The organism is Tomitella fengzijianii (assembly GCF_007559025.1).
Taxonomy (GTDB): domain Bacteria; phylum Actinomycetota; class Actinomycetes; order Mycobacteriales; family Mycobacteriaceae; genus Tomitella; species Tomitella fengzijianii.
In genome coordinates, this window is record NZ_CP041765.1 from 2,637,377 (window position 1) to 2,750,264 (window position 112,888).

At 70.4% G+C, this 112,888-nt stretch carries 119 protein-coding genes, 2 tRNA genes, 1 other RNA gene, 2 pseudogenes and 1 riboswitch (2 of these 125 cut by a window edge); of the genes and pseudogenes, 87 read left to right on the plus strand and 37 right to left on the minus strand.

Annotation, left to right across the window (positions count from 1 at the left end; genetic code table 11):
• From FO059_RS11930 to FO059_RS11945, 4 genes are all read right to left on the minus strand, one after another.
• On the minus strand, positions 1 to 1,101 hold the 5' portion of the coding sequence (locus FO059_RS11930) for a glycosyltransferase family 4 protein (protein WP_143909029.1). Its footprint begins 24 nt before the window's first position; only the first 1,101 of its 1,125 coding nucleotides appear in the window; it begins with the start codon at positions 1,099 to 1,101; its stop codon lies off the left edge, out of view.
• A gap of 61 nt (positions 1,102 to 1,162) precedes the next feature.
• Entirely contained in the window at positions 1,163 to 2,500 is a 1,338-nt protein-coding gene (locus FO059_RS11935) for a hypothetical protein (RefSeq protein WP_143909031.1), read from the minus strand.
• 6 nt (positions 2,501 to 2,506) lie between these two features.
• Positions 2,507 to 3,667 carry a C40 family peptidase gene (locus FO059_RS11940; RefSeq protein WP_158726376.1) on the minus strand — a complete coding sequence of 387 codons (1,161 nt, stop codon included), beginning with the start codon at positions 3,665 to 3,667 and terminating at the stop codon, positions 2,507 to 2,509.
• A 236-nt stretch (positions 3,668 to 3,903) separates the two neighbouring features.
• Positions 3,904 to 4,575: a C40 family peptidase gene (locus FO059_RS11945; protein ID WP_143909035.1), complete on the minus strand. Its 672-nt coding sequence runs from the start codon at positions 4,573 to 4,575 to the stop codon at positions 3,904 to 3,906.
• Between the two features lie 15 nt (positions 4,576 to 4,590).
• Positions 4,591 to 4,743: riboswitch (cyclic di-AMP (ydaO/yuaA leader) on the minus strand.
• Positions 4,744 to 5,162: 419 nt separating this feature from the next.
• Here FO059_RS11945 and FO059_RS11950 point away from each other — a divergent pair.
• Together FO059_RS11950 and FO059_RS11955 are read left to right on the plus strand one after the other, a co-directional pair.
• A complete protein-coding gene (locus tag FO059_RS11950; protein WP_233266743.1) occupies positions 5,163 to 6,875 on the plus strand; it encodes a DEDD exonuclease domain-containing protein in 1,713 nt (570 codons plus the stop codon).
• 70 nt (positions 6,876 to 6,945) lie between these two features.
• Positions 6,946 to 7,221 (plus strand): Lrp/AsnC family transcriptional regulator, encoded by a 276-nt coding sequence (locus tag FO059_RS11955; protein ID WP_143909039.1) that lies wholly within the window; start codon positions 6,946 to 6,948, stop codon positions 7,219 to 7,221.
• Between the two features lie 82 nt (positions 7,222 to 7,303).
• On the opposite strand, the gene trpD is transcribed toward FO059_RS11955, so the two are convergent.
• A complete protein-coding gene (trpD, locus tag FO059_RS11960) occupies positions 7,304 to 8,392 on the minus strand; it encodes an anthranilate phosphoribosyltransferase (protein ID WP_143909041.1) in 1,089 nt (362 codons plus the stop codon).
• 117 nt (positions 8,393 to 8,509) lie between these two features.
• Positions 8,510 to 8,971 (minus strand): hypothetical protein, encoded by a 462-nt coding sequence (locus tag FO059_RS11965; RefSeq protein ID WP_143909043.1) that lies wholly within the window; start codon positions 8,969 to 8,971, stop codon positions 8,510 to 8,512.
• Positions 8,972 to 9,187: 216 nt separating this feature from the next.
• Between FO059_RS11965 and ctaE the strand changes: the two genes are divergently transcribed.
• From ctaE to FO059_RS11990, 5 genes are all read left to right on the plus strand, one after another.
• Complete coding sequence (ctaE, locus tag FO059_RS11970; RefSeq protein WP_143909045.1) at positions 9,188 to 9,799, plus strand: aa3-type cytochrome oxidase subunit III; 612 nt, start codon at positions 9,188 to 9,190, stop codon at positions 9,797 to 9,799.
• Positions 9,800 to 9,878: 79 nt separating this feature from the next.
• Positions 9,879 to 10,784: a cytochrome bc1 complex diheme cytochrome c subunit gene (gene qcrC, locus FO059_RS11975; protein WP_143909047.1), complete on the plus strand. Its 906-nt coding sequence runs from the start codon at positions 9,879 to 9,881 to the stop codon at positions 10,782 to 10,784.
• A complete protein-coding gene (gene qcrA / locus FO059_RS11980) occupies positions 10,781 to 11,941 on the plus strand; it encodes a cytochrome bc1 complex Rieske iron-sulfur subunit (RefSeq protein ID WP_143909049.1) in 1,161 nt (386 codons plus the stop codon). Before qcrC ends, qcrA begins: the two co-directional genes overlap by 4 nt.
• Positions 11,938 to 13,557, plus strand: a complete 1,620-nt coding sequence (qcrB, locus tag FO059_RS11985) for a cytochrome bc1 complex cytochrome b subunit (RefSeq protein ID WP_143909051.1) — start codon at positions 11,938 to 11,940, stop codon at positions 13,555 to 13,557. The genes qcrA and qcrB overlap by 4 nt, the downstream gene beginning before the upstream one ends.
• 277 nt (positions 13,558 to 13,834) lie before the next feature.
• Positions 13,835 to 15,391 (plus strand): 3-hydroxyacyl-CoA dehydrogenase NAD-binding domain-containing protein, encoded by a 1,557-nt coding sequence (locus tag FO059_RS11990; protein WP_199256991.1) that lies wholly within the window; start codon positions 13,835 to 13,837, stop codon positions 15,389 to 15,391.
• Positions 15,392 to 15,527: 136 nt separating this feature from the next.
• Here FO059_RS11990 and FO059_RS11995 read toward each other — a convergent pair whose 3' ends face one another.
• Positions 15,528 to 15,941: a cytochrome c oxidase subunit 4 gene (locus FO059_RS11995; protein ID WP_143909055.1), complete on the minus strand. Its 414-nt coding sequence runs from the start codon at positions 15,939 to 15,941 to the stop codon at positions 15,528 to 15,530.
• Between the two features lie 33 nt (positions 15,942 to 15,974).
• Positions 15,975 to 17,120: an aa3-type cytochrome oxidase subunit II gene (ctaC, locus tag FO059_RS12000; RefSeq protein WP_143909057.1), complete on the minus strand. Its 1,146-nt coding sequence runs from the start codon at positions 17,118 to 17,120 to the stop codon at positions 15,975 to 15,977.
• Between the two features lie 418 nt (positions 17,121 to 17,538).
• On the opposite strand from ctaC, the gene asnB reads away from it, so the two are divergent.
• Complete coding sequence (gene asnB / locus FO059_RS12005) at positions 17,539 to 19,515, plus strand: asparagine synthase (glutamine-hydrolyzing) (RefSeq protein ID WP_143909058.1); 1,977 nt, start codon at positions 17,539 to 17,541, stop codon at positions 19,513 to 19,515.
• 113 nt (positions 19,516 to 19,628) lie between these two features.
• Here the strand turns inward: asnB and FO059_RS12010 are convergent, their stop codons facing one another.
• The 3 genes from FO059_RS12010 to FO059_RS12020 form a co-directional block, all read right to left on the minus strand.
• Positions 19,629 to 20,606 (minus strand): carbohydrate kinase family protein, encoded by a 978-nt coding sequence (locus FO059_RS12010; protein WP_143909060.1) that lies wholly within the window; start codon positions 20,604 to 20,606, stop codon positions 19,629 to 19,631.
• Between the two features lie 208 nt (positions 20,607 to 20,814).
• On the minus strand, positions 20,815 to 21,165 hold the full coding sequence (locus FO059_RS12015; RefSeq protein WP_143909062.1) for a HesB/IscA family protein: 351 nt from the start codon (positions 21,163 to 21,165) through the stop codon (positions 20,815 to 20,817).
• A gap of 253 nt (positions 21,166 to 21,418) precedes the next feature.
• On the minus strand, positions 21,419 to 22,516 hold the full coding sequence (locus tag FO059_RS12020; RefSeq protein ID WP_143910710.1) for a glycerate kinase: 1,098 nt from the start codon (positions 22,514 to 22,516) through the stop codon (positions 21,419 to 21,421).
• Positions 22,517 to 22,601: 85 nt separating this feature from the next.
• On the opposite strand from FO059_RS12020, the gene FO059_RS12025 reads away from it, so the two are divergent.
• Genes FO059_RS12025 through FO059_RS12035 form a run of 3 tightly spaced genes read left to right on the plus strand, consistent with a single transcriptional unit; the run spans position 22,602 to position 25,231 of the window.
• On the plus strand, positions 22,602 to 23,333 hold the full coding sequence (locus tag FO059_RS12025) for a DUF3043 domain-containing protein (RefSeq protein WP_233266707.1): 732 nt from the start codon (positions 22,602 to 22,604) through the stop codon (positions 23,331 to 23,333).
• Positions 23,323 to 24,447, plus strand: a complete 1,125-nt coding sequence (gene cobT / locus FO059_RS12030; protein WP_143909064.1) for a nicotinate-nucleotide--dimethylbenzimidazole phosphoribosyltransferase — start codon at positions 23,323 to 23,325, stop codon at positions 24,445 to 24,447. The genes FO059_RS12025 and cobT overlap by 11 nt, the downstream gene beginning before the upstream one ends.
• Positions 24,448 to 24,481: 34 nt before the next feature.
• Positions 24,482 to 25,231 (plus strand): adenosylcobinamide-GDP ribazoletransferase, encoded by a 750-nt coding sequence (locus FO059_RS12035; protein ID WP_233266708.1) that lies wholly within the window; start codon positions 24,482 to 24,484, stop codon positions 25,229 to 25,231.
• 51 nt (positions 25,232 to 25,282) lie between these two features.
• Here the strand turns inward: FO059_RS12035 and FO059_RS12040 are convergent, their stop codons facing one another.
• Positions 25,283 to 26,386 carry a branched-chain amino acid aminotransferase gene (locus FO059_RS12040; RefSeq protein ID WP_143909068.1) on the minus strand — a complete coding sequence of 368 codons (1,104 nt, stop codon included), beginning with the start codon at positions 26,384 to 26,386 and terminating at the stop codon, positions 25,283 to 25,285.
• Between the two features lie 23 nt (positions 26,387 to 26,409).
• Positions 26,410 to 27,546, minus strand: coding sequence for a glycine cleavage system aminomethyltransferase GcvT (gene gcvT / locus FO059_RS12045; protein ID WP_143910712.1), 1,137 nt, complete (start codon positions 27,544 to 27,546; stop codon positions 26,410 to 26,412).
• Between the two features lie 275 nt (positions 27,547 to 27,821).
• Between gcvT and FO059_RS12050 the strand changes: the two genes are divergently transcribed.
• Complete coding sequence (locus tag FO059_RS12050) at positions 27,822 to 29,390, plus strand: leucyl aminopeptidase (RefSeq protein WP_372497882.1); 1,569 nt, start codon at positions 27,822 to 27,824, stop codon at positions 29,388 to 29,390.
• A 51-nt stretch (positions 29,391 to 29,441) separates the two neighbouring features.
• On the opposite strand, the gene FO059_RS12055 is transcribed toward FO059_RS12050, so the two are convergent.
• A complete protein-coding gene (locus FO059_RS12055; RefSeq protein ID WP_143909070.1) occupies positions 29,442 to 29,822 on the minus strand; it encodes an oxidoreductase in 381 nt (126 codons plus the stop codon).
• Between the two features lie 517 nt (positions 29,823 to 30,339).
• On the opposite strand from FO059_RS12055, the gene sucB reads away from it, so the two are divergent.
• The 5 genes from sucB to FO059_RS12080 all read left to right on the plus strand — a co-directional run bounded on the left by sucB (position 30,340) and on the right by FO059_RS12080 (position 35,903).
• The gene (gene sucB / locus FO059_RS12060; protein ID WP_143909072.1) at positions 30,340 to 32,142 is read left to right on the plus strand and encodes a 2-oxoglutarate dehydrogenase, E2 component, dihydrolipoamide succinyltransferase; all 1,803 of its coding nucleotides are present in this window, start codon (positions 30,340 to 30,342) and stop codon (positions 32,140 to 32,142) included.
• 92 nt (positions 32,143 to 32,234) lie between these two features.
• Positions 32,235 to 33,119, plus strand: a complete 885-nt coding sequence (locus FO059_RS12065) for a TIGR01777 family oxidoreductase (protein ID WP_143909074.1) — start codon at positions 32,235 to 32,237, stop codon at positions 33,117 to 33,119.
• A gap of 95 nt (positions 33,120 to 33,214) precedes the next feature.
• Positions 33,215 to 34,012: a lipoyl(octanoyl) transferase LipB gene (gene lipB / locus FO059_RS12070; protein ID WP_143909076.1), complete on the plus strand. Its 798-nt coding sequence runs from the start codon at positions 33,215 to 33,217 to the stop codon at positions 34,010 to 34,012.
• 30 nt (positions 34,013 to 34,042) lie between these two features.
• Positions 34,043 to 35,056, plus strand: coding sequence for a lipoyl synthase (lipA, locus tag FO059_RS12075; RefSeq protein WP_143909079.1), 1,014 nt, complete (start codon positions 34,043 to 34,045; stop codon positions 35,054 to 35,056).
• A gap of 103 nt (positions 35,057 to 35,159) precedes the next feature.
• Positions 35,160 to 35,903: a DUF4191 domain-containing protein gene (locus FO059_RS12080; protein WP_143909081.1), complete on the plus strand. Its 744-nt coding sequence runs from the start codon at positions 35,160 to 35,162 to the stop codon at positions 35,901 to 35,903.
• A gap of 91 nt (positions 35,904 to 35,994) precedes the next feature.
• On the opposite strand, the gene FO059_RS12085 is transcribed toward FO059_RS12080, so the two are convergent.
• Positions 35,995 to 36,471: an RDD family protein gene (locus FO059_RS12085; RefSeq protein WP_233266709.1), complete on the minus strand. Its 477-nt coding sequence runs from the start codon at positions 36,469 to 36,471 to the stop codon at positions 35,995 to 35,997.
• 239 nt (positions 36,472 to 36,710) lie between these two features.
• Between FO059_RS12085 and glnA (FO059_RS12090) the strand changes: the two genes are divergently transcribed.
• The 7 genes from glnA (FO059_RS12090) (at position 36,711) to FO059_RS12120 (ending at position 47,011) form a co-directional block, all read left to right on the plus strand.
• Positions 36,711 to 38,144: a type I glutamate--ammonia ligase gene (gene glnA, locus FO059_RS12090; RefSeq protein ID WP_143909083.1), complete on the plus strand. Its 1,434-nt coding sequence runs from the start codon at positions 36,711 to 36,713 to the stop codon at positions 38,142 to 38,144.
• 211 nt (positions 38,145 to 38,355) lie between these two features.
• Positions 38,356 to 40,857 (plus strand): M28 family peptidase, encoded by a 2,502-nt coding sequence (locus FO059_RS12095; RefSeq protein ID WP_199256992.1) that lies wholly within the window; start codon positions 38,356 to 38,358, stop codon positions 40,855 to 40,857.
• Positions 40,858 to 41,066: 209 nt separating this feature from the next.
• On the plus strand, positions 41,067 to 41,720 hold the full coding sequence (locus FO059_RS12100; RefSeq protein WP_143909085.1) for an ABC transporter permease: 654 nt from the start codon (positions 41,067 to 41,069) through the stop codon (positions 41,718 to 41,720).
• Positions 41,713 to 43,038, plus strand: a complete 1,326-nt coding sequence (locus tag FO059_RS12105) for an ABC transporter ATP-binding protein (RefSeq protein WP_143909087.1) — start codon at positions 41,713 to 41,715, stop codon at positions 43,036 to 43,038. Before FO059_RS12100 ends, FO059_RS12105 begins: the two co-directional genes overlap by 8 nt.
• Complete coding sequence (locus FO059_RS12110) at positions 43,035 to 43,841, plus strand: ABC transporter permease (RefSeq protein ID WP_143909089.1); 807 nt, start codon at positions 43,035 to 43,037, stop codon at positions 43,839 to 43,841. Before FO059_RS12105 ends, FO059_RS12110 begins: the two co-directional genes overlap by 4 nt.
• Positions 43,842 to 43,951: 110 nt before the next feature.
• On the plus strand, positions 43,952 to 44,917 hold the full coding sequence (locus tag FO059_RS12115) for a glycine betaine ABC transporter substrate-binding protein (RefSeq protein WP_233266711.1): 966 nt from the start codon (positions 43,952 to 43,954) through the stop codon (positions 44,915 to 44,917).
• Between the two features lie 135 nt (positions 44,918 to 45,052).
• Positions 45,053 to 47,011, plus strand: coding sequence for a cation:proton antiporter (locus FO059_RS12120; RefSeq protein WP_143909093.1), 1,959 nt, complete (start codon positions 45,053 to 45,055; stop codon positions 47,009 to 47,011).
• 180 nt (positions 47,012 to 47,191) lie between these two features.
• Here the strand turns inward: FO059_RS12120 and FO059_RS12125 are convergent, their stop codons facing one another.
• Positions 47,192 to 50,260, minus strand: coding sequence for a bifunctional [glutamine synthetase] adenylyltransferase/[glutamine synthetase]-adenylyl-L-tyrosine phosphorylase (locus FO059_RS12125; protein ID WP_143909095.1), 3,069 nt, complete (start codon positions 50,258 to 50,260; stop codon positions 47,192 to 47,194).
• A 2-nt stretch (positions 50,261 to 50,262) separates the two neighbouring features.
• Positions 50,263 to 51,603, minus strand: a complete 1,341-nt coding sequence (gene glnA / locus FO059_RS12130; RefSeq protein WP_143909097.1) for a type I glutamate--ammonia ligase — start codon at positions 51,601 to 51,603, stop codon at positions 50,263 to 50,265.
• Between the two features lie 190 nt (positions 51,604 to 51,793).
• Between glnA (FO059_RS12130) and panB the strand changes: the two genes are divergently transcribed.
• The gene (panB, locus tag FO059_RS12135; protein WP_143909099.1) at positions 51,794 to 52,642 is read left to right on the plus strand and encodes a 3-methyl-2-oxobutanoate hydroxymethyltransferase; all 849 of its coding nucleotides are present in this window, start codon (positions 51,794 to 51,796) and stop codon (positions 52,640 to 52,642) included.
• 143 nt (positions 52,643 to 52,785) lie between these two features.
• On the plus strand, positions 52,786 to 53,307 hold the full coding sequence (locus FO059_RS12140) for a hypothetical protein (protein WP_233266712.1): 522 nt from the start codon (positions 52,786 to 52,788) through the stop codon (positions 53,305 to 53,307).
• A 31-nt stretch (positions 53,308 to 53,338) separates the two neighbouring features.
• On the opposite strand, the gene FO059_RS12145 is transcribed toward FO059_RS12140, so the two are convergent.
• Entirely contained in the window at positions 53,339 to 53,518 is a 180-nt protein-coding gene (locus tag FO059_RS12145) for a hypothetical protein (RefSeq protein ID WP_143909101.1), read from the minus strand.
• A 71-nt stretch (positions 53,519 to 53,589) separates the two neighbouring features.
• Here FO059_RS12145 and FO059_RS12150 point away from each other — a divergent pair.
• Positions 53,590 to 53,871: pseudogene (locus tag FO059_RS12150) on the plus strand (type II toxin-antitoxin system PemK/MazF family toxin); the annotation flags it as partial.
• A 48-nt stretch (positions 53,872 to 53,919) separates the two neighbouring features.
• Here the strand turns inward: FO059_RS12150 and rnpB are convergent.
• From rnpB to FO059_RS12170, 4 genes are all read right to left on the minus strand, one after another.
• Positions 53,920 to 54,367: RNase P RNA component class A (gene rnpB / locus FO059_RS12155), an RNA gene on the minus strand.
• Between the two features lie 51 nt (positions 54,368 to 54,418).
• Positions 54,419 to 55,570, minus strand: coding sequence for a bifunctional RNase H/acid phosphatase (locus FO059_RS12160; protein WP_143909105.1), 1,152 nt, complete (start codon positions 55,568 to 55,570; stop codon positions 54,419 to 54,421).
• Positions 55,571 to 55,597: 27 nt separating this feature from the next.
• Positions 55,598 to 56,356 (minus strand): zinc ribbon domain-containing protein, encoded by a 759-nt coding sequence (locus FO059_RS12165; RefSeq protein WP_199256993.1) that lies wholly within the window; start codon positions 56,354 to 56,356, stop codon positions 55,598 to 55,600.
• Positions 56,357 to 56,492: 136 nt separating this feature from the next.
• A complete protein-coding gene (locus FO059_RS12170; protein WP_372497884.1) occupies positions 56,493 to 57,677 on the minus strand; it encodes a Nif3-like dinuclear metal center hexameric protein in 1,185 nt (394 codons plus the stop codon).
• A 182-nt stretch (positions 57,678 to 57,859) separates the two neighbouring features.
• Between FO059_RS12170 and FO059_RS18970 the strand changes: the two genes are divergently transcribed.
• From FO059_RS18970 to FO059_RS12190, 3 genes and pseudogenes are all read left to right on the plus strand, one after another.
• Complete coding sequence (locus FO059_RS18970) at positions 57,860 to 59,119, plus strand: arsenate reductase/protein-tyrosine-phosphatase family protein (RefSeq protein ID WP_308339559.1); 1,260 nt, start codon at positions 57,860 to 57,862, stop codon at positions 59,117 to 59,119.
• Positions 59,120 to 59,155: 36 nt separating this feature from the next.
• Positions 59,156 to 59,983 (plus strand): annotated as a pseudogene (locus tag FO059_RS12185) (SURF1 family cytochrome oxidase biogenesis protein); the annotation flags it as partial.
• Between the two features lie 329 nt (positions 59,984 to 60,312).
• Positions 60,313 to 60,564 carry a hypothetical protein gene (locus FO059_RS12190; protein ID WP_143909112.1) on the plus strand — a complete coding sequence of 84 codons (252 nt, stop codon included), beginning with the start codon at positions 60,313 to 60,315 and terminating at the stop codon, positions 60,562 to 60,564.
• A gap of 79 nt (positions 60,565 to 60,643) precedes the next feature.
• On the opposite strand, the gene FO059_RS12195 is transcribed toward FO059_RS12190, so the two are convergent.
• The 3 genes from FO059_RS12195 to FO059_RS12205 all read right to left on the minus strand — a co-directional run bounded on the left by FO059_RS12195 (position 60,644) and on the right by FO059_RS12205 (position 61,743).
• A tRNA-Val gene (locus FO059_RS12195) sits at positions 60,644 to 60,715 on the minus strand.
• Between the two features lie 61 nt (positions 60,716 to 60,776).
• Entirely contained in the window at positions 60,777 to 61,274 is a 498-nt protein-coding gene (locus tag FO059_RS12200) for a peroxiredoxin (protein ID WP_143909114.1), read from the minus strand.
• Positions 61,275 to 61,314: 40 nt separating this feature from the next.
• On the minus strand, positions 61,315 to 61,743 hold the full coding sequence (locus FO059_RS12205; RefSeq protein ID WP_199257003.1) for a DUF3052 domain-containing protein: 429 nt from the start codon (positions 61,741 to 61,743) through the stop codon (positions 61,315 to 61,317).
• Between the two features lie 616 nt (positions 61,744 to 62,359).
• Here FO059_RS12205 and aceE point away from each other — a divergent pair.
• The 6 genes from aceE (at position 62,360) to FO059_RS12235 (ending at position 70,097) form a co-directional block, all read left to right on the plus strand.
• Positions 62,360 to 65,161, plus strand: a complete 2,802-nt coding sequence (aceE, locus tag FO059_RS12210) for a pyruvate dehydrogenase (acetyl-transferring), homodimeric type (RefSeq protein ID WP_143910719.1) — start codon at positions 62,360 to 62,362, stop codon at positions 65,159 to 65,161.
• Between the two features lie 79 nt (positions 65,162 to 65,240).
• Entirely contained in the window at positions 65,241 to 66,461 is a 1,221-nt protein-coding gene (locus tag FO059_RS12215; protein ID WP_143909117.1) for a PucR family transcriptional regulator, read from the plus strand.
• 133 nt (positions 66,462 to 66,594) lie between these two features.
• Positions 66,595 to 67,503: an ACP S-malonyltransferase gene (locus FO059_RS12220; protein WP_143909119.1), complete on the plus strand. Its 909-nt coding sequence runs from the start codon at positions 66,595 to 66,597 to the stop codon at positions 67,501 to 67,503.
• Between the two features lie 97 nt (positions 67,504 to 67,600).
• Complete coding sequence (acpM, locus tag FO059_RS12225; RefSeq protein WP_143909121.1) at positions 67,601 to 67,876, plus strand: meromycolate extension acyl carrier protein AcpM; 276 nt, start codon at positions 67,601 to 67,603, stop codon at positions 67,874 to 67,876.
• The gene (locus tag FO059_RS12230) at positions 67,873 to 69,126 is read left to right on the plus strand and encodes a KasA/KasB family beta-ketoacyl-ACP synthase (RefSeq protein WP_143909122.1); all 1,254 of its coding nucleotides are present in this window, start codon (positions 67,873 to 67,875) and stop codon (positions 69,124 to 69,126) included. Before acpM ends, FO059_RS12230 begins: the two co-directional genes overlap by 4 nt.
• A gap of 239 nt (positions 69,127 to 69,365) precedes the next feature.
• Entirely contained in the window at positions 69,366 to 70,097 is a 732-nt protein-coding gene (locus tag FO059_RS12235; protein WP_233266714.1) for a polyprenol monophosphomannose synthase, read from the plus strand.
• A 63-nt stretch (positions 70,098 to 70,160) separates the two neighbouring features.
• Here FO059_RS12235 and FO059_RS12240 read toward each other — a convergent pair whose 3' ends face one another.
• The 5 genes from FO059_RS12240 to FO059_RS12260 form a co-directional block, all read right to left on the minus strand.
• Entirely contained in the window at positions 70,161 to 70,673 is a 513-nt protein-coding gene (locus tag FO059_RS12240) for a DUF3145 domain-containing protein (protein WP_143909126.1), read from the minus strand.
• 146 nt (positions 70,674 to 70,819) lie between these two features.
• Positions 70,820 to 71,155: a DUF202 domain-containing protein gene (locus tag FO059_RS12245; protein WP_143909128.1), complete on the minus strand. Its 336-nt coding sequence runs from the start codon at positions 71,153 to 71,155 to the stop codon at positions 70,820 to 70,822.
• A gap of 69 nt (positions 71,156 to 71,224) precedes the next feature.
• Positions 71,225 to 71,596: a YidH family protein gene (locus FO059_RS12250; RefSeq protein WP_143909130.1), complete on the minus strand. Its 372-nt coding sequence runs from the start codon at positions 71,594 to 71,596 to the stop codon at positions 71,225 to 71,227.
• Positions 71,589 to 72,428 (minus strand): serine hydrolase domain-containing protein, encoded by an 840-nt coding sequence (locus FO059_RS12255; RefSeq protein WP_199257004.1) that lies wholly within the window; start codon positions 72,426 to 72,428, stop codon positions 71,589 to 71,591. The genes FO059_RS12250 and FO059_RS12255 overlap by 8 nt, the downstream gene beginning before the upstream one ends.
• A gap of 89 nt (positions 72,429 to 72,517) precedes the next feature.
• Entirely contained in the window at positions 72,518 to 74,416 is a 1,899-nt protein-coding gene (locus tag FO059_RS12260) for an MFS transporter (RefSeq protein WP_143909134.1), read from the minus strand.
• Between the two features lie 189 nt (positions 74,417 to 74,605).
• Between FO059_RS12260 and FO059_RS12265 the strand changes: the two genes are divergently transcribed.
• Positions 74,606 to 74,683: transfer RNA gene (locus FO059_RS12265), tRNA-Ile, on the plus strand.
• A 40-nt stretch (positions 74,684 to 74,723) separates the two neighbouring features.
• Here FO059_RS12265 and FO059_RS12270 read toward each other — a convergent pair.
• The 5 genes from FO059_RS12270 to FO059_RS12290 form a co-directional block, all read right to left on the minus strand.
• The gene (locus tag FO059_RS12270) at positions 74,724 to 75,410 is read right to left on the minus strand and encodes a DNA alkylation repair protein (RefSeq protein WP_143909136.1); all 687 of its coding nucleotides are present in this window, start codon (positions 75,408 to 75,410) and stop codon (positions 74,724 to 74,726) included.
• 176 nt (positions 75,411 to 75,586) lie between these two features.
• Positions 75,587 to 76,774, minus strand: a complete 1,188-nt coding sequence (locus FO059_RS12275; RefSeq protein ID WP_143909138.1) for a tyrosine-type recombinase/integrase — start codon at positions 76,772 to 76,774, stop codon at positions 75,587 to 75,589.
• 66 nt (positions 76,775 to 76,840) lie between these two features.
• Positions 76,841 to 77,266 carry a hypothetical protein gene (locus tag FO059_RS12280; RefSeq protein WP_143909140.1) on the minus strand — a complete coding sequence of 142 codons (426 nt, stop codon included), beginning with the start codon at positions 77,264 to 77,266 and terminating at the stop codon, positions 76,841 to 76,843.
• Positions 77,257 to 77,652: an ImmA/IrrE family metallo-endopeptidase gene (locus tag FO059_RS12285; RefSeq protein ID WP_210416598.1), complete on the minus strand. Its 396-nt coding sequence runs from the start codon at positions 77,650 to 77,652 to the stop codon at positions 77,257 to 77,259. Before FO059_RS12285 ends, FO059_RS12280 begins: the two co-directional genes overlap by 10 nt.
• 5 nt (positions 77,653 to 77,657) lie before the next feature.
• Positions 77,658 to 78,095 carry a hypothetical protein gene (locus tag FO059_RS12290; RefSeq protein WP_143909142.1) on the minus strand — a complete coding sequence of 146 codons (438 nt, stop codon included), beginning with the start codon at positions 78,093 to 78,095 and terminating at the stop codon, positions 77,658 to 77,660.
• A gap of 152 nt (positions 78,096 to 78,247) precedes the next feature.
• On the opposite strand from FO059_RS12290, the gene FO059_RS12295 reads away from it, so the two are divergent.
• The 17 genes from FO059_RS12295 to FO059_RS12365 all read left to right on the plus strand — a co-directional run bounded on the left by FO059_RS12295 (position 78,248) and on the right by FO059_RS12365 (position 86,117).
• Positions 78,248 to 78,481 (plus strand): helix-turn-helix domain-containing protein, encoded by a 234-nt coding sequence (locus tag FO059_RS12295; protein WP_143909144.1) that lies wholly within the window; start codon positions 78,248 to 78,250, stop codon positions 78,479 to 78,481.
• Positions 78,482 to 78,595: 114 nt separating this feature from the next.
• On the plus strand, positions 78,596 to 78,772 hold the full coding sequence (locus FO059_RS12300; RefSeq protein WP_143909146.1) for a helix-turn-helix transcriptional regulator: 177 nt from the start codon (positions 78,596 to 78,598) through the stop codon (positions 78,770 to 78,772).
• Positions 78,769 to 79,044: a hypothetical protein gene (locus FO059_RS12305; protein ID WP_143909147.1), complete on the plus strand. Its 276-nt coding sequence runs from the start codon at positions 78,769 to 78,771 to the stop codon at positions 79,042 to 79,044. The genes FO059_RS12300 and FO059_RS12305 overlap by 4 nt, the downstream gene beginning before the upstream one ends.
• Positions 79,026 to 79,220 (plus strand): hypothetical protein, encoded by a 195-nt coding sequence (locus tag FO059_RS18395; protein ID WP_168226618.1) that lies wholly within the window; start codon positions 79,026 to 79,028, stop codon positions 79,218 to 79,220. The genes FO059_RS12305 and FO059_RS18395 overlap by 19 nt, the downstream gene beginning before the upstream one ends.
• A gap of 142 nt (positions 79,221 to 79,362) precedes the next feature.
• Positions 79,363 to 79,611 carry a hypothetical protein gene (locus FO059_RS12310; protein WP_143909149.1) on the plus strand — a complete coding sequence of 83 codons (249 nt, stop codon included), beginning with the start codon at positions 79,363 to 79,365 and terminating at the stop codon, positions 79,609 to 79,611.
• Positions 79,608 to 79,847, plus strand: a complete 240-nt coding sequence (locus FO059_RS12315) for a hypothetical protein (protein WP_143909151.1) — start codon at positions 79,608 to 79,610, stop codon at positions 79,845 to 79,847. Before FO059_RS12310 ends, FO059_RS12315 begins: the two co-directional genes overlap by 4 nt.
• Entirely contained in the window at positions 79,844 to 80,146 is a 303-nt protein-coding gene (locus tag FO059_RS12320) for a hypothetical protein (protein ID WP_143909153.1), read from the plus strand. Before FO059_RS12315 ends, FO059_RS12320 begins: the two co-directional genes overlap by 4 nt.
• Complete coding sequence (locus FO059_RS12325) at positions 80,143 to 80,346, plus strand: hypothetical protein (RefSeq protein ID WP_143909155.1); 204 nt, start codon at positions 80,143 to 80,145, stop codon at positions 80,344 to 80,346. The genes FO059_RS12320 and FO059_RS12325 overlap by 4 nt, the downstream gene beginning before the upstream one ends.
• Positions 80,343 to 81,230 (plus strand): YqaJ viral recombinase family protein, encoded by an 888-nt coding sequence (locus FO059_RS12330; protein ID WP_143909157.1) that lies wholly within the window; start codon positions 80,343 to 80,345, stop codon positions 81,228 to 81,230. Before FO059_RS12325 ends, FO059_RS12330 begins: the two co-directional genes overlap by 4 nt.
• The gene (locus FO059_RS12335) at positions 81,227 to 82,270 is read left to right on the plus strand and encodes a recombinase RecT (RefSeq protein WP_143909159.1); all 1,044 of its coding nucleotides are present in this window, start codon (positions 81,227 to 81,229) and stop codon (positions 82,268 to 82,270) included. The genes FO059_RS12330 and FO059_RS12335 overlap by 4 nt, the downstream gene beginning before the upstream one ends.
• A gap of 91 nt (positions 82,271 to 82,361) precedes the next feature.
• Positions 82,362 to 82,703 (plus strand): hypothetical protein, encoded by a 342-nt coding sequence (locus tag FO059_RS12340; RefSeq protein ID WP_143909161.1) that lies wholly within the window; start codon positions 82,362 to 82,364, stop codon positions 82,701 to 82,703.
• Positions 82,700 to 83,464 (plus strand): DNA-methyltransferase, encoded by a 765-nt coding sequence (locus FO059_RS12345; protein WP_210416599.1) that lies wholly within the window; start codon positions 82,700 to 82,702, stop codon positions 83,462 to 83,464. Before FO059_RS12340 ends, FO059_RS12345 begins: the two co-directional genes overlap by 4 nt.
• Positions 83,461 to 83,583 (plus strand): hypothetical protein, encoded by a 123-nt coding sequence (locus tag FO059_RS18895; RefSeq protein WP_268968807.1) that lies wholly within the window; start codon positions 83,461 to 83,463, stop codon positions 83,581 to 83,583. Before FO059_RS12345 ends, FO059_RS18895 begins: the two co-directional genes overlap by 4 nt.
• Positions 83,580 to 84,326 carry an alpha/beta hydrolase family protein gene (locus FO059_RS12350; RefSeq protein WP_143909163.1) on the plus strand — a complete coding sequence of 249 codons (747 nt, stop codon included), beginning with the start codon at positions 83,580 to 83,582 and terminating at the stop codon, positions 84,324 to 84,326. Before FO059_RS18895 ends, FO059_RS12350 begins: the two co-directional genes overlap by 4 nt.
• 56 nt (positions 84,327 to 84,382) lie before the next feature.
• Positions 84,383 to 85,183: a hypothetical protein gene (locus FO059_RS12355; RefSeq protein ID WP_143909165.1), complete on the plus strand. Its 801-nt coding sequence runs from the start codon at positions 84,383 to 84,385 to the stop codon at positions 85,181 to 85,183.
• Complete coding sequence (locus tag FO059_RS12360; protein WP_143909167.1) at positions 85,180 to 85,557, plus strand: hypothetical protein; 378 nt, start codon at positions 85,180 to 85,182, stop codon at positions 85,555 to 85,557. Before FO059_RS12355 ends, FO059_RS12360 begins: the two co-directional genes overlap by 4 nt.
• An 11-nt stretch (positions 85,558 to 85,568) precedes the next feature.
• Positions 85,569 to 86,117 (plus strand): crossover junction endodeoxyribonuclease RuvC, encoded by a 549-nt coding sequence (locus FO059_RS12365; RefSeq protein ID WP_235671152.1) that lies wholly within the window; start codon positions 85,569 to 85,571, stop codon positions 86,115 to 86,117.
• 35 nt (positions 86,118 to 86,152) lie between these two features.
• Here the strand turns inward: FO059_RS12365 and FO059_RS12370 are convergent, their stop codons facing one another.
• Complete coding sequence (locus tag FO059_RS12370; protein WP_143909171.1) at positions 86,153 to 86,800, minus strand: hypothetical protein; 648 nt, start codon at positions 86,798 to 86,800, stop codon at positions 86,153 to 86,155.
• Positions 86,801 to 86,875: 75 nt separating this feature from the next.
• Here FO059_RS12370 and FO059_RS12375 point away from each other — a divergent pair, with 75 nt between their 5' ends.
• The 7 genes from FO059_RS12375 (at position 86,876) to FO059_RS12410 (ending at position 90,787) form a co-directional block, all read left to right on the plus strand.
• Positions 86,876 to 87,310, plus strand: a complete 435-nt coding sequence (locus FO059_RS12375; protein WP_143909173.1) for a hypothetical protein — start codon at positions 86,876 to 86,878, stop codon at positions 87,308 to 87,310.
• The gene (locus tag FO059_RS12380) at positions 87,307 to 88,227 is read left to right on the plus strand and encodes a hypothetical protein (protein ID WP_143909175.1); all 921 of its coding nucleotides are present in this window, start codon (positions 87,307 to 87,309) and stop codon (positions 88,225 to 88,227) included. Before FO059_RS12375 ends, FO059_RS12380 begins: the two co-directional genes overlap by 4 nt.
• 134 nt (positions 88,228 to 88,361) lie before the next feature.
• Entirely contained in the window at positions 88,362 to 88,562 is a 201-nt protein-coding gene (locus tag FO059_RS12385) for a hypothetical protein (protein WP_143909177.1), read from the plus strand.
• A gap of 55 nt (positions 88,563 to 88,617) precedes the next feature.
• Positions 88,618 to 88,845, plus strand: coding sequence for a hypothetical protein (locus FO059_RS12390; protein ID WP_143909179.1), 228 nt, complete (start codon positions 88,618 to 88,620; stop codon positions 88,843 to 88,845).
• An 11-nt stretch (positions 88,846 to 88,856) separates the two neighbouring features.
• Positions 88,857 to 89,288, plus strand: coding sequence for a hypothetical protein (locus tag FO059_RS12395; protein ID WP_143909181.1), 432 nt, complete (start codon positions 88,857 to 88,859; stop codon positions 89,286 to 89,288).
• Between the two features lie 513 nt (positions 89,289 to 89,801).
• A complete protein-coding gene (locus tag FO059_RS12405) occupies positions 89,802 to 90,479 on the plus strand; it encodes a hypothetical protein (protein ID WP_143909184.1) in 678 nt (225 codons plus the stop codon).
• Positions 90,476 to 90,787: a P27 family phage terminase small subunit gene (locus FO059_RS12410; RefSeq protein ID WP_143909186.1), complete on the plus strand. Its 312-nt coding sequence runs from the start codon at positions 90,476 to 90,478 to the stop codon at positions 90,785 to 90,787. The genes FO059_RS12405 and FO059_RS12410 overlap by 4 nt, the downstream gene beginning before the upstream one ends.
• Positions 90,788 to 90,996: 209 nt before the next feature.
• Here FO059_RS12410 and FO059_RS12415 read toward each other — a convergent pair whose 3' ends face one another.
• Positions 90,997 to 91,260, minus strand: a complete 264-nt coding sequence (locus tag FO059_RS12415; protein ID WP_143909188.1) for a hypothetical protein — start codon at positions 91,258 to 91,260, stop codon at positions 90,997 to 90,999.
• 43 nt (positions 91,261 to 91,303) lie between these two features.
• Here FO059_RS12415 and FO059_RS12420 point away from each other — a divergent pair, with 43 nt between their 5' ends.
• The 26 genes from FO059_RS12420 to FO059_RS12540 form a co-directional block, all read left to right on the plus strand.
• Positions 91,304 to 91,732 (plus strand): hypothetical protein, encoded by a 429-nt coding sequence (locus FO059_RS12420; RefSeq protein ID WP_143909190.1) that lies wholly within the window; start codon positions 91,304 to 91,306, stop codon positions 91,730 to 91,732.
• Positions 91,729 to 92,037 carry a terminase small subunit gene (locus FO059_RS12425; protein ID WP_143909192.1) on the plus strand — a complete coding sequence of 103 codons (309 nt, stop codon included), beginning with the start codon at positions 91,729 to 91,731 and terminating at the stop codon, positions 92,035 to 92,037. The genes FO059_RS12420 and FO059_RS12425 overlap by 4 nt, the downstream gene beginning before the upstream one ends.
• A complete protein-coding gene (locus tag FO059_RS12430; RefSeq protein WP_143909194.1) occupies positions 92,027 to 93,553 on the plus strand; it encodes a terminase in 1,527 nt (508 codons plus the stop codon). The genes FO059_RS12425 and FO059_RS12430 overlap by 11 nt, the downstream gene beginning before the upstream one ends.
• 19 nt (positions 93,554 to 93,572) lie before the next feature.
• Positions 93,573 to 94,820: a phage portal protein gene (locus FO059_RS12435; protein ID WP_235671089.1), complete on the plus strand. Its 1,248-nt coding sequence runs from the start codon at positions 93,573 to 93,575 to the stop codon at positions 94,818 to 94,820.
• Positions 94,821 to 94,893: 73 nt separating this feature from the next.
• Positions 94,894 to 96,093, plus strand: a complete 1,200-nt coding sequence (locus tag FO059_RS18900; protein WP_268968808.1) for an HK97 family phage prohead protease — start codon at positions 94,894 to 94,896, stop codon at positions 96,091 to 96,093.
• Positions 96,090 to 97,349, plus strand: coding sequence for a phage major capsid protein (locus tag FO059_RS12445; protein WP_143909196.1), 1,260 nt, complete (start codon positions 96,090 to 96,092; stop codon positions 97,347 to 97,349). The genes FO059_RS18900 and FO059_RS12445 overlap by 4 nt, the downstream gene beginning before the upstream one ends.
• 120 nt (positions 97,350 to 97,469) lie before the next feature.
• Positions 97,470 to 97,646, plus strand: a complete 177-nt coding sequence (locus tag FO059_RS18400; RefSeq protein WP_168226619.1) for a hypothetical protein — start codon at positions 97,470 to 97,472, stop codon at positions 97,644 to 97,646.
• Positions 97,643 to 98,224, plus strand: coding sequence for a hypothetical protein (locus tag FO059_RS12450; RefSeq protein ID WP_143909198.1), 582 nt, complete (start codon positions 97,643 to 97,645; stop codon positions 98,222 to 98,224). The genes FO059_RS18400 and FO059_RS12450 overlap by 4 nt, the downstream gene beginning before the upstream one ends.
• Positions 98,224 to 98,541 (plus strand): hypothetical protein, encoded by a 318-nt coding sequence (locus FO059_RS12455; RefSeq protein WP_143909200.1) that lies wholly within the window; start codon positions 98,224 to 98,226, stop codon positions 98,539 to 98,541. The genes FO059_RS12450 and FO059_RS12455 overlap by 1 nt, the downstream gene beginning before the upstream one ends.
• Positions 98,541 to 98,825: a hypothetical protein gene (locus FO059_RS12460; RefSeq protein WP_143909202.1), complete on the plus strand. Its 285-nt coding sequence runs from the start codon at positions 98,541 to 98,543 to the stop codon at positions 98,823 to 98,825. Before FO059_RS12455 ends, FO059_RS12460 begins: the two co-directional genes overlap by 1 nt.
• Positions 98,822 to 99,208 carry a hypothetical protein gene (locus tag FO059_RS12465; protein ID WP_143909204.1) on the plus strand — a complete coding sequence of 129 codons (387 nt, stop codon included), beginning with the start codon at positions 98,822 to 98,824 and terminating at the stop codon, positions 99,206 to 99,208. The genes FO059_RS12460 and FO059_RS12465 overlap by 4 nt, the downstream gene beginning before the upstream one ends.
• Before the next feature lie 78 nt (positions 99,209 to 99,286).
• Complete coding sequence (locus FO059_RS12470) at positions 99,287 to 99,889, plus strand: phage tail tube protein (RefSeq protein ID WP_143909206.1); 603 nt, start codon at positions 99,287 to 99,289, stop codon at positions 99,887 to 99,889.
• Between the two features lie 65 nt (positions 99,890 to 99,954).
• The gene (locus tag FO059_RS12475) at positions 99,955 to 100,224 is read left to right on the plus strand and encodes a collagen-like protein (RefSeq protein ID WP_168226620.1); all 270 of its coding nucleotides are present in this window, start codon (positions 99,955 to 99,957) and stop codon (positions 100,222 to 100,224) included.
• A gap of 89 nt (positions 100,225 to 100,313) precedes the next feature.
• Positions 100,314 to 100,643, plus strand: coding sequence for a hypothetical protein (locus FO059_RS12480; protein ID WP_143909208.1), 330 nt, complete (start codon positions 100,314 to 100,316; stop codon positions 100,641 to 100,643).
• On the plus strand, positions 100,640 to 101,110 hold the full coding sequence (locus tag FO059_RS12485) for a hypothetical protein (protein ID WP_143909210.1): 471 nt from the start codon (positions 100,640 to 100,642) through the stop codon (positions 101,108 to 101,110). Before FO059_RS12480 ends, FO059_RS12485 begins: the two co-directional genes overlap by 4 nt.
• Positions 101,111 to 101,148: 38 nt before the next feature.
• Positions 101,149 to 101,487 carry a hypothetical protein gene (locus FO059_RS12490; protein ID WP_143909212.1) on the plus strand — a complete coding sequence of 113 codons (339 nt, stop codon included), beginning with the start codon at positions 101,149 to 101,151 and terminating at the stop codon, positions 101,485 to 101,487.
• An 11-nt stretch (positions 101,488 to 101,498) separates the two neighbouring features.
• Complete coding sequence (locus tag FO059_RS12495; RefSeq protein ID WP_143909214.1) at positions 101,499 to 104,891, plus strand: phage tail tape measure protein; 3,393 nt, start codon at positions 101,499 to 101,501, stop codon at positions 104,889 to 104,891.
• Complete coding sequence (locus tag FO059_RS12500; RefSeq protein ID WP_143909216.1) at positions 104,888 to 105,787, plus strand: hypothetical protein; 900 nt, start codon at positions 104,888 to 104,890, stop codon at positions 105,785 to 105,787. Before FO059_RS12495 ends, FO059_RS12500 begins: the two co-directional genes overlap by 4 nt.
• Positions 105,777 to 107,336 carry a Gp37-like protein gene (locus FO059_RS12505; protein ID WP_143909218.1) on the plus strand — a complete coding sequence of 520 codons (1,560 nt, stop codon included), beginning with the start codon at positions 105,777 to 105,779 and terminating at the stop codon, positions 107,334 to 107,336. Before FO059_RS12500 ends, FO059_RS12505 begins: the two co-directional genes overlap by 11 nt.
• A 10-nt stretch (positions 107,337 to 107,346) precedes the next feature.
• Entirely contained in the window at positions 107,347 to 108,399 is a 1,053-nt protein-coding gene (locus tag FO059_RS12510) for an N-acetylmuramoyl-L-alanine amidase (protein ID WP_143909220.1), read from the plus strand.
• A 27-nt stretch (positions 108,400 to 108,426) separates the two neighbouring features.
• Positions 108,427 to 108,642 (plus strand): hypothetical protein, encoded by a 216-nt coding sequence (locus FO059_RS12515; RefSeq protein WP_143909222.1) that lies wholly within the window; start codon positions 108,427 to 108,429, stop codon positions 108,640 to 108,642.
• Between the two features lie 3 nt (positions 108,643 to 108,645).
• A complete protein-coding gene (locus tag FO059_RS12520) occupies positions 108,646 to 109,119 on the plus strand; it encodes a hypothetical protein (protein WP_143909224.1) in 474 nt (157 codons plus the stop codon).
• A gap of 11 nt (positions 109,120 to 109,130) precedes the next feature.
• Entirely contained in the window at positions 109,131 to 110,264 is a 1,134-nt protein-coding gene (locus FO059_RS12525; protein WP_143909226.1) for a hypothetical protein, read from the plus strand.
• Complete coding sequence (locus tag FO059_RS12530) at positions 110,261 to 111,940, plus strand: hypothetical protein (protein WP_143909228.1); 1,680 nt, start codon at positions 110,261 to 110,263, stop codon at positions 111,938 to 111,940. Before FO059_RS12525 ends, FO059_RS12530 begins: the two co-directional genes overlap by 4 nt.
• 2 nt (positions 111,941 to 111,942) lie before the next feature.
• Positions 111,943 to 112,416 carry a hypothetical protein gene (locus FO059_RS12535; RefSeq protein ID WP_143909230.1) on the plus strand — a complete coding sequence of 158 codons (474 nt, stop codon included), beginning with the start codon at positions 111,943 to 111,945 and terminating at the stop codon, positions 112,414 to 112,416.
• A gap of 3 nt (positions 112,417 to 112,419) precedes the next feature.
• Positions 112,420 to 112,888: the 5' portion of a glycine-rich domain-containing protein gene (locus FO059_RS12540; RefSeq protein ID WP_143909232.1), read on the plus strand. It continues 251 nt past the right edge of the window; 469 of the gene's 720 nt are visible here — the first part of the coding sequence; its start codon is at positions 112,420 to 112,422; the stop codon falls past the right edge of the window.

Sequence of the window (112,888 nt, forward strand, 5' to 3'; positions counted from 1 at the left end):
TGCGAGCACGTCCCAGCGCCAGTGGCCCCGTACCCATTCGCGCCCCGCGGCCCCCATGCGGCCGGCACGGTCGGGATCCTCGAGCACCCACGCGACGGCGTCGACGATCTCCCCCACGTCGCGGCCGTCGACCACCCGCCCGGTTTCGCCGTCGAGCACGGTCTCCGGGGCTCCCCCCGAATCGCCTGCCACCACCGGCACACCGCACGCGGACGCCTCCAGGAACACGATGCCCAGGCCCTCCACGTCGAGCCCGGCTCCGCGCGTACGGCACGGCATCGCGAAGACGTCGCCCACGTTGTGGTGCGCCACCAGTTCGTCGCCCGGCACCGAACCCGTGAACACGACGTGGTCCGCCACGTCCATCCGGCGGGCGAGTGCGTGCAGCGTGTCCGAGTAGGGCCCGCCGCCGACGATCAGTAGCGTCGCCCCGCTGATGCGCGCCCGGATCCTGGGCAGCGCGCGGATGAGCATGTCCTGGCCCTTACGTGGCACCAGCCTGGACAGGCACACGATCACGGGCCGCTCGCCCAGCCGGTACCGGCGGCGCAGTTCCACGCGCGCGGCCGGATCGGGGCGGAACTCGTCGCTGTCCACGCCGGGCGGCAGGTGCTCGAGCGCCGCCCGCGGTCCGAAGGCCGCGGCGAACCGGCCCCGCGTGTAACGGCTCACATAGGTGATGACGTCGGCGTCGTCGCCTATCCGGCGCAGTGATCGCCGTGCGCCGGGCAGCATCGACCAACCCACCTCGTGCCCGTGGGTGCTGGCGACGATGCGGTCGGCGCCGGCCTTCCGCATCGTCGGGCCGAGCAGGGCCAATGGGGCGGCCGCCCCGAACCACACCGTCGAGCATCCGTGCGACCGCACCAATTGCCGGGCGCGCTTCGCCACCGACGGCGTGGGCAGCATCAGCGTCGTCGGATGCCGCACCACCTCGAACGGCTGGGCGGCATCGAAACGCACGTGCGAGTCCCTCCGCCAGCGCGGCGCATACACGACGAGGGATTCCGGTGGAAGCTGCGCAGCGAACGTGTGCAGGTATGACTGGATGCCACCCGCGCGCGGCGGAAAATCGTTGGTCACCAGCAACGTCCTGTGCATGCTCACACCGTATGCGGTTCCGGCCGACCGGGCGGATCCGACCCGCGACGTCCGCCGCCGGTCAACCGAACCTCGAGGCCAGCCACTGCGACCAACCGCTCGCGAAGTCGTTCATCTTGACGCCGATCGCCTTGTCCAGCGCCTGGTCTTGCGCGGCGGCGTCGAGCCCGCCCACGCCGAGTGCTTCGTGCACCGAGCGCAGCCCGTCCTCGCCGTACGTGGCGACGATGTAATCCGCCGCCGAGCGTGCGAGCCGGTACGCGAGCGCGGCATTGGCCCCCGTGAAGTCCTTGTTCTGCGGCAATTCGTCGGGCGCGCCGTGCGCGGAGACCATCGCGGCGACGAGCGGCACCGGAGCCGGGGCGGACACGACGCCGACTTGCCGCTCTGCGACGTAGTCCGCGGTGCCCTCGAGCAGCCAGGTCGGTGCGCCGCGCCCCACGTCCGCGCGGACCGCCGCATGGGCGAGCTCATGCTGCAGGACCATATGCGCGTCCGCGGACGGCATCCTGGTGAGGGCGCCGGGCGCGAATACGATGCGCTGTCCGTTCGCGGGGGTGTCGGAGTCGAGCGAGATGGTCGCCGCGGCGACGTCCGTGCGGTCGGCCGGGTTGCCGGTCAGACCCGAGAACTCGTCGGCACTGTCGGAGATCTCCACGACGACGGTGCGGTCCCATCCCTCACCCCAGAAGTCGGTGACTGCGGCGACCGCGCCCGGCAGAATGCCGCGCACACGGTCCGCCTCGGCCGCATCCTCGGGGTGGCTGAGTACGAGGGACCCGCCCGCGCCGTCGATCGGGACCGGCGTCTGTTCAACCGGGCCGTAGGCCCACGACCCCGCGGGCAGGGTCGCATGGGTACCGTCCTGGAGCTCCTGAGTGCTCACCAGAGTCCAATGATCGCCGCGCCGCGCGGCGATCAGGCCGACGGGGGTGTGAATCATCGCGTCGTCGACCCCGTCGAGCCGGAAATCCAGGTAAACGGGCGGCCCCCAGGCGTCGATCGCGCCGAGCCGCTCCGCTATCGACGCGGGGACGAACACCTCGGGATCGTCCCCGATGTGGAATCCGAAGTCCGCGAAGTCGACCGACGCCAGGTTGCGCGCCAGCGCCAATTGCGATTCCAGGAAACCCGGCGCGGCCTGCGGGTCCACCAACCGCCGGAGTGCGTCCTCGTCGTCGTTCTGCAGCGCGGTCGCCCATGACGCCAGCAACGCATTCACGCCGTCGTGCCGCGCCTGCTGGAACGGCGAGAGCGGCTCCGAGTCGGCGGTCGCGCTCGGGGTGGACCCGGTGCCGGCGTCGGACGCACAGCCCCCGAGGAACAGGAACGCCGCCGCGAGAACGGCTGCCGCGGCTCTCGCGGGCCGGAAGTGAGCGGCCTTGGTGGTGCCGGGCATGGCGTCCTAGTAGCGCCGGACGTTGTGAATCGGGAAGGAGTCGACGGCCTGCACCTTGACCGGCACCCCGAATGTGGAGGCGTGCACCATCATCCCGTTCCCCGCGTAGATCCCCACGTGTGAGACGTCGTCGTAGAAGGTGACCACGTCCCCCGGCCGCATGTCGGCCGGGTCGACGGGGGTGCCGCCCTGCGCCTGCTGCTGACTTGTGCGTGGGACGTCGATGCCGACCTGGGCGTAGGCCCACTGGACGAGACCGGAGCAATCGAACTGGTGCGAGCCCGTCGCGCCCCAGACGTACGGGTCGCCGATCCGGGTCAGTGCCACCTGGAGTGCCGCGAACTCCGGCCCGGAGCCGACGATTCCGGCGATGTCGAATCCGGCCGGAACCAACGCCCCGGCGAGCTGCGCACGCGCGGCGCCCGTCATCTGCCCGTACAGCCCGCGCACCTCGTTGATGCGGCCTTGGAAGGCTTCCTGCTTGTCGCGCAGCCGGTCCTGGGCGTCCTGCGCGGCCGCCGTGGCCTGCGCGGCCGCGTCCGCCGCCCGCGCCGACTCCGCGCGCGCCGCACGCGCATCGGACTCGGCCGACTTGTACTCGGCCAACTGACGCTCGGTCTCGAAGGTGACCTGGTCCAGCACCGACATCTGATCGAGGAGTTGCTGAGGCGACTTGCTCAGCATCAACGCGTACAGCTTGTTCACCTGCACGCCTTGATAATTGGCGGCAGCGACACGGTCCGCCGTGCCGCGGTACCGGTCCACCGCGGCTTGCGCCGCATCGACAGCGGCCTGCGCCGCATCCCGGCGGGCCTCGGCCGCATGCTGATCGGTCACCGCGGCATCGACCTGCTGCTGCTGCGCCAGCACCGCCTGGTTGGCACGCTCGGCCTCGTGGGACAGCGTGATGATCTGGTCGACAGCAGCCCCGGGATCCGTGGGCGCGGGTGGCACGGTGAACGCCGCGGCCGGGTCGGGTGCTTCCCGGTGCGCCCGGTCCGCCGCGGGGGCGGGGGGCTGTGTCGCGGGCTGCGCGTCGACGATCGGCACGGCAGGGCCAGGCTGCGGATCCGCGCCTGCCTGCCCCACCACCGAACCGCAGACCAGCGCCACGGCGAGCGCCGTGACCGATCCGCGCAGCGTAGGCAGGCTGTGTCTGGAGACCACCGCGCGCATTCCCCCCGTCCTGTTCACACGACCGCGGTAGGCGGCCGGTCATTCGGTGTGACCCTCGCCCGCCCGGTGCGGACGCACGAGCGCATCGCGCGCCTCCACGCCGGGCGGCGGAGCCGCACGGGTCGGACGTATCGGACGGAAGTCGCGATCGGGACGCCGAGCGGCAAGGTCGCGAACAGGTTACGAAATCCGCCGACGACTGTCCAACTTCCGAGGTGAAGCCCGCATCAGAGGCGGCGGGCCCCTTCGGCGTTCATGACATTGAGGTCCGCGTACTTCACGGGCACGCCCGAGGTGGTGGCGTGCACGATCTGCCCGTCGCCCACGTACAGCGCCGCGTGGCTACCGCCGTTGTAGATCACGATATCGCCGGGCTGAAGGTCGTTGAGCGACACCGCATGCCCTGCGGCCGCCTGGTCGTAACTGGTGCGCGGCAGCTGCACGCCGGCCTGCGCGTAGGACCACTGGATCAGACCGGAGCAGTCGAACGCGTTGGGCCCGTTGGCACCCCAGACGTACGGCGAGCCGACCTTGCTCTCCGCGGCGGCGAGCGCGCGCGCACCGGTGCTGTCCTGCGTCGAGCCCAGAGAATCGCCCGTCGACGAGGCGCCGAGCGAGTCCGAGACTCCGCGATCGATGGAGATGTCCGGCAGATCGATGCCCGCCGGAATCGCGAATCCGGCCGGAGCCTGCGAGAGCATCGCGTCCGTCGTCGGGATCTCGGGCAGGGTCACGCCCTCCGGGACATCGAAGGTCCCGACGCCCTGCACGGTGACCGTGTCCGCGGCGGCGGGCGCGGCTGCGAGCCCGATCGTGCCGGCCGAGACGGCCCCGATGGCGAGTGCGCTGCGCGCGGTGGTGCCCAGCGCGCTCTGCTTCTTCAACCTGTGTTTGGCCACAGCCCAGGTGTCTCCGTTTCTTCCTCTTACCGCCGACCGGGTTAGCTGACGGGTTCGGGCTAGGAAGACTGCCCTACCGCGAACGTGCTGGTGCACGCAGCGGATTCACCCCAGAACTCAAGTGGGTCCCCGATTCGATGCGCCGCATCGATTAGGCGGTGACCTGCGCCCCGCGCCGGGTGGCGCGGCGTTGCATCGCAAGGTCTCGGAAAGATTACGAAACGGACACCATTCGTGTCCAGCCGCCACGGCGGCGAACCCCCCATCCGGACGCGCGCCTCCGCACCGACGGCGGCCCCGACGACCCGCCGTCCGGCCGGCCCCGCTCCCGTCGACATCCGCGAACCCACCGCGATTCGGCGCTGACGCGCAGTTCAGCGCCGATTCCACGCCGTCCCCGGCGGCACGGCCGGTCGCGGCGGCCGCGTCGGCGCGGTCGCCGGGTCGCACCAGTGTGACGCTCATCGCTTCCCGTCCCACGCATCGGGACCGGCGCCCTGTCGGAGGCGCGGCCTACTCTGGTCGCCGTGACGGACCACGCGACGGCCACCCGGGACCCCGGAGGTGAGCAACTTCGGCTCGACCGCATGGACGCCGCACTCAGCACCACCACCTTCGTCGTCGTCGACATGGAGACGACGGGGGGTCGAGCGGGCACGGACGCGGTCACGGAGATCGGCGCGGTCAAAGTCCGCGGCGGCGAGCGCCTGGGCGAGTTCGCGACGCTCATCGACCCCGGTCGCCCCATCCCGCCGTTCATCACCCGGCTCACCGGGATCTCCGACGCGATGGTGGCGGGGGCGCCGCCGATGTCCGCCGTGCTGCCGCCGTTCCTGGAGTTCGCGCGCGGCGCGGTCCTGGTGGCGCACAACGCCCGGTTCGACATCGGATTCCTCAAGGCGGCCGCGGCGGCAGCCGACACCGCGTGGCCGCAATTCCCGGTGCTGTGCACGGTGCGCCTGGCCCGACGTGTGCTGGGCCGCGACGAGGCGCCGTCCGCCAAGCTTTCGGCGCTGGCACGGTTCTTCGACGTCAGCACCCCGCCCACGCACCGCGCCTTGGACGACGCCCGCGCCACGGTGGACGTCCTGCACGGACTACTCGGGCGTGCCGGCAGCGAGGGCGTGCACACCTTCCCGGATCTGCTCGCACACATGTCGCCGGTAAGCAAAGCTCAGAAGACCAAACGCCACCTGGCCGATCCTCTCCCCCACGAGCCCGGCGTCTACCTGTTCCGCGGCCCCTCCGACGAGGTGCTGTACGTCGGCACCGCGGTGGATCTGCACCGCCGCGTGCGCACCTACTTCACCGGCTCGGAGAAGCGCGCACGCATGAAGGAGATGGTGGCGCTGGCCGACAGGATCGACCACGTGACGTGTGCGCACGAGCTCGAGGCGGAGGTGCGCGAGCTACGCATGATCGCCGCGCATGCTCCGCCGTACAACCGCGCGTCCAAGCAGCCCTCCCGCAGCTGGTGGGTGGACCTGTCCGACGAACCGTTCCCCCGCGTCGTCGTGCGCCGGCGCTGCGGGCCTGACTCGCTCGGACCGTTCCGGAGCCGCAACACCGCAGCCGAGTCCGCGGCGGCGCTCGCGGAGGCATGCGGAATCCGCACCTGCAACCACCGCATCCCCGCCGCCGGCGTGCACGGCGCGGACTGCAGCACGCTCGGCGCGATAGGCGGATGCCCCGCGGCCTCCCGCAGCGGCGACGACCGGGACCGCGCCTCGGCCGATCGCCCCGGGGAGACGCGCGACGAGTATGCGGAGCGCCTCGCACCCGTGCGCGCGCTGATCCACGGCCTCGACGATGCTCCGCTGGAGACTCTGCGGCAGCGCATCGACGAGTTGTCCGGGGCCTGCCTGTTCGAGACCGCCGCCCGTAAACGTGACGGGCTCGGTTCCCTGGTGTCCGCGTTGGACCGCTGCCAACGTCTCCGGGCCCTCGCCACTCTCGACGAGCTGGTCGTCGCCCGGCCGGACGGGTCCGGAGGGTGGCAATTCGCCGTCGTCCGGTCGGGACGGCTGGCCGCCGCCGGATGCGCGCCCCGGGGAGCTTCACCCATGCCGGTGGTCGACGCGCTGACCGTTGCCGCCGAGACGGTCATCCCCGGGCCGGGACCGCTGCGCGGCGCCACGGGCGGCGAGGTGTCGCTGGTGGCACGCTGGATCGGCCGCCCCGGCTCCCGCATAGTCCGCTCCACCGGCGGCTTCGTCACCCCGATCCGCGGCGCGGGCCGGTGGGCCGGCTGGGTGCAGCGGGCGCGCGACGGCCGCGCCGCGGCCGACTACGCGGGGTGATCCTCGCCGCCCGGGCCGGACAGGGGACAATGGCGCCGAGCCGTACTGACTACGAGGAGTCGAGCAACCGATGATCACCGCCATCGTCCTGGCCGCCGTGGAACCCGCCACGATCCCCGAGGCCGCGCAGGCCATTGCGGACATCCCCGGCGTCGAGTCCGTCTATTCCTGCGCAGGCGACGTCGACATCGTCGCCGTCGTCAAGGTGCGCGATCACGAGGCCGTCGCCGACGTGGTCACCGGCGGGATCAACAAGATCGCCGGCATCGTCCGCACCACCACCCACATCGCGTTCCGCTCGTACTCCAGCGTCGACGTCGAAGAGGCGTTCTCGATCGGCGAGTGACGCCGCGCCGGCCGCCTCCCGCACGGGGGCACCACCGAGGCTCACAAGCCGCACCGCGTTCCGGGCCCGGACTCTCCGCGCGCTACGAAGCGGCTTCGTCCGCCGCCGCCCGAGCGCTGACGTCCGCCCATCGCTCCAGCAGCGCAGCCGCGGCACCGGAATCGACGGCCTGCGCGGCCGCGGAGTACTGCGCCGCGACCCGCTCGACGACGGTTCCCGTGCCGCCGTTGTACGCGGCAAGGGCGGCGGCCGAGTTGAGCAGCACCGCGTCGCGCACCGGCCCGGGCTCGCCGGCGAGCACCGCGCGGGCCACGGTCGCGTTCTCCTCGGCGTCCCCGCCGCGCAGCCGATCAAGGGGCACGGTGTCCACGCCGAGATCCCGCGGGTCCAGCGACTGCTTGGACACCGCTCCTTCCTCCACCAGGTACACGGTCGACGTGGTGGAGGTCGTCAGCTCGTCGAGCCCGTCGTCGCCGCGCACCACCAATGCGGACTGGCCGCGTTCCGCGAACACGCCCGCCACCGTCTCGATGAGGTCCGGGAATGCACAGCCGATGAGCCCCGACCGCGGACGGCCCGGGTTCGTGAGAGGACCGAGGACATTGAAGACCGTGGGAATCCCGATCTGGCGGCGCGGAAGACCCGCGAATCGCAGAGCAGGGTGATACAGGGGCGCAAAACAGAAACCGATTCCCACCTCCCGGATGCACCGCCCGACGCCCTGCGGCCCCAGCGCGATCGTCACGCCCAGCGCCTCGAGCACGTCGGCGCCTCCCGACTTGGACGACGCCGCGCGGTTGCCGTGTTTGACCACCGGCGCGCCGGCCGCCGCCACGACGATCGACGCCATCGTGGAGATGTTCACGGTGTTGGCGCGGTCACCGCCCGTCCCGACGATGTCTATACCGTCACGCGCACCGTCGACCAGCCGCGCGTGGGAAAGCATCCCGTCCGCCAGCCCCCGAAGCTCCCCCGGCGTGGGCCCCTTCATCTTCAGTGCCACCCCGAACGCGGCGATCTGCGCCGCCGTGGCGTTGTCCCCGAAGATCTCGTCGATCGCCCACCTCGTGTCACCGGCGTCCAGCTCCGCGCCGTCCACCACGCGGCCGAGGACGCCGGGCCACGAACGCTGCTCCGGAACCGTTGCGGCCGCCTGTGCGTCCCGATCCATCTCCACCCGCCTCGTGTGCGATCCAGTTCCCGCGCACCCCCGCCGCTGCCGGCCGGGCACACCTGCTGAGCAAGCTTATCGGGCGGCGGACCGCGCGGGTTCCGGCGGTGGGTGCCGCTACTGCAATGCGTCCCATCCGAGGACGGTGCCCCCGAACCTTTGCGCGAGTCCCGCCATCCGCGCACGTTCCTGCGCCAAGTGCAGCGCGTCGAGCCGCTCGACGCGCGCCAGAGTCACTCGAACCCGGTTGCCGCCGCCCACGTGTGCCTCGCCCGCGCCCGCGACGGCAGTGACGCCGCCCGGATACCTGGTGTACCCGGTCTGCGCCCCGATGGCGACCACCTGGTCAGCCGCGTCCTCCGTCACCGACAGATGGTGGCGGGACACCGCCGGTGCGCCCCCGTCCCACGCCGGAGTCGCGGCCGCGGCCCGCTCCAGGACAGAGCCGCACGATTCCACCTCGTCCACCGACGACGCGACCACCTGGAGCCCCGGATCCGCGAGGTCGAGCGACGGCTCCCCGCGCCCGCCGCCGGTCAGCCTGGCCCACCAGCCACGAAATCCGATCCCACCGGCCACCGCCGCCTCCTTCGTCGTCGCTACTGCCCGTCCGCCCCGTCCGTCCCGTCCGCCCCGTCCGTCCCGAACCACTTGCCAGGCTTGACACGCCGAGACACACCGTCATGCTCCCGCAACGGACCGAACTCCCAGGTCAGCATGCCCGGGAATAATCCACTACGAGCAATTTCGGACCCGATTGGGCAGAAGTTACTACGAGGGGTCATACTTCCATCTGTGACGAGCGCAGTAGGGACATCAGGATCCGCCATCAGCCAACGGGTGCACTCGCTGAACCGGCCGAACATGGTCAGCGTGGGGACAGTCGTCTGGCTCTCGAGCGAGCTCATGTTCTTCGCCGGCCTGTTCGCGATGTACTTTGTCGCGCGCGCCCAGGCGACGGGCGGATGGCCGCCGGAGCCCACTGAGCTGAATCTGCCGTACGCCCTGGTCTTCACCATCATCCTCGTGGCATCTTCGTTCACGTGTCAGATGGGCGTCTTCGCCGCGGAGCGGGGCGACGTGTTCGGGCTGCGACGCTGGTACTTCATCTCGTTCCTCATGGGGCTGGTCTTCGTCCTGGGCCAGGCGAACGAGTTCCGCGAGATGGTCGCGCACGGCACCACGCTGGCCAGCAGCGCCTACGGCTCGGTCTTCTACATCACCACCGGCTTCCACGGCCTGCACGTCATCGGCGGTCTGATCGCGTTCCTGTTCCTGATCGCCCGCACCAAGATGAGCAAGTTCACGCCCGCCCAGGCCACCGCCTCGATCGTCGTCTCGTACTACTGGCACTTCGTCGACATCGTCTGGATCGGGCTGTTCCTCACGATTTACATCATCCGATAGCGCTTGACCCGCAACCGGTCGGGAACGAACACCGCATGAGGCTGTTCAGTCCGTCCCGCGATACACAAAAGGGATACCGATGAAATCATCTCCCCCACCTGTCGCCGGTGAGCCCGGTGATGACACACAGGCCACGACACCGGACCCGGCCCGCGCCAAGCGCCGCCGCAAGATCCGCCGCCGCGCTGCCGGCGGCGCCCTGCTGCTGGGCGCACTGTCCGGCGCCGGTGTGCTCGCCGCGGCACTGACCCCCACCCCGCAGGTGGCAACCGCGGACGAGGATCAGACGGCACTTGTTCGTGAAGGCGAACAGCTCTACGACCAGTCGTGCATCACCTGCCACGGCGCCAACCTGCAGGGTGTCGACGGACGCGGCCCCAGCCTGGTCGGCGTGGGCGAGGCCTCCGTGTACTTCCAGGTGGCCAGCGGCCGCATGCCCGCCTCCGCGCAGGGCGCACAGATGCCGCGCAAGAAGGTCGAGTACTCCGAGCAGCAGATCGACGCCCTCGGAGCGTTCGTCCAAGCGCACGGCGGCGGCCCCACCGTGCCCCGCAATGCCGACGGAGCGGTCGCGAGCGATTCGCTCCGCGGCTCCGGTCGCGGCGAGGACGCGCTGCGCGCGTCGGACGCCGCGGTCGGCGGCGACCTGTTCCGCCAGAACTGCGCCTCGTGCCACAACTTCACCGGCCAGGGCGGCACACTGTCCTCCGGCAAGCATGCCCCCAACCTCAACGGGGTGCCCGAAGCCCAGATCTACACGGCCATGCTCACCGGCCCGGAGAACATGCCCAAGTTCTCCGACCGGCAGCTGACGCCGGACGAGAAGAAGGACGTCATCGCCTACGTCAAGGGCGCCACCGAGGCGAATGAGCCCGGCGGGCTCGGCCTCGGCGGTTTCGGCCCCGCGGCCGAGGCGGGCGTGATCTGGGCGGTCGGCATCGTCGCCGCCGTCGGCGCCGCGCTGTGGATCGGAGCCCGTTCATGAGCAACGACGACAGCAACCGCGAGTACACCGACGAGGAACTGGCTCAGATGAGCCAGGACGAGCTGGTCAAGCTCGGCACCAACCTTGACGGCGTCGACGTCGCCTACCACCGCAAGCGCTTCGAGGTCCCCGGCACCAAGGCGGAGAAGCGCGCAGAGCGCACCGTCGCCATGTGGTTCGTCATCGCCGGCCTCGCCGCCGCGGCCTTCTTCGGCATCTACATCTGGTGGCCGTGGAAGTACAAGGGCGTCGGCGACGACGGCGAGTTCATGTACAGCCTGTACACGCCGCTCATCGGCGCCACCATGGGCATCGCGATCCTCGCCGTCGGCATCGGCGCGGTCCACTTCACGAAGAAGCTGATCCCCGAAGAGGTCTCGATCCAGCAACGCCACGACGGCCCCTCCCCCGAGGTGGACCGCCGGACGATGGCCGCGCAGCTGCAGGATTCCTACGATGCCACCGGCCTCGGCCGGCGCAAGATGCTCAAGGGCACGCTCGGGTTCGGCGCCGTCGCCGTGGGCATCATGGCCATCCTCCCGCTCGGCGGCCTCATCAAGAACCCGTGGCAGAAGCACCCGATGACCAACACGGGCGACGGGACGCTGCACACCAGCGGCTGGACCCCGCACTTCCCGGGCGAGAAGATCTTCCTGCGCCGCGACGTCGGCGACCCGCACGTGGTCGAGAAGATCCGCCTCGCCGACCTCGAGTCCGGCAGCATGGAGTCGGTCTTCCCGTTCCGCGAGTCCGACCTCGTCGACTCACCCGGGCACTCGTCCGAGGAGAAGCTGATCCACGCGATGCGCGGCGGCCGCAACCCCGTGATGCTCATCCGCCTGCGCACCGAGGACACCGCGAAGGTGGTCAAGCGCAAGGGCCAGGTGAACTTCAACTACGGCGACTACTTCGCATACTCGAAGATCTGCACCCACCTGGGCTGCCCCACCTCCCTCTACGAGCAGCAGACGAACCGGATCCTCTGCCCCTGCCACCAGTCGCAGTTCGACGCGTTGCACTGGGCGAAGCCGATCTTCGGTCCGGCGGCGCGTGCGCTGCCGCAGCTGCCCATCACCGTCGACGAGGACGGTTTCCTCGTCGCGAACGGTGACTTCATCGAGCCCCTGGGCCCTGCATTCTGGGAGCGTAGGTCATGAGCAACGCACACCTCGCCAAGGCGGCGAACAACATGGACGAGCGGTACCGGCTGTCGGCCGGCATGCGCCGTCAGATCAACAAGGTCTTCCCCACCCACTGGTCGTTCCTCCTCGGCGAGATCGCCCTCTACAGCTTCATCGTGCTGCTCATCTCGGGCATCTACCTGTCGCTGTTCTTCGACCCGTCGATGGCCGAGACCACCTACAACGGCGTCTACCAGCCGCTACGCGGCATCGAGATGTCCAAGGCGTACGAGTCGGCCCTCAACATCTCGTTCGAGGTGCGCGGCGGCCTGTTCGCCCGCCAGATCCACCACTGGGCCGCGCTGATGTTCGTCGCCTCGATCATCGTGCACCTGTGCCGCATCTTCTTCACCGGCGCGTTCCGCAAACCCCGCGAGGCCAACTGGGTCATCGGCTGCGTGATGCTGCTGCTCTCGATCGCGGAGGGCTTCTTCGGCTACGGCCTGCCCGACGACCTGCTCTCGGGCACCGGCCTGCGCATCACCTCGGGCATCATCCTGGGCCTGCCGGTGATCGGCACCTGGCTGCACTGGGCGGTCTTCGGCGGCGACTGGCCCGGCACCATCATCGTGCCCCGCATGTACGTGCTGCACATCCTGCTGATCCCGGGCATCCTGCTCGCCCTGATCGGCGCCCACTTGGCGCTGGTGTGGTATCAGAAGCACACCCAGTGGCCCGGCGCCGGCCGCACCGAGAACAACGTCGTCGGCGTGCGCATCCTGCCCGTGTTCGCCCTCAAGTCCGGCGGCTTCTTCGCCGTCACCTTCGGCATCCTGGCCATCATGGGCGGCATCTTCCAGATCAACGCCATCTGGAACCTGGGCCCCTACAACTCCTCGCACATCTCGGCCGGATCCCAACCGGACATGTACATGCTGTTCACCGAGGGGCTGGCCCGCATCTTCCCGGACTGGGAGCTCTACCTCGGCCCGTACACGGTGCCCGCGGTGGTGTGGATCGCGGTGGTCCTGGGCGTGGTCTTCGCGCTGCTGTTCACCTACCCGTGGATCGAAGCGAAGCTCACCAAGGACACCCGCCACCACAACCTGCTCCAGCGCCCGCGCGACGCCCCGGTCCGCACCTCGCTGGGCGCCATGTCGCTCGCGTTCTACCTGGTTCTGATGTTCTCGGGCATGAACGACGTAATCGCGCTGAACTTCGACATCTCACTCAACGCGACCACGTGGATCGGCCGCATCGGCGCGGTGGCATTGCCGCCGATCGTGTACTTCGTGACCTACCGGTTCTGCCTGGCACTGCAGCGCAGCGACCGTGAGGTGCTCGAGCACGGCATCGAGACCGGCCACCTCAAGCGGCTCCCGCACGGCGAGTACATCGAGGTGCACCAGCCGCTCGGACCGGTCGACGAGCACGGCCACCCGATCCCCCTGGAATACCAGGGCGCGCAACTGCCGAAGAAGCTCAACAAGCTCGGCGCCGCCGGACGCCCGGCACGCGGCGGCTGGCTCACCGCCGACCCGGAAGACGAGGCACGCGCCCTCGACGACGCCGAACACGACGGCGAAGAGCGTCAGCTCGACATGCTCCGCGAACGCCAGGAGCAGGACAAGGGAGTCGGCCACCCCGGCTGATTCCGGCGGCCACGGCCGACGGGGCAGGCCCCGGATCGCACCGCGATCCGGGGCCTGCCCCGTTTCCGCGCTCCGGGGGCGATCAGCGTCGCGCGGGAGCGCCCGAAAGACGTATGCCCCTCCCCTCCCCCGCCGGCCCGCGCGCGTGATGCAGACTCGCATGGGCCGCGACCCTGCGGACGGCCCGCACACTCGTGACGCCCTACGTCCGAGGGCCGATAGTCTGTTCACAGCGACCACGACCGTCGCCACGAACGCGATGAGAGGAAGCGTGCGGATGCCCCCGTTCCCCCGTATCCGTGTGATCGGCGCCGGCACGATGGGCCGCGGCATCACGCAGCTTGCCGCCGGCGCCGGCTGCACCGTGGAGCTCACCGACCAGTCCGCGTCGGCGGTCGACGACGGCATGGCCTTCGTCGCCCGCATGCTGCAGCGGTCCGCCGCGAAGGGGCTGTCCACCCCGGACGAGGCCGAGGCGGCCATCGGCCGCATCAGGACCGGAGTGGACCCCACCGCCCCCTCCGACGAGATCGATCTGGTCATCGAGGCCGTGGCCGAGCGGATCGACGTCAAGCAGCGGCTCTTCGCCACCCTGTCCGGGGCCCTGCCGGGCGCGGTCCTGGCCTCCAACACGTCATCGTTGTCGATCACCGCCATCGCGTCCGTCGTGGCGGATCCGTCGCGCGTGATCGGACTGCACTTCTTCAACCCGGTGCCTCTGATGAAGATCGTCGAGGTGGTTCCGGGCACCCGTACCTCACCCGACGTGCTGACTGCCGCCCGCGCATTCGTCGAACACACCGGCCACACACCCGTACAGGCCAAGGACAGTCCCGGCTTCCTGGTCAACCTGCTCGGCAGGGGCCTCCCGACGGAAGCGCTCGCGGTCCTCGACGAGGACGTCGCCGACGTGGCGGACATCGACCGCATCGTGCGTGACATGTTGCATCTGAAGATGGGCCCGTTCGAGCTCATGGATCTCTCAGGACTCGACGTGTCCCACCCCGTGCTGGAAAGCATCTGGAAGGGCTTCTACGGCGACGAGCGGCTCCGCCCCGCGGGAAGCACCCAGGTACGCGTCTCCGCCGGCCTGCTCGGCCGTAAGAGCGGTGAGGGCTTCTACCGCTATGCCGACGGGTTTCCGCAGGTGCCGTCAGAACACGCCACCCCGGCCGACCCGTCCGCCACCGCGCTGCACATCGTCGGCGGTGGGCCGCTGGCCGACCTTCTGCGCGGCCGTGGAGTCCGGGTCACCGATGGCCCCTCCCCCTCTGCGGTATCCGTCGTGCAACCGCTGGGCCGTCCCGCGTATCTGGCCGCGATCGAGCACGACCTCGATCCACGGCGCACCATCGGCGTCGACCCGCTGGGCATCCCGCTGCTCACGACGCAGGGGGACGACGACAGCAGTGAGGGCCGCCGGGCGCGGCTCGCCGTCGTCGCCCCGTTCACCGTCGACAAAGAGGCCGGGCGCCGCGCCGTGCGGGCGCTGGCTTCGATCGGCAGCGCGATCACCGTGACCGCCGACGGCCCCGCCCCCGTGGCGCAGCGCATCGCGGCCTCCATGGTCAACGTCGCCTCGATGGCGGCGGAGAAGGGGCTCGCGAATCCGGGCGACATCGACCGGGGCGCACGATTGGGCCTGGGCTATCCGATGGGGCCGCTGGCGATGGGGGACAGCATCGGGCCGCAACGCATCCTTGCCATCCTGGACGGACTTCTCGATTACACCGGAGACCCCCGGTACCGCGCTTCAGGATGGCTGCGTGCCCGGGCAGACCTCGGACTTTCCTTGCTGGACCCCGCGGCGCGCCCGCACGACCTGCTCAGCTGACGCCACTGCCGGCCTCAGTGTCCCGGACCCGGGGTTCACATCACCGCTGCGGGAAGCGAGCAGCATGCACGACGCGTCGATGCCGCGCCCCGACTCGGGGCGCGGCATCGACGCGATGGTCAGCGCAGTGCGCTTCTCAGTGGCGCTCGGGGCCCACGTGGTACTCGAAGACCAGTCCGGCCGCCGCCATGAGGATGAGCACGATGGCGAAGATGAACAGCCACGGCAGCCACAGTGCGAACCCGATCGCGAAGATGCCGGCGGAGAAGGCCACCAGGATCGGCCACCAGCTGTGCGGGCTGAAGAAGCCCAGGTCGCCGGAGCCGTCGCTGATCTCGGCGTCCTCGTAGTCCTCGGGGCGGGTGTCCAGGCGTCGGGCGACGAACCGGAAGTAGGTGCCGACGATCATCGCCAGACCCGCCGCCAGCACCATCGCCGTCAGGCCGGCCCATTCGAGCTCGCCCTCGATGGCGGTGAAAACGCCGTACACGATCGCGATGATGATGAAGAACACCGTCACCAGTTCGAAGATTCTTGCTTCGACCTTCATGTCAGTCCTCGTCCTAAATCCGCAGGTGGGCTGCTACTTGCCTTCGGTCGCAGCCGCTGCTGCCTGATTGAACCGCTGCTCGAACGGATGTGTGGTGATCGCCGTCGGCGTGCACACGTCCGTGCCGTTGTAGTCACACGCGTTGTCCACGGCGCCCGGGTTGGCGGCCTTGGAGTGCTGCTGCTGCAACGCGGCGAGCGCGTCGGCGTTGGACACTTCCTTGCCGCCGTTGCGCTGCGGGTCGCGGATCTCCATGTACTCGCTGAACAGCTGCTCGGGGACGGCGCGGATCTCGAAGTTCATCATCGAATGGTAGGTGCCGCACATCTCCGCGCAGCGGCCCACGAAGGCGCCGGGGCTGTCGATCTTGTCGATCGTGAATTCGTTGCGGGACTGGTTGGCCTCCGGGAACGGCATCACGTCGCGCTTGAACAGGAACTCCGGCACCCAGAACGAGTGGATGACGTCCCTCGACCCGAGGGTGAAGCGCACCGACTGGTCGACGGGCAGGACCAGCACCGGGATCTCGGTGGTGGAGCCGACGGTGGTGATCTGGTCGTTGTAGAGGTAGGACCAGTCTTCACGCATGCCGGTCTGGCCGCGATCCTTGGCCTCCTGGACCTCGGGGCTGACGTCGAAGTGACGGTTCAGCTTGCGGTCCGGATCTTCCGCGCTCGGGTCCGGCGGGTTGTCGTAGCCGGCCGTGCTCGCCTGCCGGTAGCCGAACTGCCAATTCCACTGCAACGCGGTGACGTCGACGGTGACGTCCGGGTCGGACGGGTTCTCGTTGACGTAGTTCTGCGTCTGGACGGTGAAGAAGAACAGCACGGCGATCGCAACGAACGGCGCGGCCGTGTAGGCAAGCTCCAGCGGCACGTTGTACTGCGTCTGACGCGGAAATTCCGGGGAGTTCTTCTTCTTGCGGTGGAACATCAGCGTCCAGAACACCAGACCCCAGACGAGCATGCCCATGGCCATCGCCGCGACGATTGACCACGTCCAGAGCTCGCGCATGCGCTGGGCCTCCGGGGTGACGCCCTCCGGCCAACCCGCGCGCAGAATCGGGTTCTTGATATCCGTCAGGGAACACCCCGCGAGCACCATCCCTGCAAGGCCCAAAGATGCCGCAAGTCCTATGCGCCGGACGAGCCGACGCCGACCACCGTGTGCCACGTTCACGCCTTCCTGCCTTGCTACTGCCGAGTGTTGCTGCCCATCGGAATACTACGCAGCGTAGACCACGGGACCCCGAGAACCCGAACTCGGCCCTTCGACCGCCGGAACGCGCACCGCGGCACGCCCCGCCGGAGCCGCAAGCGCAGGTGATGCGCGCGCACTGCCCGCCGCGGCCGCCGGAGTGATCGTCACCGTCACCGTCATCGTCAATCGTCACCGCCGACGTCGTCGCCGGCCGCACCGTCACTCTCACAGCCCGCTCCGGCCAACACCACCAGAGGGGGTCGCACCCGACGCCTCCGCTCATTGTGCGGCATACTCTGCTTGCGAAAACGCCGAATCGGCTTCTCCGCACAGTCCGCCGCCGCGAAAGCGCCGGTGCCGGGGATCCCGTCAACGATCTGCGAGGTGTGCAGCCCCTGTGTGTGGCCTTCTCGGACTCGTCAGCGCCGACGTGGCAGTGCCGCCGGCTTCCATCGACAGGGTGCACGCGGCCCTGACCTGTCAGCGGCACCGCGGCCCCGACGAGTCGGGAGTGTGGACCGAGCCCGGCGCTCCCGGCGGCGAGCCGCCGCACGGTCGCGTCGTCTTCGGGTTCAACAGGTTGTCGATCATCGACATCGGCCATTCGCATCAGCCGCTCACCTGGGGCCCCGAGGACGACCCGGAGCGCTACACCCTGACCTTCAACGGCGAGATCTACAACTACCTCGAGCTCCGCGCGGAGCTCGAGCGCGAGCACGGCGCGGTCTTCCGCACCGAGGGCGACACCGAGTCCATCGTCGCCGCATACCACTACTGGGGTCCTGCCGCGGTGGAGAGACTGCGCGGCATGTTCGCGTTCGCGATCTGGGACAGCCGGGAGCAGACGATGTTCCTCGCCCGCGACCCCTTCGGCATCAAACCGCTCTTCTACGCCACCGGGCCGCACGGCACCGCGTTCTCCAGCGAGAAGAAGAGCCTCATCGAGCTCTCCGACGTCCTGGGCATCGACCTCGGCCTGGACCCCCGCGCCACCGAGCACTACATGGTCCTGCAGTACGTCCCGGAGCCCGAGACGCTGCACGCGCAGATCCGCCGACTGGAATCCGGCACGTACGCGACGGTCCGACCGGGCGGCGAAGTGCAGCCGCACCGGTATTTCGCGCCCCGGTTCCCCGTGCGACCGGTCACCCCGGGCGCCGGGACGGGCCCGGGAAGCGCCGCGGCCCGGCACCGCGAGATCGCCGAAGCACTCGAGGACTCGGTGGCCAAGCACATGCGGGCCGACGTGACCGTGGGCTCGTTCCTGTCCGGCGGCATCGACTCGACGGCGATCGCCGCGCTGGCGATGCGCCACAATCCGGACCTGATCACCTTCACGACCGGATTCGAGCGCGAGGGGTATTCGGAGGTGGACGTCGCCGCCGAGTCGGCCGCCGCCATCGGCGCCCGCCACGTCGTCAAGGTGGTGAGCCCGGCCGAGTTCGCCGCCGCGATCCCGGAGATCATCTGGTACCTCGACGACCCGGTCGCCGACCCGGCCCTGGTCCCGCTGTACTTCGTTGCGCGCGAGGCCCGCAAGCACGTGAAGGTGGTGCTCTCCGGGGAGGGCGCGGACGAGCTCTTCGGGGGCTACACGATCTATCGCGAGCCGCTGTCGCTCAAACCCTTCGAGCGGCTGCCACGGCCCCTGCGCCGCGGCGCGGGCCGGCTCTCCGAGCGCATCCCGGACGGAGTCCGCGGCAAAAGCCTGCTGCACCGTGGATCGATGACGCTGGAGGACCGCTACTACGGCAATGCGCGCAGCTTCAGCGATGCCCAGCTCCGGTCGGTGCTGCGCGGCTTCCGGCAGGAGTGGACGCACCAGGACGTCACCGCGCCCATCTACGACGTCTCCCGCGGGTGGGATCCGGTGGCCCGCATGCAGCACCTGGACCTGTTCACGTGGCTGCGCGGCGACATCCTCGTCAAAGCCGACAAGATCACCATGGCCAACTCGCTGGAGCTGCGCGTGCCGTTCCTCGACCGCGCGGTCTTCGAGGTGGCGCAGACCCTGCCGCTGGACCAGAAGATCACGAGGCAGACCACCAAGTTCGCCCTTCGCCGCGCCCTCGAAGGCATCGTCCCGCCGCACGTGCTGCACCGCGCCAAGCTCGGGTTCCCCGTCCCGCTGCGGCACTGGCTCGCGGGCACGGAGCTCTACGACTGGGCGCACGCGGTGATCGCCGAGTCCGGCACCGACCACATCTTCGACAAGGCCGTCGCCGCGCAGATGCTGGTGGACCACCGCGCGGGCGTCGCTGACAACAGCAGGCGGCTGTGGACGATCCTGGCCTTCATGATCTGGCACGGGATCTTCGTCGAAGAGCGCATCCGCCCCCGGATCGACGAGCCGGCCTACCCCGTGGAGGTCTGACGCCCCTCCCCCGGCCGTCAGGCCGGGGGACCCGGCCCCTCGACGGCGAACGCCGGTGCCGGCACGACACACCCGTGCCGGCACCGGCGTTCGCCGTCAGTACGCCTCCGGGGTCAGCCCGGCAGCAGCGCCGCCAGGTCCGCGGCGGCCTCAGGACCGTACGCCGCGCTCAGACGTGCGGCGGCCGCGCTCTTGTCGAGCGACCACTCCTGCGTGCCCGTCGTCTCCAGCACGTGCACGGCGACCAGCGACCCCAGCTGGCCGGCACGCTCGAGCCCCAGCCCTGCGGTGCGCGCCGCCAGGAAGCCTGCGCGGAACGCGTCGCCCACCCCGGTCGGATCCACCGGATTCTCCGAGGGGACCACGTCCACCTGCACGGTGGTGCCGTCGGCGTCCACCATCACCGCCCCCTTGGCGCCCAGCGTGGTCACCCGAAGGCCGATCATCGCGGACACCTGCTGCTCTGTAAGCCCGGTCTTCTGCAGCAGAAGGCTCCACTCGTACTCGTTGCCGAACAGGATCGCCGCACCGTCGATCAGTTCGCGGGCCTGCTCGCCGGTGAGCCGCGCCAACTGCTGGGAGGGGTCGGCTGCGAACGGGATGCCGAGTTCCCGGCATTCACGGGTGTGCCGGATCATCGCGTCCGGGTCGTTGGCGCCGATGAGCACCATCTCCAGGGGCCCGTGCTGCTGCGCGAGAGCATCCATCCCGATCTCCCGCGCGCGCGACATCGCCCCGGGGTAGAACGAGGCGATCTGCGCCATCTCGGTGTCGGTGGTGCACACGAAGCGCGCGGTGTGCGCCTCCTGGGACACCAGGACGCCGCTGCAATCGACGCCGTGCTCCTCCAGCCACGCCCGGTACTCGGCGAAGTCGACGCCCGCGGCCGCCGCGAGCAGGGGCCGTCCGCCGAGCGCGCCCATGGCGAACGCGATGTTGCCGCCGACGCCGCCCTTGCGGACGACCAGGTCGTCGACGAGGAAGCTGAGCGAGACCTGGGCGAGATGCTCGGAGAGCAGCTGTTCGGAGAACTTCCCCGGAAACCGCATGAGGTGATCGGTGGCGAGGGAGCCGGTGACGACGATGGTCACGAGTGTGGCCTTTCAGGTTCGGGAACTGGCGCACGGGCCCCGCCTGCAACCGGGGCCCGCCTGCGCTCGGGCACGTCGTTCTCTCTGCAGACCGGACGCCGAGCGGCCTTCACCGTACTCGGCCCGGACGACGCCGCCTCGCCGCCCGGAAGCGCCTCCGGGGCCGGCGCCTACAGCAGGCGCCGGCCCCGGAGGGGTTCGCGAAGAATCAGTTGAACGAGTCGCCGCAGGCGCAGGAGCCGCCCGCGTTGGGGTTCTCGATGGTGAAGCCCTGCTTCTCGATGGTGTCCGCGTAGTCGATCGACGCGCCGTCGAGGTACGGGCTGCTCATCCTGTCCACGACGAGCTTGACGCCGCCGAACTCCGCGGCGAGGTCGCCGTCGAGCGCGCGGTCATCGAAGAACAGCTGGTAGCGCAGTCCCGCACACCCGCCGGGCTGGACGGCGATGCGCAGAGCGAGGTCGTCACGGCCCTCCTGGTCGAGCAGTGCCTTCGCCTTGGTGGCGGCCTCATCGCTCAACGTCACGCCGTGGGTGGCGGTGGTGCTCTCGACAGTCATGAAATCTCCTCAGCTCGTTCAGACGCACGCCTATGTCTTCAACGGTACCGCCCGCCGCAACATTCCCGAAGGCTGCGGGCCGGGAGAATCGGTGACGTGCGGGCCTCCGGCCCGGCTGGTCGGGACCGGTGGTTCACACCCCGCACCCGGCGCACACCGGCTCGGCAGGCGACGCGCGCGTCCTGCACACATTGTGCAGCTCCCACGTGACCGCGCGCCACTCCCTGCGGCAGCACCCGCGTCCGCTCCCGGGTCACGCCGCTTCGGCCGCGGCGCGTGCGGCACAGCGTGCCGCCTCGGACACCAGTGCGGCGGGCCTGGCCATCGCCTCGTCGGCGGACCCGGCGATCTCGGCGACGGACCACACCTCGTCGATGCCCATGCGCCGCCACTCCGATTCCTCCAGCGCGATCCGGCCGGCGATTGCGACGACCCGCGTACCCTCCCTGGCGCCCTCGTCGGCGACGTGGCCGACGACCTTTCCGCGCGCCGAACCGGCATCGAGCCGCCCCTCGCCGGTGAGCACCACATCGGCACCGCCGATGGCCGCGCGCCTGCCTGTGAAGTCGCCGACGATCCCGGCGCCCGGATGCACCCGCCCGCCGAGCGCGATCAGCAGCCCGCCCAGTCCACCGGCCGCGCCCGCGCCTTCGCAGTCCCGCACGTCCACGCCGGTCTCGGCGAGCAGCACCGCGCTCCACTCCCGCAGCCGTTCCTCGAGCAGCCGCACCGCCTCGGCGCTGTCGGCGCCCTTCTGCGGTCCGAACATCGCGGCCGCGCCTGCGGTGCCCAGCAGTGGGCTGCGAACGTCGGCCGCGGCGATCAGGTCCACCCCGTCGAGCGCGCCGCGCATCCTGCGCAGACCGCCGAAAGCCTCCGCCGCGCCGGCTCCGCCGTCGGTGCCGGCGCTGCCGCCGAGCCCCACGACCATGCGCTCCGCACCCTCGGCGACAGCCCGCGCCATGAGTTCGCCCACTCCGAAGCTGGTCGCCTCCCTGGCCGTCTCCGGGTCCGGAGGCCTGCCCAGGAGATGCAGCCCGCACGCCTGCGCCGACTCGATGTAGGCGGTGGTGCCCGCGCGTAGCCACTGCGCGCCGACCGGCACTCCCAGCGGCCCGGTCACCTCCGCCCGTCGCAATTCCGCGTGCGACAGCCCGATGGCGCGACCGAGGACGTCGACGAAACCGGGGCCGCCGTCGGACTGCGGGGCGGCGACCACGGTGTCGCGCCCCCGGGCGCGGGCCCAGCCGTCCGCAATTGCGGACGCCGCCTCCGCCGCCGTGAGCGTGCCGCCGAACCCGTCGGGGGCCACGAGCACGCGAAGCGGCCGCGCGTGGGGACCGTGTCGCATCGTCTGCACGCGTCCACGGTAGTCGCGGCGCGTGCATCGCAGACCGGGATCGGGGCCGCGCACGCGGTCCCTATAACCTGGTGGGGTGAAGTTTCTGCGCCGCGGGGCCTCGGATGCTCAGCCGATGCCCGACGATCCCACCTCGCACGACGATTCCGCCCCGGACGACGATCCCTCCCCAGCCACGGGGGACGCCTCGGACGCCGACTCCGGCCAGGGAGGCAAGACTGCTGGAGGCGGCAACGTCACCGAGGGGAAGGGCCGTCCCACGCCCAAGCGCAACGCATCCGCGAAGCGCCGGGGACCCGTCGGGCCCGCTCCGATGACGGCGAAGGAGGCGCGCGCCCGCCGCCGGGTCAACCGCGACGGGACCAAGAAGTCCCGCGAGGAGCGCAAGTCCGAGTCGGCGGACAAGCGGGCCGCGATGGCCGACCGGCGCGAACGCATGATGGCGGGCGAGGAGAAGTTCCTGCCCGCCCGCGACCGCGGGCCCGAGCGGCGCTTCGTCCGCAACATCGTCGATTCGCGCCGCCACCTGGTGGGCCTGTTCATGCCGCTGGCCATCGTCATGATCCTGTCGCTGTTCCTCGCCCCGAACATCCAGGCGGTGGTCAGCCTGTTCATGCTCATCATGGTCGTGCTGATGATGATCGAGGGGTTCTTCCTGAGCCGGCGCACCTACGCCCGCGTCGCGGAGCGGTACCCCGGCGTGGTCGACAGCCGCTTCTCCCTGGGCTGGTACGCCTTCGTGCGTGCATCGCAGCTGCGCCGCATGCGGACCCCGCGCCCGGAGGTCTCCGTCGGCGATGAGGTCTGACGTGACCGCGGCCGCGGCCGCGCTCGGTGCGACGTTCCCCGGCGTCACGCCGCCCGACGCCCAAGCGCTGCGCGACGCGCAGGCCCGGCAGCGGGATCTGACCAAGCCCCCGGGCTCGCTGGGCCGCCTGGAGGACGTGGGGTGCTGGGTCGCCTCGTGCCAGGGGCAGTGTCCGCCGCGGGAGCTCGCGCGGGTGCGGGTCGTCGTCTTCGCCGGCGACCACGGCATCGCGCGCGCCGGCGTCTCGGCCTTCCCCCCTGATGTGACCGCGCAGATGGTGCGGAACTTCCGCCGCGGCGGAGCCGCTGTCAACGCGATCGCGGACAGCGTCGGCGCCGGGGTGCGGGTGGTCGACGTCGCAGTCGACGGGCACCTCCCCGGTGCGGATCGCAGTGTCGACGATGACGCTGCGGATCACGATGCCGACCCCGTCCGGGCATACAAGGTCCGGGCCGCGTCGGGTCGGATAGACCGCGAGGATGCGCTGTCCGCGGAGGAGACGATCACCGCCATCGGCGCCGGTCGCGCCATCGCGGACGAAGAGGTGGATGCGGGGGCGGACCTGCTGATCGCGGGCGACATGGGCATCGGCAACACCACGCCCGCCACCGCCATCGTCGCCACCCTCACCGGTCTGGAACCGGTGGTGGCGGTGGGGCGCGGCACCGGCATCGACGATGCCGCCTGGATGCGCAAGACCGCGGCGATCCGCGACGCGATGTTCCGTGCGCGGCACTTCGTGGGCGACCCGGTCGCGCTGCTGCGGACGATCGGCGGCGCGGACCTCGCGGCCATGGCGGGTTTCCTCGCGCAGGCGTCGGTGCGCCGCACGCCCGTGGTCCTCGACGGCCTGATCGCCACGGCGGCCGCACTGGTGGCCGCGCAGCTCGCCCCCGGGTGCCCGGACTGGTGGTTGGCCGGCCACCGTTCCGCGGAACCCGCGCACGACGCAGCGCTCGAGCGGCTGCACAAGCAACCCCTCCTCGACTTCGGCATGCGGCTGGGCGAGGGCACCGGCGCGTTGACCGCGGTGCCCGTGGTACGTGCGGCGGTCGCCACACTGTCGAACATGTCCACTTTCGCCGATGCCGGTGTCTCCGGTGCCGCGGACTGACGGGGTCCACGGCCTCCCGCCCGGACTCCGGACCGTGGTCGACGGTCCCGCCCTGGCGTTGTCCTGGCTGACGGTGCTGCCCGTCCCGGTCCCCCACGGCGGGATCGACAGGGCGCGGGCGCGACGAGCGATCTTCTCCGCCCCCGCAGTGGGAGCGCTGCTGGGCGCGGCCGCCGCCGGATTCCTCTGGTGCGCAGTCACGGTGGGCCTGACGCCGACGCTCGCGGGGCTGATCGCCGTCGGGCTGCTCGCCCTGGCCACCCGCGGCATGCACGTGGACGGACTGGCCGACACCGTCGACGGACTCGGATGCTACGGGCCGCCCGAACGCGCGCTCGAGGTGATGCGCTCCGGCGGGGCAGGGCCGTTCGCCGTCGCCGCGATGGTGGTGCTCCTCGGTTGCCAGGCCCTTGCCCTCGGTGGACTGGCGGACGCGTCGCGATGGACCGCGGTCGTCGTCGCCGTCGCCGTGGGGCGTGCGGCGGTCGTGATCGCGTGCCGGCGCGGCATCGCACCGGCCACGCCCGGCGGTTTCGGCGGCCTCGTCGCGGGCTCGCAACCGGCCGCCGTGCTCGCCGCGTGGACGCTCGCGGCCGTCGCGGCGTCACTGTTCGCGGTGCCGGGGCGGATGTGGCAGGGGCCCGTCGTCGTGGTCGTCGTGCTCGCGGCGACCGTCGCCTTCACCGCGCACTGCGCCCGCCGCTTCGGCGGGATCACCGGCGATGTCCTCGGCGCCGTCATCGAGGGCACCGTGGCGATCACCGCGGTGGCGTTCACACTCTGACCCAGGGGATCTCCGCTTGCGCGTCCTTCCCCTACCGGAAACCGCCGGGGGTCAGGCCAGCCGCGTCATCCAGCCGTGCGTATCGGCGAAGGTGCCCCGCTGGATGCCGGTGAGCGTGTCCCGCAGCGCCCGAGTCACCTCGCCCGCCTCGCCGTCGGCCACGGTGAACTCGCCGTCGGCGTGTTTGACCGTCCCGACGGGGGTGATCACCGCCGCCGTTCCGCAGGCGAAGACCTCGGTGATGTCACCGGATGCGCAGCCGCGCTGCCACTCGTCCGCGCTGATCCGGCGCTGCTCCACGCCGTAGCCTGCGTCCGCGGCCAGCTGCAGAAGCGAGTCGCGGGTGACGCCCGGCAGCAGCGAGCCGGACAACTCGGGGGTGACCAGGCGTGCGTCGGAGCCGGAACCGAAGACGAAGAACAGGTTCATCCCGCCCATCTCCTCGATGTACTCGCGCTCCACCGCGTCGAGCCACACCACCTGGTCGCAGCCCTTCTCCGCCGCCTGCGCCTGCGCGATCAGCGACGCGGCGTAGTTGCCGCCGAATTTGGCCGCGCCCGTGCCGCCGGGAGCGGCGCGCACGTACTCGTGCGAGAGCCACACGCTCACAGGCTTGATCCCGCGCGGGAAGTACGCGCCCGCGGGCGACGCGATGAGCACGTACCGGTAACCGTCGGACGGGCGCACGCCCAGTCCCACGTCGGTGGCGAGCATGAACGGCCTCAGATACAGCGACTCCTCGCCGCCCGCCGGCGGAACCCATGCGGAGTCGACGGAGAGCAGCTGCCGCAGCGATTCGAGGAAGAGCTCCTCCGGCAGATCGGCCATCGCGAGACGCTCTCCCGACGTCCGGAACCGGCGGGCGTTGGCGTCCGGCCGGAACGAGTGGATGCCGCCGCTCTCGTGCCGGTAGGCCTTGAGCCCCTCGAAGATCGACTGGCCGTAGTGCAGCACCGTGGCCGCCGGGTCGAACGTCAACGGCCCGTAGGGGCCCACCACCGCGTCATGCCAGCCCTGCTCGGGCGAAAAGTCGATGGTGACCATGTGGTCGGTGAAGAACTTCCCGAAGCCGGGGGCCGCCAGTACGCGCTCGCGCTCGGCGTCCGAATGCGGTGCGGGATGCGGCTTGTGCGCGAATTCGGGAAGTCCGGTCATGCGCGTCATGATATCGCAGGCGGTCAACGGACCCTGCTCGGCACGAACGGCGGCGCGACCACCTCGCACCGGAGACCACGGCCGCGCACATCCACCGTGACGGTGTCGCCGGTCCGCGGCGCGGCCTGCGCGTCCATCAGCGCCAGCGCGATCCCCGCACCGAGGGTGGGCGAGAAGGTTCCGGACGTGCAGACCCCCAGCACGGTTCCATCCTCGTCGCGGACCTCGTGTCCCGGGCGGGGGATGCCCCTGCCGAGGGCCCGCAGCGCCCGGAGCCTGCGCGGCGCGCCGGCCGCGCGCATCTCCTGCAGTGCCGCGCGCCCGCGGAAGGCCGGCTTGTCCCACGCGACAGCCCATCCGCACCGCGCCTCGAGCGGCGAGATCCGTTCCGACAGTTCGTGTCCGTGCAGCGGGTAGGCCATCTCGGTACGCAGGGTGTCGCGCGCCGCCAGACCCGCGAGGACCCCGCCCTGTTCCTCGACGGCGGCGTGCAGCGCATCGAAAACCGCGCCCGCGCGCGCCCACGGGACGATCACCTCGTATCCGAGCTCCCCGGTGTAGCCGGTGCGGCCGACCCTCACGTCCACGCGCGCCGCGCCGAAATCCGCAGCGAGGTCGGTGAACCGCATGTAACCGATCTCCGTCGGCAGCCCGGCGGCCGCCAGCACCGCCGGCGAGCGCGGCCCCTGCACCGCCAGCACCGCGCGCCCGCGGTGCTCGTCGACCACCTCGATTCCGGCCGGAGCGCCCGCACGCAGCACCTCCGCGACCGCCCGGGCGTTGGCCGCGTTGGGGACCAGGAACACCTCACCCGGGCCGACGCGGTACGCCAGCATGTCGTCCGTCACTCCGCCGTCCTCGGTGCAGCAGAGCGTGTACTGCGCGGCGCCGTCGCCGATGGCGCCGAGATCCGCGGTCAGGACGGTGTCGACGTACCCTGCGGCATCCGGGCCCCGCACCGTCAACTTTCCCAAGTGCGAGACGTCGAAGATCCCCACCCGCTCGCGCACACCGTTGTGCTCGGCGACGACCCCGGTGAACGACATCGGCATGTCCCACCCGCCGAACTCCCCGAAATCCGCGCCGAGCGCAGCGTGCCTGTCATGCAACGGGCCGCGCAGCACGCCGCGGTCCGTCGCGTCCGTGGAGTGGAAGTCCATGTCCATGCCCCGACCGTATCGCCGCCGGGACGGGTGCACCGCGGCTTCACCCGACCGCCCACCGCCCACGCGGCAGGGCCGCCGCAACCCGGCCACCACGGACGCCGCCGCCGTTCCCGACGCGGTCGATACGATGGCGGAGTACACAGCCGACGGCCGTTCCGGCAGTCTTCCATCGGTCTCCGAGGAGCCGGCCGCTCTGCACCGACCCGTCCGGCAGAACATTCTTGGCCACGATCCATGCATTCCTGGCCACGATCCATCAGGAGCCGCAAGTGAGTGCCTCGCACACCGACCCCGCTTCGCCGACGTTCCCCGTACCGACGCCCCGGCTCGCCGCGGTGACCGCCGTCGACCCCGCCGCCGAGGTCCTCGTGGTGGGACTGTTGCAGGGCGAGCAGGGGCCTTCCCTGGCCGACCTCGGCCCGCTGTCCGGCGAACTCGCCGCCGACGTCCTCGCCCGCCTGGAATCCGTGGGGGCCGACGGCGCCGACGGCACGGTGCACCGGGTCCCCGCCCCGCAGGAACTCGGCGTGTCGAGTGTCCTCGCCGTGGGCCTCGGCGGCGTTTCCGAACCGTCGGTGGACACCGACGACGCAGCGACCGGCGAGCCCGAAGAGCGCCTCCGCCAGGCCGCGGGCACGGCCGCACGTGCGCTCACCGGCGTCGAACACGCGGTGACGACGCTGTCGCTGCGCGCCGCGGGTCCCACCGCGGAAGGCTTCGTGCTGGGCGCCTATCGGTACGACGAGTTCAAATCGGAGCCCGGCCCCGCCCCCGTCGCCCGTGTCGACCTCCTGGTGCCGGACGCCGCAGCGGAGTCCGGCGACGGCGCGGATCCCGTCGCACAGGTCGAGCACGCCGCGGCCGTCGCCGCCGCCGTCGTGATCGCGCGGAACTTCGTCAACACCCCGCCCAGCCACCTGTATCCCGCCGAATTCGCAGACCGGGCACGCGCAGTGGGCACGGCGACCGGTCTCGACGTCGAGGTGCTCGACGAGGACGACCTCGCCGAGGGCGGCTACGGCGGCATCCTCGGCGTCGGCAAGGGGTCGTCGCGCCCGCCGCGTCTGGTGCGCATGGCGCATCGCGGCGGGACGGACGGGGCGCCCGGCGTCGCGCTGGTCGGCAAGGGGGTCACCTTCGACTCCGGCGGCATCTCCATCAAGCCGGCGGCGGGCATGGAGAACATGACCTCCGACATGGGCGGCGCCGCGGCAGTGGTCGCCACCGTGGTGCTCGCCGCGCAGCTGGGCATCCCGCTGGACGTCACCGCGTACGTCCCGATGGCGGAGAACCTGCCGTCCGCCACAGCGCAACGCCCCGGCGACGTGCTCACCCAATACGACGGCACCACCGTCGAGGTCATCAACACCGACGCCGAGGGACGGCTCATCCTGGCCGACGCGATCGCGCGCGCCTGCGAGGACTCCCCCGCCTACCTCATCGACACCGCCACCCTCACCGGCGCGCAGATGGTCGCGCTGGGGTCGCGCACGCCCGGCGTGATGGGCACGGACGACTTCCGCGACCGCGTCGCCCGGATCTCCCGCACGGTGGGCGAGAACGGCTGGCCCATGCCACTGAGCGGCGAGCTGCGCGCCGACCTGGATTCGAAGGTGGCCGACCTGGCCAACGTCACCAACCACCGTTGGGGCGGGATGCTGGTGGCCGGGCTGTTCCTGCGCGAGTTCGTCGCGGACGGCGTCCAATGGGCGCACCTCGACGTGGCGGGACCCGCGTACAACACCGGAGGCGCCTTCGGTTACACCGGCAAGGGCGGCACCGGCGTACCCGTGCGCACCATGATCGCCGTGCTGGAGGACATCGCCGCAAACGGCTGACACACCGCGGGGACGGTGGCCGCCTCGGCCGCCGTCCCCGGGCACGTGCGCTCAATCCACCGGATCCCGCTGCTGCGCGCGGTCCTCGAGCAGCTCCGCCCGCAATTCTCTCCGCCGCCGGACGCGGGCGCGTTCGATGTGGTCGCGCATGCGCTGCGGATATCCGACTTTGGTCACGTCGTAGATCGGGATCGCGGCCTCCCGCCCCACCCGCGACGCGCCACGGGCGCCGCCGGGCGCCCGGCGGGTCCAGTTGCCGTCCTTGTCGACGAGGACGATCGTGACCGCGTTGAAGGAGTTCTCCGGCTCCACGAACCCCTCGACGCCGTCGTGGGACGTGGCCCAGGCCACCAGGTACGCGCGATCAGCGCCGGCGCGCGTCCGCTTGTCCTTCGCCGCCGGTCCGCCGAACAACCCGTCCAACAATCCCATCGAGCATCCCCATCATCGCGTTGACAACCTTCGCCGCACCTCGTCACCCCTCCCCGCCACCCGTCGTCACGCCCGCCCCGCGCCGACACGTGCCCGGATCCCCGCACAATTCTGCCATCGGAACACCGCGGCGCGCCGCGCCCCTGCGCACACCGCGCACCGCATGCGCAGCGCCTGTCGTGGTGCGGGAGCCGGCCCGGGGTCGCGGCGGCCGAGCCTACCTGCGGGTCGGTTTCCGCGCGCGGCTTCTACAGCACACCCACCACGAGCACAAATCACGCACGGGTGCAAGGATGGACGCCGGAGATGCCCGACGGCGCCGGCATGGGCAGCGCGGGTGCGGACTAGCGACGGCAACGAGCGACGTCCGCCCGTGGAGCCCGTGCCGCTCTTCGGCAAAACGGTACCTCCAGGCCCACCGGCCAGCCCACAATGAAGCCGTGCCCGCCGACCGGGCAGCAGCACGGCGCAGAGCGACCCCGAAGAACACATACACAACTTTCAGGAGTCAGACGACATGGCCTTCTCCGTCCAGATGCCGGCCCTCGGCGAGAGCGTCACCGAAGGGACCGTCACGAGGTGGCTCAAGCAGGAGGGCGACACGGTAGAGGTCGACGAGCCCCTGCTGGAAGTCTCCACCGACAAGGTCGACACCGAGATCCCGTCCCCCGCCGCAGGTGTCCTCACCAAGATCGTGGCGCAGGAGGACGACGTGGTCGAGATCGGCGGCGAGCTCGCCACCATCGGCGACGCCGGCGAAGCTCCCCAGGAGCAGCCGGAGCAGCAGCAGGAGGCGCCTGCGGCCGAGCAGGACTCGACTCCGCAGCAGGACTCCGCCCCCCAGCAGGATTCCGCCCCCCAGCAGGATTCCGCCCCCCAGCAGGATTCGGCCCCCCAGCAGGACTCCGGTGGCGCCGACGGAGGCACCCCGGTGACGATGCCCGAGCTCGGCGAGTCGGTCACCGAGGGCACGGTCACCCGGTGGCTCAAGTCGATCGGCGACGAGGTCGCAGTGGACGAACCCCTGCTGGAGGTCTCCACCGACAAGGTCGACACCGAGATCCCGTCGCCGCTCGCCGGCACCCTGCTGGAGATCACCGCGCAGGAGGACGAGGTGGTCGACGTCGGCGGCCGACTCGGTGTCATCGGATCCGGTTCCCCCGCACCCGAGAAGCAGCAGCCCCCCGCCCAGGAGCCGCCCAAGCAGGAGCAGGCCTCCACCCAGGCGGCCCCCCAGCAGCAGGCCCCGGCTCCCGCCCAGCAGCAGGCCCCCGCCCAGGCAGCGCCCCAGCAACAGGCCCCGGCTCCCGCCCAGCAGCAGGCCCCCGCCCAGGCGGCCCCCCAGCAGCAGGCCCCGGCTCCCGCGTCGTCCGGGAGCACCCCGTACGTCACCCCGCTGGTGCGCAAGCTCGCGGGCCAGCACGGAGTGGACCTGAACTCCGTGCGCGGCACCGGTGTCGGCGGCCGCATCCGCAAACAGGACGTGCTCGCCGCGGCAGAGGACAACAAGGCCGCCGCCGCAGCCCCCGCTGCTCCGGCCGCACCGGCGCGGTCCGGGTCCGGCGCTTCGGCCGCACCCCGGCCCGAGCTCGCCCACCTGCCGGGCACCACGCAGAAGGCCAACCGCATCAGGCAGATCACTGCGATCAAGACGCTCGAGTCGCTGCAGACCACCGCCCAGCTCACCCAGACCCACGAGGTCGACATGAGCCGGGTGGTATCCCTGCGTGCACAGGCCAAGGCCGCGTTCGCCGAGCGGGAGGGCGCCAACCTGACGTTCCTGCCGTTCTTCGCCAAGGCAGCGGTGGAGGCGCTCAAGGCGCACCCCAACGTCAACGCAAGCTACGACGCGGACGCCAAGGAGATCACCTACTACTCGGCGGTGCACCTCGGCATCGCGGTGGACACCGAGCAGGGGCTGCTCTCGCCCGTGATCCACAATGCGAGCGACCTGTCGCTCGCCGGGCTCGCGCGCGCCATCGCCGACATCGCCGACCGCGCACGGACCGGCGGCCTCAAGCCGGACGAACTCACGGGCGGCACGTTCACGATCACCAACATCGGCAGCCAAGGTGCGCTGTTCGATACGCCGATCCTCGTCCCGCCGCAGGCCGCGATGCTGGGCACCGGCGCCATCGTCAAGCGCCCCGCCGTGGTCAAGGACGACGCCGGCAACGAATCGCTCGGCATCCGGTCGATGTGCTACCTGCCGCTGACCTACGACCACCGCCTGGTCGACGGCGCGGACGCGGGACGTTTCGTCAGCACGATCCGCCAGCGCCTCGAGGAGGGTGCGTTCGAGGCCGACCTCGGCCTGTAACCGCACGGCACGTTAGTAAACCCCCGCACCCGGGTCCTCGTCGTTACGATGGGACCCGGGTGCGGTGCGTCCGCAGGAAGGGGTGCTGGGCAATGCGAGTGGCGGTGGCGGGGTCGTCGGGACTGATCGGCACGGCACTCGTCGCCCGGCTCCGGGAGGGCGGCCATCGCGTGGTGCGACTGGTGCGGCGCCCGGCCCGCGGCGACGACGAGATCTCGTGGAGTCCGGCCACCGATCACCTGCCCACCGTGCACCTGGACGGCCTCGACGCGGTCGTCAACCTGTGCGGCGTGGGCATCGGCGACCGCCGCTGGACCGGCGCCCGCAAGCAGCTCATCCGCGACAGTCGCGTCGAGCCCACCGAGGTCATCGCCCGCGCCGCCGCCGCTGCCGGCGTCCCCGCGCTGATCAACGCCGGCGCCGTCGGCTACTACGGCGACACCGCCGACCGGGTGGTGGACGAGTCCGCGCCCGCCGGTTCGGGTTTCCTCGCGAGCGTGTGCGTCGACTGGGAGGATGCGGCCCGCAGCGCCTCGGATGCGGGCATGCGCGTGGTCACGTGCCGCAGCGGCGTGGTGCTCTCGCCGCGCGGCGGCATGCTCGCCCCGCTCAAGCGGCTCTACTCCGTCGGCCTCGGCGGGCGGCTCGGCAGCGGTCACCAGTACATGTCCTGGATCTCGCTAGACGACGAGGTCCGCGCGATCGAATTCCTGCTGCACGACGACGAGGCGCGGGGGCCGGTCAACATCACCGGCCCCGCACCCGTCACCAACACCCAGTTCAACGCGGCGCTCGGTCGCCGTCTGCACCGTCCCGCCCCGTGGATCGTGCCGCCGGTAGCCCTGCGCATGGCGATGGGCGGGTTCGCGTCCGAGGCGGTGCTCGCCGGCCAGCGCGCCATCCCGCGGGAGCTCGAACGCCTGGGATTCGCCTTCCGGCACGCCACCATCGGACAGGCGCTCGACGCCGCCGTCTGACGCGCCGTCCCGGCATCGCTCCCGGCGCCGCCACCGATCCGCCCCGCCGATCCGCCCCGCCGATGCCCCGGCGGCGACGGCGTAATGTCGTCCGCATGCGCAGCGTCACGGAATCCATCCGCTCGTCCACCGGCCCGGTGATCGTGAGCGAGTGGGGAAGCGTCGACTACCTCGAGGCGTGGGACCGCCAGCGTGCGCAACTCGACGACCGCGCCGCAGACGGGCCGGATTCGATGCTGCTGCTGGAGCATCCGGCGGTCTACACGGCCGGACGGCGCACCCTTCCGGAGGAGCGGCCGGAGGACGGGACGCCGGTGATCGACGTCGACCGGGGCGGGAAGATCACCTGGCACGGCCCCGGACAGCTGGTCGGGTACCCCATCATCGGCCTCGCCGAGCCCGTCGACGTGGTCGAATACGTTCGGCGGCTGGAGCAGGCGCTGATCTCCGTGTGCACGGGCATGGGCGTGCGGTGCGGGCGCGTCCCGGGCCGCTCCGGCGTGTGGCTGCCCGCGGCTGCGGACACGGCCGACGGCGCAGTGCGGCCCGAGCGCAAGATCGCGGCCATCGGGATCCGCGTCGAGCGCGGCATCACCATGCACGGCTTCGCACTCAACTGCGACGCCGACCTGACCGACTTCTCTTCGATCATCCCCTGCGGGATCACCGACGCCGGCGTCACCTCGCTGAGCATCGAGCTGGGCCGGGACGTCCCCTCGTCTGATGTCCTTCCCGATGTGCGGGACGCGGTGCTCGCGGCCCTCGACGGCAGTCTTCCCGTCGAGGAATGCGACATCCCGCGGCGCACGCCGGAGGAACTCGCCGGCGCGGCGTCGGTCTCGTCCGCGGAGCCGGTCCGGCCGTCGTTCATGGAGCCCATCCGGCTGGGCTGACCACCCCGCGCGGCGCGTAGCATCGGCCGTGTGACTGTGGCCCCGGAAGGACGCAAGCTCCTACGCATCGAAGCCCGGAACGCTCAAACACCCATCGAGCGCAAACCGGAATGGATCAAGACCCGTGCACACATGGGTCCCGAGTACACCGAACTCAAGGGTCTCGTGCAGAGCGAGTCGCTGCACACCGTGTGCGAAGAGGCCGGCTGCCCCAACATCTTCGAATGCTGGGAGGACCGCGAGGCCACCTTCCTCATCGGCGGCGACCAGTGCACCCGGCGGTGCGATTTCTGCCAGATCCACACCGGCAAGCCCCAGCCGCTCGACACCGACGAGCCGCGCCGCGTGGCCGAATCCGTGCGGTCGATGGGTCTGCGGTATTCGACGGTCACCGGCGTCGCCCGCGACGACCTGCCCGACGGGGCCAGCTGGATCTACGCCGAGACCTGCCGCTTGATCCACGAGCTCAACCCGGGTACCGGCGTCGAGCTTCTGATCGACGACTTCCAGGGCGATGCGCAGGCGCTGCAGGCCGTGTTCGACGCACGCCCCCAGGTGCTCGCCCACAACCTGGAGACCGTGCCGCGCATCTTCAAGCGGATCCGGCCGGCGTTCCGGTACCAGCGCAGCCTCGACGTGCTCACCGCGGCCCGCGAGGCCGGGCTGGTGACCAAATCCAACCTGATCCTCGGGATGGGCGAGACCACCGACGAGGTCGTCGAATCGATGCAGGCGCTGCGCGACGCGGGCTGCGAGATCCTCACCATCACGCAGTACCTGCGGCCATCGGCCCTGCACCACCCCATCGACCGGTGGGTCAAGCCGCAGGAGTTCGTCGAGCTGTCCGACGTCGCGCGCGGCATGGGGTTCTCCGGGGTTCTCGCCGGGCCGTTGGTGCGCTCGTCGTACCGCGCCGGCCGCCTCTACGCGCAGGCGGTGCGCGAGCGTGGCGAGTCGCTTCCGGAAAACCTCGCGCATCTCGCCGATTCCGGCAGCACCTGGCAGGAGGCCGGCTCGGTGCTGGCCCGGATGCAGCAGTCCTGACGGGCCGCCGCCGGTCGCTCCGCCGCTCGGCCGGACGTGCCGGTGGTCTCCATGCAGCGCACCGCGGCACAGCGCACCTGCGTGGACCCGTATCGTGAGGGGTATGGCGAAGGGCAAACCCACCAAAGAAGAACGCAAGGCGGCGAAGGCGGTTTCACGCGCCGCGTCCAAGGAGCGCCGCGCGCAGATCTGGCAGGCCTTCCAGATGCAGCGCAAGGAGGACAAGGCGCTCCTGCCGCTGATGGTGGGCACGCTGCTGATCACCGCCGGCGTGCTGGTGGGGATCAGCTTCCTGGTGGGGATCGCCTGGTGGGTGGCGCTGGTCCTGGGGATCATCCTCGGCGCGCTGCTCGCGTTCATCGTGTTCGGCCGCCGCGTGCAGAAGAACGTCTACCGTAAGGCGGACGGTCAGGCCGGCGCCGCCGCGTGGGCGCTGGAGAACCTCAAGGGCGCCTGGCGCGTCACGAACGCCGTCGCCGCCACCACCCAGCTCGACGCCGTGCACCGCGTCATCGGACGCCCCGGCGTCATCTTCGTGGGCGAAGGCGCCCCGCACCGGCTCAAGCCGCTGATGGCGCAGGAGAAGAAGCGCGCGGCGCGGCTGATCGGCGACACCCCGATCTACGAGTTCGTCGTGGGCAACGAGGAGGGGCAGGTACCGCTGGCCAAGCTGCAGCGGCAGATCACCAGGCTCCCCAAGAACATCGACACCAAGACCCTCGACAACATCGAGGCGCGCATGACCGCACTGCAGAAGAAGGGCGGCGCGGGTGCTGCGATGCCCAAGGGGCCGGTGCCCGGCGGGGCCAAGCAGAAGGGCATCCAGCGCACCGTCCGCCGCCGCTGACGGACCGGGGGCGGCGGCAGGCCGCACAACGGACGGAGGGGGCCTGGCGACATGGTGGTCGCCAGGCCCCCTCCGTCCGTCAGGAAGCGGTTCAGCGCGAGCTGATGACCACCGTCTGGGTCGCGCGGTCGTGCAGGCCGCGGCCGTCCACATCCATCACCAGCGGCGGCAGGATGAAGAAGGTCAGCAGCACGCGGAAGAACGCGCGCGGCAGGCCGACGGGCACCTCGGCGTCGACCCGGGCGACGCCGAGGCCCAACGCCGTCTGCCCGGGGGTGGCCGCGAACAGCCACACGCTGACGATGCTCACCACCGCCCACACGACGACACCCGTCGTGGCGGGGCCGCCGGGAATCGGGAAGAACGCGAGAATGAGCGTCGACACGCCGTAACACAGCAACCAGTCGATCAGCAGGCCCGCGACCTTGCGGCCGGTCCCGCCCACCGAGCGGGGTCCGGACTCGGGGAGCGCGAGCCTCTCTCCCCGGTACTTCGCCTCGCGTCCGTCCTCCCCCTTGGGAAGGGCCGCGGCAGGGCCCGAAAGCCAGGATCCGGTCATTCGACGCATGGTCACCAGGATACGGAACCGCGATGGGCCCGGCCGCCGCGGACGGGCCCCGACCTGACGGCAACCCCCGTTCCCGCCGCGCATTCGCGGCCACAGGCGACGAACGTCACGCCGGAGACGTATCGTGTAACACCGTCGCAACATTCGGTTGACTGACGGGCAACACCACGTCGCTACCGTCGATCGCGTACACCCGCCGGCCCCATCGCAGCGGGTCATTGACTGAGGAGTCTTACAGAGTGTTCACTACTGCCGAACAGGTGCTCGACTATATCCGTGACGAGAAGGTCGAGTACGTCGACATCCGCTTCTGCGACGTCCCCGGCGTCATGCAGCACTTCTCCATCCCGGCGGCCGCCTTCAGCCACGACGTCTTCGAAGACGGCCTCGCCTTCGACGGTTCGTCCGTACGCGGATTCCAGTCGATCCACGAATCCGACATGCAGCTGTTCCCGGACGTCACCACGGCCACGGTGGACCAGTTCCGCAGCGCCAAGACGCTCAACATGAACTTCTTCGTGCACGACCCGTTCACCCGCGAGGCCTACAGCCGCGACCCGCGCAACGTGGCCCGCAAGGCGGAGGAATACCTCAAGAGCACCGGCATCGCGGACACCTGTTTCTTCGGCGCCGAGGCCGAGTTCTACATCTTCGACTCCGTCCGCTTCGACTCGTCGGTCAACGGCAGCTTCTACGAGGTCGACTCCATCGAGGGCCGCTGGAACTCCGGACGGGCCACCGAGCGCGACGGCGGCCCCAACCTGGGCAACAAGATCCGCGTCAAGGGCGGCTACTTCCCCGTCGCGCCGTACGACCACACGGTGGACCTGCGCGACGCGATGTCGACCAACCTCACCGAGGCCGGCTTCGAGCTCGAGCGCCTGCACCACGAGGTGGGCACCGGCGGCCAGCAGGAGATCAACTACAAGTTCAACACCCTGCTGCATGCGGCCGACGAGCTGATGCAGTTCAAGTACATCATCAAGAACACCGCCCACCAGCACGGCAAGACGGTCACGTTCATGCCGAAGCCCCTCTACGGCGACAACGGCTCGGGCATGCACGCGCACCAGTCGCTGTGGAAGGACGGCGAGCCGCTGTTCTACGACGAGTCCGGCTACGGCGGCCTGTCCGACATCGCCCGCTACTACATCGGCGGCATCCTGCACCACGCGCCGTCGCTGCTGGCGTTCACCAACCCCACCGTCAACTCCTACAAGCGCCTGGTGCCCGGCTACGAGGCCCCCATCAACCTGGTGTACTCGCAGCGCAACCGCTCGGCGTGCGTGCGCATCCCCGTCACGGGCAACAGCCCCAAGGCCAAGCGCATCGAGTTCCGCTCGCCCGACTCGTCCGGCAACCCCTACCTGGCGTTCGCCGCGATGATGATGGCCGGCATCGACGGCATCCGCAACAAGATGGAGCCGGCGGAGCCCGTCGACAAGGACCTCTACGAGCTCCCGCCCGAGGAGGCCGCCAGCGTCCCGCAGGCCCCCACCTCGCTAGAGGCCGTGATCGACAACCTCGAGCGCGATCACGACTACCTCACCGAGGGCGGCGTGTTCACCACCGACCTGATCGAGAAGTGGATCGAGCTCAAGCGCAACGACGAGATCGGCCCGATGAACCTGCGGCCGCACCCGTACGAGTTCGACCTCTACTACGACTGCTGAGCCTTCTAGCGTTCTGACCTGGGCCTGAGCATTCAGGATCCTCCGTCAGTCCGCAGAGCGTCCGCAGGAGAATCGGCCCGCGCCGCGATCACACCCCCGATCGCAGTGCGGGTCGATTCGTCTGTGCCGGGCCCCGATCGCGCCCCGGCCGGAATACCGGAGTGCCTGCTAATTCAACACGCGAACAGCTTCGCCTCGTTAGCATCCAGGTGTGTCCGGAACCGGTGGATCAGATCACACCGAGGACGGCCGCGCCCCCGGCGCCCCCGGCGCAGCGGGACCGCGCGCCGGGGGCGCCACCCGTTTCCTGGCGGGCATCGGCGCGCTGCTCGTGCTCGCCGGGTTCGGGGCATGGTCGGTACTGAGCCTCCACCCGCCGGATCCCGCGGGCATCGACGCACCACCGGGCTCGTTCAGCGCGGGCCGCGCGATGCAGCACGTCGAGCAGACCGCCCGGGTCCCGCATCCCACCGGCTCCGCCGCCAACGACGAGGTCCGCGGCCACCTCGTCGACCGGCTCACCGGACTAGGCCTGCACCCGCGGGTGAACAGCGCGCTCGGCGTCGTCGTCCGCGGCCCGGAACGGGTCAACGCGGCGGCCGTCGACAACGTCGTCGCCGTCATCCCCGGCACCGACCCCACCGGCAGGATCTTCCTGGCCGCCCACTACGACTCCGCCCAATTCTCGCCCGGCGCGGGCGACGACTCGGCGGGCACTTCGACGATCCTCGAGATCGCACGGGTGCTGCAGGAAGGGCCCGCACTGCGCAATGACGTCGTACTGTTGTTCACCGATGCGGAGGAGTCCGGGACGATCGGATCCGAGGCGTTCCTCGACTCCGACCCGCTCGCCGCGGACGGTGGGGTGGTCCTCAACTTCGAGGCCCGCGGCGCGTCGGGTCCGGTGGTGATGTTCGAGACCTCGGAGGGCAATGCCGCACTCGCCCGGCTCTACGCCGCCACCGTGCCGCACCCCGCCGCCACGAGCGCCGCGGTGGAGGTCTACCGCCGCCTGCGCAACAACACGGACTTCACCAACTTCCTCAAGGCCGGCGCCTTCACCGGGATGAACTCGGCGTTCTTCGACGGCGCCGCCGTGTACCACACCCCGCAGGACGTGCCCTCTCGGCTGAGCATGGCCAGCCTGCAGGCGATGGGCGACAACGGACTCGCGCTCACCAGGGCCCTCGGGTCCGCCGACCTCGCCGACTATGCACGACCGGCCGCGCATGACGAGACCTACTTCCCCCTGCTCGGGGAGGTCGCGCACTACCCCGGCCCGTGGGTGTGGCCGCTCGCGGCACTCTCGGTCCTCAGCACCGCCGCCGTGGCCGTGCTCGCCTGGCGAACCGGTCGCAGCTCCCCTCCACGCCTTGCCGCGGGTGCGGCCGCTGCGCTGGTACCGCTGGTGATCGCCCCGCTCGCCGCCTACGGGGTCTGGAAGCTGCTCGTGTTCATCCGGCCCGGCTACGGCAGCGTGCTCGACCTCTGGCGGCCGGGCGTGCTGCGCGTCGGGATCATCGTGCTCGCCGTCGCGGTTTTCCTGGCCTTCCTCGCGCTGGCCCGGCGGCGGATCGGCGCGGCCGCGCTCGTGTTCGGTTGCCTCGTCTGGCTGACGGTCATCGGCATCGCTTTCGCCGCCTTGGCTCCCGGCGCCGCGTACCTGACGACGCTGCCGGCGCTGGCCACCGGTATCGCCACCGCCGCAGCCCTGGCCATCCGCATGCCCGGCCTGCGTCTCGCGGTGACGCTCGTCGGCTCCGTGTTCGCCGTGCTGGTGCTCACGCCCGCGATCGCCATGTTCTTCGCGTCCCTGGGCATGCCGATGGCCGCCGGGCCCGCGCTGTTCACGGTGCTGCTGTGCTTCGCGGCAGCGCCGACGCTGAGCCTGCTGCTTCCCGGCCGCGCCGCCGGCGGCAGGGGTTCCGAGGACGAACGGCCACACCGCCTGGCCGCCGCCGCGGTGCCGCTGACCGCGCTGGCCTCCGCGGCGGTCCTGCTGGCCGTCGGCACCGGAATCAACGACTTCGACTCCCGGCATCCCGAACCCGCGCAGCTCATCTACGCCCTCGACGCGGATACCGGCAGCGCCCACTGGCTCAGCGAGAATCCGCCCACCGATTACACCCGGCGGTACCTCGACGAGGAAGCCGAGGCCGGCGACTACCTCCCGCTCACCCACGACGGGCGTGACTCCGGGCCGCTGGAACCGGCGGAGGTGTCCGGCTACTTCCCCTATATCCATCAGAAGGTGCAGGTGGGACCGGCCGCGACGGCCGAGATCCCGGCGCCGACGCTCGATGTCGTCTCGGATGTGCAGGCCGGCGGACTCCGCACGATCACGGTCCACGCCGCCCCGGGCCGCCCGGTCCGGATGATCACCGTCGGCGTCGACGCCACTGCCGCCGGGACCATCGTCGGCGTGCGGCTCGAGGTGCCGGGCGTTGCAGGGAGGCACGTCGACGGCAGGGACCTGACCGGCGACGCGGTCGGAGCCTCCACCAGCGCCGTCACCTTCCACGGCCCGCCGCCCAGTGGCATCACTCTGCGGTACCTGATCTCCGGCGACGGCCCCGCGCGGCTGCGCGCGGTCGGCGGCAGCGACGGCCTCGACGGGTTGCCCGGGTACGTCGCTCCCCCGGACGGCGTCGACATCGCCGGGACGCACAGCTCCGGCCTGCTGATGGTGGCCACGGAGGAGTCCCTCGACTAGGAGCGGTCCGCGTCATCGGCCGTCTGCGAGGCGCACGAACAACCCGCCGATATCGTCACAGTCGCATAACGTTATTCACAGCCGTCACACGAATCACCTTCGGTGCCATCGGAAACGCGGCAAGGTGACACAGGGAGAGCCGGTCGGCGACATGCGGCCGGAGACCGCACTCGGCGGAAGGGTCGGATCCGGCAGGAAAGGCGCACACCGTGCTCAGCGATCTATGGGACTTCGTCTCGTCACGGCGGGAACAACTCCTCATCGACTCGTATCAGCACGTCAGCGCCGTCATACAGTGCGTCCTGATCGCCACGGTCATCGCCGTCGTCGTCGGCATCGTCGTCTACCGCAGCCCGCTGGGGTCGGCGACCGCCACCGCGCTGTCCAGCGCCGTCCTGACGATCCCGTCGTTCGCGCTGTTGGGCATCCTGATCCCCGTGGTGGGACTCGGCGTACCGCCCACCGTGATCGCGCTGGTCCTCTACGCACTGCTGCCCATCATCCGCAACACCATCGTCGGGCTCGGCTCCATCGATCCGGGCACCACCGACGCCGCCCGCGGCATCGGCATGGGCCGCCTGCACGTGCTGGCGCGCATCGAACTGCCCCTCGCCTGGCCTTCCATTCTCACCGGAATGCGGGTGAGCACGCAGATGAGCATGGGCATCCTCGCCATCGCCGCCTATGCCAAGGGCCCGGGCCTGGGCAACCTCATCTTCTCCGGGCTCTCCCGCGTGGGCAGCCCCACCGCCGTGCCGCAGGCGCTCACCGGCACGGTGCTGATCGTGATCCTCGCGCTCATCCTGGACGGCATCTACATCGTCATCGGCAAGCTCACGACATCGAGGGGACTCCATGCCTGACCACGCGCGCGGATCGTCGACGGCCCCCCGAAACGCACACGGCGAGGCCGGTCCCGCCCCTGCGGCCGGCCAAGGTGCGGCGACGACCACCGAAGCCAGGAGGGTGTCCGGTGTCGAGATCGTGCTCGAAGAGGTCACCAAGCGCTATCCCGGAAGCAAGACGCCCGCCGTCGACCGGGTCTCGATGACCATCCCCGCCGGGGAGATCGTCGTGTTCGTCGGGCCCTCCGGCTGCGGCAAGACCACCACGATGCGCATGATCAACCGGCTCATCGAACCCACCTCCGGCAAGATCACCATCGCCGGCCGCGACGCGCTGTCCATCAAACCGGACAGGCTCCGCCGCGGAATCGGCTACTCGATCCAGCAGTCCGGCCTGTTCCCGCACATGACGATCGCGCAGAACGTCGGCATGGTGCCGGGCCTGGTGGGCTGGAAGAAGAAGCGCATCGCCGAGCGCGTCGACGAGATGCTGGACCTGGTGGGGCTCGAGCCCGACATGTACCGGGAGCGATACCCGCGTCAGCTCTCCGGCGGCCAGCAGCAGCGCGTCGGCGTGGCGCGCGCCCTGGCCGCCGACCCGCCGGTGCTGCTGATGGACGAGCCCTTCGGCGCGGTCGACCCGATCACGCGCGGACTGCTGCAGGACGAACTGCTGCGGCTGCAGTCCGAGCTGGGCAAGACCATCGTGTTCGTCACGCACGACTTCGCCGAGGCGGTCAAGCTGGGCGACCGCATCGCAGTGCTGGGCGGCCAGTCGAAGATCCTCCAGTACGACACGCCCGAGGCGATCCTCGCCAACCCGGCCGACGACACCGTCGCCGGGTTCATCGGATCCGGCGCCTCGCTGCAGCAACTCACCCTGCTGCGTGTGCGGGACGTCGAGCTGGAACACTGCCCCACCGCGCACGAATCCGACCCGCCCGATCAACTCCGCACCGCACTGGGTACCCGGCGCCGCAACTGGGGTCTCGTGCTGGACGCGCGCAACAGGCCCGTGGCCTGGGTCAACAGGCGTCACCTCGACGGTGTCACGTCGCTTCGCGGCATCGGCGACCCCATCGGCGAGGTCGTGAGCACGCAGTCCACCCTGCAGGACGCGCTCGAAGCCCTGCTGGCCGCCGCCAGCGCGTCGACCGTCGTCACCGGCAGCCGGGGGCAGCACGAGGGCCTGATCAACATCGACACGCTGATCCAGACCGTGCGCATGCTGCGCGAGGAGTACTCGGACGACGACGAGGACGCCGGCGACGAGGACGACTCTTCCGCCGGCGCATCCCGCACTCCCCCGACAGTGATCGGAGGCGAACCGGAATGACCATCACCCAGGACACGGTCACCGCCGGCGAGAAGGTCGCCGACCCGGTGGACAGCACCGCGTCGGGGCGTCGCGGCGACCGCATCCGCATGCTCGCGCAGCCGGTGGTGGCGGTCGGCGGGGCCGCGGCGATCCTCATCTGGGCGTTCGTCTTCAACGATCTCAACGCCACGCAACGCGAAACCCTCAACGCGTCATCGCTCGGCACGCGGCTCGGCCAGCACATCGCGATCACCGCGGTGGTCACGGCGATCGTCGTCGCGATCGCCGTACCGCTGGGCATCCTGCTCACCCGCAGGGGCTACAAGGTGCTCTCGCCGGTGTTCATCGGCATCGGCAACATCGGCCAGTCCTCCCCCGCCATCGGCCTGCTCGTGCTGCTGTTCCTGTGGACCGGGAAGACCGGCTTCTGGATCGGCGTCCTGCCCATCGCCTTCTACTCGCTGCTGCCGGTGCTGCGCAACACCATGCTCGGCATGCAGTCCGTCGACCCGTCGCTGATCGACGCCGGCCTGGGGCAGGGCATGTCGCCGTTGACCGTGCTGCGACGCGTCGAGTTCCCGCTGGCGGTGCCGTTCATCCTCGCCGGGCTGCGTACCTCGCTGGTCCTCGCCGTGGGCACCGCCACCCTGTGCTTCCTCGTCGGCGCAGGCGGTCTGGGCGTGCTCATCGACACCGGGTACAAGCTTCGGGACAACCCCACGCTCTACGTCGGCGCCGTCCTGGCCGTCGCACTGGCCCTGTTCATCGACTGGCTCGGCGCGCTCGCCGAGCGCTTCATCGGCCCCAAAGGGTTGCGCTGATGGTCACCGCAGCGGCATCGCCCGCCACCGGATCACCCGCGCCGTCATCGCCCGGGCCTGCGGCCCCACGGCGACGGCCGCTGAGAGCCCTCACGTCCCGCAGACGCCGGGTGTCCGCACTGATCGCCACTGCGCTCGCCGGGGTACTGCTGGCGTCGTGCGGGCTGCAGTCCGGCGGCGCGCTGCCGTTGTCGGTGGGGCCCGGCAGCATCACCTCCGATCCCGACCTCGAGGGCGTCAAACTCACCGTGGGGTCGAAGGACTTCACCGAGAACATCATTCTCGGCTACATCGCCGAGTTCGCGCTCGCCGCCGCGGGCGCCGAGATCCGCGACCTGACCGACATCCAGGGGTCCAACAGCGCGCGCGCCGCCATGGAGGCCGGGCAGGTGGACCTCTACATCGACTACACGGGCACGGGGTGGATCAACTACCTGCACAACGAGCACCCCATCCCCGACTCCCAGAAGCAGTTCGAGGCGGTGAAGAAGGAGGACCTGGAACGCAACGGCATCGTGTGGGCCGCACCCGCGCCCATGGACAACACCTACGCGCTCGCCGCCAGTCAGCAGGTGGTCCAGGACACCGGCGTGCGCACGCTGTCCGACTACGCCAACCTCGTGAACACGCATCCGGGCTCCATCACCACGTGCGTCGAGACCGAGTTCAACAGCCGTCAGGACGGGTTCCCGGGCATGGCCGCGGTGTACGGTTTCAACCCCGATGACGCCGGCAAGAAGATCCTGCAGACGGGGATCATCTACCAGGCCACCGCCGCCGGCGGCGAATGCACGTTCGGCGAGGTCTTCACCACCGACGGCCGGATCAAGGGCCTGAACCTGTACGTGCTCGAGGACGACAAGCAGTTCTTCCCCCACTACAACGCGGCCGTGACCATGCGCGAGCAGGTCTACAAGGACCATCCGCAGATCGTGACGGTCCTCGCGCCGGTGATGAAGGAGATCACGAACGACGAGATCTCCACGCTCAACGCGAAGGTGGACGTCGACGGCGAGGAGCCGGCCGACGTCGCACGGCAGTGGCTCGTGGACAAGGGCTTCGTGACCGACGGATAGTGCCGCCGGCCGCACCACCCTCGCCCCCGGCCGGCGCGCCGCGACCATGCGCCCGTCGGCCCGCGGGTGTGATCTGACTCCCTGGATGATGTGCAGGGGTTGCGCATCGGCCGCGGGGACGGAATCGTTCCCGGGATGTCCGACTTCGTCGCGAGCATCACGGACTCGCTGGCCGGCATCGGCCCCGCCGGATACATCACGCTCGTCGTCGCCGTGAGCGTCGTATGCCAGTGGTTCGCCTGGCGCGTACGCATGCCGTCGATCCTGCTCATGCTGCTGGTGGGCTTCGGGCTCGGACAGATCGTCTCCGCCGAGGAGGTCCTGGGCCGCGACTTACTCTTCGACGGCATCAGCCTCACAGTCGGCATCATCCTGTTCGAGGGCAGCATGTCGCTGCGCCTCAAGCACGTCCAGGACCTGGGCCGTCCCGTATGGCGCCTGTGTTCGGTGACGGTGCTGGTGGCCTGGGTGCTCATCACGCTCGCGGCCTGGCTGATCGGCTTCGACATCAGGGTGGCGCTGCTGGTGGGGGCCATTCTGGTCGTGACAGGCCCCACCGTGATCGCGCCGATCCTGCGGACACTGCGCCCCACCCGGCGCGTGTCGTCGCTGCTGCGGTGGGAAGGCATCGTCGTCGACCCGATCGGCGCGGTCCTGGCGCTGCTGGTGTTCCAGGGGATCGTGAGCGGCGAGGGCGGGCAGGCCGCCTCGGCCGTGTTGATCGCGCTGGGCAAGACGCTGCTCATCGCCTTCGGCATCGCCCTGCTGATGGGCGTCGCCATCGAGTTCGTCATGCGGCGCAGGGCCGTCCCCGACTTCCTGCATGGCGTGTTCTTCCTGGCCGCTGCGATCACCGCGCTCGTGGCGTCCAACGCCCTGCAGCCGGAGTCGGGACTGCTGACCGTGACGATCCTCGGCATCTACCTGGGGAACCGGCCGGAACTGCACCTCGAGCACGTGGCCGAGTTCAAGGAACACCTGCAGATCCTCTTCGTCGGCGCGCTGTTCATCGTGCTCGCCGGACGCATCAGCCCGCAGCAGATCATCGACGTCGCGCCGAAGGCGCTGATCTTCATCGCCGCCCTGGTACTCGTCGTGCGCCCGGTGAGCATCGCGATCGGCCTGATACGCACCAAGGTCACGCGCAACGAACGGATCCTCCTCGCTTGCATGGCGCCGCGCGGCGTCGTCGCCGCCGCGGTGACGAGCATCTTCGCGCTCGGACTCACGCAGTCGGCGGACGCGCTCTCGGCGAAGGCGGAGGCCGCCACGGGCGAAGACAAGCAGGCCCTCGCCACTCAGGCCGCCGACCTGCAACAGCTCGCGGGACAGGCCGCGGAGATGGTGCCCCTGGTCTTCGTCCTCATCGTGTGCACCGTGGCCATCTACGGCCTGAGTATCGGCCGACTCGCCGAGCGGCTGGGTCTGGCGTCTGCGAACCCGCAGGGCGTCGTGTTCGTCGGCGTCAACCGCTGGGTGGTGGACGCCGCCAGGCTGCTGCAGGACTCCGGCATCCCGGTGCTGGTGGTGGCCCGCAATTACGTGACGCTCTCCGGCGCACGCATGGCCGGCCTGCCCACCGTCACCGCGAACATCCTGTCCGAATACGCGGTGAAGGACATGGACCTGTCCGGCATCGGCTACTTCATCGCCTGCACACCCGAGGACGAGACCAACGCCACCGCCGCCCGCGAGTTCTCCCACGTCTTCGGCGGCGCCAACACGTTCCAGTTGCACCGCGGAGCGAAGTCGACGGGCACCGGCAGCACCCGGCGCGACACCGCCGGACATCTCAGCGCCCGCTACGCCTTCGTCCCGCCGCTGTCGCGCGCGGAGCTCGACCGCCGGATGATGGCGGGCATGACAGTCAAGAGGATCGCGCTGAGCAGCGAGTACACCCTCACCGACTTCCGGCGGCAGTACGGCGACGACGCGGTGATCCTGTTCGTGCAGCGCGGCGGCGTCACCGCGGTGGCACACGAATCGACCAAGCTGCCCACGGCGGAGGGCACGCTGATCGCGATGGTCCCCGTGACCGAAGATGCGGACGCCGCGCGTCCGCCGTCGCCCCGGGCCCCGGCCGCCGACGGCTGACGGCTGACGGCTGACGGCTGACGGCTGATGCAGCCCCGGCATTCGCCGAGTTGGTGGTTCTCGGGTGCCGATCACGTGCTGCGGCACCGAAAAACCACCAACTCGGCGGGACGGGGCTCGGCGGGACGGGGCTCGGCGGGACGGGGCTCAGCGGGGCCGGGGCTCAGCGGGGCCGGGGCCTCAGCCGAAGACCCGGTCCACCACCGCCCGGGCCCGGCGCGTCACCCGCAGGTAGTGGTCCAGGAACTCGCCCGCGTCGTCACCGCGCCATCCGGCCGCGTAGGCGACGGCGGCGAGCTGGTCGCCGGTACCCGGGATCTGGTCGCCCGGCTTGCCGCGGGCCAGCACGATGGCGTTGCGCGCCCGGGTGGCCAGCAGCCACGATTCGGTGAGCATGTGCACGTCCTCGTCCTCCAGCAGCCCGATTCTCCCGATCGCCTCGAGTGTCTCGAGCGTCGAGGTGCCGCGCAGCTCCGGGTTCTCGTGCGCGTGCTTGAGCTGCAGCAGCTGGACGGTCCACTCGATGTCGGCCAGGCCGCCGCGGCCGAGCTTGGTGTGGGTGGCCGGGTCCGCGCCCCGGGGCAACCGCTCGGAGTCCACCCGGGCCTTCATCCGACGGATCTGCAGCACGGTGTCCGCGTCGATGCCGCCCGGCGGATAGCGGAACTCGTCGATCATGTGCAGGAAGCGCACGCCCAGGTCCGCGTCCCCGGTGACGGTGGTCGCGCGCAGCAGCGCCTGCACCTCCCACGGCTCCGCCCACTTGCGGTAGTAGGCCTGATAGGACGCGAGCGTCCGCACCAACGGGCCGCTGCGCCCCTCCGGCCGCAGGTCCGCGTCCACCTCCAGCGGCGGGTCGACGCTGGCCCGGCTCAACAGCGAGCGCACCCGGTCGGCGATCCCCGACGCCCACCGGACCGCCTCGGCATCCGACGGCGACGGCGTGCCGGGCTCGCCCCGAATGGGCTCGCAGACGAACAGCACGTCCGCGTCTGAGCCGTAGCCCAGCTCCCCACCGCCGAGCCGGCCCATGCCGATCACCGCGATGCGGGCGGGCGCGGGCCGACCGGTCTCGGCGGTGGCCGCGCGGATCACCGAGGACAGCGCGGCCTCGAGCACCGACACCCATACGGACGACAGCGCGCGGCACACCTGCCGCACCTCGAGCATGCCCAGCACGTCGGCGGACGCCACCCGCGCCAGCTCTGCCCGGCGCAGCGACCGCGCCGCGGCAATGGCGCGCTCGGGGTCCCGGTGGCGCGCCGCCGACCTGATCAGCCCTTGCGACACCACGGAGTAGTCCACGGCGAGCAGCTTCGGCCCCGACGCCCCGTCGGCGTACATGTGCACCACGTCGGGCGCGCGCAGCAACAGGTCCGGGATGTAGCGCGACGAGCCGAGCACCAGCATGAGCCGCTTGGCCAGCGCCCCCTCGTCGCGCAGCGTCCGCAGGAACCACGGGTGGTCGGTCATCGCCTCGGACAGCGTGCGGTACGCCAGCAGGCCCGCGTCCGGATCGGGCGTCTCCCCCAGCCATTCGAGGAGGGTCGGCAGCATCAGCGACTGGATCCGGCCCTTCCGGGTGGCGCCCTTGGTCAGGGCCTTCAGGTGGCCCAGCGCGTTGCGCGGAGCCCGGTAGCCGAGCGCCGCCAGCTGGCGTTCGGCGGCCTGAGGGCTGAGCCGCAACGCGTCCGAATCGATCTGCGTGATCGATTCCAGCAGCGGACGGTAGAAGAGCTTGGCGTGCAGCCGGCGGATGTGCTGCGAGTGCCGGCGGATCTCGCGCTGCAGCTCATCCACCACGCCGCGGCGGGCCTCCGAGCGGACGTGCGCGGCACGCGCCAGCCAGCGCAGCGCCTCGGTGTCATCGGGGGGCGGCAGCATGTGCGTGCGCTGCAGGCGCTGCAGCTGCAGGCGGTGCTCCAGCAGCCGCAGGAACACGTACGACTCGGTGAGCTGCGCGGCGTCGCCCCGGCCGACGTATCCACCGGCGGACAGCTGCGCCAGTGCGTTGAGCGTGGACTTGGAGTGCAGCGTCTCGTCCGCGCGGCCGTGCACCATCTGCAGCAGCTGCACGGCGAACTCGACATCGCGCAGGCTCCCTGTGCCCAGCTTGATCTCGCGCGCGCGGACGTCCGCCGGCACCAGTTCCTCGACCCTGCGGCGCATCGCGCGCACCTCGGGCACGAAGTCCTCGCGCTGCGACGCCGTCCACACCATCGGCCCCACCGCCGCGGCGTACTCGCGTCCCAGGTCCATATCGCCCGCCGCGGGCCGCGCCTTGAGCAGCGCCTGGAACTCCCAGGTCTTCGCCCAGCGGCGGTAATAGGCCAGATGCGAATCGAGGGTCCGGACCAGCGCGCCCTGCTTCCCCTCCGGCCGCAGCCCGGCGTCGACCTCGAAGAACGCGCTGGAACCGATCCGGATCATCTCCCCGGCCAGGCGCGCGGTGAGCGCATCGGCCGGTTCTGCGACGAAGACCACGTCCACGTCGCTGACGTAGTTGAGCTCGCGGGCGCCGCACTTGCCCAGCGCCACCACCGCGAGCCGCGCCTCCACCGGCTCCTCGTGGGACACTGTCGCCACCGCCACGGCGAGCGCCGCCGTGAGCGCGGCATCGGCAAGATCGGAGAGGTGCCTGCCCACGGCGCGGAATTCCAGGTCCGGCTCGTTCTCGATGGTCGGCGCGAGGTCCACCGCCGCCAGCAGCAGCAGGTGCTCCCGGTAGCGGGTACGCAGCGCCAACACGGCCTCCGGCCCGGTGACGCCCGCACGGTGCAGTCCGTGGTCGCCCTCGGGCACCGCGTCGACGGCGGAGAGCAGGTCCGCCTGGATCTCGTCGCGCCCGGGAAGCTCCGGCATCGACGCCAGGTGCCGCCAGGTGCCCGGGAAGTGCACCAGGTGGTCCCCCAGCGCGGTGGACGATCCGATCACCGCCAGCAGCCGCGCGCGCAGGCGGCTGTCCGCGTGCAGGGCCTCGTCCAGCGTGCCCCAGCCGCCGGGGCCGGATGCCACCGCCCCGTCCCCGCCCGGGGCCGCCTCGTCCGGCTGCTCGTCGAGAGCCTCCTTCATGCGCACCAGTGTGCGCAGCGCCAGCCCGGCGTCCGGCGCGCGCGAAAGCGCCCACAGCACGGATACGTCATCCGCGCCCGTCCAGCCCAGACCGGCCAGATCCTCGGCGGCATGCGCCTCCACCAGCCCGAGCCTGCCGGTTGAGGGGATGCGCCTCCGCGAAGTGCGCGCAGGCATCGTCACAACCCCAGGTAGTTGGCGATCTCGAACTGCGTGACCTGGCCCCGGTAGTCCGCCCACTCCTGCCGTTTGTTGCGCAGGAAGAAATCGAAGACGTGCTCGCCCAGCGCCTCGGCCACCAGCTCGGAGCCCTCCATCGCCTTCAGGGCGTCGCCGAGGCTCGTCGGCAGCTCCCGGTAGCCCATGGCGCGGCGCTCGCCCGGCGTCAGCGACCACACGTCGTCCTCAGCCTCCGGCGGCAGCTCGTATCCGCCCTCGATGCCCTTGAGCCCGGCGGCGATGAGCACTGCGAACGTCAGGTACGGGTTGCACGCCGAGTCCGGGTTGCGCACCTCCACGCGCCGGGACGACGACTTGTTCGGCGTGTACAGCGGAAGCCGCACCAGCGCCGAGCGGTTCGCCCGCCCCCACGACGCGGCCGTGGGGGCCTCACCGCCGTGGATGAGACGCTTGTAGGAGTTCACCCACTGGTTGGTGACCGCGCTGATCTCGTGCGCGTGCTCGATGATCCCCGCCACGAACGATCGCGCGGTGGCCGACAGCTGCATCGGGTCGTCGTCGTCGTGGAACGCGTTGTTCTCCCCTTCGAACAGGCTCATGTGCGTGTGCATCGCCGAGCCCGCGTACTCGCTGAACGGCTTGGGCATGAAGGTGGCCCGCACGCCCTCCTGCAACGCCACCTGCTTGACCAGGTACCGGAACGTCATCACGTTGTCCGCCATCGACAGGGCGTCCGCGTAGCGCAGGTCGATCTCCTGCTGGCCCGGCGCGGCCTCGTGGTGGCTGAACTCCACCGAGATCCCCATCGACTCGAGCGCGTCGATGGTGTGCCGCCGGAAGTTGGGCGCCTGGTTGTGCACGGCCTGGTCGAAGTACCCGCCCCGGTCCGCCGGGGTGGGGCGCCCGGACTCGTCCAGACCGGCCTCCAGCAGGAAGAACTCGATCTCCGGGTGCACGTAGCAGGTGAAACCCGCATCACCGGCCTTGCCCAACTGCCGCCGCAGCACGTGGCGAGGGTCCGACCACGAGGGCGACCCGCCGGGCATGAGGATGTCGCAGAACATGCGCGCGGTGGGCTGGCGTCCGTCGTCGGAGACCCATGGCAGCACCTGGAACGTCGACGGATCCGGCATCGCGACCATGTCCGCCTCGGACACGCGCGAGAACCCTTCCACCGCGGAGCCGTCGAAGCCGATCCCCTCGGCGAACGCCCCTTCCAACTCGGCCGGGGCGATCGCGACCGACTTGAGGTAGCCGAGGACGTCGGTGAACCACAACCGGACGAACCTGATGTCCCGCTCCTCGAGCGTGCGCAGCACGAATTCCATCTGACGATCCATACGCACGACCCTATTCATTCGCCCGCGGCGGTGCGCGGGAACGTCCCCCGGCCGTCCGGGCGCGCCGCCGGTGAGATGGGTCACGGGTGCATGGATGCGGGGCGGCGGCGATGGCAGACTCATCCCCGTCACCACCTTGGGAACCCGGGGACCCTGCAGCAGGGCCTCGAGGCTGAGAAAGGGATCAACGATGACCGATACATCCCCGTACGGCTCCGCGCCCGCGGGCGGCCAGACCGCCCGCAGGCCGGTCATCCGCACCCACCACCTGCAGAAGTGGAAGCAGGAGGCGAAGCGGTGGGGCATGCTCACCGCGTACGACTACTCCACCGCACGGATCTTCGACGACGCCGGGATCCCCGTCCTGCTCGTCGGCGATTCCGCTGCCAACGTCGTCTACGGATACGACACCACGTTGCCGGTGTCCACCGACGAACTGCTGCCCCTCGTCCGCGGTGTGGTGCGCGGCGCGCCGCATGCACTCGTGGTGGCGGACCTGCCGTTCGGCGCCTACGAGGCGTCCGACGCGCAGGCTCTCGACACTGCCGCACGCTTCTGCAAGGAGGGGCTGGCCCACGCCGTCAAGCTCGAGGGCGGGGTGCGGGTGTCTTCGCAGATCACGGCCCTGTCCCAGGCGGGCATCCCGGTGATGGCGCACATCGGGTTCACGCCGCAGAGCGTCAACGGCCTCGGCGGGTTCCGCGTGCAGGGCCGCGGAGATGCAGCGCAGCAACTCATCGACGACGCGATCGCAGTCCAGGACGCCGGCGCTTTCTCCGTGGTCATGGAGATGGTGCCCGCCGACGTCGCCGCCGAGGTCACCGCCACGCTGTCGATCCCCACCGTGGGGATCGGCGCGGGCGCGCAGTGCGACGGGCAGGTGCTGGTGTGGCAGGACATGGCCGGCTACACCTCCGGGAAGACCGCCAAGTTCGTGCGGCGTTTCGGCGAGGTCGGCTCCGAGCTGGGCGACGCCGCCCGCGCCTACGCGGCCGCGGTCGAGGACGGATCCTTCCCGGCGGCCGAGCACTCGTTCTGATCGGACCGCCGAACCCGGGTTCCCGCGTCCCGCGCCGGGGGCGCGGGCGCCGGCGTTTCCGTATCCTCGGCCTGGCACGAGTTCCGGGCGCACCGCGAGGATGCGCCGGGCGCAGTCGCAACCGACCACGGAGGAACGTGAGCATGAGCTCGACCACCACCCGGCGACCGGCCGCCGACCGTTCCGGCCCGGCCCGGCTCCCGGGGCTGCGCCGCGCACTGCCCGCGGCCGTCGCCTGCACTGCGGCGGCGGCCGTCCTGGCCGGGTGCTCGGCGTCCGGGCAGTCCGACTCCGCCACCAAGAACGCGGCCGACACCACCGTCACCGCATCACCCGGCGCCTCCCCCGCCGCACCCGACACCGGCTCGGCCGAGGCTGCGGGCGAGCTTCCCGCGGGCATCACCCCCGCCGCGGCCGAGGCGCTCTGCACCAGCCTCGGCGACCAGCTGCAGTCGATGCGCACCTACACGATCACCCCCGGCAAGGTGACGCTCAACGGCGTGGTCGTCACGTGGGCGGCGCAGAACGGCGTCAACCTGGTGGATCTGGCGCAGAATCGGGGCAAGATCGACCAGACCCTCACCGTCAGCTGCCCCGACGTGCACGACGGGGTGACGAGCGCGCTCGAGGTGCCCGACGTCGCCTCGGCACTGGTGGGCTTCTAGCGCCAGGCGGGGTGCGGTCCCTGCCGCGCCCTCAGCCGTTCTCCCACTTGTCGTCGGCCGAATCGGCCTGCGCGTTGCGCGCCTTCGCAATCTCGAGGGCCTGACGCGCGGTGGCCTCGTCCGGGTAGGGGCCCATCCGGTTCAGGGCGCGCGCGTCCTTGCCCCGGTGCACGGTGTGATCGTCCAGGCTGAAGTACCACTCGTCGCTCATGGGCCCATTGTCCCCGCAATGCGGCCCCGGCGCGCGCCGATCGCCACGGACACGCCGCGAGCGGGCGCGAGCAATCCGGCCGCCGCCCGGTACTCGTGGTGGCGGGCGATCTCCACCTCGCGCAGGCGAACACCCTCGCCATCGTCCTGCCGGCCACGACGGTCGATCGCGGATGGCCGAACCACATACTCCTGCGCGGCCCGCGTCTCGCGCTGACGAGACCGACGTTCGCGATGACCGAGCAGCCGCGCACCGTGATCCGCAAGCGCCTGGTCGGCACCATCGGGACTGTTGACGCGGCGACCATGCACGCGGTGGACCGCTGGATGCGGGACTTCCTCGCGCTGCCCTGACGCTGGCGCCCGCGCCGCGGGTGTGTCGGAGGCCGGTGAGGAACAGGGCGGACGAGCCGGTGTGTAAGCCGGATTTTGTTCCCGCGCCGCACCGGCGAACCGGGCAGCGCGGGCGGCGACCATCCATCTGGACACACCGTCGCCGGGTGCCTCGAGCAGCCAACCCGCAGGCTCGGGCGAGCAGCCCTCGATCACCTGCGCAGCCGCACCCGATCCACAGTGGATCCGATGCGGCCTTCGGCCTTGCTCCGGGCGGGGTTTACCGAGCCGCTGCGGTCACCCGCAACGCTGGTGCGCTCTTACCGCACCGTTTCACCCTTACCGGCCCGCGCCCCGAAGGGTGCGCGCCGGCGGTCTGTTCTCTGTGGCACTGTCCCGCGGGTCGCCCCGGGTTGCCGTTGGCAACCGCCCTGCTCTGTGGAGTCCGGACTTTCCTCGACCCGGGCCTGCACGCAGTACGCGCCGGTCCCCGTGCCGCGGCCGCCCCACCGACTCGTCCGCACGGGCAACGATACGTGGCGCGGCACGGCGGCGTCCGCCCGCCCGGTCAACCCAGGTGGGCGGTGTCGTTGACCAGGCGCACCGACGATCCGCCGTCCGGGTAGAACTCGGCCACGCTGAGCGAGGCCAGATCAAGGTGCAGCTTGTAGAGCAGCGGGTATCCCACGTCGAGCGCCGCCCGCAGCACGAGCTTGATGGGGGTGACGTGCGAGACGACCAGCACCGTCCCGCCGGGGTGCTCCGCAGCCACGCGTGCGCGCGCCCGCGCCACCCTGTCCGCCACCGCCGTGAAGCTCTCCCCCTGCGGCGGAGCCACTGTGGGATCGCCCAGCCACTGCGCGTGCAGCTCCGGGTACTGCTGCGCGGCCTCCCGGAAGGTCAGCCCCTCCCAGGCGCCGAAGTCGGTTTCGATCAGGTCGTCGTCGACCCGCACCGGAACCCCCAGCGACGCTGCGGCCGCCTCCGCGGTGGCGCGTGCGCGCGCGAGAGGCGACGACACCACGGCGTCGATGCCGCCCCGCGCACCGATGCGCCGGGCCGCCGCGGCCGCCTGCGCGAGGCCGGTCTCGGTCAACGGGGCGTCGCCGCGGCCGGAATAGCGCCGCTCCACCGACAGCGCGGTCTGCCCGTGCCGCAGCAGCACCAGCCGGCACGGGTCGCCGGTGGCACCTGTCCACCCCGGCGCGGGCCGGGCCGCCGCGGCCGGCGCCGCACGCACCGTGTCCGCCGTCGTCGTCGCGCTCGCGGCCTGCCCGGCGCCGTCGTCCGACGCCCCGGCCTGTCCCCGGGTCCCGTCCATCGCCTCGTTGGCGAGGCGGTCGGCGTGCCCGTTCTGCGCGCGCGGAATCCAGGTGTAGGATACCTCGCCCAGCTGCGTCGCAGCCTTCCGCGCCCGGTCGGCGAGCGGAATCATGTCCGGGTGCTTGACCTTCCACCGGCCGGACATCTGCTCGACCACGAGCTTGGAATCCATGCGCACCGCCGCCGACGTGGCACCCTGGGCCGCGGCCGCCTCCAGCCCGGCGATCAGCCCGCGGTACTCGGCCACGTTGTTGGTGGCATGCCCGATGGCCTCCGCACGCTCAGCGAGCACAGCGCGTTCGTCCGGATAGCCGGACGCGGCGAGCACCACCGCCCCGTAGCCGGCCACGCCGGGATTGCCGCGCGAGCCGCCGTCGGCCTCCACGATCACCTTCACCGCACCGGCCCCTTCCGTGAGATTCCGTCACGCCCCGGTGGACGCGCCCAAACCGGACTCCGCCGTGCGCACGAGGATCGCGCCGCATTCCTCGCAGTGCACCACCTCTGCCGGGTCGGCGGACTTGATGCGTTCGATCTCCGCGCGGTCGATCTCCATCCGGCACGCCCCGCACCTGCGCGCGCGCAGCAGCGCGGCCCCGATGCCGGAGTTCGACCGCTGCCGTTCGTAGTCCGCGAGCAGCTCCTCCGGCAGCCCCCCGGAGAGCAGCTCCGCGCGCCGTGCGCGGGCGGAGCCCTCGGACGCGTCCAGGTCCGCCTCCGCCTCACCGAGCAGCCGCTGCGCCTCCGCGAGCTCCTGGTCCAGCACGTCGACCTGCGCGCCCGACCGGTCGAGGTCCTCGCCCGCGGCCTCCCGCTGCTCCATCACCGCGAGCAGGTCCTCCTCCAGCACTCCCCGGCGGCGCTGCAGGCTGGTGTTCTCATGCTCCATCTCGCTGAGCTGCTTCGCGGGGACCCCGCCCGCGGCGAGCCGTTCGGTGTTGCGCTGCTCCCGCTTGCGCACCGCGTCGACCTCGCCCTCGAGCTTGCGGATGTCCGCGTCGAGGTCCTCCAGGCTCATGTCGACCTTGACCGCGGCGTCCTTGCGCGCGTTGCGTTCCGTCTCGATCCGCAGCGCCTCCTGCGCTTCGGGGAGGTTCCGGCGCCGGTGTGCGGCCTGGGCCAGTCCGGTGTCGATCTCGGCCAGGTCCAGCAACCGCCGCTGCACATCCGGTTCGGCTCTCACGCGCATATCTCCATTCGCCTCGACGTCTCCCCCGCCCCGACATCATTTTCTGCAACCGTACCGTGGCGCCCGGCAGCACCCCCGGCGTCCGCCGCCATCGACGGCGCCGGACGCGCCCGACACCCGGCCCGCGGAGTCAGTCCCCGTGAGAGGCGCCCGCGGACACCGTCCACGGGTCGGTCCGCACGTCCGCGACTGTGACGGCCAACCGGTCGCCGAAGGCGCCTTCGAGCACACCGCCGACCTGCGCGCACCACGGGAACTCGCTCGCCCAGTGCGCCACGTCCACCAGCGCGGGGCCACCCGCACGCAGGTGCTCGTCCGCCGGGTGGTGGCGCAGATCGGCGGTGACGTAGGCGTCCACCCCGGACGCCGCGGCAGCGGCCAGCAACGAGTCCCCCGCACCGCCGCACACCGCGACCCGGCGCACGCGGCGCGCCGGGTCGCCGGCGGCGCGCACGCCCCACGACGTCGCCGGCAACGCCTGCGCGACATGCTCGGTGAACTGCTCGAGCGACTGTTCCCGCGCCAGCTCCCCGATCCGTCCGAGTCCTCGCGCAGTGGGCCGCGGCGCGAGCTCGATCAGGTCGTATGCGGGTTCCTCGTACGGGTGCGACGTGTGCAGGGCGGCGAGGACCGCCGCACGCACGGCACGCTCCGCCACCATCTCCACGCGAAGCTCGCGGACGTGCTCGAGCGCACCGACCGACCCGATGGCGGGGTCCGCCCCTGCGAGGGGACGGAACTGCCCGTCTCCCTCCACCGACCAGCTGCAACTGTCGTAATCGCCGATACGGCCCGCGCCCGAGCCGAACATGGCGGCCCGCACCCGGTGGGCGTCGGCGGCCGGCACCATCACGGCCCATTTGTCGAGCGCCGGCGACGGCAAGGGGTCGAGGGGTCCGGTGACGGTCAGCCCCAACGCGTCCGCCAGCGCGTCGGATACGCCGGGGTCCGCGCTGTCCGCGTTGGTGTGCGTGGTGAACAATGCGCAGCCGGACCGGATCAGGCGGTGCACCAGCGCCCCCTTGGGGGTGTGCGCGCCCACGGTGTCCACCCCGCGGAGCAGCAGAGGATGATGCGCGATGATCAGCTGCGCGCCGGAGCGGACGGCCTCGTCCACCACTGCGGCCGTGGCATCGACGCAGACCAGCACCGATTCGACCGGCTCGTCGGGGTCGCCGCACACCAGGCCCACGGAATCCCAGGACTGCGCGAGGGACGGCGGGTAGGCCCGGTCGAGAACATCGATGACCGCGCCCAGCGTCACCGGACCGCCTGCAGGCGCCGTTTCCTGTGCTCCGTCCGCCGCACCACTCACGTTCGCGCTCCTCACCGACGCCGCCATCCGGACGCAGGCCGGGCCCGCGCGGGCCCGGCACGCTCCGGCCTGCCGACACGAACGCTACCGCCATCGCGGGCCCGGCCGGGCCTGTCTGGTCCCGGCCCCGCGCCCGCCCTCCCGCGGTCCCCGGCGCGCACCGGGACGGGGAGAATGCGGGCATGCCTCCCCTCCTCACGCCCGCGCCCCTGGTGCTGTTCGATCTCGACGGCACGATCATGGATTCGGCCGCGGGAGTCGTCGGCTCGTTCCGCGCCGCACTCGCCCGCCACGGCGTCCCCGAGCCCGACGGCGACCTCCGCTCCCGCATCGTCGGGCCGCCGATGGCCGAGACGATGGCCGGGCTCGACGTGGCCCCGGAACAAGCGCGCGCGCTGCTGGCGGCGTATCACGCCGACTACTCCGCGTCGGGGTGGAAGGAGTCGACGGTGTTCCCCGGCATGGCCGACGTGCTCGCCGATCTGGCGGCACGGGGCGTGCGGCTGGCGATCACCACGTCGAAGCAGCAGACGGATGCCCGCAGGATCCTCGACGCGCACGACCTCGCCGGGCACTTCGAGGTGATCGCCGGCGCCGTCGGCGAGCGGCGCGCCAAGGCCGACGTCATCGCGCACGCCCTCGCCGGGCTCGGCGCGGAGGGATCCGCCCCGTCGGACGGCGCCGCCGTCGTCCTCGTCGGCGACCGCAGCCACGATGTGCTCGGCGCCGGCCGCCACGGCATCCCCGTCGCCTTCGTCCTGTGGGGGTACGGCACCCGCTCCGAGGCCGAGGGCGCCGCGTGGGTCGTCGACTCGCCCGAGGACCTGCAGGACACCGTGCTGCGGTTCCTGGAGCGCCGGTCCGCACCCGACAGCGGCGCGGACGCACCGCCGCCGCCCGCCGCCCCGTCCGGCGCGGTGCACGTGACGTTCGTGTGCACCGGCAACATCTGCCGGTCGCCCATGGCGGAGCAGATCGTCCGCGAACACCTCCGCCGCGCGGGCCTGGCGCAGGCGGTGCAGGTCTCCAGCGCGGGGATCGGCGACTGGCACGTAGGCGACCCCGCCGACCCCCGGGCCCGCGGCGAGCTGCGCGCGCACGGCTACGCCGACGACCACTCGGCGGCGCAGGTCGGGCCGGCGCACCTGGCCGCGGACCTCATCGTCGCGCTGGACTCCGGGCACCGGCGCGCCCTGCTCGACGCCGGCGCGGACCCCTCCCGGGTCCGCATGCTGCGCGCCTTCGACCGCCGCGCCACCGGGTCCGACGTGGCCGACCCCTACTACGGCGGGAACGGCGGCTTCGTCACCGTCCGCGAACAGATCGAGGCCGCGGCACCGGCGATCGTCGAGTGGGCCCGCGCCGCCGCGGCCGGCCGTGCCGCCGACGCACACGGCAACGACGCCGGAACCCCCGTCGGCAATGTCGAGGACCTCCCGTGACCAGCACTGTTGAGACCATCGACTACCGTTGACGCCGTGCGACGTCTGAGTTTCCTGCTACGGCCCGGGTGGCTGGCGCTGATCGCGCTGTGCATCGCGTTCGCGTACATGTGCTTCACGGTCCTCGCCCCCTGGCAGCTGGGTAAGAGCTCGCGCAACTCGGACCGCAACGACAAGATCGCGGCGTCGCTGCACGCCGACCCCATTCCCGTCGGCCAGGTCTTCGACGGCACGTCGACGGTGGCCGACGCCGACGAGTGGCGCCCCGTCGCCGCCACCGGCACCTACCTCGCCGACAAGCAGGTGCTGGCGCGGCTGCGGTCGATCGAAGGCGACCCGGCATACGAGGTCCTCGCACCGTTCCGCCTGGACGACGGGCGCACGATCCTCGTCGACCGCGGATACGTGCGCCCCGACCAGCAGATGCAACCGCCGCAGATCGCGCCTCCCCCCGACGGGACGGTCACGCTCGACGCGCGCGTGCGGCAACCTGAGAAGGCGACGGGCGACCGTCCACCGGTGGACGAGGCCGGCTGGAAACAGGTGTACGCCATCGACCCGGCCAATGTGGGGGCGCTCACCGGCGTCGACCTGCTGGACGGCTACCTGCAGCTGGAGGCGGAGCAGCCCGGCGGCCTGGGAGTGATCGCGCTGCCGCAGCTCGATTCCGGCCCGTACCTGTCGTACGGCCTGCAGTGGCTGGCCTTCGGCATCATGGCGCCGCTGGGTGCCGGCTACTTCGTGTGGGCGGAACTGCGCGAGCGCCGGCTCCGGCGCGCCTACGACCAGGCGGTCGCCTCCGGCTCGTGGCCGCCGCCCGGGACCGGTCCGGACCCCGATCCGGAGACGGGCACGGATGAGGATCCCGGCCGCACCTCCGGCGGTGCCGACGCGATCACTTCTGCGGCGCAGGCCGCCGACGCACACCGCGCACCGGAGTCCACGCCGCCCGCCGCCACGGCCGAGGAGGAGTTCGCGCACGTGATGCGGGGACGCAGGAAGCGCCGCGCCCACACCCCGATGCCGGTGCGGACGGCTGAGCGCACCCCCGTCGAAGAGCTTCCCGAGGCCCAGCGCCGCACCCTGGCGGAGCGCTACGGCAAGAAGTCCTGACCGCGTCGGCCGGCTGATCCCGGTGAGCGGCGCCACAGCAGAGCCCGCCACGTGCGGCCGCGGTTCGCCTACCATGTGGTATGGCCGATGACAGGAGAACCACAGCAGACAGGACCGCCCGCGTCGGCGCTTCGGCTGCCGCGGCCGGCGGCGACGCGTTCGACGCGATGACGGACGCCGATCGCGCGGATCAATCCACACCAGTCGACCAGGACGAGGGCCCCGACTTCCCGGACCGGCCGGTGGGCGAACGCTTCGTGGACGAGGCCGATGCGCTCGACCAGGAACGCGAGGAGCCGCTGGACGACTCCGACGAGTACCAGCCGGAATAGGAGCGCACCGCGCGGCCGGCACGACCGCAATGACGATGCCCCTCACCTGTTCATGCAGGTGAGGGGCTCTTCGTTGCGGTGGGCGCGACTGGGATCGAACCAGCGACCGCCTGTGTGTAAGACAGGAGCTCTACCGCTGAGCTACACGCCCCGGAACGCACCGGCACGCCCCGCTGATCGGGGGTTCCGGTGCGTCCAGCAATCTAGCGCATTCACTCGGTCAAGGCCGCAAGCGCCTTCTCCCACACGCTCTGGTCGCGGGGTTCCCCCGGCCCGTTCATCTCCGCGAAGCGGACCACTCCGGCCTTATCGATGACGAAGGTCCCGCGATTGGCGATGCCGGCGTCCTCGTTGAACACGCCGTAGAGCTGCGCCACCTCGCCGTGCGGCCAGAAGTCCGACAGCAGGGGGAACGTGTAACCCTGCTCGGCGGCCCAGATCTTGTGCGTCGGCGAGGGCCCCACCGATACGGCGAGGATCTCGGTGTCGTCGTTCTGGAACGTCGGCAGGTTGTCGCGCACCCGGCACAACTCGCCCTGGCACACCCCGGTGAACGCCAACGGATAGAACACCACCAGCACGTTCTTCCGGCCCTGGAACGACGAGAGCGTCACGGGCTGGTTGTCCTGATCCTTGAGCGTGAAGTCCGGCGCCTCATCACCGACCCGGATCGTCGGGCCTCCCTGCGCCGTCTGCGAACCATCGGTCATCGCTACGAGTCCTTCCTGGTCGGCACGTCGCGGCGCACGCTCAGCGCTTGATCGCCCGGGACGTGGGCTGCACGAGGCGGCTCGCCGTCCACGCGCCGAGCTTGATCGACGAAGTCTGCATCAGGCCGGCGGTGGGGGCCGACTCGGCGATCTCGCTGGGCTCGACGTGGCCGTCGCTGCCGGTCTTCGGTGTGAGCACCCACACGAAGCCCTCCTCGGACAGCGGGCTGATGATGTCCATGAGCTCGTCGACCAGGTCGCCGTCCCCTTCGCGCCACCAGAGGATGACGACGTCGACCACCTCGTCGGTGTCGACGTCCTCCATCTCGCCGCCGATCACGGCCTCGATGGCCTCTCTCACCACATCGTCGGTGTCGTCGTCCCAACCGACCTCCTGCACCACCGTATCGGCGTCGATGCCGAGCATCTGCGGGTAGTTCTGGGCGTCCGCGGCGACCACGGTGGTCATCTCCATTCTTTCGAAGGTCTCGGGCGGTTCTCGGCCGCCCGATCAGGCTCCCGGCGGATACCGGTCACCTGAAAGCGAACATGGTCTGAGCCACGAGCGCAACCACAACGGTAGGTGGTCACGGCCGTGTCGTCGTAGTCCAGTACCGGGATCAGGCCCGATGACGCGTTACGCCGCAGGTGACCCCTGCCCTGGATTGTCGCCCACTCCGCCCGCCGACGCGGCCGTAACGGCGGCTTTCACCCGTGTCCGCCGCACGTGGGAGCACACGTCGGCCCACGTTCGCGCGGCCCCTGCTCGACTCTCACCGACCGCGATCGGGTTTGTTACCGACCAGACTGTGGGAACTCATGCGGCATCCCGTGTGCATTGAGGCACGATGGACTGTGACGCGGTCGCGCGGTCACTCAGTGGTGCCCGCAGCAGACCGTGCCGGTACCGACACCGACACACGGTAGGCGCGCGCCCACACCCCGGGGGCTCGCCAGGACACGGGCGCACACCAGCGCCCTCGCGCATCAAGGAGTACGGCTTGTCGAACGAAGTCCAGGATCCGGCCCGCGCTGCACAGGGGCAGCCGGCGGTCGACGGTAAGGCAACCACGCCGGGAGGCGGCGTGCAGGATTCGGCGCACCGCCCGTCCCGCGGCGGCGACAACCGGGTGCGCGTTATCCGCGAGGGCGTCGCCTCCTACCTGCCGGACATCGATCCGGAGGAGACCGACGAGTGGCTCGAGTCGGTCGACGACCTCCTCGAGCGGTCCGGGCCCGGCCGCACCCGCTACCTGATGCTGCGGATGCTCGAGCGCGCCGGCGAGCGGCACGTGGCACTGCCGGCGCTCACCTCGACCGACTTCGTCAACTCGATCCCCACCGAGAACGAGCCCTGGTTCCCCGGCGACGAGGACGTGGAGCGCACGTTCCGCCGGTGGATCCGGTGGAACGCCGCGATCATGGTGCACCGCGCGCAGCGCCCGGGCATCGGCGTCGGCGGCCACATCTCCACCTACGCCTCCTCCGCGGCGCTCTACGAGGTGGGCTTCAACCACTTCTTCCGGGGCAAGGACCACCCCGGCGGCGGCGACCAGGTGTTCATCCAGGGCCACGCCTCCCCCGGCATCTACGCGCGCGCGTTCCTCGAGGGGCGCATCCCGGCCGAACAGCTCGACGGCTTCCGCCAGGAGAAGAGCCACGCGGCCAAGGGCTCGCTGCCCAGCTACCCGCATCCGCACCTGATGCCGGAGTTCTGGGAGTACCCCACCGTGTCGATGGGCATCGGGCCGATGAACTCGATCTACCAGGCGCGCTTCAACAAGTACCTGCACAACCGCGACATCAAGGACACCTCGCAACAGCACGTGTGGGGGTTCCTGGGCGACGGCGAGATGGACGAGGCCGAGTCCCGCGGGCTGGTGCACGTCGCCGCCATGGAGGGGCTCGACAACCTCACCTGGGTGATCAACTGCAACCTGCAGCGTCTCGACGGGCCCGTGCGCGGCAACGGCAAGATCGTCCAGGAGCTCGAGTCGTTCTTCCGCGGGGCCGGCTGGAACGTCATCAAGGTGGTGTGGGGCCGCGAGTGGGACGCCCTGCTGCAGGCGGACAAGGACGGCGCCCTGGTCAACCTCATGAACGCCACGCCGGACGGGGACTACCAGACCTACAAGGCCAAGGACGGCGCCTACGTCCGCGAGCACTTCTTCGGACGCGACCCGCGGACGAAGGAACTGGTGAAAGACCTGAGCGACGAGCAGATCTGGAACCTCAAGCGCGGCGGCCACGACTACCGCAAGGTCTACGCGGCGTACGCGGCGGCGATGCAGCACACCGGCCAGCCGACGGTGATCCTGGCGCTGACCATCAAGGGCTACTCGATCACCCACTTCGAGGGCCGCAACGCGACGCACCAGATGAAGAAGCTCACCCTCGACGACCTCAAGGAGTTCCGCGACAAGATGCGGATCCCGGTCTCCGACGCCGAGCTCGAGCAGGACCCGTACCTTCCCCCCTACTACCACCCCGGCGATGCCGCGCCCGAGATCCGGTACATGCGGGACCGCCGCAGCAAGCTGGGCGGCTTCGTGCCGGAGCGGCGCACCGCGGCGAAGCCCCTCGCCCTCCCCGGGGACAAGGCCTACGACGTGGTCCGGAAGGGCTCGGGCAAGCAGGAGGTCGCCACCACGATGGCGCTCGTGCGCGTGTTCAAGGAGCTCCTGCGCGACAAGGAGATCGGCTGGCGCATCGTCCCGATCATCCCGGACGAGGCGCGGACCTTCGGCATGGACTCGTGGTTCCCCTCCCTGAAGATCTACAACCCCAACGGGCAGACGTACACGTCGGTGGACGCCGACCTGATGCTGGCCTACAAGGAGTCCGAGGCGGGCCACATCCTGCACGAGGGCATCAACGAGGCCGGCGCCGTCGCCTCGTTCACCGCGGTGGGGACCTCCTACGCCACCCACGGCGTGCCGATGATCCCCGTCTACATCTTCTATTCGATGTTCGGCTTCCAGCGCACCGGCGACGGATTCTGGGCCGCGGCGGACCAGATGACGCGCGGGTTCGTCCTCGGCGCCACCGCCGGGCGCACCACGTTGACCGGTGAGGGCCTCCAGCACGCCGACGGCCACTCGCTGATCCTGGCGGCCACCAACCCCGGCAGCGTCGCCTACGACCCCGCCTACGCCTACGAGCTGGGCCACATCATCAAGGACGGCCTGCGCCGGATGTACGGCGGCACCGTGAACCCGGACGGTTCGATGGCGCCCGGATTCGGCGGCGAGAACGTCTTCTACTACCTGACGATCTACAACGAGCCGATGGTCCAGCCCGCCGAGCCCGAGGACCTCGACCTCGAGGGCCTGCTCAAGGGCATCTACCGGCTCGCGAAGTCGACCGGCGACGGCCCCCGGGCGCACATCCTCGCCTCCGGCGTCGGCATGCCGTGGGCGCTGCGCGCGCAGGAGCTGCTGGCCGGGGAATGGGGCGTTTCCGCGGACGTCTGGTCGGTGACCTCGTGGTCCGAGCTGCGGCGGGACGGCATCGAGTGCGAGCGCGACGCGCTGCGCGACCCGTCCGCGGAGCCGCGCACGCCCTACCTCCAGCAGGTGCTGGCCGGCGAGCAGGGGCCGTTCATCGCGGTATCCGACTGGATGCGCCAGGTGCCCGACCAGATCCGCCAGTGGATTCCCGGCGACTACACCTCGCTCGGCACGGACGGATTCGGATTCTCGGACACGCGTGAGGGGGCGCGCCGCTTCTTCAACGTCGACGCCGAATCGGTCGTGGTGGCCGTGCTGCGGTCCCTCGCACGCGAGGGCAGCGTCGACGCCTCCGCACCGGTGGAGGCCGCGCGGCGCTACCGGATCGCCGAGGTGCTGCCCGCGCCGGAGCAGACCACCCCGACCAACGTCGACTGACCGGGTGCCGAGCGCCGCGCCGGCCGGGGTGCCACAAAGCGTCCCGGGCCGGCGCGGCCGCCCACGGTAGCGTTTGAGCATGACCGGTGCGCCGCATGAATCGATCCTGTCCGAGGCCCTGCTGCGGCGCATCAAACGCAACTCGCGACGGCTCGCGGTCGAGGCCATGCGCTCGATGGAGTCGCAGCTGCCCTTCGTCACATCGCTCGACGCGTCCCAGCGCGCCGACGTGCAGATGGTGGTGCAGACCGCCGTCGCGAACTTCGTCGACTGGCTCCACGACCCCGACGGAGACATCTTCTCCACCGTGGAGGCCTTCCGCGTGGTCCCCCAGGACCTGACCCGGAAGGTCCGTCTGAGCGAGACGGTCGAGATGGTGCGCGTGGCCATGGAGTTCTTCGAGAAGTGGCTGCCGCTGATGGCCCGGGACGACGACCAGCTGGTCGCGCTCACCGAGGCCGTCCTGCGCTATGGGCGGGACCTCGGGTTCGCCGCGGCGGCCGTGTACGCCTCGGCCGCCGAGTCCCGCGGCGCGTGGGACACGCGGCTCGAGGCGATGGTGGTCGACGCGATCGTCCGCGGCGACACCGGACCCGCCATGCTCTCGCAGGCGGCCACCTTGAACTGGCAGCCCTCCGCCCCGGTGACCGTGCTCGTCGGGGCGCCCGCCATCGATTACAGCGGCGAGGCGGTGGAGCGGGTGCACGCACTCGCCCGGGCGGACGGCCGCTCGGTTCTCGCGGTGGTGCAGGGGTACCGGCTGGTCGTGGTGGTCAGCGGCGAGGTCTTCACCGGGGGGACGTTCATCTCCGGGCTGCTCGATTCGTTCGACGACGGCCCCGTCGTGGTGGGCTCGACGGTCCCCGGCTTGGCCCTCGCGCACGAGAGCGCCGTGGAGGCACTGCGCGGATATCAGAGCGCGGTGGGTTGGCCGGCGGCGCCGCGCCCCGTCCCGGCGTCGGATCTGCTTCCGGAACGCGCACTGATCGGCGACAGGTCCGCCCTCGACGAGCTGGGCCGTATCGTCGTCACGCCGCTGCTGGACAGCGGTGGCGGGCTGCCCGAAACACTGGACAGCTATCTGGATGCCGGTGGCTCGATCGAGGCGTGCGCGCGCGAGTTGTATGTCCATCCAAATACTGTCCGGTACAGGCTTCGCAAGATCACCACCGTCACGGGGCGGGACCCCACCGATGCACGCGACGCTTACGTCCTCCGTGTTGCGTTTTCGGTGCATCGCATGATGAAGGCGGGGGTCCGGATCCTCACACCAGCAACTTCAGTAACACTCTCCCCATGATGTAACACAATGGCATCTGTGACAGATGGGCATGCAAACCCGCTGGTTTTGTGGGAAACCTACAAACTCAGCGCTGAACGTTGGTTTCCGTCGACACTCCGGAAACCCACCCGGACAGTGTTGTCTGTACTACGTGAAAGCACTGCTCGCCCCCGGACAGGGGTCCCAGAAGCCCGGAATGCTGGCGCCGTGGCTCGAGGCGCCCGGCGTCCGTGATCAGCTCGCCGCGTGGTCCGAGGTCGCCGGGATCGACCTCGTCGGCCTCGGCACCGTCGCCGAGGCCGACGCGATCACCGACACCGCCGTCACCCAGCCGCTGGTCGTGGTGTCCGCGCTCATCGCGCACCGGATCCTGCGGGACGGCACTGCCGCGCCCGGGACCTCGATCACGGCGGGCCATTCCATCGGAGAGCTCGCCGCGGCCGCCATCGCCGGCGTCCTCACCGACGAACAGGCCGTGCGCCTCGCCGCGGTGCGCGGACGGGAGATGGCCCGGGCCTGCGCCCTCGAGCCCACCGGGATGACGGCCCTGCTGGGCGGCGACGAGGCCGAGGTCCTCGCCCGCCTCGAGGAGCTCGAGCTCACGCCCGCCAACCGCAACGCGAAGGGCCAGATCGTCGCGGCCGGCACGCTCGCGGCCCTCGAGGAGCTCGCCGCCGCACCGCCCGCCCGCGCGCGCCTGCGCCCGCTGGCCGTCGCCGGCGCCTTCCACACCCGCCACATGGCCCCCGCGCGCGACGCCTTCGCCGAGGCGGCCGCGGAGATCACCCCGTCGGACCCCGCCATGCCGCTGCTGTCCAACAGGGACGGCGCCGTGGTCACCTCCGGAGCGGACGCGATGCAGCGCCTGGTCGAGCAGATCACCAGCCCGGTCCGATGGGACCTGTGCTCCGCCGCGCTCCGCGACGCCGAGGTCACCGCGATCGTCGAACTGCCGCCCGCCGGAACGCTGGTCGGTATCGCCAAACGCGAGCTGCGCGGCGTGCCGTCGGTCGCCGTGCACGCGCCCGGGGACTTCGACTCCATTCCGGTGCCCGCCTGAGCGCGGCCACCCCCTGAACTGCGCACCCGGATCTGCGCATCGTCATCCGATCCGGAACCCGGAACCACAACGAATACGACCAGAAGGGACCACCATCGTGGCCATCAGCCAGGAAGAAATCGTCAAGAACCTCGCCGAGATCATCGAAGAGGTCACCGGCATCGAGCCGTCCGAGGTCACCTTGGAGAAGTCCTTCGTCGACGACCTCGACATCGACTCGCTGTCCATGGTCGAGATCGCGGTCCAGACCGAGGACAAGTACGGAGTCAAGGTCCCCGACGAGGATCTCGCGAACCTGCGGACCGTCGGCGACATCGTCGAGTACATCCAGAAGCTCGAAACCGAGGGCGGCGCCTCGGTCGACGCTCAGTGACCGCTGCGGTGACGCCCACCGGCCTGCAGCTGCACCCGGTGGTGGTGACCGCGATGGAGGTCACGAGCTCCGTCGGCGCCGACCTCGAGTCCACTTGGACGGGGTTGCTCGACGGCCGCTCGGGCATCGCCGCGCTCACCGATGAATGGGTCGAGCGGCTGGACCTCCCGGTGCGCATCGCCGGGCGCCTGGCCGCGGACCCGACCGAATCGCTCAAAAAGGTCGAGAAGCGCCGCCTGGACTACATCGAGCAGCTCGCGCTGGTGCTCGGCCGGGACGTCTGGGACCGTGCCGGCAACCCCGACGTGGAGGCGGAGCGCCTGGGCGTCGCCGTCGGCACCGGCATGGGCGGCATCGAGACGCTGCTGGAGAACACCCGGAAGCTTGAGACCGACGGCTACCGCAAGGTCTCCCCGATCGCCGTTCCGGCGATCATGCCCAACGGCCCGGCGGCCACCATCGGACTCGAGATCGGCGCGAAGGCCGGGGTGCACACCCCCGTCTCCGCGTGCGCTTCGGGCTCGGAGGCGATGGCCATCGCGTGGCGCATGATCGCCATGGGTGAAGCCGACGTCATGGTCACCGGCGGCGTGGAGAACCGCATCAGCGCGTTGCCCATCGCGAGCTTCGCGATGATGCGCGCCACCAGCTTCCGCAACGACGACCCCGAGGCCGCGTCGCGCCCGTTCGACAGGGACCGCGACGGCTTCGTGTTCGGCGAGGCCGCGGCGATGCTGGTGCTCGAACGGGAGGACCACGCGCGCGCCCGCGGAGCCACCATCCACGGACGCGTGCTGGGCGCCGGAACCACGTCCGACGGCTTCCACATCGTGGCGCCGGACCCGGAAGGCTCGGGGGCGGCACGCGCCATGACGAAGGCGATCCAGTACGCGGGGATCTCCCCCGCCGACGTCGCCCACGTCAATGCGCATGCCACGTCGACGAGCGTCGGCGACCTGGCCGAGGCGAAGGCCATCCAGGCGGCCGTGGGCGGACATCCGTCGGTCTATGCGCCCAAGAGCGCCCTGGGGCACTCCATCGGAGCGGTGGGGGCGCTCGAGGCGGCGCTGACGGTGATGAGCCTGCGCGAGGGCGTCATCCCGCCCACGCTCAACCTGGAGAACAAGGATCCGGAGGTCGACCTGGACATCGTCGCCGGCGGCCCGCGCCAGGGGACGTTCGACGCGGCGATCAGCAACTCGTTCGGGTTCGGCGGACACAACGTGTCGCTCGCCTTCGGACGGGCCTGACCCGCGGCACCGCCGCACACGAGGCGCTCGCACTGCGGGCCCTGCCACGGCTCTCCGAGTCGCGGCGGGGCCCGCAGCCGTCTGCGCGGCATCCCACCACCCGACCAGCCCAGGCCGTCGCCGCGCGGCCGCACCGTATACCGTGTCTTTCGATCGAGTCACCGACGCACGGTGCCCCGCCGATGCCACGCGCACGATGCGCCGACGGGCCGTGCTTTGCCGACAACCGAAGGACCCCCGTGCCCGACACCCCTCCGAGAGTCACCGTCGTCGTCCCCACCTACAACGAACGCGAGAACCTGCCGCACCTGGCCGCCGGGCTCGCGGGCCTGGAGCTGCCCGCTCTGCGCCTGCTCGTGGTCGACGACGGCTCTCCGGACGGCACCGGACAGGTGGCCGAGGGGCTCGCAGACACGCTTCCCCTGCGGGTGGACGTCCTGCACCGCACCGCCAAGGACGGGCTCGGCCGCGCGTACGTGGCCGGGATGCTGCGCGCCCTCGATGACGGCGCGGACGTCGTGATCCAGATGGATGCGGACCTGTCGCACCCCGTCAGCGCGGTTCCCGAAATGCTCGACGTGCTCGCCCGCACCGACGCTGCCGTGGTGCTGGGCTCGCGGTACGTGGCCGGCGGCTCCGTCGCCGAGGACTGGGCCTGGCACCGCAAGCTGCTCTCCCGCGGGGCCAACCGCTACGTGGACACGATCCTGCGCCTGGGCGTGCGCGACGCCACCGCCGGTTTCAAGGCCTGGCGTGCGGACGCGCTCAGGTCCGTCGGTCTCGACACGATCGAGAGCAACGGGTATTCGTTCCAGGTGGAGATGAACCACCGCGCGGTGCGGCAGGGGCTGCGGATCGCCGAGGTCCCGATCCGCTTCGAGGAACGCACCGAGGGCGCCTCGAAGATGACTCTCGCCGTGCAGTGGGAGTCCGCGCTGATGCCGTGGCGCCTGCGCTGCAACCGGGCCTGAGCGTTCCGGCCCCGCCCGCGGCCTGCGGCGGCCGCCGCGCGGGAAGGTGCTGACCGGCTCCGATCAACCCACGTCGCGGCCGAGCAGCGTGATGTGACCGCCGTCGCCGCAACCGCGGAAGCCCTCCAGCGCGTCGTCCCAGGCCGTGCCGAGCGCCGTCTCGAGCTCGGAAGCCAGGCTTTCCGCGCCCGCGGCGAGCATGGCGCGCAGGCGCTGCTCCCCCAGGACCACGTCGCCGTTGGCGCTGGTGCTGCCGCGCCAGAGTCCCAACCCGGGGACGTGACTGAACCGCTCTCCGTCCACGCCGTCACTGGCGTCCTCGGTGATTTCGAATCGCAGGAGCGACCACTCCCGTAGCGCACCGGCCAGGCGCGCGCCGCTCCCCACGGGGCCGACCCACTCGATCTCGGCCCGCAGCGATCCCGGTGCGGCGGGCTGCGCCGACCATTCCAGATCCGGGGCGCTGCCCAGGACGCCCGTCAGCGCCCACTCGATATGCGGGCACAGCGCAGCGGGCGACGAGTGGACGTATACGACGCCGGTCGTCGCTTCAGCGAACTGGTTCAGGTTGCGCACGGCAGACCTCCGTTGTAGACGAGGGACGTCTTCCCCAACGACCTCGTGTCTTTCACGGATGCCTGGTGCCGCGTGTGCTATGCGGTGTTCAAGTTACCAGTGCGCCACGTGTGGCACCAGTGGCGCCGCCTCCGCGGTCCACGGCGTCAATTGTGGTACCCGGTGATCTCGATGGCGCCGGTCGCCAGCGCGCCCAGCACCACCGACGTCGCGACGGCCGCCATGACGCGCCGCCGTGCGAGCACATTCCCCTGGTGGATCCGGTGTCTCTGCAGGCTGTTGCCCCTGCGATAACAGCCCAGACCCAGGACCACCAGAATGCCGACGCCCACGAGCGGCGCGATCGCCGCCTTGCCCCAGCCGGCCTCCGCCGCCTGGCGCAGCATCAGCGCCGCCACCACCATCGCCGACAGCGCCGTGCGCCGCCAGGACAGCGCGGTCCGCTCCGGCTGCAGCCCCGGATCGTCGAAGGTCGCGGCCACGGCGCTACCGCGCCCGTCCCGGCCGGGGCGCCCGCGGGGCGGGCCCGCCGTCGCGGACGGGAACGCCGGTCATAGCAGGATCACCGTCACCGCGGCGAAGAGCGCGATCACCGTGGCGCCCAGCGCGAGGACCGGCACCAGGGTGGACCCCGGCAACGGCCGGCCACGCCGCATCGCCTGCTGCACCGAGCGCCAGTGGAAGTACGAGCCGGCCGCGACCGCGATCGCGAGGATCACGCAACCGAGCGCGATGACCGTGCGCGCCCCCTCCACGTGCAGGGGCTCCACCAGCTGGTGCACGACGACGCCCCCGGCCACGAGGCCGAGCGCGGTCCGGATCCAGGCGAGGAACGTGCGCTCGTTGGCCAGCGTGAACCGGTAGTCCGGCTCCTTCTCCTCCGGAATCTCCGGGGTCTGCCTGCCACCCTGATCCTCAGACATCCGCGCCGCCTTCCCCCGCCTCGCCGGCCTCCGCGCCGCCGCCCGACACTATCGCGTCGGACAGCGCGGGCCACCTTGCTGTCGCCCAGTCCCCGAAGGCCCGGTCGGTGAGCGCGACGCACGCGCACCCCGCCACGGGATCCACCCACAGGAGCGTCCCGGACTGGCCGAAGTGCCCGAACGTCTGCGGCGAGTTGCGGGAGCCGGTCCAGTGGGGGTTCTTGCCGCCGCGCAGCTCGAATCCCAGGCCCCAGTCGTTGGGGCGCTGCATGCCGTACCCGGGCAGCAGACCGTCGAGCCCCGGATACTGGACAGTGGTCGCCTCGCGCATCGTGGTCGCGTCCAGGAGCGTCGGCCGCTGCAGCTCGGCGGCGAACCTCGCGAGATCGGCAACCGTGGAGCGGGCCCCGTGCCCTGCGGGGCCCCGCAGGACGGTGCCGGTCATCTTCAGCGGGGCGAAGACACCCTCGGCGAGGTATTCCGCGAAGTCGATGCCGGTCTCCCGCGCGACCAGCCCGGCCAGCACCTCGTAGCCGGCGCTCGAGTAGATCCGCCGCTCCCCGGGCGCCGCCCGCACCCGGTCCTCGTCGAAAGCCAGACCCGACGCGTGCGCCAGCAGGTGCCGGACGGTGGAGCCCGCCGGCCCGGCCGGCGCGTCGAGGTCCAGCGCGCCCTCCTCGACCGCCAGCAGGACGCCGACGGCGGTGAGCAGCTTCGTCACCGAGGCGAGCTCGAACACCGCGTCCGCCGGGCCGTGCACCGTGGTGGCGCCGCCCGCCGCGACCACGGCGGCCGCGGCGCTGTCCACCGGCCATTCGTCGATTCTCCGCAGCGCCGCCGCGGGGTCCGCGGCACCGCCGGGTCCTCCCGCGGCCGCGACTCCGGCCGCGTTCCGTCTGTCCCGATCGCGTTGCTCCACGGTCACAGCGTAGGAGACGAGCGTGCGGCAGGACTCTCATGTCCCGCAGACTCGATCCGCGTCACGTCCACGCCGTCCGCTACGGGGACCGTCCCTGCGTGGCCCCCGAGCGTGTTCCCGGGTTCGCCGGCACCGTTCGCGGCGGCCTCCGCCGTGGCGCCGGGGCCGCCTGGCAGTATCGTCTCGGTCTTCGGCTCCGAGTAGACGTACTGCCCTCCGCGCAGCCACGAGGCGATCGCGGCGATCAGACAGGCGACGATGGCGAATCCGAAGGCGACCGCCAGTCCGTCGGCGAACGGGCCGGAGATGAGCTGCGGGAAGAAGCTCCGCCCTGTCAGGTACTCGGCATTGCCGGGCGGCAGCTGTGCGAGCACGTCGTTGCCCAGCAGCGATCCGATGGGGTTGTAGCCCAGCAACGAAGCGAACAGGACCGCCACCGGCGGCAGCGCCGCGATCTGTTCCGCCTTGGGGACCGGGACGCCCTGCGCTATCAGGCCGGACGACAGCGTGTCCGGGAGCGAATGCGACAGACCGGTGATGATGAGGCTGAAGAAGATGCCTATCGAGAGCACCATCGCGGCGTTCTGGAACGTCGTGGACATGCCCGCTCCCACGCCGCGGCGGTTCGGCGGCAGGCTGTTCATGATGCCGGCCCGGTTCGGCGCCGCGAACAGGCCCATACCCAGCCCGTTTACCAGCAGGATGACGGCGAACTGCCAGTAGACGAAGTCCACCGGCAGCACCATGAGCAGCACGAAGGTGGCGGCGGCGATGACCATGCCGCCGGTGGCGAACAGCCGTGCGCCGAACCGGTCGCTGAGCCACCCGGACACCGGGCCCGCGACGAGGAAGCCGATCGTCATGGGGACCATGTAGATCCCCGCCCACAGCGGCGTCGACTCGAAGCTGTAGCCGTGCTGGGGCAGCCAGATCCCCTGCAGCCAGATGATGAGGATGAACATCAGCCCGCCGCGGCCCAGGGCGGACAGCAGACTGGCCAGGTTGCCCGCCGTGAACGCCCGGATCCGGAACAGGCCGAGCCGGAACATCGGCTCGTCGACCTTCGTCTCGATGAGGCAGAAGATCCCCAGAACGACGCCCCCGCCGATCAGCGCCGTGAGCACCCACGGGTTGGTCCACCCCATCGTGTGCCCGCCGTACGGCTGGATGCCGTAGGTGATTCCGACCAGCACGGCGATCAGGCCCGCCGCGAACGTCAGGTTGCCCCACGGATCCAGCTTGGTGCGCTGGCGGACGCCGGTGTCGTGCAGTCTCAGGTAGGCCCAGACGGTGCCGAACAAGCCGATCGGCACGGACACCAGGAACACCAGGCGCCAGCTGATGGGCGCCAGCACCCCGCCGAGTACGAGGCCGATGAACGAGCCGGCGATGGCGGTCACCGCGTTGAGGCCCAGAGCCAGACCGCGCTGGTTGGTGGGGAACACGTCGGTGATGATCGCCGACGAATTGGCCATGAGCATCGCGCCGCCCACCCCCTGCAGCACACGCATGACGATCAGCCACCACGCGCCCGCGGTGCCGCCCATCCAGGTGACCGACAGCATCACCGAGAACAGTGTGAACACCGCGAACCCGGCGTTGTACATCCGCACCCGGCCGAACATGTCGCCCAGGCGGCCGAAGCTGACCACCAGCACGGCGGTCACGACGAGGTAGCCCATGATCAGCCACAGCAGCAGGCTGGTGTTGCCCGGTTCCAGCGGATTGACGCCCAGCCCGCGGAAGATGTCCGGCAGCGCGATCAGCAGGATCGACGAGTTGATGGTGGCGATCAGGCTGCCGAGCGTGGTGTTGGACAGGACGATCCACTTGTAGTGCGGCTTGCCGGTGTCGCGCTCGGCACGGCTCTGCCTGCGTGTCTGCTGCGTCGGAGCTGTCATGCCCGACCTTCCTCTGTCGACTTTCGTGGTCTCACGGCCGGGCCCACGGTAGACCGTGATCAATGCATCGTGCACCTAAGTATCTCGCGAATCGGGCGGCCCGGCGACACTCGGACGTCCGGATGCCGCCGCTCAACACCCGCGGCGGTCCGGCCGGGGCCGTCTTGTACTGTGATGCTGCACGCGTCGGGGGCAGTAGCTCAGCTGGTCAGAGCAGCGGACTCATAATCCGTCAGGTCGTGGGTTCGAGCCCCACCTGCCCCACCATCGTCACCTGGCAAGGCGCACGCGTTTCCGCGCCGCGCGCCTACGCCCCGCCTTTCCTCCGCACCATCTCCGCGATCCACGTGGGCGCGTACGGCGACGTGCAGCCGGGCGACGTCGGGTAATCCCTGAACGCCCCCACCCGCTCGCCGATGGCCACCGCGCGGTCCCGGAATTCCGCGTGCTCGATTCCGATGGCGGCCAGGCACGAGTTCATCGCCCATCGCGTCGCCTCGGGTGCGTCGCGCAGACCGGAGTCGATCGCGTCGAGCAGTGCGGCGAGGTCAAGACCCGCGGGTCTGCCCACCACCCGCCGTGTGGTGAGGTCCCAGGCGGCCGCGGCCACCAGCGGGTCCCCGTCCCCCGCCCACTCCGTCCGCAGTTCCTCCGCGTGCGGCGACTTCTTGACCACGTAGTTCACCAACCAGTCGTGCACCTTGGGCATGCGGGCCGCGCGGACCATGGCGTCCAGCTCGTCGCGATCGAACTCCCGGGGACGGCAGGTGAGCATCGCCAGCAGCCGGGCTGCGCCGTCACCCGTCCCCCACAACTGCAGCGCGAGCTCGTGGCGCGTCTTCAGCCGCTTCGCCAGCGCACGCAGCTCGGAGAGTTTCACGCCGTGATCGTCGCCGTGCCGTGCATTGACCGCGCGGACCTTCGGATCGTCCAGTGCGGCCAGCTCCGACATCACCGAGGGCAGCGACGCCGTCTCGGCCGATTGCTCGCTCATCGCATTCCTCCCGCTCGCCGCGTGGATTCCGGTCGACGCCGCCCGTTCGCGCCCGAGTTCCGCAGCGGAGGCGGCCCAAACGACGAAACGCCAGGTCAAAACCGCGTTTGACCTGGCGTTTCGCTTGCTCCCCCGACTGGACTCGAACCAGTAACCCTTCGATTAACAGATGAACGCTACACCGCTGTGACCTGCACATTTCCCCCTCTGCTGTCTGACTGCTGTCTGCGCTGTCTGAACCGTTCCCGCTCAGACTTCATGTGCGCATCGAGCCGCGCCGGCATGGCATCGAGCTCGTCGTCCCACAGGTGGCTGTAGATGTCGAGGGTGATGGCGGCCGTCCGGTGGCCCAGCATCGTCTGCACCGTCTTGACGTTCGCGCCCGCGTGGATCGCCCACGACGCCGCCGTGTGCCGCAACTCGTAGGTATCCAGCCCGTCGATGCCGTGCTTCGCCCACAGTGGACGCCACCGATTCCGCGTCCACGACAATCCCGCCGACGTCCGCAGCAACGGCGCCGTGCGCCGACGGCCACCGGCCGCGAGGGTGAGATCATCAAGCAGGCCCCCACCGACAGGCACCTCCCGATGCTGGTGCGTCTTGACGTCCCCGACGGTGCCCTTGTCATCGACAGCGCGCTCAACGCGGATCCGGCCGCGCCGCGCGTCAAGGTCCTGTACCTGGAGGCCGAAGCACTCACCCGGCCGGAGCCCGGTCAGCACGAGGGTCCGCACCACAAGCCTGCACGGCTCATCCGGCATCGCGGCCAGCAGCCCGTCGACCTCTCCCACGCTCAAATACCGGCGCGGAGTTTCCGGCGCCGCGGGAAGATCACCCCGCTTCATCGGGTTCGCCGGCACCGCCTTGTGATCGACGGCCAGATCAAGCAGCGCGCGCAGCACGATGCCCGTAGTACGTTTCGACGAACCGCCGAGCGGCTTCGACTCGCCCGGCTTGCACCCCTTCGTCGTCGTCAGCTCGTTCAACCACGCGACCGCGTCCGCCCGTTCGACGTCCCCGCACGGCACGTCCTTCCACCGGGGCTCAATCCGCCGCCACGCCGATTCATACCCCGCGCGCGTCGACTTCGACGTCCCCGACTTCATCGCAGACCACAACACCCACATATCGCCGATCGTGAGCGCCGCGCGCTCCTTGGTGATGTGCGTTCCCGCGCGCGTCCCCGAACCGACGTCCTCCAGATGCGCGAGCGCCGCGTCCTTGTTCGCAAACGACTTAGACACCCGCTTGCCGCCCTCATCCCAGCGGGCAAGCCAACGATTCCCCTTACCCCACCGGGGGCCGCGTAACCGCCGCCCGCCATCGGGGTTCCGTACTGTCCACTGGTCCACGACCTGTGCCATGATCGATCAGACTCCTCCCGAGTCACTACCACCCCGCCGGATGCCGACCGGCGGGGCGGCCTTCTGTCAGCAGACGTTCCGCTTCGCCGACGCCCACACTTCCGCCGCCTGCTCCGACGTCACCGACACCTGACCGTCCAGATCAGTCACCAGGTATCCGGCCGCCTGTTCATCGGACACGCCCATCGCGTCGGCAGCCTGGCAGGCCGACGGCGCCCACATGTTGATCGTCATCTGCTCGCCGTCCGTGAAGCCGAGCCGATCGAGCGTTTCGGAGAACCCCTCATCGACGGCCTTCGATTCGACGGCCTCAGCGTCGACGTCGCCGCCAGTGTCCGACGCTTCGACGTCGGTCGTAGCATCCACCGTCGGCACCGCCTGCCCGGACTCTTCCGGCGCCGCGGCAGTATCACCGCCACCGCTTCCACAGGCCGCGAGCACCGCGCCCATCGCAGCAATGGCCACAACACCCGCCGAGAACCTCACCCGCACGTCACTTTCCTCCTTCGTTCAGCCCGCCAGACGGCGAGCAGGTGGTCGCTCACTTCCAGTTCGTAGGCGATGGCCGGCCAGTTCGGCCCATACGCCACTTCAGCAATCCGAACCTCATCAGCCTCGATCAGGTACTCAGCGGCCAGCCGGTCCGCCTCACGTTCAGCACGCAGGTCCATCCAGCCAGAGCCTGTCGGTTCATCCCCGCGGTGCGCGTGTGCGAGCTCGTGCGCGAGCACCGATCGCGCTTGCCGGCGATTCATGCCGGGCCGCAGCCGGATCGTCCGTCGTCGGTGGCTATAACTACCGAGGCGCCCCGGGCCGGGATCGACGACTTCGATCCGCACCCGCATCGTCTCCGCAACCTTGAGCAACCGCTCCAACATCCCTCCTACGGCGTGAAATCATCCTCTGTCGTCTCATCTACCTCGCCGTTGAACGCAACGGCGAGGTCGTCACTTTCCACCAGCGAGTGGTCGCGTGGCGCGCGTTCGCCGATGTCGACGATGTTGTCGATCGGCGCGGTCAGGCCCTCGTGCTCGCCAGTCTTTATGCGCCGCACCAGCTCTTCGGCGAGCTCCAGGTCGGTCGCGTCGGACAGCGCCACCGTCCCGACGTGCGCGCGTACCTCTCCATCGCTCAGTACCCCCCACACGACAAGGCCGGCAATCGGGTCCGCGTCGTATGCGCGCGCGATGGCAATGCAAATGTCCGGCTGGCCGTCAGCGATACGACGGCCGACGGTCACGTGGTTCTTGCCGATGCGGTCGCCGATGGCGCGCAGCGACGCACCGCCGGTGACTTCGTCTACCCACTGTTGGTTACCCATGCCCCCATTATGGTGCATATTTGCAACACCCGCAAGGGGTATGACCTGCAATGTTGCAAATAGTCGCCGACACACCGCCGATCTATGTTGCACTTCCTCGCCACTATGGTTAGTGTTGTAACCACCACGGCGAAGGAGTGAACCACAGCGACATGGCAACCATCCGACTACGTGCAGACGTCCTGAAGAAGCTCCAGGAAATGCATGCGCTCAACGACTCAACGACCGCCCGCGCCATCGGCGTCGACCGCTCGACGCTGCACCGCATCAAAGACGGCGCCACCCCATCCGCCGGATTCATCGCAGGCGCAGTGCTCACGTTCGGCGTCCCCATCGAATCGCTGTTCAGCGTCATCGAGGACGACGCCACCAGCACCGCCGCATAGAAGAGGCCCGCCGGGGCTTCCCTCCCCGACGGGCCGTGACACCGAAAGGCAACCAATGTCAGCGCCCACGCTACCAACCCCCACCGACACCGAGAACCAGCTCGGCGGTGCCGCATGACCCTCCTGACCTACGCCGAAGTCGGCGAACGCCTGAACTGCTCGCCCTGGTCAGTGGCGAAGCTGACCCGCCGCGGCGAACTTCCCCGCATTGTCCTGTCCCCGCGCCAGCACCGCGTCGACGAGGCCGACCTGCACGCATTCATCAAGGACCGGAAGGAGTCGACCCGATGAGCACCGATCCGATCCGCACCGCGCAGCGTGCGCACCACGACCTCGACTTGGCCGCGTCGATGGCCCGGCATCCCGCGGGCCGGCGGCGCCCGTTCGTTCGCCCCGAGGACCGCGCCCAGCCGCGCCGGATAGAACCGGCCGGTAGCCCGGCCGACTTCGACCGGCCCACACGCGGTACGTACGCGGTCGCCGCTGTGCTGTCGCTGGTCGGTGGCGCGCTGGTCGGCGCGTGCCTGTACGCCGCGTTCGCCGGATGGGCGGGCCCGCTGTGAAGCCCCGCCGCCAGCTCAGCCGCGGCCAGCTGCTCGCCGATGCGATGGACGGCATCCCCCGCATCCTGCCCGAGCACCAGGCTGCCGCGACCCGCACCGTGTGCGCGAACGCCGACGGCGCCGACGACGCGCGCGAGCTGCTGGCCATGCTCGGTCTCCCCGCGGGCACCGCATGACCGGCTGGCCATGGGCACGACCACCTGAACCACCGCCGGACGAGTGCCGCGAACCGGACGAGCACCCGCACGAATGCGGCTGTGGCCAGCCGGACCCGGACGACGCCCGCGACATCTACCTCGACCTGTAGGAGCCCTACGAATGAACCTCACCCCCGACCCCGCCCGGCACGTGCTGCACCACCCCGAGCAGCTCAACGTCTACGACCTTTCCGGGGACACCGAGCGCGCCGGACGCCTCCGCAACAACCTGGTCCTCGACAGGTGGCTCGCCCGCACCTTCGACACCACCCTCGACGGCCTCCCCGCCTGCTACGACGCCGAGATCGTCGGCGACCCCGACAACTGGCCTAGCACCGGCGACCACGCACGGATCGAGGCCGCGGCATGAGCGACGACTGCGACCACGACGAGCACACGCACCGCTACATGGCCACCGCGGCGGAGACGGCCGCCGACGCTGACTTGGTCGTGGCGATCCGCATGGACCCCGGCATCGAAGGCGTCGACCTCCAAGCCGCCGAGATGTTCTTCCTGCCCCGCCCCGGCAGCACCGTGTCGATCCAGTTGGTGGTCCAGGCGATGCGCAAGGCCGCCGACCAGATCGAGGAAGGAGCCGCGCAGTGAGTCTGCTCCCGCAGCCGCGGCATGGCCTGCCCGTCCGCGTCCGGCCGATGCCCGACGACGTGCTCGGCTACCACCCGGACCGCGAGCAGGTGGCGGACACGGCGCTCGACATCGCCGACCGCATCCGCGACACCAGCCCGCAGCTTGTGAGCGACCAAGTGTGCGCGCTCGCGTGGTCGCGGCCCGGTCTCGCCGCTCAGCTCATCCTCACGCTCGCCGTGTGGTTGCCGATCGAGGACATGAACGGTGCCGCGCTCGCCGCGCAGGCGCGCCGCGTCGCGACGGGCGGTGGCCGATGAGCCTCCATGCCTATCAGCGCAGCCGCGCGCTGGCCGCGTCCGACGAGCCGTTCTACGCGCTGGTGATGGCCGCGATGCGCAAGGCCGACAGCCGTAACGCCGCCGCCCTCCAGGCCGCGTTGCCCGATACCCATGCCGAACTATCCGCCCGCTACCAGGCGCCCGGCGGGCTCCTACCCCATGAACGGACCAACGCATGACCGCCCCCACGATTGCCCCCGGCAGCCCCGAGTGGTTGCGCATCATCACCCCGTCCAAGGTGGCCGCGATCCTCGGCAAGTCGCGGTTCGAGAGCCCCTACCGGCTGTGGCACCGCATGGCCGGCAACCTGGCACCGGAGCCGCCGCGCGATGAGTTCACCGCAGGGCACGCGATGGAACACGCCCTCGCCTACCTGTGGAAGCAGGAAAACCCGCACTGGCGCCTGTCGCCCGGCGAGGTACAGGTGCACCGGCCCGCCGCCAACGGCACCCCGGCGATGCTCGCCACCGTCGACCGGCGCGCCGTGCGCGGCCGGTGGCGCCGCATCGTCGAGTTCAAGACCGCCCGCGACCTCAGCGTGTGGGGCGACGAGTTCACCGACGACGCACCCCTCGACTACTACCTCCAGGTACAGGCGCAGCAACTCATCACCGGCTGGACCGCACCCGCACACCTGATGGTGATGGGCCCCTACTTCCGGTGGCACACCTACGTCATCGAGCACGACCCGCTCGTCGCCGAGAAAATCACCGCCGCCGCCGTCCGCTGGCACCAAAGCCTCGAGGCCGGCGCCCCGCCGGAGCTCGACGACAGCGTGCCCACCTACCAGGCCGTCCGCGAGTTGCACCCGGACATCGACGGCACCGAAGTGCAGGTCGACCGCACGCTGGCCGCCGAGTACCTGGCGACCGCCGACGCGCTCAAGTTCGCAGAGAAGACGGCGCGCGGAGCCAAGACCCGGCTGCTAGACGCGATGGGCAACGCGCAGCAGGCCAACACCGGCGACATCAAGATCGCCACCCGCTACCAGCACGGCAAGGGAGTCGCCGTGCGCGGCAACACCAAGGCACTCACCGCACTCAACGAAGGGACCGCAGCATGAGCACCGCACCCGCAAAGACGGACAGCACCGCCGTCGAGGAAACCCACCCCGGCACCGACCTGGTCGGCACCGACGGCGACCGCGGCGTCTACCGCGGCGGCCCGTCCGCTTGGACCCCCGCCGAGCGCGACGAGCTGCGCGCCCTGGCCGGCATCGACGAGGCCAGCGACGGCGACCTCGCCATGCTCAAGAGCGTCGTCGACCGGACCGGCCTCGACCCGTTCATCAAGCAGATCTACCTCGTCGGCCGCAAGACCAAGACCGGCGGATACCGCGGCGAACCCGAACGCTGGGAAACCAAGTGGACCGTACAGGTCGGCATCGACGGATTCCGCGCGGTCACCAACCGGTACGCCGAGCAGCGCGGCCTGGACGTGGAGATCGGCAAGCCCGTGTTCTACGGCGAGGACGGCCAGCCCCGCCCGTTCTGGCTCAAGCGCAACGGCTACCCCGCCGCCGCCGAGGTCACTATCCGCGTCGGCCAGACCACCGCGACCGCCGTCGCCGTGTGGGACGAGTACGTGCAGACCAAGCGCAACGGCGACCCGAACAGCATGTGGGACAAGATGCCCACCGTCATGCTCGCCAAGTGCGCCGAGGCACAAGCACACCGGCGCGTGTGCAGCCTCAACGCCGGCATCTACGAACCCGCCGAAATGGCCCACATGGACAGCGAGCCCGTCCGCGTGCAGTCGCAGCGCGCCGACCGCCCCGGCAAGGGCCGCGCCGCCGCGCGCGCCGCACTCGGCATCGGCAACCAGCCGCCGACGTCCGACAGCGGCGACCAGCACGCCAACGCCGCCGAGCAGCCCGCCGACGCCGAGACCACCACCGCGGAGGAAACCCACCCGGCCACGCAAGAGCAGATCGACACCCTCATCCGCGAGCTCGACGCCGCCAACGTCACCGAGGCCGAACGGCCGAACTACGTGCGCGGAGTCGTGGGCCGCGAGGTCAACGGATGGCCGGACCTCACCGCGCGCGAAGTCGCCGACGTCATCGAGTTCACCACCACCGGAGAACTCCCGATCCGCGGCTAAGACGATGCCGCCCGTGTTGCGCCGGCCAGGGGATAGCCGACGCGCTGCGGAGGGCACCGCCCTACCCCGCCGACACGACAGGAGCCCGACCATGCCCGCGAAGTTCTCCAGCAGCCTGCCCGCCGACCGCTCGTTCAACGGCATGCACGCCATCGCCGAGGACATGACCAGCGAACCGCGCGCCATGCACTACGCGATCGTCGCGTTCGACACCAAGGACATCCGCCTCAACACCGACACCGACGAGGCCACCGCCACCGCCCGTATCCGCCGCATCGAGCCCATCGAGCGCCACGACGACCGCCGCGAAGTGCAACGCATCTTGCGCCGCGCCTACGAGGACCGCACCGGCGAGACCGTCCTGCCCTACGACCTGGAGAACGAGCTCCACGACGCGTTCCACTCCGACCCCGAGGACAACGACCACAAGTGAACGCCCCCAACGCCTACTACGCCGACGACCGGGTCACGCTCCACCACGGCGACGCGCTGGCCATCATGCCCACGATCCCCGCCGCCACCGTCGACGCCATCATCACCGACCCGCCCTACTCCAGCGGCGGCATGATGCGCGGCGACCGCGCCCAATCGACCACCGCCAAGTACGTCCAATCGACCTCCCACCGCCGCGGCACCGAGTTCACCGGCGACAACCGCGACCAGCGCGCATTCCACCTGTGGTCCACCCTCTGGATCAGCGAAGCACTCAGAACGATGCGCCCCGGCGGCATCATCGGCATGTTCACCGACTGGCGTCAGCTGCCCACCACCACCGACGCACTCCAGCTCGGCGGCGCCGTGTGGCGCGGAATCATCCCGTGGCACAAGCCCAACGGCCGCCGCACCCAGGGCCGGCCCGCGAACAACTGCGAGTTCTTCGTGTGGGGAACCAACGGGCCCCGCGAGCTCGCCGACGGCGAAACGCTCGACGGATTCTGGCAGCAGAACGCGCCCCGCGACCGCGTCCACCAGACCCAAAAGCCGGTCGCCCTACTCGAATGGCTCACCCGCGTCTGCCCACCCGGCGGCACGATCCTCGATCCGTTCGCCGGAAGCGGAACCACGCTCCTCGCCGCGAAGAACACCGGCCGCCACGCCATCGGCATCGAGCTCACCGCCCACTACTGCCAGACCACCGTCGACCGCCTGGCGGACCAGCCCATCGCCCTTGACCTGGCAGGAGCCGACACGTGACCTACGCCGACCACCCCACCGAGACGGACATCATCACCCGCCGCGCGCTCGCCGTGCTCTACGCCGCCCGCGGCATCGACCCGCACACCATCCTCGTCCTCACTGGAGGCCCCGAATGACCGCGTACACCGTGATCCGTTGCCGCGGCATCGGCGAACCGTCCACCGGCCGCACGATGCTGCACAACGTCACCGACCAGCTCCCCCGCGACCACTACAAGCCCATCGAGCTCCCCTGGTCCGCCGAATACGGGCCCGTCCCCGACCCGGCCGGCCAATCGTTCGACGACGCCCTCGCCGACGGCCGCCGCATGCTCCTATCCGCCATCCGCGGCGCCGACAACCCCGTGATCCTGCTCGGCTACAGCGGCGGCGCCATGCTCGCCGGAAACGTCGCCGACGAAATCGGCCGCGGCGAACACCCCGACATCATCGCCAAGCTCAACGCCGTCGGCCTGGTCGCCGACCCCGCCCAGCCCATCGGCCAGGCCGACAACGGCAGCTTCGGCGTCACCGGCAGCCGCGACATCAACCTCATCCTCACCCGGTGGGTATGGGACGAACGCGACCCGATCCCCTGCACCCCGACAAGGTCACCCCTGCGCACGCTCGCCGACCAGTCCGCGGCCATGAGCATCGCCGACCCGTACGCGTGGGGCGCCGACCTCATCGACCGGCTCCTACGCGCCAAGTGGCAGCCGTCCGCGTGGGACTGGCTGGACCTCATCGGCACCGCCCGCCGCTACAACCACGCCATCGACCAAGCCCGCTACTACCTCAACGGCGGACACGTCCGCGCCTACCAAGGCGCCCCATTCAACGGCCTCGCCCGATGGATCCGCACCACCACCGCACACCAGTAGCACCGCCGGGCCGGCCACCACGGCCGGACCGGCCCCCGCCCGAAGGAAGCACACCGATGGAATGGGTCGCACTGTCGTCGAAGTACTACATCGACCTCGACGACGACGGCATCAGCGAGCGCGCCGAGGTACTGCTTACCCGCGCGCTGGCCTACATGTCGGACAACGAGACAAGCGGCCACCTGCCGAAGGCAGCGCTGAAACGGCTCGGACTTTCGTCGGTCTACCGGCGAGTAACCGAGCTGTTGGATGCCGGAATCATGGTCGTTTCACAAGACTCGCTCGGCCACGAAATCGGCTACGACTTCCCCGCATGGTCAAAGTGGAACGCTCCACTAGAACGCCAGGTCAGGAAGAAGAAAGCCGACCGCGAACGCATCGCCGCCAAGCGCCGCAAGGACTCAAATGTCGCGCGACAGTCGCGTGGTCAGTCGCGCGATGTCGCGGCACCACAAAACAGAGACAGTTCTCTCTCTACTTACGTAGAGAGGGCGACTCACCAAGGTGACGCGCGCGAGCGAGAAGAGCAGCCGCGAGGACCAGCGGTCAGCGTCGACGGATGGAAGCTCGTCCGCGCCGCCATCCCCGACGAACACCCACAAGCAAGCCGCACCGCCCTCGCCCTCCACGCCGGGCAGTTGCTCAAGTCCGGCACACCCGCCGACGACATCAGCGCCGCCCTCACGTTGTGGCTCAGCAAGCCGCACCTCGGCCCCGGCACCCTCCCGAGCCTCGTCTCGGAAGTCATCCGCCAACGCGTCACCCCCGCCCGCCAGCAGCTCGACGCCGCCACCGCGAAAGTCGCCGGATGGGCCGACCTCGCTAACCAGCTCAACGCCCAGGAGGCATGCAAGTGAAGCCCGCAGAAGCCGCCCAGGTACTCGCCAAGTGCGCCTGCTTCGACCCGATGTTCAGCAAGCCGAGCGAAGCACTCAGCCGCGGATGGGCCGAAGCGTTCACCCGATACGGGATCGAGCTCAAAGACGCACTGGAGGCAGTCACCGCGCACTACGTCGAATCCGCCGACCGCGCAATGCCGGCCCCGCTCATCGCACAGGCACGCAAGCTCCGCAGAGACCGCGCCGAACGCGACGACGCCGACGCCCGCGCCATCCGCGAGGCCAAGATCGACGCCAAGATCGCCGCGGGATTCCACCGCCCGGCCGTGACCGGCGCGCAGAGCCGACATGAGCCGACCGGACCCACGCGCATGCTTGGCGGCGAGAAGTGACCGGCCCGGTGGTGGGTATCGATCCGAGTCTCACGGCCGCCGGAATCGCCGTAATCCGCCCGCCCGTAGGCAATCCCCCACGCGACGCGCCGGAAGCCGTGTCCGTTGGAACCAAGGGGCAAAGCGGCGCGCCCGTGGCCGTGCGCGCCGCCCGGATTCACGACCAGACTGTCCGAATCCTCCACACGATGCCCGCCGACACCCGGCTCGTCGTCATCGAAGCCCTACCGCCCCAGATACCCGGCGCCCACGGGATGCACGCCGAACGCGCCGCCCTCTGGTGGCAGCTCGTCGCCTACCTCAGCCGCCAGGCCATCCCCGTCGCCGAGGTTGCTCCCACAACGCTCAAGAAATGGGCGACCGGCCACGGCCGCGCCACCAAATCCCAGGTGGTCGCCGCAATGCGCGCCCTGTGGCCGCACACCACGATCCGCGACGACAACCAAGCGGACGCACTCGCACTCGCCACCATCGGCGCCCAACGCATCGGATGGCACACCCCCGCCCACGACCACCACCACACGCCGAACATCACCTGGCCGGAAGGAGCCGCATCATGACGGCCTCGTCATACGAACGAGATTCATTCTCAGGATTACGATCCATCTTCGACGCCACTACCGCCGCTCACAGCGCGACACTGAGCGAACCATTCATCGACAAGACGGTTCGCTATTGCCATTTCCTTCTTAGTTTGATCGCCGCGGTTCACTTTTACGCGCGTCCCAATGGAGAATCCGGGGCCAACAGTTTCGACTTCACGAGGAAGAAATCTCGTGAACATCCTCTTCGCCGACTTCCAGAAGCTGTACTTCTGTCGCCGAAACCACTCGTCCCACAAATCGCTAGAAGTTACCACGGGAAACCATTGATAGAAGGAATACCGACGGTCGCCGGCAGGTATCCATCGCAACAACACCCAACTGTCCTCAATTGGCTTTCCCAAGCGAAACACGAAACGCTTAGACTCACCCGGCATCACGACTCGTATATCTCGAATTTCTTCGGAATTACCAGGTAGCGCGTCAAGCATAACGATCGAGATGTTAGTCGCCATCGTTTGACCTAGGTTCGTTAGTTCAAATACATCAACGCGCTCTGTTTCGTCATGACATACATGATCCACCTCCCAAGCCACAGCGCTAATACGCCTATTCCTACGTACTTCATTTAGAAAAAGAAACAATACGCTCACAATAGAAAAGCAAAGCGCGCCGAAGGAGAACCAGTCCCCTGCCGTCATCTACCCCTACCCCTATTCCCGTAGATACAAATTCCCACAGCCACACACAACACTACTGATTGTAAGGACAGAACGTTGACCAAACTTAGCAGTCATGTAGGGCACCTCGAAGTGCGGCGCCTGGCCGAGGCTCTACGCACACTGCACTGCGCAGATGGCTTTGTCTACCACGGCGACGTTCTCGGCGACGAAGCTCTCGAGGTCGTCGCCGCCGCCATCATCGACCGCCTCACCGCGGCTGGCTTCACCCCGCCCACGGCCAGCAGCGCCGACGACGTCGACCACCTGCACATCGACCACCGCGGCATCACCGTCGGCGACTCCCCACTCGGCGCCCCCATCGACCCGGCCCCCGGCATCACCATCCACCCCGCCGTAACCGACGACCTACCCCGCGTCGACGTGCGCCTCATCGCACTCGCCGGCGTCAGCGTCGACGACGACCACGTCACCGCCACCACCAACACCGACGGCACCATCACCGTCCACGAAAAGGAGCCCCAGCAGTGACGACCCGCTGCGAAGTCTGCGATCACACCACCGGCGACGACACCCACCTGTGCACCAAGTGCACCCACGCCCTCGCCGACGTCCTGCACACCGTTCCCCGCCTGGTCGCCGACCTCACCGACGTGCGCACCTGGAAACCGAACACCGGCGACGGCACCGGACGCCGCGCCCGCGGAGACCACCCGATGCCGATGCGCCTGGACGCCGGCGAATCCATCGCCCGCCCCCACCGCGCCATGCGCTACACGATCCTCGCCGTCGCCGAAGCCATCGACGAGACCGGCCCCGGCACCCTCGACACCGACCTCAACGACCGGGCGCTCAACGCGCGCGCCGCCCAGATCCGCAGCGGCCGCGACCAAGACCCGGCCCGCATCACCGACGAACCCATCGGCGACCACGAACTCGCCGCCCTGTGGATCACCGACCACCCCCGCGAACTACGCTGCCACCCGCACGCCGCCCGCATGCACGACGACCTCCGCGCGACTGTCCGCGCATGCCGCGCCGCGATGGACCACAAGCGGCCGAACGTCTACCGCGGCCCCTGCCCCGCCTACGACGACGACGGCCAGCCGTGCGCCGCCGCACTCCGCGCGCCCCGCGACGCCACCGTCATCGAGTGCCCACGGTGCCGCGCCCAGCACCACTCCCGCGACATCGACGAAGCCAACCTCGAGCGCGCCCGCGACATCCTGGTCACCGTGCCCGAAGCGCTCCGCATGCTCGAAGAGCTCGGCCAGCAAGTACCGCGCAGCACCGTCTACCACTGGACCAAGACCCGCAAGATCAGCCCGCACGGCTACCGCCACGACGGCCGCACCACAGACCACCAGGTGCACCACCGCGACCCGGCCGTATACCGGCTCGGCGACATCCTCAACCGCGCCGCAACCACCACCAGCGCCGCCGCCTGAACCACCTCGCCCACATGGCCGGACACTGCGCAACACCGCAGGTCCGGCCATGTTTCCATCCCCGTCTGAGCTTGCTTATTTCTATACACTTCCTGTATACTTTAGTTAGAACGGAACGAGGGAAGGGCAACACCATGCAGATCACCGGACAGACCATCAACCGCAACGGCCGCAACTACCGCATCACCTGGGCAGCCGAACCCGGCCACGACGGCCTCACCACCGCGTTCGGCGAGAACAACCGCGGCACCGAGCTCCAGTTCTTCCTCCGCGTCGACACCACCGGCACGATCACCCGCCACGCCACCCTCGCCGGCGCCTGGCAGAACGCCTGACCACCCGGCCGGCCGCGCACCGCGGCCGGCCACCACGCCCCCGAAAGGCCCGGCCATGACCGACGCCCCCGCCGCCCCGCACGTCCCCGACAACGCCGAGCGCGCCGACTTCGCCCGCGACATGCTCCTCATGGCCCGCGCCACCATCGACGAAGCACTCGCCGAGCTCGACACCGTCCTCCCCGGCATGCCCATCCCCCTACGCGCCGCGAACCTCTGCAACCGCGCCGCCTGCGTCGAGGTACACAGCGCCGCCAAAGCCATCGTCAACACCAACCGCTAGGAACCCCACCCATGCGCCACCAGCAACACGCCGACACCGCCATCAACCACCTCATCGCCGCACGCACCGCCGCCCACCGCGCCGGAGACCAGCGCGCAGCCGACGCCTACACCACCGCCATCCAGAAGATCAGCCGCATCACCGACACCGTCAGCCCCGCCGCCTACCTCACCGCCGAACTCCACGGGCACCCCGCCGTCACCGACATGGTCACCCGCGCGCCCGGCGCCCGCACCATCGAACTCTGCGACGGCAGCATCATCAGCGTCGGCGTCAGCGACGGCCACGGCCACGACTACGCCATCGACGGCCGCCGCCTCGATTGGGTCGCCAGCGGCCCCGCCGCCGGCAACCAGCTCGTCGCCGAACACACCAGCTACGACGACCGCACCTTCCGCCAGTTCATCCAGACCGCCGCCGAAAACGCCCTCACCGCAGCCTGAACCACCACCGACCAGCGCCGGACCCGCACGCCAGCGGGCCCGGCGCGACCACGTTAGACTGCGAACGACAGCAGCACAGCTGTCTCCACCGCCCGGCAGCCCGGCACACCCCCCGTGCCCGCGAGCGCCAGCGGAACGCGGCCGGCGAGCTCCCTCCCGCCGACCGCGCCGCGCCGGACACGCACGCCCCACCCCCCCGGCAAGCGTGCGCGTCCGGCGCCCCCCTCAGCCCATGAACACACCCCGCGACAGCCGCGGCAACGCCAGCTACCGCCGCCACCGCAACGCCCTACGCGACCGGAAGCTCCCATGCTGGCTATGCGGCCAACCCATCGACTACGGCGCACCACCCCACCACCCCGACAGCTTTGAGGCAGACCACGCCTACCCCGTCAGCACCCACCCCCACCTCGCCGGAGACCCCGGCAACCTCCGCGCAAGCCACATGGCATGCAACAGGTCCCGCGGCAACAACGACGCCTACGCCGGCAGGTGGGTCAGGAGCAACGACCTATGACCACCACACCCACCGACGAGCCCGACCCGGTCATCTACATTCAGAACCGGACCCGCCGCGACGTGCGCCTGTTCAAGGTCGGCAGCGCCCGTGCCATCCTCGCCGACTTCACCCACGGCAAAGAAGCGTGCGTCTACACCTTCGGCCAGTTCAGCCTCGTCGACGCGCTTGCCGCCATCCTCGAAAAGACCGGGCCCGCCGACATCGACATCTGCGTATGGACCGTCGGCGCCGCCGACCTCCAACGCGTCATGCACATCGCCGACCCCACACGCGTCCGCTGGGTACTCGATCAGGGATTCCAGACCCGCGCACCCGAGTACCTGGAACAGATGCGCGACCTGTACGGCGACCAGCGGATCCGCACCATCCGCGCACACGCCAAGTTCATCACCATCGGAAACGACCGCTGGAACGTCGTCATCCGCACGTCGATGAACCTCAACCGCAACACCAGATTCGAGCACCTGGACGTCGTCGACGACCCCGGCCTGCACGCCTGGCACCGCGACGTCGTCGACGGCATCTTCGAGGCTGAACCCGAAGGCGACTACGAACCGAAAGGCCTCAGCGACATCACCGGAGTCCCCGACACCAAACCCCGCGGCATGGTCACCATGGGCCTCGCCCGCGTCGGCACCGCAGGCACCGGCAAGTTCGGAACCGGCGTATGACCACCCGCAAGAAACCCACCCCACCCGCGCACCTATCGGCCGGCGCCAAGCAGGCGTGGAAGGAAGTCACTGCCGCGCACCCCGACCCCGCCACCATCGTCGGACCCGAGCTTGAAGCGTATGCCGTCGCCATCGCCCGCCACCGCGACGCCGCCGACCGCATAGACACCGAAGGCGCCATCATCTCGGACGAGCGCGGCCGGCCGATCCCCCACCCGGCGTTCGACATCGAGCGCCACGCCCAGGCCGACATTCACCGGTGGGCCGAGAAGTTCGCCCCGGACGACTCCGATCCGCTGGGAATCTGACCCGATCCCTCTATCCGCGCGCGACCGGGGGCCTCTACGCGGGGGGAGGGCCCTCATAAGCCCCCCGGATCCGGTGGGCCCGTTGTTCCTGGTGATTGTAGCCCCCCTACCCCTCTGAGCGGCCCTGTGAGCGGCGTCAGGTGGCATAAGTAGCACAGTGACGGGCCGGGATTCGCTTGCGGCACAGGCCGTTTACGGCCGTGTTTCTGTCAGGCGTTGTCGCTGTTTTTTCGTCGGCCTGGTCGTGCGCCGCGGCCGCGTCCGGGCCGTGTGGCTTCCCACTGTTCGATGGTGCTGGTGTGCCATGCGGGCACGCGGCTGAGGACGAGGTCGGGCTCGGGCAGGTCACCGGCCTTGACGGTGCCGTCGCGTCGGCGTTTGGCGCTGGCCCGGTGGAATGCCCCGGCTGTTCCGCGTGTCCATCCGACGCGTTCGGCGAGCGCGGTCAGGTCGAGCAGTTCGTCGTCTCCCATGCCCGCAACCTTACAGGTTCCGTATACAGATAAGGACAGTGTGATGGCCCCACACAGGACCGCCGCGGCGAAGGCCCGCCAGCACCGCGCGCTGCGGATGCGCGTCGCGGGCGCCAGCTACGACCGGATCGCCGCCGACCTCAAGACGACACCGGAACGTGCCCGTGCCGCCGTGGTGGACGCGTGCGCCGACCTGGAGAACGACCCGCCGGAGATTGCGGCCCGCCTGGAACTGGAACGGCTGGACACGATGCGCGCCGGATTGTGGAAGGCCATCGGCCGCGGCGACACGAAAGCGATCGGCCAGGCCATGAAGATCGACGAGCGCCGCGACGAGGTACTCGCCGGCCTGGCACGCCCGGACGACCAGACCGGCCCGACCGTGGCCGAGCGTCTGCACGCCATCAAGACCGCGGCCGCCGACGACGCACCCGGCGCCGAGCTGTACAGCATCGACGGAGGACGACCATGACCACGATCGACACCGACACCGGTCTCGCCGCGTCGACGGCCCGCGCCGTGGCCCGCATGACCTGGCTGACCGACACCGACCAGGCGACCGTCGACCTGGCCATGCGCTACGCCCACCAGATCGACGCCGCGCTCGAGCGTGGCGGCCAGGACGCCACGAAGGGCATGCACTTGGGCCCGCACCTACTTCGCGCGCTGGACACGTTGGGTGGCACCCCGGCCGGCCGCAAGGCGATCGAGTCCGGCGACGATTCTCCGACCAGCGCGCTCGCCCGCATGCGCAGCGCCCGCCGAAGTGGCGCGTAAGGGCCGCACCGAGCCGCGCGTCTGGACTCCGCCGGCCCGCGAGCTGACGCCGGAGACGTCGCTCGGTTTCGAGGCCATCACGTTCGCCGAGGACGTTCTCGGCATCACCCTGTTTCCATGGCAGAAGTGGGTACTGATTCATGCCCTGGAGCTGAACGAGGACGGCAACTTCCGCTTCCGCACCGTCCTGCTCCTGGTGGCACGCCAGAACGGCAAGAGCACGCTACTGCTGGTGCTCACCTTGTGGCGCATGTTCGTCGACGAAGCCCCGCTCGTGTTGGGCACCGCCCAGAACTTGGACATCAGCGAAGAGCTGTGGCAGGAAGCGCTCGACGTTGTGCAGGCCACCCCGGACCTGGCCGACGAGGTCCCCGATTCGTCGGTGGTGAAAGCTAACGGCAAGAAGTCGTTCCGCACCCGCGACGGCCAGCGCTACAAGGTCACCACCGCCAGCCGTAAGGGCGGCCGCGGCCTGTCCGGCGACCTCATCCTGCTCGACGAGCTCCGCGAGCACGCCACGTTCGCCGCCTGGTCCGCCGTCACCAAGACGACGATGGCCCGCGCCCGCGCGCAAATCTGGGGCGCCTCCAATGCCGGCGACACGCTGAGCATCGTCTTGCGCCGCCTGCGAGCGCTCGCCCACCGTGATCTTGGCTGGCCGGACGGCGACGACGAGTCCGAGGCAATCGGGCTCGGCGCCACCGTCCTTGACGACGACGAGGACGACGACACCGCCGACGACAGCCTCGCCCTGTTCGAGTACTCCGCCCCGCCCGGATGTTCGGTCGCCGACCGCGACGGCTGGACCTACGCGAATCCGTCGCTCGGCTACTCGATCACCGAGCGCGCGATCGCCGCCGCCATGCGCACCGACCCCGAACCGGAGTTCCGCACCGAAGTGCTGTGCCAGTGGGTCTCCAGCACCGCCCCGGCCCCGTTCCCCGTCGACGACTGGCAGGCGACGCTCGACAACGACAGTCGGTTGGACCCGGCATCGGTTACGATTGTGGCAATAGACGTGTCCTGGTTGAGAGACCACACGTTCATTGCCCGCAGTGGCTTCCGCCGCGACGGCACGCCACACGTGGAGATCACCGCTTCCCGGCCCGGCACCGATTGGGTCATGGACTGGCTCGAAGAGCGCCGCGACCGCATCGACGCCGTCGTGGTGCAGACCAACGGGGCGCCCGCATCGAGTTTCGTCGACAAGATCGACCGCGCCGGTATCCCCCGCATCGACTGGTCCGGCGGCAGGCTGGGCCGCGCGCACGGCCTGGCCTACGACCACATCGTGAACCACACCGTGCGCCACTTGCAGCATCCCGGCCTGGACCTGGCCGCCGCCACCGCCTACACGAAACGGTCCGGCGACGCGTGGATCATCGACCGCCGGACGAGCCCGCACGACGCCGCCCCGCTCATCGCGTTCATCGCCGCACTGTGGGCGCTGGACCAAGAGCTGCCGGACGCTACGCCGATCAGCGCATACGAGGACGCCGACCTCGTATTCCTATGACCCGCAGGAGGAACGCCGCGTGAGCCTCGCAACATGGCTCGGCTTCAAGCCGCGCCCTCTCCCGGCTCCGCACGTGACCGCCGCCCCGATCGTCGAAGTGGTGCTCGAAGGGATCCGCGGTCAGAGCGTGGCGAACCTGTGGCGCGACCAGCCGCACCTGCGCACGGTGGTCGGCTATCTGGCCCGCAACATCGCCCAGATCGGCCTGCACGTCTACGCCCGCGACGACGACGATGGCCGCACCCGGCTCCGCACCGACCCGCTCGCCGAGCTCCTACGCATCCCGAACGCCGACCAGACCGGCTATGAGCTGCTGTACACACTGGTCGCCGACCTGGCCCTCTACGACACCGCCTATTGGGCAGTGGCCCGCGACGAGAGCCGCGGCGACGGCCGCTGGTCGATCCGCCCGATCCCGCCGACGTGGGTGGCCAACACCTACGGCAACACGGCGTTCGGGTACGGCGGCTACGAGGTCATCTTCCCGGAGAGCGACGGCCGGCCGATCCGAGTCCCCGCCAAGGACATGCTCGTCTTTCACGGCTGGACCCCGGCCGACCCGCGCCGCGGAACGTCACCCGTGCAAGCGCTCAAGTCGACGCTGGCCGAGCAGATTAACGCGCAGCTCTACCGCGACCAGCGGTGGCGCAAGGGTGCCCGCGCCGACGCCTACATTGCCCGGCCGAAGGACGCGCCCGAGTGGTCGAAGGAGGCGCGCAACAGGTTCGTGCGCGCGTGGCGCGACGCCTACACCGGCAACGACGGCAGTGACGCCGGCGGCAATCCGTTGCTCGAAGACGGCATGGAGCTCAAGCGCACCGGGTTCAGCGCCAAAGACGACCAGTACGTCGAAACGTCCCGGCTGAGCCTGGAGACCGTCGCGCAGGTGTACCACGTCAACCCGACCATGGTCGGCCTGCTGGACAACGCGAACTACTCCAACGTGCGCGAGTTCCGCCGCATGCTCTACGGCGACACGCTCGGCCCGACGCTGGAGCAGATCGCGCAGCGCATCAACGCGTTCCTGGCCCCGCGCGTCGCCGCCGATCCGACCGCGTACGTCGAGTTCAACGTCAAGGCCAAGCTCCAGGGCAGTTTCGAGGAACAGGCCGCCGTGATGCAGTCCGCCGTCGGCGCCCCGTGGATGACCGTCAACGAGGCCCGCGCCCGCGAGAACATGCCCGCAGTCGAGTCCGGCGACGAACTGGTGCAGCCGCTCAACATCACCAAGCCCGGTGCCACCGAGCCCATCGAAGCCGCCGACTAAACCCACCCGCCCCGCACCGCGCACGGCACCGCCGCGCGCGGCATTCCGTCATGCCTCAAGGAGGTCGACCAGCGTGACCGTGACCGTCATCGTCGGCCCGCCGTGCGCCGGAAAGACCACCTACGCCCGCAAGCACCACCAGCCCGGCGACGTGCTGGTCGACTACGACGCCATCGCCGACGCGTTCGGCAGCACCACCCCGTGGGACCCGCCGCCCGCCGTGGAGAAGGTCACCACCGCCGCCCGCAAGGCCGCCATCAAGTACCTACTGCGCCACCCCGACAGCGTCGGCGCGCAGATCATCCACAGCACCCCGAACGCCGACATGGTCGCCGAGTACGCCGACGCCGGATTCCGCTTCCACCTCATCGACCCCGGCGTGGACGAGTGCCTGGAGCGCGCCAAGACCGACGGCCGGCCCGGCCACTTCCCCGCGATCATCCGCGCTTGGTACGCCAACCCGCCCGCACTCCCCGACGCCGACGACGGCGAGAAAGGCCGGCCGCACATGTACACCAAGGCCAGCGCCGCCCACATCAAGGCCGGCCCCGACGACGGCCTCACCGACGGCACGTTCACCGCCTACGCGTCCGTGTTCGGCAACGTCGACAGCTACGGAGACGTCGTCATGCCCGGCGCGTTCGCCGACACCCTCACCGAGTGGAAGGCCAGCGGCAACCCGATCCCGCTGCTGTTCGGCCACAACATGAGCGACCCGGACTACAACATCGGCGCCATCACCGACGCCGTCGAGGACGACCACGGCCTGAAGATCACCGCGGCCCTGGACCTGGACGCCCCGAAGGCCGCGCAGGTGTACCGACTGCTGAAGGGCAAGCGCATCAACCAGATGAGCTTCGCCTACGACGTGCTCGACGCCGCCGAGGGCACCCGCCAGAACACCGACGGCGACCCCGTCAGCGTGTTCGAGCTCCGCAAGCTGCACCTGCACGAGGTGTCCGTTGTGCCCATCGGCGCCAACGACCAGACCGAAGTACTCGCCGTCAAGACGGCCCACCGACTCGCCGACCGCGTCCGCGCGGACGGCGCCGCCGGGCGCGTAATCGCCCCGGCCACCATCGACGAGCTCAAGGCCGCGCACGACGCGTTCGGCCGGACGCTCGCCACCATCGACAGCGCGAAGGCCAGCAACGACGGCCCGCCCGATCCCGCAAGCCCCGACGGGGGCAGCCGCGAGAAGGCCAGCCCGACAGTGCCCGCCGCCCGTGTCGACGCCATCATCCGCATCCTTGAAGAGGAGAACCGAGCATGAAGCTCAAGGAGAAGCGCGCCGCCGAGCTGGCCGCCGCCCGCACCGTCGTCGACGCCGCGAAGGCCGCCGCCCGCGACCTCACCGCCGACGAGAACACCACGATCGAAGAGCACCTCGCCGAGGCCGACCGGGTCAAGGGCCTCATCGACGAGCAGGACCGCGGCACCGACCTCATGCGGCGGCTCGAAGGCATGGCCCCGGAGTCCGACGCCGGCACGCCCGGCGCGAAGGACACCGGCGACGAACCGGCCGCCAAGTCTCTCGGCGACCACTTCGTCAAGCACGCCCACGACCGGATGGTCGAGCTGAAGGGCTACAGCGGCGCGTCCGCCGCGGCCCCCGAGTTCGTCAAGACCAACACGGACACGCACGTCATCGGCGACTGGGCCGACGGCGCGCCCGTGCTCACCGACGTCGACCGCACCATCGTCCGCGACTACCGCGAGCCGCTGGTCGTCGCCGACCTGCTGGGCACCGGCACCATCAGCGGCAACGCGATCAGCTACTTCGTCGAGGGCGCGCTCGAGGGCGAGTTCAAGAACGTCGCTGAGGCCGCGAACAAGCCGCAGCTGCACGTGAAGAACCCGACCAGCGAGGTCGACGCGCTCAAGAAGATGGCCGGATTCATCGACCTCTCCGACGAGTTCGTCGAGGACGTGCCGTTCCTGGTCACCGAAATCAACAACCGGCTGCTCTACGAGCTCCGCGCCCACGAGCAGCGCCAGCTGCTCCACGGCAACGGCACCGGCAGCAACATCAAGGGCATCTTCAACCGCGGCATCCAGACCCACGCCGCGGCCGACACCGCCGAGACCGCGCAGGCCGACGCGATCTTCCAGGCCGGCACGAAGATCACCACGGCGACCGGCATGTCCGCCGACGGAATCGTCATCAACCCGCTCGACTACCAGCGGTTCCGGCTCGGCAAGGACGGAAACGGCCAGTACATGGGCGGCGGCTACTTCGGCGGCGCCTACGGCAACGGCGGCATCATGCAGACCCCGCCGCTGTGGGGACTGCGCACCGTGGTCACCCCCGCGGTCGAGCAGGGCACCGTCCTGGTCGGCGCGTTCCGCCAGTCCGCGACCGTCTACCGCAAGGGCGGCGTGCGCGTCGAGTCGACGAACAGCGACCGCGACAAGTTCACCAGCAACATCGTGACGATCCGCGCCGAGCAGCGCATCGCGCTCGCCGTCCGCCAGCCGCTCGGCTTCGTCAAGGTCGACATCGCAGGTGATGCGTCGGGGGAAGCCTGACCCCCGGACCCGGCACCCTGCCCGGACCGGACACCTACCCGCGCGCTGAATAACCCCCACCGGCCCGGCCGCACACCAGCGGCCGGGCCGGCCCCGCACCCACATCAGGAGGCAGCGGCCATGCCGCTCTACACCGTGACCGTCAACGGCATCCCGCACACGATCGACGCCACCGAAGAGCAGGCACGCCGCTACCGCAACGCCCGCCCCGCCGACGACACCCACCCGGCGCCGGAGGCGAAGGCCCGCGCCCCCCGCAACAAGGCCCGCACGGCCCGCACCAAGGCCGCCAAGTGACCGAACCCGCCGCCGAGCTCCCGCCGATCATCAGCGCCGACGAGCTCGCCGACCTCACCGGCGGGGAAGTCGACGCCGACGACCACACCCGCCGCCAGCTCGCCGCCATCACCACCGCCATCCGCAACCGATGCGGCTGGCACATCGCCCCCGTCATCACCGAAGACCTCACCCTCGACGGCCCCGGCGGCTACGACCTCGCCCTGCCGACGTTGCGCCTGGAGGACATCGAGCAGATCACCGACGCCGGCACCACGATCGAGTCCCCCGAGTGGTCGAGACTCGGCAACGTCCGCAAACCCGACCGGCGCCCGTGGTCGACCCGCTACCAGGGCATCACCGCGACCATCCGCCACGGATTCGACGCGCCCGCCGACCTGGCACTGCTCATCGCCGAACTGGTCGCCCAAGCGGTCAACGCACCGGCCGGCACCGCGAGCGCCACAGAGAAGTTCGGCCCGTTCAGCTTCACCGGCGCCGCCGCGACACCGGGCGCCACGTTCGCCATCGGCGGCGCCAGCTTGCTCGCCGCGCAGTCCGCAGTGCTGGACCGCTACCGCCTGGAAGTCGAGCCCTGATGGAGAAGGTCACCCGGATCCGCCGCAGCCCCGGCGGCCACGACCTCAATGGCGACCCGATCCCGTCGACCGAGGACCGCAAGACGATGCGGGCCCGCGCCGTCGCCCCCGGCACCAGCAAGCCCTACACCGACGTCGGCCGCAACGGCGAAACCGTCGAGTACACCGTCTATTTCACGCGCGTCGTCGACATCGCCGACCGCGACCTCCTGGAAGTCCGCGGCCGCACCTACACCGTGCGCGTCGCCGACTGGATCAGCCCGTTCGGCACCGGCCGGCGCGGCATCGTCGTCGAAGCAACCCGAAAGGTCGGCTAATGGCCAAGCCCGTCCGACTGGACCGCCGCGGCGTGGGCGAAGTCCTGAAGTTCACCGCCCGCGACGCCGTCGACGCGCTCGCCGCCCAGGTCGCCGACAACGTCGCGGTTCCCGCGAAGTACAACATCCCCGCCGACGCTGTCACCGTCCGCCGCTACCGCACCGACCGCGGCGCCGCCTCGGTCGACATCAACCACAACGCCGCGACCCGCGCGCAGATCACCGACGGGATCCTCACCCGCGCCGCCGCGGCGGCCGGCCTCCAGGTCACGTCCCGCCGATGATCCGCCACCAGGACGCCGCGCTCGTCGTCAAGACGGTGCTCGCCGGCCGCATGAACGTCGCCGAACCGGACGTGACCGTCGGCGTCGCACTGCCCGACGACTACAAGCCCGCCAAGCACGGCGACATCGTCGTCGTCGCTACCGACGGAGGCCCGGATCGGGTCGCCGCCGCCTGGCACACCATCCGCCTCACCGCCTGGTCGGCCCGCCGGTCCCGCGCCGTCGAGCTCGCCGATACCGCCTACGCGCTCCTACGCACCCACAACGGCACCGGCGGCATGCAACGGCCCCGCCCCGGCACGTTGACCCTGGTCGACCGCGACCCGCGCACCGACGCCTACATCGCCGGCAACACGCTCACCGCGCCCATCCGGCCCCGCTGACCGGCGCCCGAATCCCCACCCGGCCGCGGGTGGACACCCCACCGCCCACGCCCACCGCTACCGCAAGGAGCAAGGCCCATGGCCAAGAACACCGACAACGCGAGCATCTACGACCTCGGAGAGGTGTGGATCGCCGACAGCCTGGACACCCCCGACCCGGAGCCCGGCGTCCCGTTCTACAACGAGGAAACCGGCAAGGCCCTCGAAGGCTGGACCGAGGTCGGCCTCATGGACGGCGACGACGGCATGACCACGTCCCGCGACCAGGACAAGAACAAGCACTACGCGTGGGGCGACATCCTGGTCCGCCAGTCCCGCCAGAAGTTCACCCTGTCGCGCAAGTTCTCCGCGCTGGAGGACAACCCGACCACCCGCAGCCTCATCTGGCCCGGCAGCACGGCGCGCACCATCGTCACCCCGAAGCCCAAGCCGATCAAGATGGCGTTCGTCAAGCACGACGGCGACGTGACGGTCCGCGAGATCACGAAGAAGCACGCCGAGGTCGACCTCGACGGCGACGTGAACGAGAACGAATCCGACCTGACCAAGTACGAGCTCGTCGCCGACATCTACCCGCTCATCAAGGGCAAGACCGGCGAGTACTTCAAGGTCGAGAAGTTCGACGCCGACGGCAACGACCTGCTGTCCGACGAGGACGGCGATGCGTCGGGGGAAGCCTGACGCCCGGTAGCGGCACGCTACCGGGCCCCGACACCATCCCGACCGCAGGACCGAAGGACTAGGCAATGGCCTACAGCAAGCAGACCTGGAACAACGACGACCCCGAGACGCCGCTCAGCGCCGAGCGCATGACCCACATCGAGGACGGCATCGCCGCCAAGGCCGAACAGGGACCGCCCGGCAAGGACGGCACCGACGGCGCGCCCGGCAAGCAGGGTGACCCCGGCAAGGACGGCGCGCCCGGCGCCGATGGGGCCGACGGCTTCCCGTCCGAGTCGCAGTGGAACGACCTGGTCGCCCGCGTCGACGCGCTCGAAGAGACCGCGGGCGCATAACGCCCGCCCCCGAACGTCACCCGGCTCGGTTACGTGGGGTGCCGGGCCGGGTGACCACCACCCCCACCAGCCCCACCAGAGGACCCCGCATGCCAGCCCTGCCCAGCGAACTCGACATCAACGCCGCCGCCCGCCGACTCGGCATCGCCAACGACGACGGCCGCGCGCACCACCGCGACCGCGGCCGACTCGCCGAAACGATTCTCCGCGCCGAAGCCGAGGCCGCGCACGCCGCCGACCACGCGGCCGAGCAGCAAACCCACCCGACCGCGCGCACGCTCGCCGCGCTGCACGACGACCTCGTCGACGAAGGCATCCCCGAGCCCGCGCGCACCGCCATCCTCGGCGCCGCCGCGCACACCCACACCGCCCGCCACGGCATCACCCTCACCGACGACTTGGAAGGCCCCACCCCATGAGCACCCGCGACGATGAGCTGATCGGCGTCTACGACGACGAGGCCCCCGACTACCGGCCCGGCCCCACCTACACGATCAGCGACGACCTGGACGACTACGCCGACGACGAGCCCGCAGCCCGCCCGGCGCCGCGGCCGCAGCGTCGCCGCGGCCCCAACATGGACCGCGCGCCCCGCCCGGCCGACCGCCGCCGGCCCCGCCCGCAGGTCCGCCGCGAAGCCGAGGGCGACGACACCGTACAGATCGACTACCGCGGCCACACCTACACCGTCCCCGCCGACCAGGACGACTGGAGCATCGACGCGCTCGAAGCGTTCGAGCGCAACCACGTCGTCGCCGGAGTCCGCGAGCTGCTCGGCCCCGAACAGTGGGCACGGTTCAAGGCCCGCCACAACAACCGGCGCGCGTTCCGCGGATTCCTCGACGAAGTGTCCGACGTGTTCGGGTTCGGCGACGCGGGAAACTGATCGGCCTCCTACGGCTCCTGGCAGAACAGCAGGACGCCGTGGAGGCCGACCTACACCGCTACTACGGCATCGACTACCGCGACAGGTGGCGGCGCGACACGCGCGGCCGCCGGAACCTCACCCTCCGCATGATCTGGGTACGGGTGCGGCACCTGCCCCGCGAGTCCGCCACACAGATCCACCTCAACGGCGGCCAAATCGCATGGGGATGGACCGAGTACCTGCTCGCCGACCTGTGGGCACTCACAGCCCGCAAACGTCACCCGCACCGGCCGACACCCCCGGCCCGCAAGCAGCGTGACGCCGCCATCGACCGCGAACGCCAGCGCCGCGCCGCCCGCAAACGCGCCCGCACCCGCCGTGCCCGCACAACGTAGGAGCCGCCCCCATGCCTAACGTCGGCTACGCGACCCTGAGCATCATCCCCGTCGCCAAGGGCATCGAGGGCAAGCTCGCCAACGCCGTCGGCCCCGGCGTCAAAGCCACCGGCCTCAAAGCCGGCAAGCAGATGGGCGACGCCGTCGCCCAAGGCCTGGACCAGGCCAAGGCACAGGTCCAGGCCGCCAGCGAGAAGCTGGCCAAGGCCCGCGGCAAGGAAGAGGACACCGCCAACAAGGTCCGCGTCGCCGAGCTCAAGCTCCAGGAGCTCCGCGACTCGGGCCGCGCCAAGGCATCGAGCATCGAGGCCGCTGAGGGCCGCCTCACCAAGGCCAAGCGCGACGCCAAGACCGCCAGCGACCAGACCGCGGCCGCCGAGAAGAAGCTCACCGCCGCCAACGACGACCTCGCCAAGGCCAGCGACACCACCAGCGACAAGGTCGGCCTCCTGCACAAGGCCACCGGCAAGGCCGCGGGCGGGCTCGGCACGCTAGGCGAGGCCATGGCCCGCATCCCCGGCCCGATCGGCGCCGCCGGCATCGGCATCAGCGGAATGTCCACCAAGTTCGGCGAACTCGCCGACAGCAGCACCGGCGCCCTGGTCTCCAAGGAGAACCTCGGCAAGCTCGCCGTCGGCGCCACCGCCGTCGCCGCCACCGTCGGCACCGCCCTGTACAAGATCGGCTCCAGCTTCGACGACGTCTCCGCGACCATCCGCATCGGCACCGGCGCCACCGGCGACGAACTCGCCGGACTGGAGGACGTAGCCACAAGCATCGGCACCACCATCCCCGTGTCGTTCGGCGACGCCGCCGACGCCGTCACCACCTTGAGCACCGCCACCGGCGCCACCGGCGACGACCTGGAAGCACTGTCCACCCAGGTCCTCAACGCATCCCGCCTACTCGGCGAGGACGCCGCATCGAACGCCGAAGGCTTCGGCAAGGTCCTCAACCAGTGGTCCATGGACGCAGGCCAGGGCGCCGACGCCGTCGACGGCCTGTTCAAGGTCACCCAGACCTACGGCAGCAGCTTCGGCAACCTCACCAACCAGCTCAATACCTACGGCAGCGTGTTGCAGAACGCCGGATTTTCGATGGAGGACAGCGCCGTCCTGTTCGGCAAGCTGGAACAGTCCGGCCTATCGGTCAGCCGCATCATGCCCGGCCTCAACAAGGCGTTCCGCGATTGGGCATCCGACGGCAAAGACGTCAAGGCCACCCTGCAAGAGCAGGTCGACGCCATCAAGAACGCCGAAACGTCCACCGACGCGCTCGCCATCGCCACCGAGCAGTTCGGCGCCGAAGGCGCCCAGCGCCTCACCACCGGCATCCGCAACGGCAGCTTCGCTATCGACGACCTGGCAGGTTCGCTCGGCGACACCACCGGCATCGTCGCCGAAGCCGACCAGGACACCCGCACGTTCGCCGAATCCTGGCAGATCCTCAAGAACAAGGGCCTGGAAGCCATCAAGGGCCCCGCCGAGAAGGTGTTCGGCCTCATCACCACCGGTGTCAACGCCGTCGCCGACTTCGCCGGCCAGAACGAGTGGGTCGCCGACACCCTCAAGACCGTCGGCACCATCCTCCTGCCCATGGTCGGCACGTTCCTCGGCATCGTCGGCGCCGTCAAAGCGTGGACGATCGCGCAGGCCGCCCTCAACGTCGTGATGTCGATGAACCCGATCGGCCTCATCATCACCGCGCTCGTCGGCCTGGTCGCCGGTCTCGTCCTCGCCTACAAGAAGTCCGAGACGTTCCGCAACATCGTCCAGGCAGCGTGGGAGGGCATCAAGACCGCGGTCTCCGCCGTGTGGAACGGATTCCTCAAGCCCGTGTTCGCCGCCTGGAAGGTCGCCTTCAAGGCGGCCGGCACCGCCGCGACCTGGCTGTGGAACAACGCCATCGTGCCCGCCTGGAACGGCATCAAGGCCATCATCAGCGGCGCATGGACCGGCGTCATCGAGCCGATCTTCGACGGCTTCAAGTCGGCCATCGACATCGTCGGCGACGCCGCAACCTGGCTGTATGACAACGCGATCAAGCCCGCGTGGGACGGCATCAGCAGCGCCATCGGCGCCGTGTGGGACTTCATCAGCCCGATCTTCGACAAGCTCGGCGCCGCGTTCGGCACCATCGGCGACATCGCCAGCAACGTCGGCGACGGCATCAAGACCGCGTTCAGCGGCGTAGTCGGCGTAATGAAGAAGCCCCTCAACATGCTCGGCGAGGTACTGAAGAAGGTCCCCCGCTCGATCTTCGGCTTCGACATCCCCGGCGCGTCGACAATCCACGATTGGGGCGAAACCCTCGCTGGCCTGGCCACCGGCGGCACCATCGGCGCCCGCCGCGACAGCCGCGGACGACTCACCGGCCCCGGCACCGGCACGTCCGACAGCATCCTCGGCGTCAACGGCCGCGGTATCCCGCAGGTCCGCGTATCGACCGGCGAGACCGTGATGAACAAGCGCACCAGCGACGCCAACCCGGAACTACTGGCAGCACTAAACGCCGGATGGGTCCCGTCGCCCGCGTTCCTCGCCGCGATGATCCCCGGCCTCAGCCGCGGCGGCGTCGTCCAGGCCATCGCCCAGTCCGCCGCCGACCACGGCATGGGACGCCAAGGCGCCGTGATCGGCACCATGACCGGCCTGGCCGAATCCGGGCTCCGCGTCCTCGCCAACCCCGCCGTGCCGGACTCCTACAACTACCCGCACGACGGCGAAGGCTACGACCACGACAGCATCGGCGTGTTCCAGCAGCGCCAAGCCGGATGGGGCACCACCGCCGACCGGATGGACCCCAAGCGCAGCGCCGACATGTTCTTCGACGCCCTGGCCGGCGTGCCCGGCTGGGAGACGATGGACCCGGCGCTGGCCGCGCAGGCAGTGCAGCGGTCGGCATTCAGTGACGGCAGCAACTACCGGCCCCACCTACCGGAGGCCGAGCGTCTGGTCGACCAGGCCGGAGACCTGCCCGATTCCTCGGAGTTCAACGGGCTCGGCCCGTCCGGCGATCTTCCCGGCTTCGGCGATACCGGCGCCGACCCGTCGACCACCAGCGGCGCCGCCGCCACCGGCGCCGCCTACGACGAATCCATGGGACAGAAGGTGTACGTCACCAACTGGCCCAGCAGCTACAGCAGCAGCACCGGAGGAACGGCGACGCTCGCCCCGGCAACCGGCACCACCAGCCCGGAGGCCACCGCAGTCGACGCCGACGACACCAAGGGCCCGCTCGCCCAGGCCCGCGGGTTCATCGACGACAACGGCGAGGACATCGCCGAAACGCTCGCCGGACTCGGACTCGGCATCACCGTCAACAACTACGGCCCCAACCCCGTCGGCGCGTGGAAACGCGCCGCCGACCGGCGCGTACGAAAGGTCAGGCTGTCCAACCGATGACACTCCCGCTGTACACGCCGACCACCGCGGGCACATTCTTCCCCGGCGGCCGCGCACAGATCATCCTCACCGGCCCCGGCGCCCCGGCCGGCCTGCCCGAGCGCGCATGGCACCTGTCCACCGGCGCGCAAGGCGTCGTCCACGCCGACGGATGGGGCGACATCGACACCCCGCCGACGAAAAACGTGTGGTGGCAGTCCGCAGGCCGGCCCGGCGCAAAATGGCTCGGCGCCGTCGTCAGCCCCCGCGAGTTCGACCTGCCCATCCACATCGCCGACACCGACCGCGCCGACTGGCCCACCGTCTACGCCCGCCTCATGCAGGACATCGACCACGAACATCCCGCCCGGCTGCACATCGTCACCCCCGCCGGCTACACCATGCTCGACGTCCGCCTCGGCGACGGCGGCATCAGCCACGAGTACGTGCACGACCCGGCGCTGGAGGGCATCGAGACGTTCGCCGTGCCGCTGGTCGCCGAACAGCCCTACTACACCGGTATCGAGGACACGCACACGTGGACGCCCGGCCGTACTCCGCGCCCGGTCCGCAACCGCGGCGACCGGCCCGCCTGGCCCGTCTACATCGTCAAGGGCCCCGGCATGCCGCAGCTGCCCGACGGCAACGGCCACAACACCGTCACGCTGCCCGCAGCGCTCGAAGAAGGTCAGGTCGCCCGCGTGAACACCGACCCGGACGAACGGCGCGTCGTCGTCAACGACGGCGAGAAACTGTGGCCGCTGGTCGGCCCGCAACGATTCCGCCACCCCGTACCCGCCGGCGGCATGCTCAAGCTCGGCAATCTGCGCATGCACGGCGCCACCGACGCCAGCAGCATCACCGCGATCATCACCCCGCGGTGGCGCACCCCGTGGAGGCCCGCCCATGGCCTATGAGACCGGGCTGGTCACACCGACGCCCGTCGACGACCCGGCCCGCCCACTCACCACCGACGAAGCGCTCGAGTGGCGCGACCGGCTCACCGTCCACGTCGACCACGATTACGAGCTCATCGTCTACACCCCCGACGGCGCGGCGCCGCTCGACGCCGTCGTCGGCTACAGCGAGGCATCCACGACGTGGGCACGGAACACGCCCGGCACCACCGACATCGACCTCCCGCACGATCACCGTCTCGCCGACGTGTGGGAGTCCGTACACCGCACCGTCGTCCCGATCCGCGCCGTCCACAACGGCCGCAAGTGGGATGGCCTGGTCACCGGCGCCAAGCTCAGCGGCACCGGCCCCGACCGCAAGTACCACGTCGAAGCGGTCAGCGTGTACGCCTACCTGGCCGCGATCATGGGACAGCCCATGCCCACCCTGCCCCTGTGGGTGCAGTTCCCGCCCGAGGGTTTCCTCGCCGGACCCCTACCCGCGGTCATCTACTACTTCCTGACCCCGAACCTGGACCGGCTCGGCATCCCCTACGCCGCCGAACCGTACGACGTCCTCGGCGACGCCACCAGCCCGTGGGTATCGCTCATCACCCGCGAGACGCCGCTCGACGAGCTGTTCGCCGACGTCCTCAAGAGCACCGGCAGCGAACTACGGGTCGAGTGGTGGCACCCCGGCGACCCGCAACCGTGGGAAGGCGCGAACCTCACCCGCTCCTGTCTGACGTTCCGCATTATCCAGCCCGAACGCCACGGCGGCTTCCAGCTCGGCACCAACACCCTGCTCGACGGCCTGGCCCGCACCATCGCCGAGCTCATCGCCGACGCCGCCGCCGGCCTACTCGGTGGCCTCATCCCCGGACTCGCCGAATCCATCTACGACGACCTGGCCACCTACGAAGTGCCCGCGATCGTCTGGCACGACGGCATGGCCGCCATCGAGGACGCCACCATCGAGTGGAAGCACCCCACCGCCACCACCGTCATCGTCGGAGGAAAGTCACCCGGCTGGATGAACAAGCTGGTATCCGGCGGCGTGGAAGCCGCGATCAGCACCATCCTCACCGTCGCCGAAATACCGATCCCCGGCCTGGCCAGCTTCGCCAAGAACATCCTCGACGACGTGTTCCTCGCATTCGAGGCACACACCGACACCGTCGCCGCCGAAGCGCTCGGCATCTTCCGGCTCCGCGAGGCATTCAAGGACGGAGGCAGCGCAGCGTTCACCCCCGACGCCGCGCAGGCCGCCGCCGCCGGCCTCTACGAAAACGCCGGAGCCGTCAGCGCGTCCATCAAGACCGCCGACGGCGTCCCGCACCACGTATGGCACGACTACGACCTCGGCACCCCCATCGCGTGGGACACGCGCGGCACGATCTTCGCCGACCGCATCAGCGAAGTCACCGTCGTCGACACCCCCGCCACCGGCGTCCAGGTCAAAGCGAACGCCGGAAGCGACGACCCCGACCAGGACCTCGGCACCACCCTCGCCGAACGCATCAAGCAGCTCGAGCGGTTCGTCAAGGCCGCCACCCTCAACATGCACTAGGAGAACCGCCATGCCCACCAAGCCCGACTACGCCGAACACGTCCAGTTCGGACCGAACAACAGCCCCCGCCACGGCGCCCGGATCCGCAACTGGCTCATCCACACCGAACAGGGCAACGCGAGCGCCGCCGCGCTGGCCGCCTACTGCCGACGCCCCGCCAGCCAAGTCTCCTACCACTACACGGTGCGCGACGGCGAGGTTCACTGCCCGGTGGACACCGACCGCGCCGCATGGTCAGTACTGGACGCGAACCCGTACACGATCAACGCGTGCTTCGCCGGCTCCTACGCCGAATGGACACGCGCGCAGTGGTTGGAGCGCGAGCGCGACATTGCGATCATGGCGTGGCTGGCAGTGCAGGACGCCCGCAAGTACGGCCTCGCCACCGTCGTCATCGCCCCGCCCTACCAGCGCGGAGACGGCATCAGCGATCACCGCTACGTCACCGACGCCCTGTACATCGGCACCCACACCGACGTCGGCGACGGATTCCCGTGGGACCGCATGCGCCACTACGTGGACGTCTACACCGGCGCCATCCCCGCCGAGACGATCACCCCGCCGCCCGCGATCGACGTCGAAGCCGAGACCGCCGCGGCGTGGATCGGCGAGCGCATCACCACCGGCGAGAACGAGTGCCCCGACGGCCGCGGCCGGTGGGCACAGTTCGCCCACGGCTGGATCTACTGGACCCCGGAGACCGGCGCCATCGCCGTCCCCACCCACCTGTTCGAGACGTACGCCGAGCTCGACTACGAAGCCGGGCCGCTCGGCTACCCGACCGTGAGGCACACCGTCCTGCCCGTCGGCGACGGCACCAAGGTCGGCGACGTGCAGGCATTCGAGCGCGGAGTCCTGTACCGCCGATTCGGCGAGCCCGGCTACTACGTGCACGGCGTCATCGGCGCCCGCTGGGCACGCGAAGGCTACGAGGAAGGCCCCCGCGGCTGGCCCACCAGCAACGAGCAGCCCCACGGCGCCGACGGTGCCGGCCGCATCCAGACGTTCGAGCACGGCGCCCTCGTCTGGCACCCGACCGGCGCCATCGAAATCCGCAACTAACACCCCGACACCCCCGGAGGCACACCCATGCTCGCCACGATCCGACAGCCCTGGTTCATCCGCCGCGCCCTCTACCTGGTGGTTGGCCTGGCCGCGCTCATCGCCGGCGCCACCGGCCTCGCCGACCCCGACACCACCGCCGGATGGGCCGACCAGGCCGGGCCCTGGATCACCACCCTGGTCACCTGGCTCGCCGCCGCCAAGACCGGCCCCGCAAGCGACCGGCCCCGCAAGGACGCGTGACCGGTGGCGGACCCAGCCGCGCTCATCGGCCTGACCGGCACGCTCGCCGCCGCGCTCATCGCACTGACAGGCACGATCATCAAGATCGCCGTCGACGCGAAACGCCGCCGCGCGCAGACCGGCCGCGACCACGCCGAAGCCGCACGTGCCCGCGCCGACGCGGAAGAGTCCACCGCGGCCGCCGCCCACTACCTCACCACCGCGGCGCACGAGCTCATCGAACCGCTCCGCAAGCAGGCCAACACCGCCACCGATGAGGCCCGCGCCGCCCGCGACGAAGCCCGCGACGCGCACACCACACTGCTCACAGTGCAACGCCAGCTCGCCGACCACATCGACCAGGACCGCGCGCAGAAAGAAGCCCGCGCCCGCGCGTACGCCGCCCACGCGCAGTGGGACCAGCAAGTCACCGACCAGATGCGGCAGGCCGGCATGACCGTCTCAGACCCGCCGCCGCTACACGAGACCCACGAATAGGAGCCCCCACCATGGCGTACGTGTTCGAGCGGAACTTCCGCATGAAGGTCCGCCTCAAGGACCTGTGGGATGTGCGCAGCACCGGCCTCGGAGTCATCGAGATGATCGGCGACAACGCCGAAATCGAGATCCCCGCCTACCGCGGCGAACAGGGCCTCGCCGGCCGCGACGGCACCCCGCCCAAGCTCCACGAGGTGGACACTGTCGACGATGTGCCCACCGACGCCGAGCTCACCCACGACATGATCGGCCACGGCTACCACGTCACCGGCAGCCGCGACGTGCACTTCGTGACCACCGCCCCGGCCGACGACAACGCGCTCCGTATCGAAACGCTCTACGACTGGCTCGGCACCCAGGGCGAGACCGGCCCGCCCCCGGAGTTCAGCATCGGCAGCGTCACCACCAGTGACGACGTTTCCAACGCGCAGATCGAGGAAACCGGCCCCGGCGCCTACGCGCTGCACATGACGCTGCGCCGCGGCCGCCAGGGAGCGCAGGGCAACCCCGGCCCGGCCGCCGCCATCCGCAAGGCCGCCGACTACGACAACACCCGCAGGCCCCGCGCCAACGAGGTCCCCACCTGGAACGCCGCAGACAAGCAGTGGCAGCCCCGGCTCCCCCGCTCCGCGATGGGCCCCTACACGCTCCCGCCGCGCAGCCTCAGCGACGCCCACGCCAACCCGCTCAGCGGCACCAAGAAAATCCTCATGGGCTCCCGCTCCATCCCCGGCCAGCCGTTCGACTGGCACCCGTGGGTCGCCGGACACGCCCAGGCGAACAGCGGCATCACCGCCCGCGCCGGAGTGGAAGTACGTATCGGGCCCGACGAGGACAACAGCGTCGTCGTCGCCGTCGGCACTGCCGTCGCCAATATGAGCCTCTACAGCATCCCCATCGCCCCGCACTTCGACGTGGAAGTCGACCCGGACAGCGATCACGCCCTCATCCCCGCAGGGCAGGAAACCGTGATGTTCGTCTACGGCGTTCGCACCAACAGCAGCATCGACGAATGGACCGTCCACGCCGGAGGCACCCACGTCGCCCTCCAGGTGATGCCCGCCTACACCGCCGCCGACGACGACGTCCCCGCGCCCGATGATGAGCGGCGCACGGTCATCGACGGGGGCGACGCGCAGGCATGAGCACCCGTACCGTTGCCACCGTCCCCGGCATCGACCCGGCGCTCGCCCGCGAGTTCGCCCAGGCGTTCGCCGGCACCAGCGCCCTCCAGGACGTCATCGACACCATCGTCGGCGCCGCAGGCAGCGCCCTCGAAGACCTCGCCGATTGGGTAGCGAACGTGCCCGACATGATCGGCCGCATGGTCAACCAGGTGGTCGACATCTTCAACGGCCTGGTCGTCACCCCGATCAACGACGCCATCCAGGGCGTGCTCGATTGGTTCCGCGGTCTGCTCGGATTCCGCCAGGACACCAGCGAACAGGTCCAGGAGACCGAGAACACCGTCAACAACCAGGGCACCATTATCCAGGGCATCAGCGATGACCTTGTCGACAACGCCACGCTCGCCGACGTGCCGAACAACCTGCCCATGTGGCAGTCGTTGAACCCCCTGGAGGACCCGTCGTTCCCGCGGGTGATGCTCAACCGCGGCCAGAAAGACGGCGCCTGGTACCGGCCGGCCGCCGACCGCATGGAGCTCGCGTTCATCCGGCCCGCCCGGTCCCGCAAGTACAACACGATCGGCTGCATCGTCGACAACAGCGAGGACGCCACCAGCGACGCCTACCTCGCCGTCTACCGGGTAATGGAGGACGGCGCCCTGGACCTGGTCGACGTGACCGGCAACATCGCCGACACCATGACCGCCGCGCGCAGCGAAGTCCGCGTCCAGCTCGACGAGGACCTCATGGTCGAAGCCGGAAGCTATATCGCCGTCGGCATCCTCCAGACCGGCGGCACCACCCGTTACCTGGCAGGCCTGGACGACGAGAACGTCGCCGTGCCCGTCGGCACCTACCCGCCGAAGATCAACGCGCTCAGCGCCGGAGGCACCACCAGCCCACCCGACACGATCACCAGCGGCGAGATCGACTTCTCCCAGTCGTGGATCCCGTGGGTGTGCTTGGGCGAGTCGATCCCCGACACCGACGAGCAGCCCTTGTCTTATCGGGACACGTTCGACCGGCCCGACGGCGGCCTCGGCCACGATTGGGCAACCCGCGGAAGCTTCCGCGTGCTCGACCGCAAGGCCCAGCTCGGCGCCAACCCGTCGGGCGGATTCCACACCGCCCTATGGGTGTACCCGCTGCACCGCGACGACCACCAGGCGAGCGCCATCGTCGCGAAGAACGACACCCTCCAGGCGCCCGGATTCGTGATGGTCCGCGGTAACAACAGGTTCACCCGCGGCATGATCGCCTACTGGATTCAGCGCAGCAGCGGATCGTGGGAGGTCGGCCTGAACTACGCGACCGGCATCAACACCTACGGGAGGGCATACCCGGACACCCCGGCCGTCACGTTCCCCGCGAACAGCCGCGTCACGCTCAGAGCAATCGGCGACCGCTACATCGTCACCGTCAACGGCGAGGAAGTCATCGAGCACCGCGACACCGCCGGCCATGTCCCCATCGGCCCGGCCAACAGGTTCGTCGGATTCGGACTGTGGGCGAACCCGGCCGGACGCTACGGCGCCCCGCTCGAAGAGTGGTCCGCCAAGGACCTCAACCGAGAGTTGCTCGAGTACCCGGCCGAGGACCGCTACCCGAGCCGCCTGACCTACCCGTCCGCGCCCGGCACCGGCACCGGAGGCGGCAACAGCGACGGCGACGACAACACCGAGAGCGAGGACTAGCGATGGCCTACGCCCCGCAGCAGTGGCGCAACGGCATCGAGGGCGGCACCCCCACCTCTGCGAAGCGCTTCAACCACATCGAGACCGGCATCGCCGACGTCGACGACGCAATCAGCGACCTCGAAGCAGCCGTCACCTACCTCAGCGACACCAAGGCCCCGCAGGACCGGAAGATCACCGCCAGTACCGGACTCACCGGCGGTGGCAACCTCACCGCCGACCGCACCATCGCCGCCGACTTCGGCACCAGCAGCGGCACCGTCTGCGAGGGCAACGACTCCCGCCTGGCCGACCAGCGCACCCCCAATGACCGCAGCGTCAGCCACACCAAGCTGACCACCGACCTACGCGGCGACGTCGAAAGCGCCCTCCGCTCCGACGACGCGCGCATCCTCCGCATCATGGAACCCGCCGACTACGACGCGCTCGGCGCGAACACCGACCCGAACACCATCTACCTCGTCTACGAGGACTGAGCCGTGCCGATCTACCAGGACGACCGCACGTTCGAGCAGATCCAACACCGCGGCCGCCCCATCGGCGCCATCTACCACGGCAACCGACTCCTGTGGTCCCCCGGCGGCGTCGTCCACGCCCCCAAAAGGCGCTACTTCGGCACCCCCGGTCGCTACGCCTACCGGGTGCCGTCGTGGGCCGGATACCTCGACATCATCACCCTCGGCGGCGGTGGCGGCGGCGCCAACGGCAACAGCGGCAGCGCGCAGGCCGGACACGGCGGCTACGCCGGAAAATGGTCCACCGTACGCATCGACGTCCGCGACCTCACCGAACTCAACCTCGTCGTCAGCGTCGGATGGGGCGGCGCGAAACCCCCCGAAAGCGCGGCCGCCGGAGGCGGAGACGGCCAAGGCACCGTCGTCCTCTACAGCAACCAGACCGACCAAGTCGCCGGAACATGGGCCGAAGGCGGCAAAGGCGGCTACGGCA

Bases quoted from the DNA above. Each gene is read 5' to 3' on its own strand.
- FO059_RS11935 (WP_143909031.1), bottom strand. From the start codon at position 2,500: ATGCCCGGCACCACCAAGGCCGCTCACTTCCGGCCCGCGAGAGCCGCG.
- FO059_RS11950 (WP_233266743.1), top strand. From the start codon at position 5,163: ATGGACGCCGCACTCAGCACCACCACCTTCGTCGTCGTCGACATGGAG.
- FO059_RS11955 (WP_143909039.1), top strand. From the start codon at position 6,946: ATGATCACCGCCATCGTCCTGGCCGCCGTGGAACCCGCCACGATCCCC.
- trpD (WP_143909041.1), bottom strand. From the start codon at position 8,392: ATGGATCGGGACGCACAGGCGGCCGCAACGGTTCCGGAGCAGCGTTCG.
- qcrC (WP_143909047.1), top strand. From the start codon at position 9,879: ATGAAATCATCTCCCCCACCTGTCGCCGGTGAGCCCGGTGATGACACA.
- qcrA (WP_143909049.1), top strand. From the start codon at position 10,781: ATGAGCAACGACGACAGCAACCGCGAGTACACCGACGAGGAACTGGCT.
- qcrB (WP_143909051.1), top strand. From the start codon at position 11,938: ATGAGCAACGCACACCTCGCCAAGGCGGCGAACAACATGGACGAGCGG.
- FO059_RS11990 (WP_199256991.1), top strand. From the start codon at position 13,835: ATGCCCCCGTTCCCCCGTATCCGTGTGATCGGCGCCGGCACGATGGGC.
- FO059_RS11995 (WP_143909055.1), bottom strand. From the start codon at position 15,941: ATGAAGGTCGAAGCAAGAATCTTCGAACTGGTGACGGTGTTCTTCATC.
- FO059_RS12015 (WP_143909062.1), bottom strand. From the start codon at position 21,165: ATGACTGTCGAGAGCACCACCGCCACCCACGGCGTGACGTTGAGCGAT.
- FO059_RS12020 (WP_143910710.1), bottom strand. From the start codon at position 22,516: ATGCGACACGGTCCCCACGCGCGGCCGCTTCGCGTGCTCGTGGCCCCC.
- cobT (WP_143909064.1), top strand. From the start codon at position 23,323: ATGAGGTCTGACGTGACCGCGGCCGCGGCCGCGCTCGGTGCGACGTTC.
- FO059_RS12040 (WP_143909068.1), bottom strand. From the start codon at position 26,386: ATGACCGGACTTCCCGAATTCGCGCACAAGCCGCATCCCGCACCGCAT.
- gcvT (WP_143910712.1), bottom strand. From the start codon at position 27,546: ATGGACTTCCACTCCACGGACGCGACGGACCGCGGCGTGCTGCGCGGC.
- FO059_RS12055 (WP_143909070.1), bottom strand. From the start codon at position 29,822: ATGGGATTGTTGGACGGGTTGTTCGGCGGACCGGCGGCGAAGGACAAG.
- sucB (WP_143909072.1), top strand. From the start codon at position 30,340: ATGGCCTTCTCCGTCCAGATGCCGGCCCTCGGCGAGAGCGTCACCGAA.
- FO059_RS12065 (WP_143909074.1), top strand. From the start codon at position 32,235: ATGCGAGTGGCGGTGGCGGGGTCGTCGGGACTGATCGGCACGGCACTC.
- lipB (WP_143909076.1), top strand. From the start codon at position 33,215: ATGCGCAGCGTCACGGAATCCATCCGCTCGTCCACCGGCCCGGTGATC.
- FO059_RS12080 (WP_143909081.1), top strand. From the start codon at position 35,160: ATGGCGAAGGGCAAACCCACCAAAGAAGAACGCAAGGCGGCGAAGGCG.
- FO059_RS12085 (WP_233266709.1), bottom strand. From the start codon at position 36,471: ATGCGTCGAATGACCGGATCCTGGCTTTCGGGCCCTGCCGCGGCCCTT.
- FO059_RS12105 (WP_143909087.1), top strand. From the start codon at position 41,713: ATGCCTGACCACGCGCGCGGATCGTCGACGGCCCCCCGAAACGCACAC.
- FO059_RS12110 (WP_143909089.1), top strand. From the start codon at position 43,035: ATGACCATCACCCAGGACACGGTCACCGCCGGCGAGAAGGTCGCCGAC.
- FO059_RS12120 (WP_143909093.1), top strand. From the start codon at position 45,053: ATGTCCGACTTCGTCGCGAGCATCACGGACTCGCTGGCCGGCATCGGC.
- FO059_RS12125 (WP_143909095.1), bottom strand. From the start codon at position 50,260: ATGCCTGCGCGCACTTCGCGGAGGCGCATCCCCTCAACCGGCAGGCTC.
- glnA (WP_143909097.1), bottom strand. From the start codon at position 51,603: ATGGATCGTCAGATGGAATTCGTGCTGCGCACGCTCGAGGAGCGGGAC.
- panB (WP_143909099.1), top strand. From the start codon at position 51,794: ATGACCGATACATCCCCGTACGGCTCCGCGCCCGCGGGCGGCCAGACC.
- FO059_RS12140 (WP_233266712.1), top strand. From the start codon at position 52,786: ATGAGCTCGACCACCACCCGGCGACCGGCCGCCGACCGTTCCGGCCCG.
- FO059_RS12145 (WP_143909101.1), bottom strand. From the start codon at position 53,518: ATGAGCGACGAGTGGTACTTCAGCCTGGACGATCACACCGTGCACCGG.
- FO059_RS18970 (WP_308339559.1), top strand. From the start codon at position 57,860: ATGCCTCCCCTCCTCACGCCCGCGCCCCTGGTGCTGTTCGATCTCGAC.
- FO059_RS12190 (WP_143909112.1), top strand. From the start codon at position 60,313: ATGGCCGATGACAGGAGAACCACAGCAGACAGGACCGCCCGCGTCGGC.
- FO059_RS12200 (WP_143909114.1), bottom strand. From the start codon at position 61,274: ATGACCGATGGTTCGCAGACGGCGCAGGGAGGCCCGACGATCCGGGTC.
- FO059_RS12205 (WP_199257003.1), bottom strand. From the start codon at position 61,743: ATGACCACCGTGGTCGCCGCGGACGCCCAGAACTACCCGCAGATGCTC.
- FO059_RS12215 (WP_143909117.1), top strand. From the start codon at position 65,241: ATGACCGGTGCGCCGCATGAATCGATCCTGTCCGAGGCCCTGCTGCGG.
- FO059_RS12250 (WP_143909130.1), bottom strand. From the start codon at position 71,596: ATGTCTGAGGATCAGGGTGGCAGGCAGACCCCGGAGATTCCGGAGGAG.
- FO059_RS12260 (WP_143909134.1), bottom strand. From the start codon at position 74,416: ATGACAGCTCCGACGCAGCAGACACGCAGGCAGAGCCGTGCCGAGCGC.
- FO059_RS12270 (WP_143909136.1), bottom strand. From the start codon at position 75,410: ATGAGCGAGCAATCGGCCGAGACGGCGTCGCTGCCCTCGGTGATGTCG.
- FO059_RS12275 (WP_143909138.1), bottom strand. From the start codon at position 76,774: ATGGCACAGGTCGTGGACCAGTGGACAGTACGGAACCCCGATGGCGGG.
- FO059_RS12285 (WP_210416598.1), bottom strand. From the start codon at position 77,652: ATGTTGGAGCGGTTGCTCAAGGTTGCGGAGACGATGCGGGTGCGGATC.
- FO059_RS12290 (WP_143909142.1), bottom strand. From the start codon at position 78,095: ATGGGTAACCAACAGTGGGTAGACGAAGTCACCGGCGGTGCGTCGCTG.
- FO059_RS12295 (WP_143909144.1), top strand. From the start codon at position 78,248: ATGGCAACCATCCGACTACGTGCAGACGTCCTGAAGAAGCTCCAGGAA.
- FO059_RS12300 (WP_143909146.1), top strand. From the start codon at position 78,596: ATGACCCTCCTGACCTACGCCGAAGTCGGCGAACGCCTGAACTGCTCG.
- FO059_RS12305 (WP_143909147.1), top strand. From the start codon at position 78,769: ATGAGCACCGATCCGATCCGCACCGCGCAGCGTGCGCACCACGACCTC.
- FO059_RS18395 (WP_168226618.1), top strand. From the start codon at position 79,026: ATGGGCGGGCCCGCTGTGAAGCCCCGCCGCCAGCTCAGCCGCGGCCAG.
- FO059_RS12310 (WP_143909149.1), top strand. From the start codon at position 79,363: ATGAACCTCACCCCCGACCCCGCCCGGCACGTGCTGCACCACCCCGAG.
- FO059_RS12315 (WP_143909151.1), top strand. From the start codon at position 79,608: ATGAGCGACGACTGCGACCACGACGAGCACACGCACCGCTACATGGCC.
- FO059_RS12325 (WP_143909155.1), top strand. From the start codon at position 80,143: ATGAGCCTCCATGCCTATCAGCGCAGCCGCGCGCTGGCCGCGTCCGAC.
- FO059_RS12330 (WP_143909157.1), top strand. From the start codon at position 80,343: ATGACCGCCCCCACGATTGCCCCCGGCAGCCCCGAGTGGTTGCGCATC.
- FO059_RS12335 (WP_143909159.1), top strand. From the start codon at position 81,227: ATGAGCACCGCACCCGCAAAGACGGACAGCACCGCCGTCGAGGAAACC.
- FO059_RS12340 (WP_143909161.1), top strand. From the start codon at position 82,362: ATGCCCGCGAAGTTCTCCAGCAGCCTGCCCGCCGACCGCTCGTTCAAC.
- FO059_RS12350 (WP_143909163.1), top strand. From the start codon at position 83,580: ATGACCGCGTACACCGTGATCCGTTGCCGCGGCATCGGCGAACCGTCC.
- FO059_RS12355 (WP_143909165.1), top strand. From the start codon at position 84,383: ATGGAATGGGTCGCACTGTCGTCGAAGTACTACATCGACCTCGACGAC.
- FO059_RS12370 (WP_143909171.1), bottom strand. From the start codon at position 86,800: ATGACGGCAGGGGACTGGTTCTCCTTCGGCGCGCTTTGCTTTTCTATT.
- FO059_RS12385 (WP_143909177.1), top strand. From the start codon at position 88,362: ATGCAGATCACCGGACAGACCATCAACCGCAACGGCCGCAACTACCGC.
- FO059_RS12390 (WP_143909179.1), top strand. From the start codon at position 88,618: ATGACCGACGCCCCCGCCGCCCCGCACGTCCCCGACAACGCCGAGCGC.
- FO059_RS12395 (WP_143909181.1), top strand. From the start codon at position 88,857: ATGCGCCACCAGCAACACGCCGACACCGCCATCAACCACCTCATCGCC.
- FO059_RS12405 (WP_143909184.1), top strand. From the start codon at position 89,802: ATGACCACCACACCCACCGACGAGCCCGACCCGGTCATCTACATTCAG.
- FO059_RS12410 (WP_143909186.1), top strand. From the start codon at position 90,476: ATGACCACCCGCAAGAAACCCACCCCACCCGCGCACCTATCGGCCGGC.
- FO059_RS12415 (WP_143909188.1), bottom strand. From the start codon at position 91,260: ATGGGAGACGACGAACTGCTCGACCTGACCGCGCTCGCCGAACGCGTC.
- FO059_RS12420 (WP_143909190.1), top strand. From the start codon at position 91,304: ATGGCCCCACACAGGACCGCCGCGGCGAAGGCCCGCCAGCACCGCGCG.
- FO059_RS12425 (WP_143909192.1), top strand. From the start codon at position 91,729: ATGACCACGATCGACACCGACACCGGTCTCGCCGCGTCGACGGCCCGC.
- FO059_RS12445 (WP_143909196.1), top strand. From the start codon at position 96,090: ATGAAGCTCAAGGAGAAGCGCGCCGCCGAGCTGGCCGCCGCCCGCACC.
- FO059_RS18400 (WP_168226619.1), top strand. From the start codon at position 97,470: ATGCCGCTCTACACCGTGACCGTCAACGGCATCCCGCACACGATCGAC.
- FO059_RS12455 (WP_143909200.1), top strand. From the start codon at position 98,224: ATGGAGAAGGTCACCCGGATCCGCCGCAGCCCCGGCGGCCACGACCTC.
- FO059_RS12460 (WP_143909202.1), top strand. From the start codon at position 98,541: ATGGCCAAGCCCGTCCGACTGGACCGCCGCGGCGTGGGCGAAGTCCTG.
- FO059_RS12465 (WP_143909204.1), top strand. From the start codon at position 98,822: ATGATCCGCCACCAGGACGCCGCGCTCGTCGTCAAGACGGTGCTCGCC.
- FO059_RS12470 (WP_143909206.1), top strand. From the start codon at position 99,287: ATGGCCAAGAACACCGACAACGCGAGCATCTACGACCTCGGAGAGGTG.
- FO059_RS12475 (WP_168226620.1), top strand. From the start codon at position 99,955: ATGGCCTACAGCAAGCAGACCTGGAACAACGACGACCCCGAGACGCCG.
- FO059_RS12480 (WP_143909208.1), top strand. From the start codon at position 100,314: ATGCCAGCCCTGCCCAGCGAACTCGACATCAACGCCGCCGCCCGCCGA.
- FO059_RS12485 (WP_143909210.1), top strand. From the start codon at position 100,640: ATGAGCACCCGCGACGATGAGCTGATCGGCGTCTACGACGACGAGGCC.
- FO059_RS12495 (WP_143909214.1), top strand. From the start codon at position 101,499: ATGCCTAACGTCGGCTACGCGACCCTGAGCATCATCCCCGTCGCCAAG.
- FO059_RS12500 (WP_143909216.1), top strand. From the start codon at position 104,888: ATGACACTCCCGCTGTACACGCCGACCACCGCGGGCACATTCTTCCCC.
- FO059_RS12505 (WP_143909218.1), top strand. From the start codon at position 105,777: ATGGCCTATGAGACCGGGCTGGTCACACCGACGCCCGTCGACGACCCG.
- FO059_RS12510 (WP_143909220.1), top strand. From the start codon at position 107,347: ATGCCCACCAAGCCCGACTACGCCGAACACGTCCAGTTCGGACCGAAC.
- FO059_RS12515 (WP_143909222.1), top strand. From the start codon at position 108,427: ATGCTCGCCACGATCCGACAGCCCTGGTTCATCCGCCGCGCCCTCTAC.
- FO059_RS12525 (WP_143909226.1), top strand. From the start codon at position 109,131: ATGGCGTACGTGTTCGAGCGGAACTTCCGCATGAAGGTCCGCCTCAAG.
- FO059_RS12530 (WP_143909228.1), top strand. From the start codon at position 110,261: ATGAGCACCCGTACCGTTGCCACCGTCCCCGGCATCGACCCGGCGCTC.
- FO059_RS12535 (WP_143909230.1), top strand. From the start codon at position 111,943: ATGGCCTACGCCCCGCAGCAGTGGCGCAACGGCATCGAGGGCGGCACC.